The sequence below is a fragment of the Chitinophaga caseinilytica genome, from assembly GCF_038396765.1.
In the GTDB taxonomy this organism is placed as follows: domain Bacteria; phylum Bacteroidota; class Bacteroidia; order Chitinophagales; family Chitinophagaceae; genus Chitinophaga; species Chitinophaga caseinilytica.
The window spans coordinates 5,643,547-5,758,889 of record NZ_CP150096.1; the positions used below are offsets into that span (position 1 = coordinate 5,643,547).

Annotated in this window: 91 protein-coding genes and 2 tRNA genes (2 of these 93 only partly in view); 44 read left to right on the forward strand and 49 right to left on the reverse strand. The window is 53.9% G+C overall.

Features of this window, described 5'->3' with window-relative positions:
* From yajC to nusB, 3 genes are all read right to left on the reverse strand, one after another.
* On the reverse strand, positions 1 to 75 hold the 5' portion of the coding sequence (yajC, locus tag WJU22_RS23355; protein ID WP_341840585.1) for a preprotein translocase subunit YajC. It extends 219 nt beyond the left edge of the window; 75 of the gene's 294 nt are visible here — the first part of the coding sequence; the start codon lies at positions 73 to 75; the stop codon falls past the left edge of the window.
* Positions 76 to 176: 101 nt separating this feature from the next.
* Complete coding sequence (locus tag WJU22_RS23360) at positions 177 to 626, reverse strand: DUF1573 domain-containing protein (protein ID WP_341840586.1); 450 nt, start codon at positions 624 to 626, stop codon at positions 177 to 179.
* 6 nt (positions 627 to 632) lie between these two features.
* Positions 633 to 1,529: a transcription antitermination factor NusB gene (nusB, locus tag WJU22_RS23365; protein ID WP_341840587.1), complete on the reverse strand. Its 897-nt coding sequence runs from the start codon at positions 1,527 to 1,529 to the stop codon at positions 633 to 635.
* Positions 1,530 to 1,843: 314 nt separating this feature from the next.
* On the opposite strand from nusB, the gene WJU22_RS23370 reads away from it, so the two are divergent.
* The 11 genes from WJU22_RS23370 (at position 1,844) to WJU22_RS23420 (ending at position 13,993) form a co-directional block, all read left to right on the forward strand.
* Positions 1,844 to 2,134: a co-chaperone GroES gene (locus tag WJU22_RS23370; protein WP_394344737.1), complete on the forward strand. Its 291-nt coding sequence runs from the start codon at positions 1,844 to 1,846 to the stop codon at positions 2,132 to 2,134.
* A gap of 50 nt (positions 2,135 to 2,184) precedes the next feature.
* Positions 2,185 to 3,822 carry a chaperonin GroEL gene (gene groL, locus WJU22_RS23375; RefSeq protein ID WP_126248950.1) on the forward strand — a complete coding sequence of 546 codons (1,638 nt, stop codon included), beginning with the start codon at positions 2,185 to 2,187 and terminating at the stop codon, positions 3,820 to 3,822.
* A 116-nt stretch (positions 3,823 to 3,938) separates the two neighbouring features.
* Positions 3,939 to 4,295, forward strand: coding sequence for a hypothetical protein (locus WJU22_RS23380; protein ID WP_341840588.1), 357 nt, complete (start codon positions 3,939 to 3,941; stop codon positions 4,293 to 4,295).
* Positions 4,292 to 4,465, forward strand: a complete 174-nt coding sequence (locus WJU22_RS23385; protein WP_341840589.1) for an FKBP-type peptidyl-prolyl cis-trans isomerase — start codon at positions 4,292 to 4,294, stop codon at positions 4,463 to 4,465. Before WJU22_RS23380 ends, WJU22_RS23385 begins: the two co-directional genes overlap by 4 nt.
* Before the next feature lie 12 nt (positions 4,466 to 4,477).
* The gene (locus WJU22_RS23390; protein ID WP_341840590.1) at positions 4,478 to 4,978 is read left to right on the forward strand and encodes an FKBP-type peptidyl-prolyl cis-trans isomerase; all 501 of its coding nucleotides are present in this window, start codon (positions 4,478 to 4,480) and stop codon (positions 4,976 to 4,978) included.
* Between the two features lie 137 nt (positions 4,979 to 5,115).
* Positions 5,116 to 5,865 (forward strand): RNA polymerase sigma-70 factor, encoded by a 750-nt coding sequence (locus WJU22_RS23395; RefSeq protein WP_341840591.1) that lies wholly within the window; start codon positions 5,116 to 5,118, stop codon positions 5,863 to 5,865.
* A 194-nt stretch (positions 5,866 to 6,059) separates the two neighbouring features.
* Positions 6,060 to 6,698, forward strand: coding sequence for a FecR family protein (locus WJU22_RS23400; protein WP_341843790.1), 639 nt, complete (start codon positions 6,060 to 6,062; stop codon positions 6,696 to 6,698).
* 242 nt (positions 6,699 to 6,940) lie between these two features.
* On the forward strand, positions 6,941 to 10,435 hold the full coding sequence (locus WJU22_RS23405; RefSeq protein WP_341840592.1) for a SusC/RagA family TonB-linked outer membrane protein: 3,495 nt from the start codon (positions 6,941 to 6,943) through the stop codon (positions 10,433 to 10,435).
* A gap of 11 nt (positions 10,436 to 10,446) precedes the next feature.
* On the forward strand, positions 10,447 to 11,841 hold the full coding sequence (locus WJU22_RS23410; protein ID WP_341840593.1) for a SusD/RagB family nutrient-binding outer membrane lipoprotein: 1,395 nt from the start codon (positions 10,447 to 10,449) through the stop codon (positions 11,839 to 11,841).
* 112 nt (positions 11,842 to 11,953) lie between these two features.
* Positions 11,954 to 13,384: an L-serine ammonia-lyase gene (locus tag WJU22_RS23415; RefSeq protein WP_341840594.1), complete on the forward strand. Its 1,431-nt coding sequence runs from the start codon at positions 11,954 to 11,956 to the stop codon at positions 13,382 to 13,384.
* A gap of 63 nt (positions 13,385 to 13,447) precedes the next feature.
* Positions 13,448 to 13,993: a hypothetical protein gene (locus WJU22_RS23420; protein ID WP_341840595.1), complete on the forward strand. Its 546-nt coding sequence runs from the start codon at positions 13,448 to 13,450 to the stop codon at positions 13,991 to 13,993.
* Positions 13,994 to 14,055: 62 nt separating this feature from the next.
* Here WJU22_RS23420 and WJU22_RS23425 read toward each other — a convergent pair whose 3' ends face one another.
* Complete coding sequence (locus WJU22_RS23425) at positions 14,056 to 14,958, reverse strand: M23 family metallopeptidase (protein ID WP_341840596.1); 903 nt, start codon at positions 14,956 to 14,958, stop codon at positions 14,056 to 14,058.
* A 54-nt stretch (positions 14,959 to 15,012) separates the two neighbouring features.
* Between WJU22_RS23425 and WJU22_RS23430 the strand changes: the two genes are divergently transcribed.
* Together WJU22_RS23430 and WJU22_RS23435 are read left to right on the forward strand one after the other, a co-directional pair.
* A complete protein-coding gene (locus WJU22_RS23430; RefSeq protein ID WP_341840597.1) occupies positions 15,013 to 16,566 on the forward strand; it encodes an acyl-CoA mutase large subunit family protein in 1,554 nt (517 codons plus the stop codon).
* 32 nt (positions 16,567 to 16,598) lie between these two features.
* Entirely contained in the window at positions 16,599 to 17,504 is a 906-nt protein-coding gene (locus WJU22_RS23435; protein WP_341840598.1) for a class I SAM-dependent methyltransferase, read from the forward strand.
* Positions 17,505 to 17,582: 78 nt separating this feature from the next.
* Here WJU22_RS23435 and WJU22_RS23440 read toward each other — a convergent pair whose 3' ends face one another.
* The 13 genes from WJU22_RS23440 to WJU22_RS23500 all read right to left on the reverse strand — a co-directional run bounded on the left by WJU22_RS23440 (position 17,583) and on the right by WJU22_RS23500 (position 36,220).
* Positions 17,583 to 18,719 (reverse strand): TlpA disulfide reductase family protein, encoded by a 1,137-nt coding sequence (locus WJU22_RS23440; protein WP_341840599.1) that lies wholly within the window; start codon positions 18,717 to 18,719, stop codon positions 17,583 to 17,585.
* Positions 18,720 to 18,741: 22 nt separating this feature from the next.
* A complete protein-coding gene (locus tag WJU22_RS23445) occupies positions 18,742 to 20,262 on the reverse strand; it encodes a RagB/SusD family nutrient uptake outer membrane protein (protein WP_341840600.1) in 1,521 nt (506 codons plus the stop codon).
* Positions 20,263 to 20,272: 10 nt separating this feature from the next.
* Positions 20,273 to 23,725: a SusC/RagA family TonB-linked outer membrane protein gene (locus WJU22_RS23450; RefSeq protein ID WP_341840601.1), complete on the reverse strand. Its 3,453-nt coding sequence runs from the start codon at positions 23,723 to 23,725 to the stop codon at positions 20,273 to 20,275.
* 207 nt (positions 23,726 to 23,932) lie between these two features.
* Entirely contained in the window at positions 23,933 to 25,090 is a 1,158-nt protein-coding gene (locus WJU22_RS23455) for a FecR family protein (protein WP_341840602.1), read from the reverse strand.
* A 204-nt stretch (positions 25,091 to 25,294) separates the two neighbouring features.
* Positions 25,295 to 25,960, reverse strand: coding sequence for an RNA polymerase sigma factor (locus tag WJU22_RS23460; RefSeq protein WP_341840603.1), 666 nt, complete (start codon positions 25,958 to 25,960; stop codon positions 25,295 to 25,297).
* Between the two features lie 123 nt (positions 25,961 to 26,083).
* Positions 26,084 to 28,288, reverse strand: a complete 2,205-nt coding sequence (locus WJU22_RS23465; protein WP_341840604.1) for a S46 family peptidase — start codon at positions 28,286 to 28,288, stop codon at positions 26,084 to 26,086.
* A gap of 105 nt (positions 28,289 to 28,393) precedes the next feature.
* Positions 28,394 to 29,800, reverse strand: coding sequence for a dihydrolipoyl dehydrogenase (gene lpdA, locus WJU22_RS23470; RefSeq protein ID WP_341840605.1), 1,407 nt, complete (start codon positions 29,798 to 29,800; stop codon positions 28,394 to 28,396).
* Positions 29,801 to 29,959: 159 nt separating this feature from the next.
* A complete protein-coding gene (locus tag WJU22_RS23475; RefSeq protein WP_341840606.1) occupies positions 29,960 to 30,628 on the reverse strand; it encodes an outer membrane lipoprotein carrier protein LolA in 669 nt (222 codons plus the stop codon).
* Positions 30,629 to 30,720: 92 nt separating this feature from the next.
* Positions 30,721 to 33,351, reverse strand: a complete 2,631-nt coding sequence (locus WJU22_RS23480) for a DNA translocase FtsK (RefSeq protein ID WP_341840607.1) — start codon at positions 33,349 to 33,351, stop codon at positions 30,721 to 30,723.
* Between the two features lie 42 nt (positions 33,352 to 33,393).
* Entirely contained in the window at positions 33,394 to 34,485 is a 1,092-nt protein-coding gene (locus WJU22_RS23485) for an alpha/beta hydrolase (RefSeq protein WP_341840608.1), read from the reverse strand.
* Between the two features lie 211 nt (positions 34,486 to 34,696).
* Positions 34,697 to 35,083 carry a DUF423 domain-containing protein gene (locus WJU22_RS23490; protein WP_341840609.1) on the reverse strand — a complete coding sequence of 129 codons (387 nt, stop codon included), beginning with the start codon at positions 35,081 to 35,083 and terminating at the stop codon, positions 34,697 to 34,699.
* Positions 35,076 to 35,582 (reverse strand): shikimate kinase, encoded by a 507-nt coding sequence (locus WJU22_RS23495; RefSeq protein ID WP_341840610.1) that lies wholly within the window; start codon positions 35,580 to 35,582, stop codon positions 35,076 to 35,078. Before WJU22_RS23495 ends, WJU22_RS23490 begins: the two co-directional genes overlap by 8 nt.
* Complete coding sequence (locus WJU22_RS23500) at positions 35,579 to 36,220, reverse strand: 4'-phosphopantetheinyl transferase family protein (RefSeq protein WP_341840611.1); 642 nt, start codon at positions 36,218 to 36,220, stop codon at positions 35,579 to 35,581. Before WJU22_RS23500 ends, WJU22_RS23495 begins: the two co-directional genes overlap by 4 nt.
* Positions 36,221 to 36,287: 67 nt before the next feature.
* Here WJU22_RS23500 and dcd point away from each other — a divergent pair, with 67 nt between their 5' ends.
* On the forward strand, positions 36,288 to 36,824 hold the full coding sequence (gene dcd / locus WJU22_RS23505; RefSeq protein ID WP_341840612.1) for a dCTP deaminase: 537 nt from the start codon (positions 36,288 to 36,290) through the stop codon (positions 36,822 to 36,824).
* Between the two features lie 249 nt (positions 36,825 to 37,073).
* Here dcd and WJU22_RS23510 read toward each other — a convergent pair whose 3' ends face one another.
* The 3 genes from WJU22_RS23510 to WJU22_RS23520 all read right to left on the reverse strand — a co-directional run bounded on the left by WJU22_RS23510 (position 37,074) and on the right by WJU22_RS23520 (position 40,341).
* Entirely contained in the window at positions 37,074 to 38,306 is a 1,233-nt protein-coding gene (locus WJU22_RS23510) for a serine hydrolase domain-containing protein (RefSeq protein WP_341840613.1), read from the reverse strand.
* 123 nt (positions 38,307 to 38,429) lie between these two features.
* A complete protein-coding gene (locus WJU22_RS23515) occupies positions 38,430 to 39,659 on the reverse strand; it encodes a TlpA disulfide reductase family protein (RefSeq protein WP_341840614.1) in 1,230 nt (409 codons plus the stop codon).
* Between the two features lie 10 nt (positions 39,660 to 39,669).
* Positions 39,670 to 40,341: a YggS family pyridoxal phosphate-dependent enzyme gene (locus WJU22_RS23520; protein ID WP_341840615.1), complete on the reverse strand. Its 672-nt coding sequence runs from the start codon at positions 40,339 to 40,341 to the stop codon at positions 39,670 to 39,672.
* Positions 40,342 to 40,544: 203 nt separating this feature from the next.
* Here WJU22_RS23520 and WJU22_RS23525 point away from each other — a divergent pair, with 203 nt between their 5' ends.
* From WJU22_RS23525 to WJU22_RS23540, 4 genes are all read left to right on the forward strand, one after another.
* A complete protein-coding gene (locus WJU22_RS23525; protein ID WP_341840616.1) occupies positions 40,545 to 41,684 on the forward strand; it encodes an acyl-CoA dehydrogenase in 1,140 nt (379 codons plus the stop codon).
* Positions 41,685 to 41,718: 34 nt separating this feature from the next.
* A complete protein-coding gene (locus tag WJU22_RS23530; RefSeq protein WP_341840617.1) occupies positions 41,719 to 42,666 on the forward strand; it encodes an arginase in 948 nt (315 codons plus the stop codon).
* A 312-nt stretch (positions 42,667 to 42,978) separates the two neighbouring features.
* Positions 42,979 to 43,779, forward strand: a complete 801-nt coding sequence (locus WJU22_RS23535; RefSeq protein WP_341840618.1) for a hypothetical protein — start codon at positions 42,979 to 42,981, stop codon at positions 43,777 to 43,779.
* Between the two features lie 17 nt (positions 43,780 to 43,796).
* The gene (locus WJU22_RS23540; RefSeq protein ID WP_341840619.1) at positions 43,797 to 44,600 is read left to right on the forward strand and encodes a hypothetical protein; all 804 of its coding nucleotides are present in this window, start codon (positions 43,797 to 43,799) and stop codon (positions 44,598 to 44,600) included.
* 16 nt (positions 44,601 to 44,616) lie between these two features.
* On the opposite strand, the gene WJU22_RS23545 is transcribed toward WJU22_RS23540, so the two are convergent.
* Positions 44,617 to 45,696 carry a DUF3810 domain-containing protein gene (locus WJU22_RS23545; RefSeq protein ID WP_341840620.1) on the reverse strand — a complete coding sequence of 360 codons (1,080 nt, stop codon included), beginning with the start codon at positions 45,694 to 45,696 and terminating at the stop codon, positions 44,617 to 44,619.
* 23 nt (positions 45,697 to 45,719) lie between these two features.
* On the opposite strand from WJU22_RS23545, the gene WJU22_RS23550 reads away from it, so the two are divergent.
* On the forward strand, positions 45,720 to 46,607 hold the full coding sequence (locus WJU22_RS23550; RefSeq protein ID WP_341840621.1) for a fructosamine kinase family protein: 888 nt from the start codon (positions 45,720 to 45,722) through the stop codon (positions 46,605 to 46,607).
* Here WJU22_RS23550 and WJU22_RS23555 read toward each other — a convergent pair.
* On the reverse strand, positions 46,604 to 49,039 hold the full coding sequence (locus tag WJU22_RS23555; RefSeq protein ID WP_341840622.1) for a PAS domain S-box protein: 2,436 nt from the start codon (positions 49,037 to 49,039) through the stop codon (positions 46,604 to 46,606). The genes WJU22_RS23550 and WJU22_RS23555 overlap by 4 nt on opposite strands.
* Positions 49,040 to 49,271: 232 nt before the next feature.
* Here WJU22_RS23555 and WJU22_RS23560 point away from each other — a divergent pair, with 232 nt between their 5' ends.
* From WJU22_RS23560 to plsX, 3 genes are all read left to right on the forward strand, one after another.
* On the forward strand, positions 49,272 to 49,811 hold the full coding sequence (locus tag WJU22_RS23560) for a DUF177 domain-containing protein (protein ID WP_341840623.1): 540 nt from the start codon (positions 49,272 to 49,274) through the stop codon (positions 49,809 to 49,811).
* 33 nt (positions 49,812 to 49,844) lie between these two features.
* Positions 49,845 to 50,039 (forward strand): 50S ribosomal protein L32, encoded by a 195-nt coding sequence (gene rpmF, locus WJU22_RS23565; RefSeq protein WP_109698752.1) that lies wholly within the window; start codon positions 49,845 to 49,847, stop codon positions 50,037 to 50,039.
* Between the two features lie 68 nt (positions 50,040 to 50,107).
* Positions 50,108 to 51,037 (forward strand): phosphate acyltransferase PlsX, encoded by a 930-nt coding sequence (plsX, locus tag WJU22_RS23570; protein ID WP_341843791.1) that lies wholly within the window; start codon positions 50,108 to 50,110, stop codon positions 51,035 to 51,037.
* Between the two features lie 81 nt (positions 51,038 to 51,118).
* On the opposite strand, the gene WJU22_RS23575 is transcribed toward plsX, so the two are convergent.
* Genes WJU22_RS23575 through mazG form a run of 3 tightly spaced genes read right to left on the reverse strand, consistent with a single transcriptional unit; the run spans position 51,119 to position 56,198 of the window.
* On the reverse strand, positions 51,119 to 51,646 hold the full coding sequence (locus WJU22_RS23575) for a hypothetical protein (protein WP_341840624.1): 528 nt from the start codon (positions 51,644 to 51,646) through the stop codon (positions 51,119 to 51,121).
* Positions 51,647 to 51,696: 50 nt separating this feature from the next.
* Positions 51,697 to 55,467 (reverse strand): HAMP domain-containing sensor histidine kinase, encoded by a 3,771-nt coding sequence (locus WJU22_RS23580; protein WP_341840625.1) that lies wholly within the window; start codon positions 55,465 to 55,467, stop codon positions 51,697 to 51,699.
* A 5-nt stretch (positions 55,468 to 55,472) separates the two neighbouring features.
* A complete protein-coding gene (mazG, locus tag WJU22_RS23585; RefSeq protein ID WP_341840626.1) occupies positions 55,473 to 56,198 on the reverse strand; it encodes a nucleoside triphosphate pyrophosphohydrolase in 726 nt (241 codons plus the stop codon).
* 197 nt (positions 56,199 to 56,395) lie between these two features.
* Between mazG and WJU22_RS23590 the strand changes: the two genes are divergently transcribed.
* The gene (locus tag WJU22_RS23590; protein ID WP_341840627.1) at positions 56,396 to 58,639 is read left to right on the forward strand and encodes a Tex family protein; all 2,244 of its coding nucleotides are present in this window, start codon (positions 56,396 to 56,398) and stop codon (positions 58,637 to 58,639) included.
* Between the two features lie 46 nt (positions 58,640 to 58,685).
* Here the strand turns inward: WJU22_RS23590 and WJU22_RS23595 are convergent, their stop codons facing one another.
* From WJU22_RS23595 to WJU22_RS23615, 5 genes are all read right to left on the reverse strand, one after another.
* Positions 58,686 to 59,201: a hypothetical protein gene (locus WJU22_RS23595; protein ID WP_341840628.1), complete on the reverse strand. Its 516-nt coding sequence runs from the start codon at positions 59,199 to 59,201 to the stop codon at positions 58,686 to 58,688.
* A gap of 10 nt (positions 59,202 to 59,211) precedes the next feature.
* Positions 59,212 to 59,841 carry a carbonate dehydratase gene (can, locus tag WJU22_RS23600; protein ID WP_341840629.1) on the reverse strand — a complete coding sequence of 210 codons (630 nt, stop codon included), beginning with the start codon at positions 59,839 to 59,841 and terminating at the stop codon, positions 59,212 to 59,214.
* Between the two features lie 22 nt (positions 59,842 to 59,863).
* On the reverse strand, positions 59,864 to 60,643 hold the full coding sequence (locus tag WJU22_RS23605) for an enoyl-CoA hydratase-related protein (RefSeq protein WP_341840630.1): 780 nt from the start codon (positions 60,641 to 60,643) through the stop codon (positions 59,864 to 59,866).
* A gap of 21 nt (positions 60,644 to 60,664) precedes the next feature.
* Positions 60,665 to 61,678 (reverse strand): DUF3667 domain-containing protein, encoded by a 1,014-nt coding sequence (locus WJU22_RS23610; protein ID WP_341840631.1) that lies wholly within the window; start codon positions 61,676 to 61,678, stop codon positions 60,665 to 60,667.
* 76 nt (positions 61,679 to 61,754) lie between these two features.
* A complete protein-coding gene (locus WJU22_RS23615) occupies positions 61,755 to 62,759 on the reverse strand; it encodes a DUF3667 domain-containing protein (RefSeq protein ID WP_341840632.1) in 1,005 nt (334 codons plus the stop codon).
* 118 nt (positions 62,760 to 62,877) lie between these two features.
* Between WJU22_RS23615 and WJU22_RS23620 the strand changes: the two genes are divergently transcribed.
* From WJU22_RS23620 to WJU22_RS23645, 7 genes are all read left to right on the forward strand, one after another.
* Positions 62,878 to 63,708: a hypothetical protein gene (locus WJU22_RS23620; RefSeq protein ID WP_341840633.1), complete on the forward strand. Its 831-nt coding sequence runs from the start codon at positions 62,878 to 62,880 to the stop codon at positions 63,706 to 63,708.
* Between the two features lie 75 nt (positions 63,709 to 63,783).
* A tRNA-Gly gene (locus WJU22_RS23625) sits at positions 63,784 to 63,856 on the forward strand.
* A 92-nt stretch (positions 63,857 to 63,948) separates the two neighbouring features.
* Positions 63,949 to 64,034 (forward strand) — tRNA-Leu (locus tag WJU22_RS23630).
* Between the two features lie 371 nt (positions 64,035 to 64,405).
* Positions 64,406 to 64,585 carry a hypothetical protein gene (locus tag WJU22_RS27320; RefSeq protein WP_425165376.1) on the forward strand — a complete coding sequence of 60 codons (180 nt, stop codon included), beginning with the start codon at positions 64,406 to 64,408 and terminating at the stop codon, positions 64,583 to 64,585.
* 214 nt (positions 64,586 to 64,799) lie between these two features.
* Entirely contained in the window at positions 64,800 to 66,005 is a 1,206-nt protein-coding gene (locus tag WJU22_RS23635) for a hypothetical protein (protein ID WP_341840634.1), read from the forward strand.
* Positions 66,005 to 67,129, forward strand: a complete 1,125-nt coding sequence (locus tag WJU22_RS23640) for a hypothetical protein (RefSeq protein ID WP_341840635.1) — start codon at positions 66,005 to 66,007, stop codon at positions 67,127 to 67,129. The genes WJU22_RS23635 and WJU22_RS23640 overlap by 1 nt, the downstream gene beginning before the upstream one ends.
* A 772-nt stretch (positions 67,130 to 67,901) precedes the next feature.
* Positions 67,902 to 69,308, forward strand: coding sequence for a KAP family P-loop NTPase fold protein (locus WJU22_RS23645; protein WP_341840636.1), 1,407 nt, complete (start codon positions 67,902 to 67,904; stop codon positions 69,306 to 69,308).
* A 34-nt stretch (positions 69,309 to 69,342) separates the two neighbouring features.
* Here the strand turns inward: WJU22_RS23645 and WJU22_RS23650 are convergent, their stop codons facing one another.
* Entirely contained in the window at positions 69,343 to 69,774 is a 432-nt protein-coding gene (locus tag WJU22_RS23650) for a hypothetical protein (protein WP_341840637.1), read from the reverse strand.
* 417 nt (positions 69,775 to 70,191) lie between these two features.
* Between WJU22_RS23650 and WJU22_RS23655 the strand changes: the two genes are divergently transcribed.
* The gene (locus WJU22_RS23655) at positions 70,192 to 70,716 is read left to right on the forward strand and encodes a Crp/Fnr family transcriptional regulator (RefSeq protein WP_341840638.1); all 525 of its coding nucleotides are present in this window, start codon (positions 70,192 to 70,194) and stop codon (positions 70,714 to 70,716) included.
* On the opposite strand, the gene WJU22_RS23660 is transcribed toward WJU22_RS23655, so the two are convergent.
* A complete protein-coding gene (locus tag WJU22_RS23660; RefSeq protein WP_341840639.1) occupies positions 70,713 to 72,206 on the reverse strand; it encodes a hypothetical protein in 1,494 nt (497 codons plus the stop codon). The genes WJU22_RS23655 and WJU22_RS23660 overlap by 4 nt on opposite strands.
* A gap of 94 nt (positions 72,207 to 72,300) precedes the next feature.
* Between WJU22_RS23660 and WJU22_RS23665 the strand changes: the two genes are divergently transcribed.
* The 5 genes from WJU22_RS23665 (at position 72,301) to WJU22_RS23685 (ending at position 77,643) form a co-directional block, all read left to right on the forward strand.
* Complete coding sequence (locus tag WJU22_RS23665; RefSeq protein WP_341840640.1) at positions 72,301 to 73,650, forward strand: hypothetical protein; 1,350 nt, start codon at positions 72,301 to 72,303, stop codon at positions 73,648 to 73,650.
* A gap of 11 nt (positions 73,651 to 73,661) precedes the next feature.
* A complete protein-coding gene (locus tag WJU22_RS23670) occupies positions 73,662 to 73,961 on the forward strand; it encodes a hypothetical protein (RefSeq protein ID WP_341840641.1) in 300 nt (99 codons plus the stop codon).
* An 18-nt stretch (positions 73,962 to 73,979) separates the two neighbouring features.
* A complete protein-coding gene (locus WJU22_RS23675) occupies positions 73,980 to 74,570 on the forward strand; it encodes a hypothetical protein (protein WP_341840642.1) in 591 nt (196 codons plus the stop codon).
* Between the two features lie 11 nt (positions 74,571 to 74,581).
* Positions 74,582 to 76,336 (forward strand): O-antigen ligase family protein, encoded by a 1,755-nt coding sequence (locus WJU22_RS23680; RefSeq protein WP_341840643.1) that lies wholly within the window; start codon positions 74,582 to 74,584, stop codon positions 76,334 to 76,336.
* Between the two features lie 107 nt (positions 76,337 to 76,443).
* Entirely contained in the window at positions 76,444 to 77,643 is a 1,200-nt protein-coding gene (locus tag WJU22_RS23685; protein ID WP_341840644.1) for a cytochrome-c peroxidase, read from the forward strand.
* A gap of 41 nt (positions 77,644 to 77,684) precedes the next feature.
* On the opposite strand, the gene WJU22_RS23690 is transcribed toward WJU22_RS23685, so the two are convergent.
* The 11 genes from WJU22_RS23690 to WJU22_RS23740 form a co-directional block, all read right to left on the reverse strand.
* Entirely contained in the window at positions 77,685 to 82,631 is a 4,947-nt protein-coding gene (locus WJU22_RS23690) for a pYEATS domain-containing protein (protein ID WP_341840645.1), read from the reverse strand.
* Between the two features lie 80 nt (positions 82,632 to 82,711).
* Positions 82,712 to 83,902 (reverse strand): hypothetical protein, encoded by a 1,191-nt coding sequence (locus tag WJU22_RS23695; protein ID WP_341840646.1) that lies wholly within the window; start codon positions 83,900 to 83,902, stop codon positions 82,712 to 82,714.
* 2 nt (positions 83,903 to 83,904) lie between these two features.
* Positions 83,905 to 85,038 carry a MoxR family ATPase gene (locus WJU22_RS23700; RefSeq protein WP_341840647.1) on the reverse strand — a complete coding sequence of 378 codons (1,134 nt, stop codon included), beginning with the start codon at positions 85,036 to 85,038 and terminating at the stop codon, positions 83,905 to 83,907.
* Between the two features lie 20 nt (positions 85,039 to 85,058).
* Complete coding sequence (locus WJU22_RS23705) at positions 85,059 to 86,612, reverse strand: caspase family protein (protein ID WP_341840648.1); 1,554 nt, start codon at positions 86,610 to 86,612, stop codon at positions 85,059 to 85,061.
* A gap of 172 nt (positions 86,613 to 86,784) precedes the next feature.
* Positions 86,785 to 90,309 carry an alpha/beta fold hydrolase gene (locus WJU22_RS23710; protein WP_341840649.1) on the reverse strand — a complete coding sequence of 1,175 codons (3,525 nt, stop codon included), beginning with the start codon at positions 90,307 to 90,309 and terminating at the stop codon, positions 86,785 to 86,787.
* 10 nt (positions 90,310 to 90,319) lie between these two features.
* Positions 90,320 to 94,585, reverse strand: a complete 4,266-nt coding sequence (locus WJU22_RS23715; protein WP_341840650.1) for a hypothetical protein — start codon at positions 94,583 to 94,585, stop codon at positions 90,320 to 90,322.
* The gene (locus WJU22_RS23720; RefSeq protein WP_341840651.1) at positions 94,548 to 96,635 is read right to left on the reverse strand and encodes a CHAT domain-containing protein; all 2,088 of its coding nucleotides are present in this window, start codon (positions 96,633 to 96,635) and stop codon (positions 94,548 to 94,550) included. Before WJU22_RS23720 ends, WJU22_RS23715 begins: the two co-directional genes overlap by 38 nt.
* Positions 96,636 to 96,936: 301 nt before the next feature.
* Positions 96,937 to 98,055 (reverse strand): acyltransferase, encoded by a 1,119-nt coding sequence (locus tag WJU22_RS23725; protein ID WP_341840652.1) that lies wholly within the window; start codon positions 98,053 to 98,055, stop codon positions 96,937 to 96,939.
* 100 nt (positions 98,056 to 98,155) lie between these two features.
* Positions 98,156 to 98,689 (reverse strand): GNAT family N-acetyltransferase, encoded by a 534-nt coding sequence (locus WJU22_RS23730; RefSeq protein WP_341840653.1) that lies wholly within the window; start codon positions 98,687 to 98,689, stop codon positions 98,156 to 98,158.
* Between the two features lie 34 nt (positions 98,690 to 98,723).
* Positions 98,724 to 99,134 carry a DUF3592 domain-containing protein gene (locus WJU22_RS23735; protein WP_341840654.1) on the reverse strand — a complete coding sequence of 137 codons (411 nt, stop codon included), beginning with the start codon at positions 99,132 to 99,134 and terminating at the stop codon, positions 98,724 to 98,726.
* Positions 99,131 to 99,568: a DUF3592 domain-containing protein gene (locus tag WJU22_RS23740; RefSeq protein WP_341840655.1), complete on the reverse strand. Its 438-nt coding sequence runs from the start codon at positions 99,566 to 99,568 to the stop codon at positions 99,131 to 99,133. Before WJU22_RS23740 ends, WJU22_RS23735 begins: the two co-directional genes overlap by 4 nt.
* Before the next feature lie 194 nt (positions 99,569 to 99,762).
* On the opposite strand from WJU22_RS23740, the gene WJU22_RS23745 reads away from it, so the two are divergent.
* Complete coding sequence (locus tag WJU22_RS23745; RefSeq protein ID WP_341840656.1) at positions 99,763 to 100,161, forward strand: VOC family protein; 399 nt, start codon at positions 99,763 to 99,765, stop codon at positions 100,159 to 100,161.
* Between the two features lie 32 nt (positions 100,162 to 100,193).
* Here the strand turns inward: WJU22_RS23745 and WJU22_RS23750 are convergent, their stop codons facing one another.
* Entirely contained in the window at positions 100,194 to 102,659 is a 2,466-nt protein-coding gene (locus WJU22_RS23750; protein ID WP_341840657.1) for a TonB-dependent receptor domain-containing protein, read from the reverse strand.
* A gap of 185 nt (positions 102,660 to 102,844) precedes the next feature.
* The gene (locus tag WJU22_RS23755) at positions 102,845 to 103,294 is read right to left on the reverse strand and encodes an SRPBCC family protein (RefSeq protein WP_341840658.1); all 450 of its coding nucleotides are present in this window, start codon (positions 103,292 to 103,294) and stop codon (positions 102,845 to 102,847) included.
* A gap of 250 nt (positions 103,295 to 103,544) precedes the next feature.
* Between WJU22_RS23755 and WJU22_RS23760 the strand changes: the two genes are divergently transcribed.
* Positions 103,545 to 103,790, forward strand: coding sequence for a maleylpyruvate isomerase N-terminal domain-containing protein (locus WJU22_RS23760; protein ID WP_341840659.1), 246 nt, complete (start codon positions 103,545 to 103,547; stop codon positions 103,788 to 103,790).
* 14 nt (positions 103,791 to 103,804) lie between these two features.
* On the opposite strand, the gene WJU22_RS23765 is transcribed toward WJU22_RS23760, so the two are convergent.
* From WJU22_RS23765 to WJU22_RS23780, 4 genes are all read right to left on the reverse strand, one after another.
* Positions 103,805 to 104,725: a gliding motility-associated C-terminal domain-containing protein gene (locus WJU22_RS23765; RefSeq protein WP_341840660.1), complete on the reverse strand. Its 921-nt coding sequence runs from the start codon at positions 104,723 to 104,725 to the stop codon at positions 103,805 to 103,807.
* Between the two features lie 22 nt (positions 104,726 to 104,747).
* Positions 104,748 to 105,608 (reverse strand): hypothetical protein, encoded by an 861-nt coding sequence (locus WJU22_RS23770; protein WP_341840661.1) that lies wholly within the window; start codon positions 105,606 to 105,608, stop codon positions 104,748 to 104,750.
* A gap of 4 nt (positions 105,609 to 105,612) precedes the next feature.
* Entirely contained in the window at positions 105,613 to 106,959 is a 1,347-nt protein-coding gene (locus WJU22_RS23775; protein ID WP_341840662.1) for a hypothetical protein, read from the reverse strand.
* 395 nt (positions 106,960 to 107,354) lie between these two features.
* Positions 107,355 to 107,954, reverse strand: a complete 600-nt coding sequence (locus WJU22_RS23780) for a hypothetical protein (RefSeq protein ID WP_341840663.1) — start codon at positions 107,952 to 107,954, stop codon at positions 107,355 to 107,357.
* 202 nt (positions 107,955 to 108,156) lie between these two features.
* On the opposite strand from WJU22_RS23780, the gene WJU22_RS23785 reads away from it, so the two are divergent.
* The 6 genes from WJU22_RS23785 to WJU22_RS23810 form a co-directional block, all read left to right on the forward strand.
* On the forward strand, positions 108,157 to 108,744 hold the full coding sequence (locus tag WJU22_RS23785; protein ID WP_341840664.1) for a sigma-70 family RNA polymerase sigma factor: 588 nt from the start codon (positions 108,157 to 108,159) through the stop codon (positions 108,742 to 108,744).
* An 88-nt stretch (positions 108,745 to 108,832) separates the two neighbouring features.
* Entirely contained in the window at positions 108,833 to 109,828 is a 996-nt protein-coding gene (locus tag WJU22_RS23790; RefSeq protein ID WP_341840665.1) for a FecR family protein, read from the forward strand.
* Between the two features lie 42 nt (positions 109,829 to 109,870).
* Complete coding sequence (locus WJU22_RS23795) at positions 109,871 to 113,209, forward strand: SusC/RagA family TonB-linked outer membrane protein (protein WP_341840666.1); 3,339 nt, start codon at positions 109,871 to 109,873, stop codon at positions 113,207 to 113,209.
* A complete protein-coding gene (locus WJU22_RS23800; RefSeq protein WP_341840667.1) occupies positions 113,176 to 113,361 on the forward strand; it encodes a hypothetical protein in 186 nt (61 codons plus the stop codon). Before WJU22_RS23795 ends, WJU22_RS23800 begins: the two co-directional genes overlap by 34 nt.
* Before the next feature lie 12 nt (positions 113,362 to 113,373).
* On the forward strand, positions 113,374 to 114,756 hold the full coding sequence (locus WJU22_RS23805) for a RagB/SusD family nutrient uptake outer membrane protein (protein WP_341840668.1): 1,383 nt from the start codon (positions 113,374 to 113,376) through the stop codon (positions 114,754 to 114,756).
* A gap of 48 nt (positions 114,757 to 114,804) precedes the next feature.
* Positions 114,805 to 115,343 carry the 5' portion of a TlpA disulfide reductase family protein gene (locus WJU22_RS23810; RefSeq protein ID WP_341840669.1) on the forward strand. Its footprint extends 523 nt past the window's final position, so only the first 539 of its 1,062 coding nucleotides appear in the window; it begins with the start codon at positions 114,805 to 114,807; the stop codon falls past the right edge of the window.

Genomic DNA, 115,343 nt, shown 5'->3' on the forward strand with positions numbered 1-115,343 from the left:
TTGCGGACGGATCATGAAGAGCCACATAACGAGGATCATGCCACCGAAGAAGATCATGCTGCCCCAGCCGCCCATGCCGCCGCCCTGTGCGCCGCCAGCGGGGGCGTCATCAGGAATACGTTTGTTAAGAAGTTGTACATCTGTATGTGTTTATTTGATTTGAACGGTTAAAGTTACTATTTCTTTGCCACGATCTCCGCTGTAATGCGCGGGCCAGTGTTGGCGGCGGGTTCCGTGTTGGCTTCGATGAAGATTTCCTTTTCGGTGTACCCTTCCGGGCGGCCCTTGGAATCGAATTTCACCTGGATGTATGCGGAATCGCCGGGGCGGATGGGCGCTTTCGGCCATTCCGGGATGGTGCATCCGCAGGAAGCCTCGGCGCGGGTGATCAGCAGGTCGCTGCCGCCGATGTTTTTGAACTTGAAGGAATATTCGACCACTTCGCCGGCCACGATCTTGCCGAAATTATGCACCTGTTTCTCGAAAGAGATGACGGGTTTGGCACCTGCCGGGGCGTTTTTTACCACGGATGGGCTGTCGGCCGGCGCTTTGCTGCCGCTTTGGCTGTTGTTACAGGCGCCGAGCGCGAGCACGGCGGCGAAAAAGACGGGAAAGGTCGCTTTCATGGTCGTTTATTTACGGTTACGGTCCGTTTTCTCGATCAGGTTAGCCTGGGTGAGATCTTTGAGGATATTATCGAGGATGCCGTTGACGAACTGCCCGCTTTGCGGCGTGGAGTAGGCTTTGGCCAGGTCGATATATTCATTGATGGTCACTTTCGTGGGAATGGTGGGGAAATAGAGGAACTCGCAGACGCCCATTTCCATCAGCAGCATGTCTACCGCGGCGATGCGCTCGGGGTCCCAGTTCTGGAGCTTGGGCCGGATGAGCTCCAGGCAGTAGTCTTTTTTATTGAGGACGGTGCTGAGGAGATCGCGGGCGTATTCCAGTTTTTCGCGGCTGATGAGCTGGAGGAAGTTGAAGAGCTGGGGCTTGGAGAGGTAGTTGCCTACCAGGATGCCCATCATGTCTGCATCATCGCCCCAATGGAGGAAATTGTCTTCCATGTGCTGGATGAACAGTTCATTTTTCTCCAGAATATCGGAAAAGATGAATTCCACGATGTGTTTTTCGGAGGCTTTATCGCGCGAGGGGGCGGCGATGTACGCCTTATAGGCTTCCGTATCGGCGAGCTGGTTGTAGAGTTTGCGGGTGAGATCGGTATCTTCCAGGCGGCGGAGCTTCCAGGTGTCCATGTTCACGAGGAACCCTTTGTCGTTCAGCACCTGGAACACGAAATCGTTCCCTGCCACCTTGGTGTTCACGGCGAGGTCTTCGGCGCTGGGTAGGTGCTTGGAGGCCCGCTGCTGCGCGTCCGTCTCCGCATACTGGGCCACGCGGGCCATAGAGTACAGGAGATAAGTGAATACCTGGCACGTCTGGTCCAGTTTCTCATTCAGCAAACTCATGGCAGTGCCCGGTTTCACCGTTTCCTGCTCCATGGTGTCCATGGCATACAGAGTTTGCATTACTTTTACCCGGATATTTCTTCTACTGATCATGTGTACGCTTAGGAAAATGGCCGCAAATCTACTGTTTTACAGTGACTTTATAAAAAATACTTCCGGCCGCCCTCCCGGGGGGCCGCAAACTGCCATCTACGGGGGGCTGACAGGCCAAAAATGAAAAAATGTCATTTTCTGGCGGTGCCGTTTTAAAATAATTATCTTTGGAACCTGAAAATTTGACCCGAAATCCGTTTGGCACAATCTCTGTCAGGAGAACAACCGCCGGATTTCCCGGCAAACCGGATCATTTATAAACTCATCTTTTTAAAAATAGAATCAAAATGGCTAAAAGCAAATTGAGTATCAAACCTCTGGCAGACAGGGTGATCGTAAAACCCGCAGCAGCTGAAGAAAAAACCGCAGGCGGCATCATCATCCCCGACACGGCTAAAGAAAAACCGCAACGCGGAACGGTGGTAGCAGCCGGCCCCGGTAAAAAAGATGAACCCGTGAGCGTGAAAGTAGGTGACACCGTGCTGTACGGCAAGTACTCCGGTACCGAAATCAGCCTCGAAGGGGAAGACTACTTGATCATGCGCGAATCCGACATCCTCGCTGTAGTTTAATCCAGCCCTGAATTTTAACCTTCTCACGACCAAAGAAAATTTATACGACAATGGCAAAGCAAATATTTTTCAATACAGACGCCCGCAACAAAATGAAGAAAGGCGTCGACACCCTGGCAAACGCGGTGAAAGTAACCCTCGGCCCCAAAGGCCGTAACGTGGTGATCGAAAAGAAATTCGGCGCTCCCGGCGTAACCAAGGACGGTGTTACCGTTGCTAAAGAAATCGAACTGGAAGACCCCATCGAGAACATGGGTGCCCAAATGGTAAAGGAAGTTGCTTCCAAAACCGCTGACATCGCCGGCGACGGTACCACCACCGCCACCGTGCTGGCCCAGGCCATCATCGGCGAAGGCCTCAAAAACGTAGCTGCAGGCGCTAACCCCATGGACCTGAAACGCGGTATCGACAAAGCCGTGAAAGCCGTGGTAGAAAACCTGAAAAAACAATCCGAAAAAGTTGGCAACGACAATAAAAAGATCGAACAGGTAGCTGCTATCTCCGCCAACAACGACAGCGAGATCGGTAAACTGATCGCCGAAGCCATGCGCAAAGTGACCAAAGACGGCGTTATCACCGTTGAGGAAGCGAAAGGCACCGAAACCACCGTAGAAGTGGTAGAAGGTATGCAGTTCGACCGTGGCTACCTCTCCCCCTACTTCATCACCAACAGCGAAAAAATGCAGGCCGAGCTGCAGAATCCCTACATCCTGATCTACGACAAGAAGATCAGCACCATGAAGGACATCCTGCACATCCTCGAGAAAGTGGCCCAGCAAGGCGCTCCCCTCGTGATCATCTCCGAAGACCTCGAAGGTGAAGCACTGGCTACCCTGGTGGTAAACAAACTCCGTGGCACCCTGAAAGTGGCCGCTGTGAAAGCCCCCGGCTTCGGCGACCGCCGCAAGGAAATGCTGCAGGACATCGCTACCCTCACCGCAGGTGTGGTAATCTCCGAAGAACAAGGTTACAAACTGGAAAACGCCGACCTGACTTATCTCGGCCGCGCTGAATCCGTAACCATCGATAAAGACAACACCACCGTTGTAGGCGGTAAAGGCAAAAAAGCCGATATCCAGGCCCGCATCAACCAGATCAAGTCCCAGATCGAGGTTACTACCTCCGACTACGATCGTGAGAAACTGCAGGAACGCCTGGCCAAACTGAGCGGCGGTGTAGCCGTGCTCTACGTTGGCGCTGCCACCGAAGTGGAAATGAAAGAGAAGAAAGACCGTGTAGACGACGCCCTGCACGCAACCCGCGCTGCCGTTGAAGAAGGCATCGTTGCCGGTGGCGGTGTAGCGTTCATCCGCGCGATCGAAGGCCTCGAAAAAATCAAAGGCGAGAACGAAGACGAACTGACTGGTATCGCTATCGTTAAACGCGCGATCGAGGAGCCCCTCCGCCAGATCACCGCTAACGCAGGTATCGAAGGTTCCATCGTGGTACAGAAAGTAAAAGAAGGTAAAGGCGACTTCGGTTTCAACGCCCGCACCGAAACTTACGAGAAAATGCTGGCCGCCGGTGTAATCGACCCCACGAAGGTTGCCCGCATCGCCCTGGAAAACGCCGCATCCATCGCTGGTATGCTGCTGACCACCGAATGCGTGATCGCCGACAAACCCGAACCCAAATCCGCTGCTCCCGCAATGCCGGGCGGTGGTCATGGCATGGGCATGGATTACTAATCCAACCCGTTCCGGAAATATTCCCATCCCGTCCCTGCGCTTTTGCCGGGACGGGATTTTTGTATATTGTAACATTACGCCCCCCGGCGCCGTTTAAGGTTAAAATCGCGTACCCGATGCTGTTGATTAAAGGATTACGATTCCGATATGTGCTGACCGCCCTGTGCCTCGTGGCGCTGGCAGGAGCGATGGCGGGCTGCGCCAAAGAATCGCTCGAAAGCCAGGCCAGATTCGCGGACGACGTTTCCAGGGACATGGAAACCGTGCGCACCTGGCTCATCCAGCATAAAAAAGATTCCGGCACCGTGCTCCACCCGAGCGGGATCATTTACAAGATCATCGACCCGGGAGATCGTTCAGACACCATCGACCTGGAAGAAATTCCGGTAGTGACATTCACCCGCCGGCTGTTCCCGACCGAACAGATCGTGGAAGCCGCCCCCTCCCTACTTCGTTCGACAATCGCAAATTGAAAGATCATATTCCCGGCTGGCGCATCGGCCTTCCCCTTATCTCGAAAGGCGGCCGCATACTCATGTACATCCCGGCCCGGCTGGCATTCGCCAACATCGGCATCCCCGGCAGGATCCCGCCGAATTCCATCCTCATCTGCGACGTCACCTTAATCGATATCAGAAAATAACCATTCAACAGTATGAAGAAAATTTACCTTGGCCTGATCGCCCTGGCCGGCATCACCCTGGCCGTAGCCTGCAAGAAAGATAAAGACGACCAACCGCCGTACGACTACGATAAACAGGCCGCCATCGATGAACAGACCATCAAGGATTATATCGCCAAAAACAACCTCACCGGCTTTCAGCGCGATACGACCGGGGTATACTGGAAAGTGCTGCAGAACGGCGAAGGCGGGGATACCATCAAGCTGACCGACCGTTTCAACATCTCCTACAAAGGCTGGCTGCTGAACGGTACCCGGTTCGATTCCGCCAACACCACCACCTTCGACGACGTGCGCCTCGGCACCACCGGCCTCATTCCCGGGTTCAAAGTAGGCTTGCAGAAAACGACCAAAAAAGGGAAAGTGCTGTATTTCATTCCCTCCGTACTGGGATACCGCAATGCCGACCGCGGGACCATTCCGCCGAACAGCGTGCTGAAGTTCGAAGTAACGCTGAACAACTATTACTATTGATCCGGTAGGATTTCCCCTAAAACATATCATGCCCGCCCGGTTACGACCGGAGCGGGCATTTTTCATTCCGCAGAATTTGTAGTACATTTAGAAAGACCACTATCTAACGCTTTTTTCCGGTACTATTCCCCGTCGGCATGCAACGATCGCCCGTTCATATGGCCCCTTCCGTAATGCAGGAACACCGGTTCCTGGAGGTTTTCCGCGACCAGGAGGCCCGCCTCTTCGCGCTGGCACTGCGCATGACGAAATCCGCCGAATTTGCGCAAGACCTCGTGCAGGAAACTTTCCTCAAACTCTGGGAACACCGCGAGCAAATGCCCGACATCCGCAACATGGACGCCTGGCTGTACCGCGTGATGGAAAACAGGCTGATGGACTTCCTCCGCAAAGCTGCGGCCGACGAGCGGTTACGGGAGCGGATATGGACCGCCCTCGCACAGGAGCCCCCTTCCCCCGCTACCATCACCGAAGCCAGGGAATACCACGCCCTCGTTTCCAAAGCCATCGACCAACTGCCGCCCCAACGCCGGCTGATCTACCGCCTCAACCGCGAAGAAGGCATGAGCTACCTCGAGATCGCCGACGAACTGAAAATCTCCCGCCACACCGTCAAAAACCAGCTTTCCTCCGCCCTCCAGGCCATCCGCGCCTTTCTCGTCAAAACCACCGGGCCGCTGTCTGTGCTGCTGACTTTTTTTATTTCCAATAGGAACATTTCCCCGCTGCTCCGTCTTCCTTCCATATACACCCCATTCTACGTATGGAAGAACGGATACATTACCTTTTTAAACGTTATCGCGACAACGCCTGTACCCGGCAGGAATATGAAGAATTCTTCGCCCTGCTGCAACAGGCAGACCACGACGAGGCCGTTCGCCAGCTGATCCGGCAGGCCTGGAACAGCGACGAAGAACTGCCGCACGCCGAAACGTACGTCAACAGCCGCGGGCGCCTCGTACACCCCGCCGGCCGGCAGTTGCGGCTCGTGAAAATGGCCGTGGCAGCGGCACTTGTGGCAACAGTGACCACCGCCGCGTGGCTGCTGTACCCACGTTCCGGCAACACGGGCCCTGTGGCCATGACCGGTCAGCAAACGGCCCGCAAGGAAACGCGGCGGCTGACCCTGCCCGATGGCACCCAGGTTTGGCTCAATACCGCCAGCACCTTGCGATACGCGGAAGACTTCGGGCGAAAGGCCCGCACCGTCTATCTTTCAGGAGAAGCCTATTTCGATGTAGCACAGGATGGCGAACTGCCTTTCATCATCCACACCGGTCATATCTCCACCACCGTACTCGGAACGGCTTTCAACATCCGCGCATATCCCGGCCAGGCAGACGTGATCGTGGCCGTGAGCAGCGGGAAGGTAAAAGTGCAGTACGGGAAAGAAAAATCGGCCACGCTCACCGGCGGGCAACTCGTGAAAGTACGGCCGGAATTCATCCATGACGATGCGCCACGCAACATCGCCACGAAAGACGCCGCTCCCTGGAAAGACGGCAACATGCTGTACGACGGAGAAAAGCTGGCCGATATCATCAGCGACCTGGAACGCACCTACGACGTGCGCATCCGGCTGGCACGGCCGGATTTGGGGGAAGAGCCGGTATCTACCGAGTTCCGGCGCGACATTGGCGCGGAAGCGGCCTTGAAAATACTGTGCAAATTGACGGATAGCCGGCTCACACTGGCAGATGGGACCTATTTAATTCATTAACCAAAATCTGAAACGATGACAAAAAGCTACAAGCGATTGTCAGGCTAGCGCCAGAAATGCGGAGAGCCGCTCCGATTGCGACCCGGCTGCGGCTCCTCCTGCTTTTCAATAATCCCTATTCGGTAATTACTAAACAATTCAAAGCTATGAATTTGTATGTAGAAAACTGCATTTTCATCGACCCCTGCTTGGAAAAAAGACAGCCCCCAAAACCCGGGCCGTCTCGTCTCAACTGGTTGATTATGAGAATATCCATCCTGGCCATCTTATTGACTTTCAACGGAATCCTCGTCGCGGCCGACGGCGCCGGGCAGGATATCCGGAAAGTCGTCGTTTCCGTAGACCTGAACAACGTTTCGCTCCGCCAGGCGCTGCGCGAGATCGGGTCTTTGGCCGACTGCTCGTTCACCTACAAAACCCGCGACCTCGAAGGCTATGGCAACGTGACGTACCGCGCGGCCGGCATTCCCGTCGGCAAGTTGCTCGACGCCCTGTTGCTGCCCAAGGGATTGCAGTATGAACAGATGAACGACCACATCGTTATCAAGAAAATCCCCCCCGGCAACGCCTTCGAAGCCATTCCTGCGGAAGCTCCTGATTTCGACGGCGGCATCCGCGGCATCGTGCGCACTCCAGACGGGCGGCCCCTGCCCTTCGCCACCGTGCAGATCGCCGGCACCTCGCAGGGCACCGTGGCCGACGATGAAGGCCGGTACAGCATCGGCGGGCTCAAAGCCGGGACTTACACGCTGAACGCCAGCGCCATCGGGCATAAAGCGCAAACCGTCACCGTTTCCGTAACGGACGGGTTCACCGTCGCCGATTTTACCATGGAAGCCAACGACAGCCAACTGTCTGAAGTAGTGGTAACGGCCCTGGGCATCAAGCGCGACGAGCGCTCGCTCGGCTACGCGCGCCAGGGCGTGAAGGGCGAGAACCTCACTTTCACCAAAGAACAGAACGTGCTGGGATCGCTCGCGGGCAAGATCGCGGGGGTGCAGGTGACCGGGGCCTCCGGCGCCAGCATGGGCGGCACACAGAAAATAAAGATCCGCGGCGTCAACTCGCTGTCGGGCGCCGACCAGCCGCTCATCGTCATCGACGGTACGCCGATCTCCAACGCCAACTTCGCCGTTTTTGACGGCGCCGATTACGGGAACCTGGCGCAAGACATCAATCCTGAAGACGTGGAAAGCGTGGAAGTGCTCAAAGGCCCCGCGGCATCGGCGTTGTACGGCATCCGCGGTCAATACGGCGTGATCATGATCACCACCCGCAAAGGCAGCAAGGGGCCGAAGAAAGTGAACGTGACCCTCAACTCCGCATTCTCCCTGGAAAAGGCCGGCAACTTCATGCCCATGCAAAACATCTACGGCGCCGGCAATTCGCAGACCTGGAAAACGAACGCGGCCGGTGAAAAAGTCGTGCAAATGGACTGGGATGAAAGCTGGGGAACGAAGATGGACGGAACGCCCGCCCGCCAGGTGTTCAGCTACTACCCCATGGACCCCGATTACGGCAAACTGACGCCGTTCGTGGCCCATCCGGACAATGTGAAAGATTACTACGAAACCGGCTATACGTTCAACAACGGCGTGAGCGTGACCGGCGGCAATCAGAATACCGCCTTCCGGCTCAGCTACAACAATACCAGCATCGGCGGCATCGAGCCGAATACCTGGCTGAAACGGAACAACCTCGGGTTCAGCGGCTCGCTCGACCTGTTGCCCAACCTCACCGTGACCACCAACCTGAACTACGCCACCAACCAGGCGCAGCGCCCGAAACAGGGATCGGAAGACGGCGCGAGGTTTATGGTACAGTGGTTCCAGCGGAACATGGACATGCGCCGGCTGAAAGCATACAAATACCCCGACGGGCGCATGCTGGGTTGGAGCATCGCCGTACCAACGGCCGCCAATCCCGAGCCCTCGCTCACCAACTGGAACAACCCTTATTTCCTGGCGTATGAAAGTCCTGCCAACGACGGCCGCGACCGCTTCTTCGGCGACGTGGGGCTGACGTATGAGGTCATTCCCGGCCTGAAGCTCAGCGGATTTGCGCGGGGCGACATGTTCACGCAGAACATACAGACGCGGCACGGGTTCGGGGGGATAGGCGATCCGTTTTACTCGATCGGTAAATACCAGAACACGGAAATGAACTATGAATTCCTGGCGCAATATTCCAGGAACTGGAACGATTTTTCGCTGAACGCCAACGTGGGCGCGAACAGCTACCGGCGCCAATACAGCTATATGTACGGCGAAACGGTGGGCGGGTTAACGAGCCCGGACTGGTTCAACCTCGAAGCGTCCAAAGACAGGCCGTTGATCGAGAATTATTACAGCGAGAAAAAGATCCGGAGCATGTACGGCCTCGTTTCTTTCGGGTATAAAAACCGTTACTTCCTGGAAGCCACGCTCCGCAACGATAATTCTTCCACCCTCATCCAGGACAACAATTCCTACTGGTACCCTTCCGTTTCCGCGAGCTACGTGTTCAGCGACGACCTGAAATGGAAACCGCTTTCCTACGGCAAGCTGCGCCTCAGCTATGCGCAGGCCGGCAGCGATCTCAACGTGTACGAGACCAGCAACAACTTCGGCGTGGGAACGATCTACACGTTGCCCGACAAATCGGTGGTGAACACCCTGTACGTCCGCGACCGGCTGATCAACCCGAAAATCGAGCCGTCGTTCGCGCATTCGTATGAAGCAGGCGTTGACCTGAAATTCCTCAACAACAGGATCGGCCTGGATTTCACGTGGTACCTCCAGAAAAACGTCAACCAGATCATCAACCTGCCCCTTTCCAGCACCGGCGGGTTTGCGACCACGATCATCAACGCGGGGCTCATCCGGAACAAGGGCTTCGAAATTGCGCTGAGCGCAACGCCGGTCGTAACCAAAAACTTCACCTGGCAAACCGTCTTCAACCTGAACCGCAACCGGAACATGGTAGTGGAACTGGCGCCGGGACAGAACGTTTTCCCGCTGGACAATACGCGGTACTCGCAGGTGGACAGCTACCTGAACTCCTACGTGGGCGAGCCTTTCGGCAGTCTGATCGGGAAAGCTTACCAGCGGGATTCCGCGACGGGCAAGATTTTGCTCGGCGATAACAACATGCCGCTGTACACCTCGGCCACGCACAACTTCGGCTCCGTATTGCCCGACATGACGGGCGGATGGCAGAATACGTTCAGGATCGGGAAGTTTGACGTGGGCGCGATGATCGACTGGCAGAAGGGCGGGCAGTTTTTCAGCCGCACCTGGATGCTGGCCCACAAAACCGGGATCGCTCCGGCCACCGCCGAAATCAACGACAGGGGCAAAAACGTGCGCGACCCGGTATCTGAAGGCGGCGGGGTAAAAGTGAGCGGTATTTCCGCTACCACCAAACAACCCGTGGAAGCCTACGTGGACGCCAGGGCATACTGGCGGAACGTGATGGGCACGCATGTGTACGAAGAATGGCTGGAAGACGCAACCTACGTGAAGCTGCGCGAAGTGCGGATCGGATATACGTTTGACAAGTTGCGCCTGGGACGGCTGCCCGTTCAAAGCATCAACCTGGCCTTCATTGCCCGCAACCCGGCGATGATCTACCAGAAAGCCCCCAAAGGCCTCGACCCGTCGGAGCTTTCGACCGGCGCCACGTCTATCAGCTGGCGCGAAAGCGGGCAGGCCAACACCGTGCGCTCTTATGGTATGAACCTTATTGTGAACTTTTAATGCCGACCGTCATGCGAAACATCCAAATACTGCTTCTATCTGCCCTTGCGCTGGCCGGCTGCAACAAATTCGGGGACATCAACGTAAACCCCAACCTGCCGTCCAAAGCCTCCAACACGCAGCTCATCGCCAATGCCCAGCTGGCGCTGCCGCTGACGCAGGAAGTGCCGCAGGGCGAGTTCCTGGCGCAATTCCTCATGGAAACGCAATATGTGAACCTCTCGCTCTACACCGAGCCGTCTGCCAGCTTCTATACCTTGTACCACGATCCGCTCATGAACCTGGAGCGCGTGCTCACCAAACCGGAACAGCTGCCCGACGACGGGCCCATGGCCAACCAGCTCGCCGTGGCCAAAGTATTGAAAGCATATTATTTCTGGCATATCACCGACCGCTGGGGAGACGTACCCTACAGCCAGGCGCTCAAGGGAGAAACCGACAACACGCCGGAATACGACAGCCAGGAATCCATCTACACCGCGCTCCTGGCGCTGCTCACACAGGCTTCCGGAGAATTCGTGGCGGGCGATATCACGAACGACGTCATCTACGAAGGTGACATCGCCCGGTGGAAAAAACTGTCCAATTCGATCCGCCTGCTCATGGCGTTGCGCATGTCTGAGGTAAATCCGCAAAAGGCCCGCGATGAATTCGGGAAAGCCCTCGCAGCCGGCGTCATGGAAGAAAACGACGATAATTTCGTGTTTCATAACCTGCCCGAAGCCAATAACGAAAGCTTTTGGTACGACCAGTGGACGCGGCAGCGCCGGCAGTGGTGGTCGCCCTCCGAGCTGCTCGTCAACACCCTTAAAGCGCCCAATGACCCGCGGTTAGGTATTTACGCCACGGCCAATGCCGACGCGGGTGTGTATGTCGGATTGCCCTACGGCAGCCTTGACGGCGCTACGCTCTCCAAATGGTCGCTCCTGGGAACGGCCGTGCGCGAGCAGGACGCCCCCGTTTACCTGGTCACCTATGCGCAGGTGCTGTTCGCACTCGCGGAAGGCGCCAAACGCGGATGGATCGCGGGGAACGACGCCAAGGCGAAAGAATATTACGACCAGGCGGTCACCCAGTCGATTTTACAATGGACGGGCAGCACAGACGGCGCTGCGGCGGTGATCGCACACCCGAGCGTGGCCTACGACGCGGCGAACGGCCTACGGTCGATCGCCACCCAGCGCTGGGTGCACCTGTTCATGCACGGCTTCGAGGCCTGGGCCGAATGGCGGCGCACGGGATTCCCGGCGCTGGTGAAAGTGGAAGGGAAAGATGTGCCTTCGCGGCAGGCGTACCCGGCCGACGAATCATTCAATAACGGCGATAACTACCGCGCCGCCATCACCCGGCAATTTGCCGCCGCGGGCGACAGCCAGTACGGAAAAGTGTGGTGGGACAAGAACTGAGGCTTACAACAAAAAAACGGAAACGCCATACGGGAACACGCGCTGCCAGCTTTGGCGGCGCGTTCCTTTTTGTGCCATCAAACCCTTAACTTTGAAGGCTAAACCTGATATTGTGCCACACGAGTGCATTTCCGTATTTGACATATTCAAGATCGGCGTAGGCCCGTCCAGCTCCCATACACTGGGCCCCTGGCGCGCCGCCATGCGTTTCCTCGACGAAATGAAGACACAGGGCAAACTGGATGACATCCGCAAATTGTCGGTGCTCCTCTACGGCTCCCTCGCCAAAACCGGGCATGGCCACGGTACGGACATCGCCGTGCTGCTGGGGCTTTCCGGAGACGATCCCGTTACTTTCGACGTGAACCAGATCGATCCCAAGATCGACGGCATCCGCCGCAACCGGCAGTTGCACCTTCATGGAGACCGGTTTATCGACTTCGATCCCGTTACCGACATCGCCTTTCTTTACGAAGAATCCCTCCCATTCCATCCCAACGCCTTAACCTTTCTCGTCACCCTGCAAAACGGCGAACAGCTGGCGGCCACGTATTACTCGATCGGCGGCGGATTTGTGGTGAAAGAAGGGGAAAACGGCGGTGGAAGCGGCAGCAGCGTAGATCTGCCTTTCCCCATCGATACCGCGCGGCAATTGCTGCAATGGTGCATCAAAACCGGTTTTTCCATTTCCGAACTGGTGATGGAAAACGAGCACGCCTGGCGCAGCGAGGCGGAAACGAAAGCCGGCGTGATGAAAATCTGGGAAGTGATGCGCGACTGCATTTACCGCGGCTGCCATACTACCGGCGAACTGCCCGGCGGCTTGAAAGTGGGGCGCAGGGCGGCGGCGCTGAATACCCGGCTGCTCGGTGGGCGAACGTACCACGATTATCATTCCTGGGTGGAGGCGATCCGCGCGGGCGGACAGCATTTTTCCTATACGCTCGACTGGGTGAGTTGTTTTGCCCTGGCGGTGAACGAGGAAAACGCGTCTTTCGGCCGGGTGGTGACCGCACCTACCAACGGCGCTGCGGGCGTGATCCCTGCGGTACTGCAATATTACATCACCTTCTGCGAAGGTCTGCACGAAGAGCGCATCCTGCAATTCCTGCTGTGCGCGTCGGAGATCGGGAGCATCTTCAAGAAACGGGCGACCATTTCTGCCGCTATGGGCGGATGCCAGGCGGAAATCGGGGTATCGTCGGCCATGGCGGCTGCCGCGCTCACGGAATGCCTCGGCGGATCGCAGCGGCAGGTGCTGATGGCCGCGGAAATCGCCATGGAACACCATCTCGGTCTTACCTGCGACCCCATCGGCGGGCTCGTACAGGTGCCCTGCATCGAGCGGAACACCATGGGGGCCATCAAGGCCATTACCGCCAGCCAGCTGGCCCTGCAAAGCAACCCCGAACTGGCGAAAGTATCGCTCGACGCGGTGGTGAAAACCATGTGGGACACGGCGCTGGACATGAATTCCAAGTACAAGGAAACCTCCGACGGCGGGCTGGCGGTCAATATTCCCATCAGTTTGCCGGAATGTTAACGGAAGAATCCTTTACAAATAACAAATTCCTATTATATTTGTAATTCTAAACGTCACCCGATTATGCCGACAAGTAAGGAATTGTTATTTATTTTGATCATCGCCGGTGCGGTGGTGCTCCTGGTTTGGACCATTAAAGATCTTGTGAAGAAGGGAGAAAAGCAGGATAAGGAGGGGAAGGAAGACAAGAAAGCGGAAACGAAGAGCGAGAAATCGTCCGACATCGTGCTGCCGTTGCAGTTGCAGGCGTACGAGCGCATGATCCTTTTCGTGGAGCGCATTGCCCCCCAGAACCTTATCAGCCGTGTGAACCAGCCGGGTTTCACGGTGCTCGACATGCAGATCGGCCTGGTTTCGAACATCAAGTCGGAGTTCGATCATAACGTGTCGCAGCAGATTTACGTGGCGCCACTGGCCTGGGAAGCGGTTAAAACCGTGAAGGAACAAACCATTTCCATCATCAACCAACTGGCCCTGAAACTGCCGCCAGACGCGCCTTCCATCGAGCTGAACAAGCAGATCCTCGAGCTGTTCATGCAACAGCCGGAATCGCCTTCAGACATCGCTGCGGAGATCATCAACTCGGAAGCGCGGAAACTGATGAAATAGTTACGGAAGATATGTTCTCCATAAAAAAACGGCCCTGCGATGCGGGGCCGTTTTTTTATGCTTCAGGTATGTTTTTTCCGGATCATTTCGTTGAGCAGATAACCGTGCCCGTTAAAGTGGATATACAGCGGTTCGGACGCGTACCAGGGCTTTCCTTCCTCTTTCCGGTGCACCTGGATGTGGAGGTGCGGTTCCGTACTGAAGCCGGAATTGCCGACGCAGCCCAGCGGTTCGCCCGTTTTTACTTCGTCCCCTTCCTTTACCAGTACGCTGCCCTGCCGGAGGTGCCCCATGAAAACGTAGTACCCGCCTGCGTCTATGAGCACCATATTCGTGTTTTTAGGGCCGCGCTTCATGTTGGGCGGGATGTTGTCGGGATCGTCGCCATTGGCGCGGATGACGCGGCCGGAGCAGGGCGCATAGACCGTATCGCCGAAGATGGCGTAATCTTCCAGTTTTTTGGAAAACACTTTGCTGGCGCGGTTCCCCCAGCTGTTGAGCCGCACGATGTCCATCGCGTAAATAGCCCCGCGAAGGCTGAAATGGAATACGTTCGACGGTAATCCCTTCCCGCCCTGCAACACGAAATAGCGGCCTTTCTGCAGGGGAAAATCGAGCTCCACGGTACGCGGCGTGCCGGTGGTACCAGTGAAATACAGGATCACGGCGAGGGTCAGCACTATGGACATCGTTAACCGGAAAAACGGCGAACGGGCGGGCTTGACGGGGTTGCGGCGGAAGAGGGACCATCCGGCCACACACACGTATAATCCCCCGAAAATATATTTAAGATAAATGCTCCCGTACACCCAGGTGCCGTAAAGGTAAACGAACGCCGCCAGCGAAAGGGAAAACAGGATGGTGTAAAGCGCGTCGGGGAAAGGCCTCCGCGTGCCACGGCGCATCATCAGCATGCTCAGCAACGCCAGTCCAATGGTGAAAAACAACAACAAATAAGGAATCATGGCCAGTCAACAAAATTTCCCGCAATTTATCGTTTTTAACCTAACATTGTGAATATGGAAAAGCCAATCAAGACCGATTCGGGAATCGAAATCCGGCCGTTATATGCCACGCCGGTACCGATGGACGAGCTGCCGGGCCGCTTCCCCTTCACCCGGGGCATCCACGCCACCATGTACCGCGATAAACTCTGGACCATGCGCCAGTACGCGGGTTTCAGCACAGCCGAGGAATCCAATAAAAGATATCATTTCCTGCTCAGCCAGGGCGTAATGGGGCTCAGCGTCGCGTTCGACCTCCCCACGCAGATCGGCTACGATTCCGACCACGCCATGGCGGAAGGCGAAGTAGGAAAAGTAGGCGTAGCCATCGATTCGCTGGAAGATATGGAAACGCTTTTCGCCGGCATCGAGCTGGAGAAAGTCTCCACCTCCATGACCATCAACGCCACGGCGTTCATCCTCCTGGCGTTCTACATCGCCCTGGCGAAGAAACAGGGGGCCGACCTGTCGAAGATTTCCGGTACCATTCAAAACGATATCCTCAAGGAATACGCTGCCCGCGGCACTTTCATCTATCCGCCGCAGCCATCCATGCGGCTGATCACCGATATTTTCGATTATTGCAGCCGGGAAGTGCCGAAATGGAATACCATTTCCATCAGCGGCTACCATATCCGCGAAGCGGGCGCCAACGCCGTGCAGGAGCTGGCTTTCACACTTTCCAACGGCAAGGCATATCTGAAAGCCGCGCTGGAAAAGGGGCTCGACATCAACGTGTTCGCCAAGCGCCTCAGCTTTTTCTTCAACGCGCATAACCATTTGTTCGAAGAAGTCGCCAAGTTCCGCGCGGCGCGCAACATGTGGGCGCATATCACCCAAAACCTCGGCGCCACCGATCCCAAAGCGAAAATGCTGCGCTTCCATACCCAGACCGGCGGCTCCACCCTCACCGCGCAGCAACCGCACAACAACATCGTGCGCGTGGCCGTTCAAACCCTCGCTGCCACGCTCGGCGGCACGCAATCGCTGCACACCAACGGGTACGACGAAGCCATTTCCCTCCCCACAGAATCTGCCGCCCGCATCGCTTTGCGCACGCAGCAGATCATCGGTTACGAAAGCGGCATCGCCGACACGGTAGACCCGCTGGCCGGTTCGTATTACGTGGAGGCGTTGACGAAGGAAGTGGAGGAACGCGCCTGGGAACTTGTCCATAAGATCGACGCCATGGGCGGTTCCGTGAGCGCCATCGAGCAGGGGTTCATCCAGGACGAGATCGCCAGAAGCGCTTATCAATACCAGCAGGAAATCGAGAATAACGAAAAAATCATCGTCGGTGTGAACAAATTCGTCGTGGAAGAAGCCTCAGATACCGAGGTATTCCGGATCGACGACAGCATCCGCAAGCTCCAGTCCGAAAAGCTGGCCTCCCTCCGCGCCCGCCGCAACAACGAAAAGGTGAAATCCTTACTGGCGGCCATTTCGGAGCGGGCAAAAACGACCGAGAACCTCATGCCGCTCGTTGTGGAAGCCGTGGAACATTACTGTACCCTCGGCGAAATCGCCGATACGCTCCGGAACGTCTGGGGGGAATACAAGGGGATTTAATTTTGTTATCTTGCAGCCAGTTTTCTAACCACATGAATCGGATCGACTACCAGCAATGCCCGGTTTGCCAATCGGACCGCATCAGCTACAAGCTGACGGCAAAAGACTATACCGTATCTCAGGAAAAATTCGATATCTGGGAATGCGCCGCCTGCACGGCCCGTTTCACCCAGCACATTCCTCCTATCGAAGCCATCGGCGCGTATTACCAATCGGCCGAATATATTTCGCATTCGGATACCCGTGAAGGGCTTATCAACAAGATGTACCACAGCGTCCGCAAGATCACCATGCGCTCCAAGCAGAACTGGGTGAAAACGGCGGCCGGCGTGAAATCCGGCAACCTGCTCGATATCGGCAGCGGCAGCGGTGCGTTCCTGCACCATATGCAACTGCTGGGCTGGAACGTTACCGGCCTGGAACCGGACGCCGGCGCGCGGGAGACCGCCCAGAAAAACTACGGCCTCGATACGCGCCCGGTACACGAATTGTTTGAACTGCCCGAAGAACAGTTCGATTGCATCACGATGTGGCATGTGCTTGAGCATGTGCACGACCTCCAGGGTTACCTGGAGCGGATCCGGAAACTCCTGAAGCCCGGAGGCGCCCTACTCATCGCCGTCCCCAACTACACCAGCACCGATGCCCGCCTCTATGGCGAGTTTTGGGCGGCATACGATGTGCCCCGCCACCTGTACCACTTCTCCCCCGTTTCCATGGACGTGCTCATGCAGCGCCACGGGTTCTCCATCCGGCAAAAGTACCCCATGGTATTCGACGCGTTTTACGTGAGCCTGCTCAGCCAGAAATACAAAACGGGGAAAGACGGCTTGATCGCCGGCGCGTGGAAAGGCTTCCGCTCCTACTGGAAAGCCTGGCGGCATGTGAACAAATGCAGCTCGATCGTGTACGAGATCAAGCCTGCCGACGCACCCTGACCACATTTCAGATTACATAGAAAAAGCCCGTCCGGTTTTACCAGGACGGGCTTTTTCGTATATCACTTACCGTTATACCTAGTTCAGGACTTCCGCCAGTTTTTTCTCCAGCGCCTCGCCGCGAAGGTTCTTCGCGATGATTTTGCCTTGCGGGTCTACCAGGAAGTTCTGCGGGATGCCGCGGATGCCGTAGAGGCGCGCCACTTCATTGTCCCAGAACTTGAGGTCGCTCACTTGCGTCCAGGTCAGCTTGTCGTCGGCGATCGCTTTCAGCCATTTGTCTTTGGCGTTGGGCTGGTCGAGCGAAACGCCGAGCACGGTAAAGTTCTTGTCTTTATACTTTTCGTACGCCGCTACCACGTGGGGGTTCTCGGCGCGGCAGGGGCCGCACCAGGAGGCCCAGAAATCGATCAGGGTGTATTTGCCGCGGAAGTCGGCCAGTTTCACCGGCTTGCCTTCGGTATCGTTCTGGGTGAATTCGGGCGCCTGTGCGCCAACGGCTGTCTTTTTCCAGCCATCGATCGATTTGGCGAAGTTTTTACCGTTATCGGAAGACTGGATCGCGGGGGCGAGGGATTTGAAATACCCTTCGATCTCGTCTACGTTATCGGGCAGGGAGCCGGCGAACTGCTGCAATACGTCGACGGCGATGGGCGATTTCGTATTTGCTTTGATGAACACCAGCTGGGCAGCCTTCTCTTCTTTGCGGATGGCATCATACTTGGCGTTCATATCCTTCTGGAAATCCGCGCCTTTGCGGGCTTCAGGGCTTGCGGCGCTCCATTCCTTGTTTACCACTTCGTATTTGTCTTTCGCAAATTTGGTAGCCTGCTGATAGCGGGAGAAATCGGCGTTGAGCGGGCCGCCTTTCACGGTAGCTTCTTCGAGGCCTTTGGCGCTTTTAACGGACAGGTCCCCTTTTTCGAGGTACAGGTTGATCATGTCGTAATTCATGGCTACGGCTTTGCCCGGAACGGGGATCGCGCGTACCACGAGCGTGCCGCGAACGGCGGAGGGAACGGTGCCCTTGAACGAGAAAGCCCCGTTGGTCAGCTCAGACGAATCGGTGACGTTGGTGGCGCCTTTACGGTAATAAAGGTACGCCCGTGAAGCTTCTGCGGGGGTTTCGATCTGCCCCTTGATCTGGAACGGGATATCCTGTGCCAGCATCGTCAGCGGCAGCAGCATACCTGCGAGGGTGAGGGTTTGTTTCATATTGAATGTGCGGTTTTAGTTGTCAAAACGTTCTGTTGTCCAGCGGTACGTTCCAATGCGGATTATACTGCAAAATGGTATTGGCGATGTTCATGATGAAAAAATCGGAATCGATGCCGGCTTCGAAGGTTTCCGTTCCAACTTTGTGGACGATCTTCGTTTTCTGCCAGGGTTTTCCGGCGTCGAGCACGAGGCGCTTCAGGTCCAGGAACCGTTTGATCCCACTGGCGGGCAACTCCCTGCGGCGCTCCTTCAGTACTTCGGCGATCACATCGTCCTGCGAGCCCACGCCCAATGGCGGCGTTCCCGTCTTAAAACGATATTTACGGAGCAGGTTCAGATCGGCAACGGCTTCGGCCAGCTTGCCCGTCCGCGCATAAGCTTCCGCCCGCATCAACAATACTTCCGGATAAGTGAAACCCGACGTCAACTGTGTCTTCGACCCGCGGTAAAACTGTACCCGCTGGCCGTCATCGTAATTTACACCATTATACGATGTTTTGTACCCGGGAGCGGTAAGAAAGTAGTAAGTATACCGCAAGTCCGCCTGGGCATCGAAAAGCCCGGTAAACTCGGCAGACGGGTAGCTGGACGAAGAGCGCCCCGCTCCCCTGTCTTCCGACCGGTACAGCAGAATTTCCCGGTTATTGTTGGCATCCAGGAAGTTATCCTGCGCTTTGATGGTACTGCTGAGGATGTTGCCGGGGTTCGTCCAGCTGAAACCATTGTAATCGTAGATCACCCGGTCTGGCCCGCCATTGGCCGTGGCGCCCGTCCATGCGAGATTGGCGTAATGCGCCACGCTGTCGTACCGGCGGGTGAACAGGTGATAGTACGCGAGCATGGCCTGCACGGCGGTTTTGTTGGCACGCGTGGGCCAGTTGGTGGCGGCCGGCGCATCGGGGAGCGCGGCATGCAGGTCTTTGGCGGCGAGCTTGAACACCTCTTCCTGCGTCGACAAATCTACCATCGGCGCATTGAGGTCGGCATTCGTGAGATACGGGATCGTGCGGGTGTTGTTGGCCGTTCCGGGTTTATAAACCGGGCCATACACGAGGTTATGCAGGAAATACTGGAACCCTCTTCCCGCGCGCGCCTGCGCCAGCACGGCGCGGGCAAATGGCAGGTCTTCGTTGCTGATGGACTTCAATCCACCGATACCGTCGATGATATTGTTGTAATACGCCGCCGCACGATAGGTGCCCCAGTCCCAGAAATAATCCGAGGTATTGGGATTGCGGTACGGCTTGCGGAACGTATACGCGTAAAAACGGTCGATATTGGGATGGTTATTGGCCTTGTACGCCACTTTGGCGATCCCTTCAGACAGTTCGAGGTTATCGTTCAGATACCCGATCATGCTGCCGCCGTTGTTGTCGAGGAAAATGTACTGCGCCGTGCCGGTATTGTCGAGCAACTTGTCGAAATCAGCCACCTCGGAAGGTATCAGCTTCCCTTTGGGTTTTACGTCGAGGAATTTGTTGCAGGAAGTAAGGGCGCATCCTGCGGCGACGATCGTTATGATGGAACGTAATTTTGGCATGCTGTCGGTTTTAAAGGGTGAACATGATACCCACATACAATTCGGGGCGCAAAGGCAGGGTGGTATAGCCCTGTTCGGTAAATGCGCCCGTTCCGCCGGAAGTATTGATATCGGAAATCTCCGGATCGCGGCGGTCGCTGTTGGCGGTGATCATCACCAGGTTGCGCGACTGGAAATACAGCTTGCTGTCTTTGATGCCCGCGCGTTTCAATATCTGCTTCGGCAGGGTGTAGCTCAGCGTCACATCACGCAGCTTGAGGAAGTTGGCGCTTTCCACCAGCACATCGCTGTACGGGAAATAGAACATATCCATGTTCCAGGACGTGAGTTTCGGATAGATGGTATGCGCTTCGTCGCCGGGTTTGCGCCAGCGTTCGGCTACGTGTTTGTTGATGTAGTTGGAACCGGAGAACGAATCTTTCCGGAGCACGTTGCCGGTGCGGGCGATGATCATGAAAGACAGGTCGAACTGGCGGTAGCTGAGGGTGTTCGTCATGCTCATGACGTACGGCGGCCGGAGGGTGCCTGCATACACGAGATCGCCGACTTTTGCGTTCCCGCCGCCGGTCAGCTTCCCTTCCGCATCGTAAAACTGCGCCACGCCGTTATTGTCGAGCCCGGCATAGCGATAGGCGTACAGCGCGTCGAGCGGGTCGCCTTCCTTGCGGATAGCGCCGTTCGTGAGGCTGGACGGATAAATGTAATTCACATTGTATTCCTTCACCGTATTCTTGTTATACGCGAAAATGACCTGCGCGTTCCACACGAAATCCTTCCGCTTCAGCACATCCGATTCCAGTGAAACCTCGATGCCCTGGTTCAGTATTTTGCCGGCGTTCTTGATCTGGCTGGTAAACCCTTTCGTGGGGTCCATCGCGTCGGAAGCCAGCACGTCCGTACTGAATTTGCGGTAATAGTCGAGCGTCATCCGCAGGCGGTTGCGAAATACCGCTACGTCCGTCCCCACGTTCATCACGTTCGTTTTTTCCCAACGCAGGCTGTTGTTCGGCGGGGAAGTAATGGAGTAGTTGATATCTCCCACAACGGAAGAGAACGAGCCGGGCGTCACGATGAGGAACGGCCCGCTTTTGAGGGATATGTTCCCGTTGATGCCGTAAGAGCCGCGGATATTGAGCTTGTCGATCCAGCTGACGTTGAAGAAACGCTCTTTCGCCAATTTGTACGTTCCGCCCACGCTCCACAGGGGCTTGTACCGGAATTTGGGATCGGTGCCGAAGAAGTTCGTCTGGTCGAGCCGGATGCTGCCGCTTACGATAAAACGGCTGTCGTATTCATAAGAGCCGTTCGCGTACCAGCTCACGAACCGGTTGTCGTTAAAGACGTATGAGCCGATAGTGGCAGATGGACGGCCGGTACCGAGCATATCGCTGTTGTACACGCCGGCATTGTAATCGGCATGATTGAAGGTATTGAAGGTGCCCGCCTGGTCGTTGTACCCGAAGCGCGTGGGATAGGCGTTGTTATCGGTCACGGTTTGACTGATTTCCATCCCCGCGATGGCCGCCACGTAATGTTTCAGCCCGAGGTTCCGGTTGAAGCCCAACTGGCCGCGCAGCATGTAGTATTGCGACATCCCCCGCGATTCGTTGACCATTCCGCCATCCGGAACATAATGTTTGGCCGGGTTGGCGACAGACGTGGCATCGTTGAACCCGATCCGCATGCGGTAGGAATTCTTGTCGTAAACAGACCGGCTGTTGGTATACGATCTCGACCAGTTGCCGCCCAGCTCCGCCGTCAGCCCATCGATGATGGTAGCCTGGATGTTGCCGCCGAAACGGGCCAGGAGGGATTGTGTGCGGGTGGTTTCGAGGGTCAGGTCTTCGAGGGGGTTATAATACGCGGGTTTCAGGCCGGTGAAAGTGGCGTACCGCTCGTCGCGCCGGATGTTGCGGGTGAAGAGGCGCGCCGGGTCGCCGTTTTCGTCTACCACCGCGCTGTACGGCTGCACGAGCGAAGTGGACGTGAACGCCAGCAAATCTGACCACTGCCGTACCGGCGATTTGGACGTAGCGTAATTGATGTTCGTGAACAGGCTCACACCGATATTTTTTACCGGGCGCCAATCGTTCTTGAAATCGAGGATCATGCGGTCGTCGCTGCTGCCTACGGTGTTGCCTGAGTTGGAAATGTAGCGCAGGGCTGCGTTGAGCGAGTTTTTCTCGCCGCCGCCGGAGAGGGAGATATTATGCTGCTGGCTGAACTGGTGACGAAAGTATTCCTTCTGCAGCATTTCGCCGGTGTTTGTGTTGCGCAGCGTTTGCAGGCGGTCTTCGACCTGTTTGTCGGTCAACCAGCCCTGGTTTTTGGCCAGCAGCAGGTAGTTGACTTCGGTGAAGGAGCCGTATGCGTTGTAGCTGTTGAGATACGAGTTGGGGTCCTGGTTGAAGAGATCCGTTTCCGCATCGATGTAATCGGCGGCAGAAGCGCGGTTGAGGTAGGAAACTTCCGGCCGGAGCGTGATGCCGGTGGAGCCACGGTACTGCACGCGCATGGTGCCGGGGCGGCCTTTGCGGGTGGTGATCACGATCACGCCGTTGCTCGACCGGGCGCCGTAAATAGACGCGGCCACCGCATCTTTCAGCACGGTGATGCTTTCGATGTTGTCGATGTTGATGCTTTCGAGGTCTCCCTGCGTTGGGTAACCGTCTACTACCAGCAGGGGTTTTGTTTCGGCGTTGATGGTAGAAACCCCGCGGATTTCCACATTCCCGTCTTTGGTCACTACCACGCCCGCGGCCTGCCCTTCCAGTGCGGCCCTGAGATCGGGCCGGAGCTTGGCTTCCAGCCGGGTGGGGGAAATGAAGGAGAAAGAACCGGTGGCCCTTTCCGCGGAAATGCTCTGGTAGCCGGTGTTTACTACCTGTACTGCTTCGAGCTTGCTGGGAACGGCTTCCAGGCGCAACGTAACGGCCGATCGCCCGCCCAGCGCCACTTCCTGCCGGGTAAACCCGATGGAAGAGAATACGAGCACGGCATTCGGGGATACGTCCGTCAACGAGAACTCACCGTTTTCGTTGGTTTGCGTTCCCCGGTCGGAACCTTTTACCTTGACGGATACGCCGGCCAAAGGCGCCCCGCTCACGTCCGTCACGCGGCCGTTTACGGTGATGAACTGCGCTTCCGCGGGCGTTGCGGGGTATACCCGCGGCATCGCCAGGAGGATGATCGTTTTGTCTTCGATAGCGAACCGCAGGCCCTGGGGCTCCAGCACGTCTTCCAGCACCTCCTGTACAGACGCGGCCCGGGCACTGTAAGTTACGGGCACGGCGCGTTGCAGCAGGTTGCTGTTATAAAAAACGATGTAGCCGGACTGTCGCTGGATAGCTTTGAAAACCTCCGTCAGCGGTGCATTACGGACGGTCAGCGTCACTTTTTGAGAGCTGGCGGCGGCGCTTACATGCAGGAAGCCGATCAATAAAAGACTGGTTGATAATTTCATAGCTCTCCACAAAACTTTGTGTTGGTACAAAGCATCAAAAAAAAGCATAGATTTGACTTTGGTGATAAAAAATTGGTTAGCGTCAATTGTATCGCCCCCGGCCGGTCATGTTAGCGCATCACCGGCCTTTTTATATCGGGCAAATGGTTGGTGTCGGGAATTACATTTGGTCGATAAGCATTTCGTTTTTTATGGTTAAAAAATAATTTATTGAATAACGGTGATGACCCGTCCCTCCACTTTGAATTTCACCTGGTAGCGTTCCAGGATCTTCAATACGCTGGTGAGGGGAAGGCTCCGTTGCATGCCGCCGCCAAAGCGCAGACCGGATACATTTGCTTCGTATTTTATTTTTACATCGTACCACCGTTCCAGTTCCTGCATCACGGTTTTTATATCTGCATCGCTGAAGCTGAAAAACCCGTTCTTCCAGGCCACCGCCTGTTCCGTATCGGCCGGCGAAATGCGGATCGTCCCGTTTTGGGAGACAGCCTGCTGCCCGGGCTCCAGCTGCCGCTGGTTCACGGTTACCGCGCCTTCCAGGAGGGTCACCACCTGCGCGGGCTGCTCTTCGTAGGCAGACACATTGAAGTGCGTACCCGTCACCTTCACGTCCGTTCCGCCATCCGTTTTTACCACAAAGGGTCTGGATGCATCTTTCGCCACTTCGAAATACGCTTCCCCCGTCAGCTCCACCACCCTTTCAGGGCCCACGAATGCCGTGGGATAACGCAGCACGCTAGCGGCATTGAGCCAAACGTTGGTGCCGTCAGACAGGGTGAGCCGGTATTGCCCGCCGCGGGGCGTGGTGAGCACGTTCCTGGCCGCAAAGGTGGAATGCTCGTCGTTGTACGCCAGCTGCCCGTTTTGCAGCTTGCTGATCCGCGTGCCGCCCTGTTGCGCCAGCTTCCCTTCCGCCGCGGTGTCGAGTACTATCTCCTGTCCGTTGGCCAACAAAAGCGTAGCGTGATTGCCGCCCGGAGGCACGTCGTTCCTGTATCGCCCGTCCATCGAAACCGCCGCCGGCGGCAGCTTCTCCTGTTCACGACCGAAATACTTCAATCCGCCCACGGCCAGCAATCCTGCCACCACAGCCGCCGCCGCCCACTTCCACCAGGTCCGCCGCAATGGCACAACCGGAGTTCCGGCATCGGCGTCCAGGATGCGCTGCCGCACGGCTTCCCAGCGCACGGGGTCGTAATCTTCGCCCCCGGCAGATGTTGCCATCATGTCGGTGAGCAGCGAAATGAAAAGAGCTTCATTACTTTCATCCTGCAACAACGCGTTCAATTCCTCCGTTTCCGCCGCAGACATGCGGCCATGGAGATGCAGACCAAGTAAATGCCTCAGTTTATCTTCCTGCATAAATTCGTAAGTTCATTTTGTGGAATAGTGCCAGTCGCCCGGGGGATACACCCCCTCCGTTATATAAGAATCGGCCCGAAAAGGAAAGGACCTATCGTCTTAAAAAAATTTATCCTCCGGCGCAGCCGCCTTCCATTCATTCTCCGATCAACAGCATGCGCTACGCTTTGCATGCGGGAAAGAAACATACATCCTGCGAAGCCGTTACCCGATCATCCCTGCAACAACGGTATGCTCGACGTTTTGCACGCGCAACAGCTGCGTCCAGCCGTCGAATCCATTCAAATTCCAGCACAGCAACAACAGCGGAATGATCCTGCCATGGCGCGACAGGTACGCGCGAACGTCTTTCAAAGCCAATACCAGCGTATTTTTCACAGAATTGGGAGACAGTCCCAGCATCTCCGCGATCTCCGGGATCTTCATCCCCTGCTGCCGGCTCATGGTAAAAACGCGCTTGCGCTGCGCGGGCATTTTCGCTACCGCTTCCGCAACCAGGCGGCGGGTTTCGCGCATAGACAGCTCGGCCTGCAGACTATCGTCGGTTTGCTCTTCTCCCGCTGCCGCGCCGGCGCGCAGGCGCATTTCCCGCGCTTCTTTCCGCATCCAGGTGTAACATTCGTTCGCCACCACTTTGTAGAGCCAGGCTTTCGGCTGTTCTACTTCCGGCAGTTTATCACGGCTGAGCCACACGCGCAGAAACGAAGCCTGTACCACTTCCTCGGCGGCGGCCTGCTGCTTTACCATGCGGAGTATGAACGGGAGGAGCGCCGAAACGGAGGTACGGAACAGTATGCCGAATGCTTCTTCGTCTCCTTCACTGATCCGGTTAAACAGTTGGTTGATGTTAATAAGCGATAGTTGGTCCATGTATGCGCTGTGTCGTCCGGTTAAGTGCTGTTGGATAAAAGTACTGAAAATGAAGTATGTTTTCCCGCAGGCACAAAAAAAAGCCGGTCTTCGCAGACCGGCTTTCCTTCCCGAATGTGTGCGTTACGCCGCCTTCCTGCGAACGGGCACTACTTTCGATTTCTTCGGATGCACGAGTTTCATTTCTTCCACCAGGTGCGTGGCCCCGGCGAATTTGTCGACTACGAAAAGTACGTAGCGAATGTCTACCATGATGTTGCGGCAGATAGACGCGTCGTAGTTGATGTCGCTCATCGTGCCTTCCCAGGTGCGGTCGAAGTTCAGGCCGATGAGGTTGCCGTGCGCGTCCAGGGCAGGACTGCCGGAATTGCCGCCGGTGGTATGGTTGGAGGCGATGAAGCACACCGGCATTTTGCCGTTTTGTCCATATTGTCCGTAGTCCTTACTGGCGTGGAGCTGGCGGAGTTTCTCGGGTACGTCGAACTCGTAATCGCCCGGTTTGTATTTTTCCATCACGCCATCTAGCGTGGTCATGAAATCATATTCCACGGCGTCGCGGGGAGAATAGCCGCCCACTTTACCGTAGGTAAGGCGCAGGGTGCTGTTGGCGTCGGGATAGAAGCGCCGGTCTTTCAGCACATCCATCTGCGCCTGCATGTAGCGGCGCTGGAGGCGGTTGATGTCTGACTGGATGGCGTCGTGCGGTTTGCTCACCAGTTCGGCGTAGCCGTTCCGCAGGCCGATGAGGAGCCTGGTGGCAGGGTCTTTCCAGATATCGGTAGCCACGGTGGCGTAAGGCCGGCTGAGGAATGCTTTCAGCGCGTCGTAGCTGGTGAGCGCCGATTTGCTGAAGATATTGTCTGCCGTGGTTTTGCCGTCTTTATTCGTTTCCATCCAGATCTGATAGCCTTCGCCGCCGATCTTGTTGGAGGGCACTTCCTTGAAATACAGGTCCAGCAAAGCCGTGGTCACATCCTTGTCTACCGCGGTGCTGTAATTTTTGAAAGTGGATTCGGTGGAAGCGAGGAATTTGTCGCGCAGCGCGGGATATTCGGCTTCGCCTTTCGCACGAACGTCCTGCATGAGGTTTACGACGTTGTTGGCCATGTTGAGGATTTCCGTGTTGCGGACGAGCTCGGTATAATAATCGCGGGCCACGGCATAGGGCGCCAGGTCGTCGTACAGTTTATTGAGCGAATCCAGCAATCCGCCGTATTCTTTGCGCAGCGCGGGATTGGCCTGTACGCCTTCGGTGAAGCGCTTTTCATACGCCAGCTTCCGTTGGAGGCCCCCGGTCTGCTGCACGCCCTGCATCTCACCGATCCATTTTTTCCAGGCGTTGGCCATAGAGGCCTGTTTGGCGGCATATTGAATCTTGATCTGGCTGTCTTTCCGCATATACCCGTCGATCACTTTAAGCGCCGCATCGCGCACGCCAACGCGCGCGGGGTCCTGCCCTTCCACGGTCAGCTGCATGGCGCGGGAAGGCAGGTATTCGTTGGTGCGGCCGGGGAACCCGAACACCATGGTGAAATCGTTTTCCGCTACGCCGTCCAGCGAAATGGGCAGGAAGTGTTTGGGCTGCAGGGGCACGTTGTCCAGGCTGTATTCCGCGGGTTTATTGTCTTTCCCTGCGTATACGCGGAACATGGAGAAGTCGCCCGTATGGCGGGGCCACATCCAGTTATCGGTATCTGCGCCGAATTTGCCGATGGAAGACGGCGGGGTGCCTACGAGGCGGACGTCTTTATAGGTTTCGGTCACGAAGAGGAAATACTGGTTGGCTTCGAAGAAGGGCTTGATGAGCACTTCCTGCCAGGATTCCTTTTTCGCGGAAGATTTGATGGCTGCGAGGTTTTTGTCGATGGCCGACTGCCGGCCGCGCTCGTCGAGGTTTCCGCTCACGCCGGCGAGAGCCTGTTTGGTCACGTCTTCGATGCGGACGATGAAGGTGGCGGTGAGCCCGGGATTGGGGAGCTCTTCGCGTTGGGTGCGTGCCCAGAAGCCGCGGTCGAGGTAGTTATTTTCGAGCGTGGTGTGTTTCTGGATGGCGTCGTACCCGCAGTGGTGATTGGTGAGGAGGAGGCCTTTGGAGGAAATGATCTCGCCGGTGCAGAAACCGCCGAAGCTCACGATGGCGTCTTTCAAACTGCCTTTATTCACGTTGTAAATATCGGACGCGTTGATTTTCAACCCCATTCCCTTCATTTCTTTCTCGTTCAGCGAGCCCAGCAGGTGGGGGAGCCACATCCCTTCCGTAGCGGAAGCGGAGATATGGGTGGCGATAAGGGCCCCCAGCAGCAGGTATAGCTTAAAAGTTTGCCGCATAAGTTTGATTTGGTGAAACAAAGCGGCAATTTAAGGAAAGCGCGCAACATGAAAAAAGGGCGTCCCGATGAACCGGGACGCCCTTCCATATGCGGTAATAAACTATTACAGGTGGATAGCTTCGCCATAAGCCGCCTCGATGGCATCTTTTACCGCCTCGGCCATGGTCGGGTGCGGGTGGATGCTGTTGAGCACTTCCTGGTAAGTGGTTTCCAGGGTGCGGGCGGTAACGGTCTGCACGATGGCTTCCGTCACGTTCGCGCCGATCATGTGGGTGCCCAGCCATTCGCCGTATTTGGCGTCGAAGATCACTTTTACGAAACCTTCGGTAGCGCCGGCGCCAACGGCCTTGCCGGAAGCGGTATAGGGGAATTTGCCCACTTTCACTTCGTAGCCTGCTTCTTTCGCCGCTTTCTCGGTATAACCTACGGAAGCGATCTCGGGTGCGCAATACGTACATCCCGGAACGTTGTTGTAGTCAACAACTGCGGGTTTGTGGCTGTATTTCTTCTCGTTGTAGGCGATGGCTTCCACGCAGATGATCGCTTCGCGGGAAGCAACGTGCGCGAGGGCCTGGCCGGGAACGATGTCGCCGATGGCGTAAACGCCGGCAACATTGGTTGCGTAGTATTTATCGACCAGTACCTTGCCCTTGTCGGTTTTAACGCCGAGGGTTTCGAGGCCGATGTTTTCGATGTTGGAGGTGATGCCCACGGCGCTCAGCACAACGTCGGCTTCGAGGGTCACTTCGCCGGAAGCGGTTTTCACCTTGGCTTTCACGCCGGTTTTGGTGGCTTCAACGGCTTCTACGGAAGAATTGGTCATCACGTCGATGCCTTTCTTCTTGTAGATTTTTTCCAGTTCCTTGGAGATATCTTCGTCTTCCACCGGCACGATGCGCGGCATGAATTCAACGATGGTCACTTTGGTGCCCATGGTAGCGTAGAAGTAAGCGAATTCCACGCCGATGGCGCCGGAACCTACTACGATCATGCTTTTGGGCTGTGTGGGGAGGTTCATGGCCTCGCGGTAGCCGATCACGGTTTTGCCGTCGATCTTCAGATTCGGCAGCTCGCGGGAGCGGGCACCGGTGGCGAGGATGATATGTTTGGCTTCGTGAACGGCGGTTTTACCGTCTTTGTCGGTCACTTCCACCTGTCCTTTCGCTTTCAGTTTACCGTTGCCGAGGAGCACGTCGATCTTGTTCTTCTTCATGAGGAACTGAACGCCTTTGCTCATTTTGTCGGCCGCGCCGCGGGAACGTTTGATCACCGCGGGGAAATCAGCTTTCGCATCGCCTACGGTCACGCCGTAATCTTTGGAATGCTGGATATATTCCATTACCTGTGCAGATTTCAACAATGCCTTGGTTGGGATACATCCCCAGTTCAAACAGATACCGCCCAAATTCTCCCGTTCTACTATCGCTGTTTTAAAACCCAGTTGAGAAGCCCGGATAGCCGCCACGTATCCACCGGGACCGCTACCAATTACGATTACGTCGTATGCCATATTGCTTGATTTTTAAAATAAACGTGGCAAATGTAGTAAAAAAAGGAAAGTTACCCATGATATCCGCCCAGACATGACAATGCCGGGATACTCGGCCCAACGGCCATAAAAAAGGCCCCCTTGCGCAGGGGGCCCTTTCGATATCTTCCGAAGCCGTAATTACCTGAGGTCCACCACCTCAACGCCGGGATGCTTCTTGGCGTCGAAAGTGAACATATCGTCGGTCACCGCGCCATTGGGCTGGAAACTGTTGATCTCGTAAGTATAACGGTTGCCGTTTTTCTCGAACACTTTCATGCGCGCCAGCGTCTGCGTCTTCTTGTCCACATCGATCAGCACTTTGAAAAAAGGCTTCGATTTGTCGGTCGGGGTGAGCTCGATATTCTGCAACACTTTCCCTTTTTCGCTGGTTTCGCCGTTGAGTTTGTACAGGAAATCCTTGTCGTAGAAGTTGGTGAAGATCTTCGCCGGGGTCATGCCCTGGCTGCTTTGGTCCACATTATTGATGGTCACCTCGTTCACGTCTTTGGCGTAGGTCCAGGAAGTCTTGTTGTCGCTGATGATCTCCTGGTCGCCCATCACCACCTTATATTTCGTGCCTTTCACGTACACCGAGCCCTTTTTGGAGTCGGACACGCTGTTATTGGCACCTTCCACTTTCAAAACGAAATTGGCGATAACAGATTTGAGGGACTTGAACTTTTTGCTCACGTTGTCGAGCACCACCTTGGCCTTCGGATCGCTTTTGCCCGTCTGTGCCATGGCGCCGCCCATCAGTCCGCAAAGAACCAGCCCCGTAAATACCGTTTTCTTGATCATTCTGTTCATTTTAAGTTTATTCTCAGGTAAGATAGACAAATGTTATGCCGACACGTTTAAATCCCCCTGTTAAAGAAATGCAAAATTATTACAAATTATGCTTATAACATACTATTCAGGATCTCTTCGAGGTCGGCTTCCGTTTTCACGTTCACTTCCCTGGCCTTGCTGCCCATGTTGGGGCCCACGATCCCGGCGGCTTCCAGCTGGTCCATGAGCCGGCCCGCCCTGTTATAGCCCAGTTTCATGCGGCGTTGCAGCAAAGATGTGGATCCCTGCTGGTTTTGCACGATCACACGGGCCGCTTCCTCAAACAGCGGGTCGCGGTCGGCCAGGCTGAAATCCTTCCCTTCCATGTCTTTCTCATCAATATATTCCGGCAGCAGGAACGCATCCGGGTAGCCGCGCTGTTCACCGATGAATTCGGCCACAGACTCCACTTCCGGCGTATCCACGAAGGCGCACTGGAGGCGCACCACCTCGCCGTTGAAGGAAATGAGCATATCGCCCTGGCCGATCAGCTGCTCCGCACCGCCGGTATCGAGGATGGTGCGGGAGTCGATCTTCGAGGAAACCTTGAACGCGATACGCGCCGGGAAGTTGGCTTTGATGGTACCGGTAATGATATTGACGGACGGGCGCTGCGTGGCGATGATGAGGTGGATGCCCACGGCGCGCGCCAGCTGGGCCAACCGCGCGATCGGCATTTCCACTTCCTTGCCGGCTGTCATGATCAGGTCGGCGAACTCGTCGATCACCAGAACGATGAACGGCAGGTAGCGATGCCCTTTCTGCGGATTGAGGCGGCGCTGGGTGAACTTGGCGTTGTACTCGCGGATATTGCGCGTACCGGCTTCCTTCAGCAGGTCGTACCGCAAATCCATCTCGATACAAAGCGCATTGAGCGTATGCACCACCTTTTTGGTATCGGTGATGATGGCGTCTTCCTCACCCGGCAGCTTCGCGAGGAAGTGCTTCTCGATGAGCTTGTACAGGCTCAGCTCCACTTTCTTCGGGTCTACCAGCACGAATTTCAGCTGGGAAGGATGTTTTTTGTACAGCAGGGAAACGAGCAGGGTATTGATACCCACCGACTTACCTTGCCCGGTAGCGCCCGCCATGAGCAGGTGGGGCATTTTGGCGAGGTCGGCGATGAAATTCTCGTTATCGATCTTTTTGCCGATGGCGATGGGCAGGTCCATCTGGCTATGCTGGAATTTATCGGACGCGAGCATGTTCCGGAGCGAAACGATGGTTTTCTTCACGTTTGGCACCTCGATACCGATGGTACCGCGGCCCGGGATGGGCGCGATGATACGGATGCCGAGCGCGGAAAGGCTCAGTGCGATGTCGTCTTCCAGGTTTTTGATCCGGGAGATGCGCACGCCGGCCGCCGGTACGATTTCGTACAGGGTAACGGTGGGGCCCACGGTGGCGCTGATCTTCTGGATGGAAATATCGTAGTTCTTGAGGGTGTCGATGATCTGGTTCTTGTTCTTTTCCAGCTCCGACGCGTCTTGCACGATCTTGTCCGACCCGTGGTTTTCCAACAGGTCGAGCGCCGGGTATTTATAGTCGCGCAGGTCGAGCGTGGGCTCGTAGGGGTCTACGGGCACGGCTTCGCGGACGGGCACGATCTCTTCCACTTCCTCGTCTGTCGGGTCTTCATACACCGGTTTGATCTCGAAGGCCACGTCTTCCACCACTTTCGGTTTGCGGGGCGCTGGCGGCGGAATATCGAGCGGGATGGGTGCAGGCTCCGGTTCGGGCAGTGGTTGCGGCGGCGGCGCATCGTCGTGAATGGTGAGTTTCAGCTCTTCCAGCGCCAGGTCTTCTTCCGGTTCGGGCATGGCGAACGGCGGCGGGGTGGTGGCGAAGGGGGCGGTTTCTTCCCTTTCGATCAACTGTAAAGCCGGATCGAACGCTTCTTCTTCCTCTTCCTTGAAAACGGGCGGGGCATCGCCTTTCAGGCCGTTGTAGCGGTCGTTGATGGAAGGCGCGTTCCGCAGGTCTTCCACTTCCCCTTCATCTTCCGCCTCTTCTTCCGCATAGGCCGGCATTACCGGTTTGGCGGCTTTGGCCTGTTTTTCGGGCCATTTGAAATCGAGGTTGAACTTCCAGATGAGCCAGCAGATGCCTGCGGTGATGAGCAGCAGGCCGGTGCCGGTTTTCCCGAGAAATCCGCTCACCCATTTATTCAGCGCGTCGCCCATGGCGCCGCCCCATGGGAAGGCCGATTTGCCGGAAAGGAAAGCGAACGTCATGCTGAGGAAAAGCAATCCGAAGATGATGTATTTCACATTTCGCCAGAAGCGGAAAACCCTCCGCCCCACGATGAAATTGATGCCTACGATAAAGAAAAAATACGTGAACAGGTACGACGCCACGCCGAACCCTTTATAGAAAAACCAGTGCGACGTGAACGCGCCCAGCCTTCCCAGCAGGTTGTCTACATCCACATCGTCGCGGAAAAGCACGGAAGAGGAATAGCGGAATACCTTGTCCTGGTCTTCTTCCCAGGTGAAGAGATAAGACGTGAACGCGATGAAACAATAAAGGGCCAGCAGCAGGAAAACGGCGCCCAGCACTTTGTGGGTCCGCTCGTCCTTCACCAGTTCCCGCACTTTCACTTCCGGCTCCTTGTCGGGCTTGAGCACGTCGGGACTCGGGGCCGGGGCCTCTTTCTTCTTTTTTGGTTCTTTCTTCTCTGATTTCAGTTTGTTACCTGCCATAATCGAATTCAAAATTAAACTATAGCCGGGCAATCGCGGAAATTATTTCCGCAGGCCGGTTTGATGCCGTATCCAGTTGGATATTTCGCTGAGCACGGCTGGTGATATGGTTTCCGTCAGTCGTCCGTATTCCTGGCCCTGACAGGTTTTGCATGTTTGAAAAAGATGGTTGAGCCCGGGCATTTCGCGGATATCCGCATTTTTAATGCCGTTCTTCCATCCCGGAAGATGAACGCTGCTGACCACCTGCACGTCTTTATCGCCGTTGAGCGCCAGCACCGGACATTTCACTTTGGCAAAATAGGGTTTTGGATCGAAACGGACGATGGAAAGGTATTCAGGTGTCAGATATTGTGACGAAACCTGTTGTATGAACGTCCCTTCCTGCATGTTTTTCTGAATACCCGGATTATCGTCGTACTGCACTTTGGCGTTGCTGCGGATGCGGGCCCTCAGTGCGGCAGTGTCTTTTTCCTGTAAAATGGCGTCCATCATCCTGCGCTGGTAGCCCAGCTGTTGTTGCAGGATCGAATCGCCGACCTGGAATTGTGCGAGGATCGCTTTCGTCTGGCTCATGATCAGCTCGTCCCCGCTCACGCCCGGCCCCGCCAGCGAAACGAGAAATGCGACGTCTTTGTTGCCTGCCGCCAGCTCCAGCCCGATGGCGCCACCTTCGCTATGGCCCAGCACGCCGATCTTTTTCACATCCACGTCCACCCTGCCTTTCAAATATTCCAGCGCAGCGCCGGCGTCTCTTGTAAACTCCGCGATGCCGCTGCCTTTCATACTGCCGGTGCTCTCCCCTACCCCGCGATCGTCGTACCGCAGCACGGCGATGCCGTTGCGGGTGAGGTAATCGGCGATGACCAGGAAAGTCTTATGCCCGAGGATGTTGCTGTTCCGGTCTTGCGGGCCGCTGCCGGAAATGAGGATCACGGCCGGGTACTTCCCGGGCTCGAACGGGCGGGTGAAAGTGCCTGCCAGGGAAAGACTGTCTTTCCGGTTGGGGAAATACACGTTTTCCACGTGATAGGGATATTTGGGCTTGGGTTCCTGGGGGCGCTCCTGCCCGTAGGCCGTCAATGCCGTTGCCAGCAAGGCCAGCACGAAATGGAGTTTGTGCAAGATCGACATGTGTGAATGATTTGCAGGTTTGTTGGACGCGGGTCCTTATGCAAAATATATGCAGGAATTGTGAATTCAGCAAAATGATGTGGCGGGGAGGAGAATTTCCGGACGCCCGCGGGTTGCCGGGCGCCCGGGCCGTGGCACGGCAAAAGCCGCGTCCCTGTTGGCAAGACGCATATTTTCATAGGCCCCGTTCCGGGAAACGGCTAAAAAAAGATTATTTCTTCAGTACGCCAACCAGCAGGCAAATCCAACCGGCGATGAAGAGCAGTCCACCCACGGGCGTGATGGCGCCGATGCCGCGGAGCCCTACGGTTTCGGTGGCTTTCAGCAACGTCAGCACGTACAGCGAGCCCGAGAACAGGAGGATGCCCCCGAGGAAGAGGCGCCCGGCCCACACGAGTTGCGGCGACGGCGCGTGGGCGTACAGGATGCCTACCGCCAGCAGTGCGAACACGTGGTAGAACTGGTAGGTAACGCCGGTCTGGAACGTGCTCACGGTTTCTGGCGGCACGAGTTCCTTGAGCTTGTGCGCGCCGAATGCGCCGAGTACCACGGAAAGGGCGCCGAGGGCGGCGGCCCAGACTAAAAACGATTTATGCATGGTGGATCAGTTTGTCAAAAGTCTCCAAAGTTATCTCATCGTCACTGATGATCACCTGACTTTGCTCATAATATGGCTGGCGTTCCAGTAATTTTTTCTCGGTGAAGGCGGCCAGATCTTCCGGCGTAAGGTCCTGGATGAGGGGGCGCTTGTGCTGTTTCCGCTGGAGGCGCTCTACCATCACGGCAACGGAAGGGTTGAGCCAGATCGTTTTACCGGCTTCGTTCATGAAATCCATGGTGTCGGAGAAACAGGGCGTTCCGCCGCCGCAGGAGATGAGGAAGCTGTCGTTATCAAACGTCAGTTCGCGCAGCAGCCTGCTTTCCAGCTCGCGGAAATAGGTTTCGCCTTTGGTGTTGAAGATATCGGCGACCGGCATGCCTTCGTACTCCACGATCACATCGTCGAGGTCGAAGAACGGCAGGTTCCAGTGGGCGGCGAGCTGCTTGCCCCAATAGGATTTTCCGGCTCCCATAAAACCCAGGAGAAAAATTTTCATGGCTCGTTCGGTTGTTTGTTTTCGCCGGCCGTCCAGGCGAGGCATAGGTTATTGTCGATGATGTATTGCATGTTGAGGCAAGCCATCTTGTCTTCTTTCAGAAAATCGCAGACGAGCATGCCCGTTTGCTGCAGGGGGAAAGCCTGGAGTTGCATATTGGCCTTAAAATCGAGCCCGCCGAGGCCGTACCATTTGTAAACGGCTTCCTTGGCCGACCAGCAAACGGTCTGGTGTTCCAGTTTCCGGATGCCGGAGATGAACTGTTGTTCGCGCTCGGCGAGGAATTTGTGGGCTACCCTCCCAATTTTGGGCTGCACGTTTTCGATATCGATGCCCACATGTTCGCGGGTGCTCACGATAGCGGCGGCAAAATCGCCACAATGCGAGATGGAAAAATAATAAGGATTTCCCGGAATATACGGTTTTCTGCTGTCGAGCACCCTTATTTCATGGACGGGCAGGTCGGGGAACAGTTCCACGAGCAGGTAACGCCCCGCAAAATGCTGGAGGCGCTTGTGCGGATGGTGAACGCCGGGGTCGATGTTCACCCTTTCCCTGAAAAACCCTTCTTCTTCACCAATTTTCCACACTCCCAGCCGGGTGGCGGGATCGATTTGTATCGTTCGTATTAAAGCCATAAATTCGCCGCTTAAACGCGAATTTAACGGGAATTAAGCAACCGGCCTAACCTAAACACCATCACGCATGATCTTGTCTGACAAAAGAATTCTGGAGGAAATTGAAAAGGGCACCATCGTGATCAGCCCTTACGACCGGAAGTACCTCGGTACCAACTCGTACGACGTGCACCTGGGCAAATACCTGGCTACGTACGCAGACCGGGTGCTGGACGCCCGCCGTCACAACGAGATCGTGCATTTCGAAATCCCTGACGAAGGTTTCGTGCTGCAGCCCAACACCCTCTACCTGGGCGTTACGCTCGAATACACGGAAACCCACGCCCATGTGCCCTTCCTGGAAGGCAAAAGCAGCACCGGCCGCCTGGGGATCGATATCCATGCCACCGCCGGCAAAGGCGATGTAGGTTTCTGCAACACCTGGACGCTGGAGATCTCCTGCGCCCAACCCGTCCGCATTTACCACGGCATGCCTATCGGACAGCTCATTTATTTCGTGGTGGAAGGCCAGATCGAAACGCTCTACAACAAGAAAGGCAACGCCAAATACAACGGCCGCACCGTTCGCCCCGTGGAATCCATGATGTGGAAGAACGAGTTCTAAGCCGGAACGATATTGCTGGAACGGGCTGCACCTTGCGGGGATGCAGCCCGTTTTATTTCCCACAGGGTGGTCACGTCCTAAAATAGGTTTACCGTATGGATACAGTACAGATATAGTAGGGATACAGTAGGGATACCGTACTGTAACCGTACTAATTGAGTAGTTGAACGATCGCTTTAGTTGAACGGCTGATAAAAAAAGCCGGCTCAACATAGGAGCCGGCTTCGTTTATAATGTATATGTCGCTGACTATTCCAGCGCCCCGTACGCCAGCACCCTGAACTTCCGCACGAACTCGCCGTACCAGGCATACGGGCTCACGTTCGTGAACACCATCATCACGATCCCTTCTTTGGGGTCGATGGTATATTCGGAACAGTAAGCGCCGCCCCAGGTGAGGGAACCGGGCGTAGCTTGGTCGCCGTAGCGCGTGTCTTCCGTAATGATCTGCAGTCCCAGCCCGAACTTGTCGTTCCGGTCCCACACAAAACTGTTCCCGATCTGGTTCCGGCTCATGAGCTCAACCGTCTTGCGCGACAGCAGCCGCACATGATTGAAGCTTCCTCCGTTCAGCACCAGCTGACAAAGTTTCGCGTAATCGGCTACCGTGCTTACCAGCCCGGCGCCGCCGAGATACAAGGTTTGTTTCCCGGCAATGGGAAAAGTCCGGTTGGAAACGCTGCTGTGGACGGTCAGCGGAGCATCCATCTCCCCTTTTGCGTACATTTCCACCAGTCTGCCCGCCTTTTCTTTCGGCAGGTAGAAATAGGTATCGTTCATCCCGAGCGGTTTGAAGATCCGCTCATGGAAAAAATCTTTCAGGCTCTTGCCGGAAATCACTTCCACGATCCTGCCCGCCACGTCCGTATTGTACCCATATGTGAACTGCTCACCGGGATCGTGCGTCAGGGGGCGTTTTGCCACCTGTTTGATCAACTCCTCCGTCGTCAGCCCGTTCAGATCGCTGAGATAAACGTTCGGCTCCTTGACGGTGGGATGCTGGTAGGGAATCCCCGCGGAATGCGACAGCAGATGCCGGATAGTAGGGGGTGTTTTCGGCGGACGGGTGCCCCCGTTGCCGTCGAGCACCTGCACGTCTTTGAATTCCGGGAGGAATTTGGCGATGGGATCGTCCAGGAAAAGGCGCCCTTCTTCGTACAGCATGAGCACGGCGACGGTGGTTACCAGCTTGGTTTGCGAAGCGATGCGGAAGATATCGTCCGTCCGCGCCGGGGTTTTCTTTTCGAGATTGCTGAACCCGAACGCTTTGTAATGCACGATCTGCCCTTTACGGGCGATGAAGGTGACAGCGTTGGGCGTCAGCCCCCGGGCAATGGCGGCTTCGAAAAAGCTGTCGATCCGGTGGAGGCGCTCTGCCGAAAACCCGGCAGCCGCGGGCGTGGTGGCTTTGCGGAAAGTTTGCTGCGCGGAAAGCGGTACGGTCATCATCACCGCTCCCAGCAAGACAAGGAAAGATTTCATAAACGTGAATGCTTGGACTTTAAGCGTGAAATATAGGCAGAAAAGCACATTTTTCCGACTGCTTCCGCATAAAAAAACCGGGCGCCCCATGCGCCCGGTTTCTCTTTTATTCTGCAGGTTGCATCAATCCAACAACCTGTCCATCAATGCATTGAATTCCTTTTTATACGTTTCGTAGTGCTCCCCCGTACCCGGACCGTTAAACCCGGTGTGCACTTCCACCACCTTGCCGCTCCGGTCGAGGTAAATGGTTGTCGGGAAGCCTTTCAGCCCCGTCAGTTGCGGCAGCGTCTTCTCCGTTTTCTGCGGATCGGAAGGCGTTACGCCGGTAATGAGCACGGGCCAGGTGACGTCGAACCGCTTTGCGAAACCTTCCGCGGCTTTCTTCGATTTCTCGAAATCGGTCGTGCGCTCGTACGCCAGCATCACGATCTCCACGCCCCTTTCCTTGTTCTTTTTATACCATTCGCTCAGGTACGCGGTTTCGTCCATGCAATTGGGGCACCACGATCCCGAAATCTGAACGATCACGGCTTTGTTCCTGAAACGCTCGTCCTGGATAGATACGGGCTTGCCCTCGAGATCGGGGAATTTGAAGTCGAGCTTTGCGCCGGGCGTTTTCACGGTATTGAGCGTGGTAGCGTCCTGCAGGCGGGCCGAACTGTCTTTCCGCGCGCTGAACTGCTGTTTGGCGGTAATCCCCGCCAGGAAGCGGCCACCGCTGAGCGTGGAGTCGTTTTCGATATGCGCGGTAAACAGGTAGGCGTGCGAGCCGTCGAACGTCGATAATTTGAGCGAATCACCGTCCACCACGCCCTGGAGGTAACGGTAATCTCCCGACGGCGTGAGGAACGTGCCGGTTACCTGGCTACCCTGCTGCGAGAACTCGCCGATGGCGAAAGAGCTGTCTTTCCCCGGCTCATCGTAAAACCAGGTGGGCCAGCGGCCGGAAACGTTTCGGGTAGCGGGTTTCGTAACGGCGAACCGGTCAGATTTTCCGGGCTGCGCATAGAAATCGATGTCTACGTCCTTATCCGCGAGGTGGCGGATCCATTTCCCCTTCAGGCTGCCGTTCAGGTATACCGCGGCTTTGAATTCCGAATCGAAAAACGGCATGCGGATGAAAACGGAATCGCCTTCCATGTTCACTTCGTCTACCCGCATCCTTTCCCCGGCATTGGTAACGTAAATGATCTGCGAACCGGCGCTGTCGGCCACCTCGAAGTTGAAGATGATCTGTCCGCCGTCTGCGCGGTTCAGCTGCGCCTGCCAGGGGCCTTTGGTGAGGCCTGCCTGCCTCGTGGGCGTGCAGGCGCTGAACGCAACGGCGGCTATCAATAAGATCCTTTTCATGTTGTTGTTTTTATGCATAATTCCTGGCGCCGAAGAGCAGGCTGCCGATGCGGACGAGCGTGCTGCCTTCTTCCAGGGCTATTTCGAAATCCCCGCTCATGCCCATAGACAGTTCGCGGAAGGTGTCCGTTCCTTTGAAAAACCGGTCTGCCACCGCAACCTGCAATGCTTTCAGTTGGCGGAACTCGCGCCGTACCTGGGCGAGGTCGTCGGTATTGCTCGCCATGCCCATGAGCCCGGCGATGCGCACGTTGGGCAGGCCGGCGGCGTTTTCCAGCAGGGCGTTCAGCTCTGCTTCGTTCAATCCGAACTTCGTTTCCTCGGTAGCGATATGCACCTGGAGCAGGCAATCGATCACCCGGCCGTTTTTGGCGGCCTGTTTATTGATCTCCTGGAGCAGTTTAAGGCTGTCGACCCCATGCACCATGCTCACGAACGGAGCGATGTATTTCACCTTGTTGGATTGAAGATGGCCGATGAAATGCCATTGAATGTCTTTGGGGAGAAGGCCTTCCTTTTCCACCATTTCCTGCACATAATTTTCGCCGAATATCCGCTGGCCGGCATCATACAGGGCCTGGATAGATCCGGCAGGTTTGGTTTTTGATACGGCTACCAGCTGTGCGTGAAAGGGTTGGAGCTTTTCCTGCACGTGGCGGTAGTTGGTTAGATTCACTGCCATCATCCTACAAAAATAATAGACTTTTCTGACATGCAGACAAGTTGGTTTAGGATTTCCCCAATAAACGGGGGAGTTTTTGTTAAAATATTCAACGATTCGGGGGAAAATCGGGATGGCATTTAATTCTGTAGCACTGATTTTTTTGAATGCCTAATTTAAAATAGGTTTGTAAACACCTATCAACTATCAAAAATTCAATTGACATGCATTTTCAGTTAACGGAAGAACATCTGATGATACAGAAAGCGGCGAGGGACTTTGCGGTGAATGAATTGCTGCCGGGCGTGATCGAGCGCGACGAGCAGCAGAAATTCCCCGTGGAGCAGGTCAAAAAGTTGGGTGAGCTTGGGTTTCTGGGCATGATGGTGAGCCCCGAATACGGTGGTGCGGGGCTCGACACGGTTTCGTACGTGCTGGCGATGGAAGAGATTTCAAAGATCGACGCGAGCGCTTCCGTGGTGATGAGCGTGAATAATTCCCTGGTTTGCTGGGGCCTGGAAACTTACGGAACGGAAGAACAGAAAAGGAAATACCTCGTGCCGCTGGCCAAAGGCGAGATCATCGGCGCATTTTTGCTCAGCGAGCCGGAAGCGGGGTCTGACGCCACTTCGCAGCGGACCATCGGGGAAGACAAGGGTGATCATTACCTGGTGAACGGTACCAAAAACTGGATCACCAACGCCAATTCCGCCAGCGTATACCTCGTGATGGTGCAAACGCATCCGGAGCTGGGCAGCAAAGGCATCAACTGCCTCATCGTAGAAAAAAATTCGCCCGGCATTTCGCTCGGCGCGAAGGAAAATAAACTCGGTATCCGCGGGAGCGATACGCACAGCGTGATGTTCCAGGACGTGAAAGTGCCGAAAGAAAACCGGATCGGCGAAGACGGGTTCGGGTTCAAATTTGCTATGAAGACGCTCGGCGGCGGCCGTATCGGCATTGCTTCCCAGGCTTTGGGGATCGCCAGCGGCGCGTTCGAACTGGCCCTGAAATACAGTAAGGAAAGGAAAGCCTTCGGCAAGGAGATCTCCCAGCACCAGGCCATCCAGTTCAAACTGGCAGACATGGCCACGAAGATCGAAGCCGCCCGCCTCCTCTGCCTCCGCGCAGCATGGGAAAAGGATAACCATCTCGACTATACCCTCAGCGGCTCCATGGCCAAGGTGTTTGCCTCCGAAACCGCCATGTGGGTAGCCACAGAAGCCGTTCAGGTACACGGCGGTTATGGTTACGTGAAAGAATACCATGTAGAGCGCCTCATGCGCGACGCGAAAATTACACAGATCTATGAAGGCACGTCTGAAGTACAGCGCATCGTGATCGGCCGGACCATCCTCGGCTGATTTCCCGCTTCAGCGGCCCACACCAAAACAATGTATGAAAAACATCAAGATCATTGAAGTCAAATCCGAAATCGGCGCAGGCACACGCGGCGCCAGCCTGGGAGTAGACGCGATCAAGATTGCAGCACTCGATTTCATGAGCAACTTTTTCGTCCACTTCCCCACGGAAGAAATCGAGACGGAAAACAAATTACTGTTCGAACCGATCGAATCCCCCTACGCCAAGCGCATCAAAGGCACCATCAACATGTATGAACGGGTCAGCAAATCTGTTTGCGATACCGTGAAGGCAAACTGGTTCCCCGTTGTGCTCTCCGGCGATCACAGCACCGCCGGCGCCACCATCGCCGGCCTCAAGCTCGCAAGGCCCAAAGCCAAGCTGGGCGTGATCTGGATCGATGCGCACGCCGATCTTCACACACCTTTCACCACGCCTTCCGGCAACATGCACGGCATGCCGCTCGCCGCTTCCATCGCGGAAGATAATATCGAAAACAAAGTGCATGAAGTAGACGACAACACCGTGAAACTCTGGGGCGCGCTGAAAAACATCGGCAAAATCGCCCCGAAAGTGCTCCCGGAAGATATCGTTTTCATCTCCCTGCGCGATTACGAAAAGGAAGAAGACCACCTCATCCGCAAATACGGCATGAAAGTGATCACCACCAACGAAGTGCGCCGCAAAGGCGCCGAAGCCGTGGCCAGGAGCGTGTTCCGCTATCTGCACGACTGCGAGTACATCTACGTTTCGTTTGATGTGGACAGCCTCGACGCTTCCATCTCCCGCGGCACCGGCACTCCCGTAAGCAACGGCCTCCGCGAGCGCGAAGCCGAAGACCTTATTTCCAAATTCATGCAGCACCGCAAAATCTGCTGCTTCGAGATCACGGAAGTAAACCCCACCCTCGACCGCGAAAACCTCATGGCCGAAATCGCTTTCAACATCCTTCAGCGCAGCGTGAACGTGCTGATGATGAACTGATATACCCTGGTGGCGGCGATAGCTCCATCGCCGCCCCTTCTTTACTGCGGCTACATCGCAGGGAGTCTTATATCAGCATATTTAATCGCCCCCATGGCTATTATTTAAGATGATTTTATCTTATATTCGCAAAGCCCTTTTTTCAGGAAGCCAGTAAAAACGGTTCAATTCAACAGCCCGGCCCATTATACCATCTGCCCGAAGATGTAACGTAGAAGACAAAACCCCAAACCACTTCCTGTTAACCCGTCATCACACCACCCTGTTACCGCATACCCCTACACTGTATTCATTAACCTTCAAAAGTTTTCTATGAACGCAACTTCACTGATGCTTGCATGCCTGTTGGCTGCAGGGCTCCTCTTTTCCGGATGCCGCAAACACGCCCCTTTCCCTGATTGCGAAGACGAATGCCGGATAACGAAAGTAAAAGGCGATCTGGGATCCCCAATGGTCCTCGATTCGCTGATGATCACGTACAACAGCAAAGGAAACCCTGTCAGCATGGTCCGCAGCGTGGTAGGAACATCCGCCCCCAATTGGTTGTTCCGGTACGACCAAAAGGGAAGGATGACGGATTTTTACGGTATTTACTCCCATCCCACCTCTTTCGACACCTGGCACCGCTATTACTATGACACCAAAAACAGGATCGTGCTCGACTCTACGTACGAATTCGGTGACGTAAGTCCCGATTACAAGCCCATTCCCTCCCCGGGGCGCCCCTACCTCGGCGTCCGCAACATTTCAACGTACCAGTACGACAACCATAACCGGATCATCCGGTCTACAGACACCTACGGCCGCGATACCGTCTTCGTGGTCCGGCAGTACCGGTACAACAGCGCAGGCAACCTGGCGGAAATCGTAGAGCAGTGGGGCAGCGAGGCTCCAAATTCGATCACTTTCAGCTACGACGACAAGAAAAATTACCATCGCCTCCACGTTATCTGGCAATTCCTGGACAGGGATTTCAGCATGAACAATTCCCTTCCCGTTACTACCTACAACCGCTTCGGCCTTCCCGTATCCATTCAACTGAGCGCGCACCGGCACGGGTATTTCGCTACCGAATTTTTCACCTATGCCGAATTCGAATATTCCTGTAAGTAACCCTTAAATCAATACATATGAAAACACGCATCCCTAAACCGATCTGTTTACTCATCATCGCCACCGGCATTTGGCTCACTGGTTGCCACCGGTTCAACGAAGTGTATCCCGTGATCCGCGGTTGTAAAATCGTGAAGATGAAAGGTGGACTGAATATCGGGGATTCGCTCGTTTTTTCGTACAACCAGAAAGGCGATCCCAAAAGCATCATCCGCGGCTCGGTAGGCACGGGCGCGCCCAATCACTTTTTCGGGTACGACGGCAAAGGCAGGATGACGGATTTCTACGGCGTCTACGAAGCGCCCAATCCTTATTTCGAAATCTGGCACCGGTATCATTTCGATACGAAAAACCGGATCATCACCGACACCACTTATTCGTTCGGATACATCGGCCCCGGTATCCCGATCCCGCCGCCAAACGCGGAAGAATTGTATGTCGGCAATGTTTCGACGTATGCGTACGACAGCCGAAACCGGATCATCAAATCCACGGACTTTTATGGCCTCGCCACATTCGTCACGGCGTATTACACGTACAACAGCGCAGGGAATCTTGAAAAGATCGTAAGGGAAGCGAACGGCACGAGCTCCACGGAAACTTTTACCTACGACAATAAGGCCAACCTGCGCGGTACGCATCCCACCTGGCAGTTCCTGGACAGGGATTACAGCGTGAACAATTCCATCTCCGTGCAATCGTACAACCAATTCGGGTTGCCGGTGGAAGCTGATTTCAGCAGGCATGGTTACAACGGTAATTTCGCGACCATACCGATCTCGGCCACCACGATCACATACGATTGCCGGTACGGGCATTGAGGCGGCGCTGCGCCGTTCATTTGATCCGGTAATACGACATGAGCCAGCCTACCACTTCACTGTAGCTCCGGATGCCGTGGCGCTGGTTGTTGGCTTTGAGGTAGGAATCATAAAAGACGGCGGAGTAATCGTCTATCGGGCCTTCGAACTGTTTGTAAAAATCCATGATCCGCTGCGCGTCCGCCCGTATGCCGGGATGCGTCCTGTTCCATACGAGGCGCGACAGCGGCGGATCTCGCCGTGCCAGTCGCCGTACGGTGTATAGTAGCATTTCAAAATTCGCGGCGTACCTGAACCGCGGGTCGGGATACCGGCTTGCGGCCAGGTACCCTACGAAGTTGGCGTCTTCTTCCGGCGCAAAACCCACCTGGTGCGCGATCTCGTGGCAGGTCACGAACGGCACCTGGAACGCCGGGACCGTCACATTTACCTGGGCTTCGTTGGTGAAGGGGTTCAGGTAGCCCGTTACCCCGAGATAATTCAGGTATTTCCCGAACATGGATTTTTTCACGGAGGGCGGGGTGTACCGCAGTTCCGGCAAGTCTTTCGACAGTAGCTCATACGCCTTTGCCGCGTCGGTGAACACGTTGCGCGGCAAGGTGTCGGGCAAAGCGGGCAGTGCGTCCAGTTCCGCGCGGTCGCGGTTGGTGAGGCGCACGAGCGTATCGGCCAGGAGGTACAGATCGGCTTTCGTGTACGGCTGCACGGAGAAGCCGAGGTCTTTCACCATGCTGGTGCGCTGATAATGAGCGCCCCAGAACAGCAGGAAGGTGAAATACAGCCAGCAGAGCGAGGCCGCGGCTTTGAGGAGCCCGTATCCCAATGCTTTCCACCGGCCGGTAAAGAGCCGCCAGATCGTTGTTAGCAAAAAAATAATGCCGATTATAACCCAAACGCAGTAAATTACATCGCCTATGCTGCCCGTGAATCGACCGAACAATTTTCTTAACAGGGTACTTATGAAATCGTACCACCTATGAAAGTAGATCCCTGCCAGCCACCCGTCCGAAGAGACCGCCCAGCTCAGCAGGACGATGCACGTCAGCCCAACGGCTATTGATATCAGTGGTTTTCCGAACCGGTATTCTTTTTCCATTTTTAGTGTAAGCAGAAAGGAACATGTTAGATTTTACCATTCAACAGGAACTTGAAAAGTCCCTCACCAGGCACCTGCAACTATCCGTGAAATTACAGATAATTCACGCAGAGCGGATACACGGGGGAGACATCAACGAAACTTTTCGCATGGATACGTCGCAGGGCCGGTATTTCCTCAAGCTGAACGATGCGGTAAAACACCCTGAAATGTTTGCGCGGGAATTGTGCGGGCTGGAAGAATTGCGCCAGGCGGAAGTAATTTCCGTTCCCCGCCCCGTTTGCAGCGGCACTGTCGGCAACCGTGCTTTCCTGGTCACTGAATACGTGGAGAAAGGCGCCGCGGCGCCTGATTTCTGGGAAAATTTCGCGGCTTCGGTGGCGAGGCTCCACCAGCAGACAAGCCCCTGGTTCGGGCTGCCCGCTTCCAATTACATCGGCTCCATCAAGCAATACAACACACCATATTCCAGCTGGGCCGTTTTTTACGCCATGAACCGGCTCCTGCCGCTGGCGAAAATGGCGTACGATTCGCACCGGCTCGACAGCTCCCTCATGCAACGACTGGAAAGCGTTTGCCGCCGGCTGCCTGAGCTGTTCCCCGAAGAACCGCCCGCACTGCTGCACGGCGATCTCTGGAGCGGCAATTTCCTCGTGTCTTCCGGTGGCCGCGCCTGCATCTTCGACCCGGCCGTTTATTACGGGCACCGGGAGATGGACATGGCCATGACGCGCCTCTTCGGCGGGTTCGATACCCGTTTCTATTATACCTACCAGGCCATCCACCCGCTGGAGCAGGGCTGGCAGGAGCGGTTGCCACTTTGCCAGTTGTACCCGCTACTGGTGCATCTCAACCTTTTCGGTGGAAGTTATTATTCCGACGTGAAGGATGCGCTGGAGCATTTCAACTAGCTCTGGCCGCCACCGGCCATGTAGGCCTGCATGTTCTGCAATTCTTTTTCGATGATGGGGAAGAAACCGTTCACCTCTTCCACGATCTCGCCCAGCAAAGCGGGCAGGGTATCGAGGCTTTCGTTGTTGCGCAGGAGGTTTTCCATGGTTTCCAGCTTGGTGGTGATCCAGGTCAGCCCTACCATGGAGAAGTTAGGCTTGATCTTGTGGACCTGGAACCGGAGCGTGTCCCAATCGCCCGCATCCGCCACTTTCCTGATCTTTGTGAGTTCTTCCCGAATGGTGAGCACGTATATGTCGAACAGGTCGATGGCGTACCCGATATTGCTTTCGTAGAGCGTATTCAGGTATTTTACGTCCAGTGACGGGTTGAATTCGTATCCGCTTATATTTTGCACTTCCATAATGATTTCGGTTTCGTCTTCGTTCAGGTACTTGTTCAGCACCTGCAATAACTGGTCTGGCGTATAAGGCTTCGTCAAAATCTCCGTGATGCCGATGTTCCGCGCCATCGCCAGCGTGCTCGGCATGGCGGTGGCCGTGGTGGCGATCACGGGCGTGGCCACGTTGGGCCGCGTTTCGTCTTCCCGGATCTTGCGCGCCAGCTCAAAGCCGTCCATCCCCGGTATCCGGATGTCCATCAGCACGAGGTCGAACTGCCGCGACTCCAGGAAATACAGCGCGTCCGGGCCATTGGTGGCCAGTTGGTGGTTGATCTTGTATTTTTCGAGCAGACTGAGGATGTACTTGAGGTTCATGGGATTGTCTTCCACCACCAGCACCCTGGCCTGCCCGAAATCGATCCGGGCGTATTTGTTTTCCGCGTCCTGTCCGCCGGGCCTCACCAATGGCCGCCTGGTGTCGATGAACGGAAGCGTAAAGGTAAAACAAGTGTTGTATTCTCCTCCCTTGTCTACCGAAATGCGCCCACCCTGTAGCTCAACGAGCTGTTTGGCGATCGCCAGGCCGAGGCCGGTGCCGCCATATCGCTCGCGGATGTCTTTCTCCGCCTGTTTGTAGTTCTGGAAAATGAGCTCGAGCTTGTCTGCCTGGATGCCGATCCCCGTGTCACAAACCTGGAACCGGAGCCAGAGTGCGTTACCCTGGACGTCTTCCAACTGCACTTTGATGGCAATTTCTCCCTCTTTCGTGAATTTTTCCGCATTACCTAACAAATTCATGAGGATCTGGTTCAACAGCATGTCGTCCCCGATGAGCAGGGAGTCGATGCGCTTGTCCAGCTCCAGCGTCACCTGGATGGGCCGCTGTCCCAGTTTCATCTGGAAGGTATGTTTCATGCTCTGTACGAGCTCGCGGAGGTCGAATTCCCGGGGGTGCACTTCCTGTTTCCCGGCTTCGATCTTCGAAATGTCGAGGATGTCGGTGATGAGGCCGTGGAGGATGCCGGAGGAATGCTTGAGTATTTTGATGTATTCCTTTTGTTCGTCGTTGAGCGCCGTTTCTTCCAGGAGGTGCGCCATGCCGATGATGGCGTTGAGGGGCGTCCTGATTTCGTGGCTCATGTTGGCGAGGAATTCCTTTTGCGTCCGCTGTGCTTCCTCGGCGGCCTGTTTGGCCACTTCCAGCTCGCGCTGCAGTTGTTTCTGCGGGGTGATGTCCATATGGATGCCTACCCCGCCGATGGCTTTCCCGTCGCGGTCGTAAATGTTCCCCGAGCTGGCGATGACCCATTTGCGGGAGCCATCCTTCAGCACGATTTCCATATCATATAATAAGGCCACTTTCTTTTCGACCCGGTAGCGCCGCAGGTTGCGGGCGTATTCCCGGTTTTCTTCGGGCACAAAGATGTCTGTGATATTATAGCCGATGAGTTCCTCTTCGCTGTATCCGGAGAGCCGGCAAAAGCTGTCGTACACCTTTACGATATTGCCTTCGAGGTCGGTTTCGCAGAGGGCGGCGTTGAGGTTGTCGAGGATGACGCGGTATTTTTCGTCGACGCGGCGGAGCTCTTCATCGGCCTGCCGGTGGCGGGTAACGTCTACGATCTGCCAGATGCTGCCGGCGAAGCGGGGGCCGTCGTACACGGGGATGTAGCTGATTTCGTAGATTTTGCCGTTGCGGAAGGGGAGCTCCCACCCGAAATAGGGTTTCCGCTTCTTCCGTAACTCTTTCATTTTCAACTCAAACGCTTCCGCATCGTAGACTTGCGGCGTAAAATAGGCGATCATGCCCCGGAATGTCTGGTCGAGTTGGTTACCTTTGTACTTCCCGGCCTGGAAAACGTCCATGAACTGGTCGTTCCCCCATACGAAGCGGTGGCGTTCATCGGTGACGAGCACGCCGGCGTTGGTGCTGCGGAGGAAAACGGCGATGGAAAGTGCGAATATGGAGGGGGTCTCCCCGATGTTGGGCGGGGCAATGGTAAGTGAGTTCGGTGGCTGTTTCCGGCCTATTCTGCCTTTTTGTGACATATCATCTGGGGAATAGGGGGAACTGTAGGATTTCATAAGGCATTTGCAAAAAATGTTGATGCGCGCGCAAATGAAGTTAGTAAAATTTGACGCAACTAGCTAACTGTAAATATCTGATATTTTTATATAATTTGATATATAAAAAGGGCTTGTGCATCAACAAAAGTATGAAATTTTTGCTTTTGGAAATATTTGTTTACCTTTGCATCCCTCTAAAAGGGAGGATTTTGATATGAAGCATCTCCGCGAATTTGACATAGCATTTGTAGGTCTGACGCCCGGGGTGCATACATTCCAATATCAGATCGACGACAGTTTTTTCGAGAAGCTGGGTGCCGAGCCGGACTTTTCGAATTGTCACGCCACGGTCAACCTTCAATTGGACAAGAAAGCGGGATTTTTCCTGCTGAAGTTTGAAGTGGGGGGTAAATTGACGGTGACGTGCGACAGATGCGGACAGCCTTTCGAGCTCCAGCTCTGGGACGATTTCAACCAGGTGATCAAACTGGTGGACAACCCGGAGGAGATGAACGCAGACGAAGATCCGGACGTGACTTACATCAGCCGTACGGAAAGCCATTTGAACGTGGCCGACTTCATTTACGAGTTCATCAACCTGGCCATTCCCATGCAGCGCATCCATCCGGATGATGCCAGCGGGAAAAGCGGGTGCGATCCGAAAGTCCTCGAGATGTTGGAAAAAATGAAACAACAGGGCGATCAGCAGACCAACCCGATCTGGAAAGGATTGGAAAAGTTCAGAGATAATTAACAACTACGTATTCAATTTTAAAAATTAAATAAGATGCCGAATCCTAAACGCAGACATTCGCAACAAAGATCAGCTAAGAGAAGAACTCATTACAAGGCATTTGCTGAAACTTTAAGCACCGACAGCGCTACCGGCGAAGTGCACCTGAGACACCGTGCTCATTGGGTAGAGAACAAACTGTTCTACAAAGGAAAAGTTGTTTTGGAAAAACAAGCTGCTGCTAAATAATAATTTTTACTAATTTTACCCCCGAGCACACAGACAAAACACAGTTCATGAGAATCGGGCTTGATATGATGGGTGGCGACTATGCCCCCGCAGAAGCAGTAAAAGGAGTTAAGTTATTTTTAAGCAAAGCATCTGATGCACATCTGATGTTGATTGGTGATGAGCAGGCCTTAACACCCCTCCTCACAGAAGCAGCGTTAGACCAGTCAAGATATACCGTTGTTCATTCATCCCAGGTAATCGGGATGAATGAACATCCTACCAAGGCGCTGAAAGAAAAGCCGCATTCTTCTATCTCCATCGGCTTTCACCTCCTTCAAAACAAAAAGATTGACGCTTTCATCAGCGCCGGCAACACCGGGGCCATGATGGTAGGCGCCATTTATTCCATTAAGGTCATCGAAGGTATTCAACGGCCCACCATTTCCACCATCCTTCCCCGGGAAGACGGTTCCACCGGCCTCCTGCTGGATGTGGGCATCAACGCCGATTGCAAACCCGAGAACCTCGTTCAGTTCGCCATCCTCGGATCACTGTATTCCAAATACATCTTGGGGAAAGACAAACCGAAAGTAGGCCTCCTCAACCTCGGTGAAGAAGAAGGCAAGGGCAACCTCCTCGCGCAGGCTACCTATCCCCTCCTCAAGGAAAATTCCCTCATCAATTTCGTCGGCAACGTAGAAGGCCGCGATGTCTTTAAAAACACTGCAGACGTGATCGTTTGCGAAGGTTTCACCGGCAACGTGGTCCTGAAACTGGCGGAATCGTTCCATGACATCGCCGTAAGGCGCAATATCAAGGATGAATACCTCGACCGTTTCGATTTCGAGCAATATGGCGGTACGCCCGTTCTCGGTGTGTCCGAGCCCGTTATCATCGGTCACGGCATTTCCGGTGAGCGCGCTTTCTCCAACATGATCGTGCTCGCAGAACAAATGATCCAGACCAAACTGCTGGAAAAAATCCGCGAAAGCTTCGTGGTTGCTCCCGAAGCTTAGTTTACTCCTGCAACAAGACACAAAAAATATTCGAAGGGCCGCCCGATGGGTGGGCCCTTTTTGTTTTTCCGATGCCCCCGCTCACCTCCTGAACATCGGCAACGGATGTAGCGGGTGCCGCAGGAAATGCCGCAACGCCCTCCTCACCAGGAACCCATGGAAACCCAGCAACGGATATGCCTTCACCAGGGCCGCCAGCGCGGGTTTTGGGATACCGAACGTCTTCAGTTGCAGGGAAACGTCTATCCAATCCGCCCGCCTGAAAATCTCGACGGAAGGCCAGCGGACAGTTTGATACCGGCTCACTTTGTGGTGCCAGAGGATCATGGCTTCCACTTCATCCGCCAACGCCCCCAGCCCGCGTTCCAGCAAATAACTGCGGCTCTCCCGCACCGAAGGCGGCAGGTAGTCGAACGTACCGGCCGTCCAGATACCGATGTCGTGGAACGCCGCAGCGATAGCGTATTGCCGTTCCCTGGCGGGATCGGCGTCCAGCAGGCGGCACGCCAGGTACACCCGGTGCGCATGGTTGCGGTAACGGTCGTAATCCTTGCCCAACCGGGCGCGGTAAACTCCCAAAATTTCTTCTATCAGGGGATGTGGGCGCATACTGCAAGGTAAACCCGTTCCCTGCATGGAATGTTGTACCGATGCGGGAATTATGCGTACGGAAGGTTTAGCTGGTCGGCCACCAAAGGCAGCCTTACGAAGAAAGTGGTACCCATGCCCGGGGAAGTCTTAAACCATATCTCGCCCCCCGCCTGCTCCACGATGTTCTTGCTCATGGCCAATCCCAGCCCCGTGCCCGAAGATTTGGTCGTGAAGTTGGGCACGAAGATCTTCTCCTGCGCTTCCGTCGTGATGCCGGCACCGTTGTCGATCACTTCCACCACCACCCAATGCGGCCCTTCCTCCTTCATGCTGATGGCTACATGGCCCTCCTGCCCTTCCGGGATGGCCTGGATGGCGTTTTGGAGGAGGTTCGTAAATACGCGGTTGATCTGCGTTTTATCGGCGTCGATGAGGTAAGGTTTATCCTGCCGGCCGAAGTAAATATGGCATTCCGGGCTGCTCATGTACAGCGATGTGAGCGATTGCAGCACTTCGCTGAGCGAGAACACTTCGTTGTTTACTTTCGTGATATGGGCGAACGCCGCGAAGTCGGACGCGATGTTGCTCAGGTGCTCGATCTGTTCCACCAGCGTGTTGGCGACGTTCCGCGAAAGCGCCTTTACATCGGGCGAATCGTTGGCGATGGCGCGTTGCAGGTACTGGATGCTGAGCTTCATGGGCGTGAGCGGGTTCTTGATCTCGTGGGCCACCTGCCTGGCCATTTCGCGCCAGGCGCCCTCCCGCTCGCTTTTGGCCAGCATGGCGGCGCTCACTTCCAGCTTCTGCACCATCTTGTTGTATTCGTTCACCAGCAGCCCGATCTCGTCGTTGTTATCCCAGCTGATGGCTTCGTTATGCTGGCCGAGGTTCACGCTGCGGAGTTTTTCGGTGATGAGGGAGAAGGATTTGGTGATGGTATTGGAGATCAGCAGCACGAGGATGCCCGCCATCAAAAAGATAAATGCATTGATCGTGATCAGCGCCACCAGGAAAGTGGAGATCTGCTGCCGCAATTCGTTTTCCGTGGCGAAGTAGGGCACATTCAGGTACGCGAACACTTCTCCCTGGCTCCGCATGGGTACATAGCTGCTGATGTATCGCATCCGCCCTATCTTTTCCTCCTGGATGAACTGTATCCGGCTGCGCTGCGCGAGCTCGTAATACGCCATGGGATTGATTCCCGGGCTCAACAACCCCTTTTCGATCATCAACGGCTGCGTAGTGAGCTGGAGCCGCCCGCCGGTATCGTAAATATTGATGTCTACATTATGCTCCCGCGCAATATCGCCCACGGCCACCGATAACCGGGAGGAGAAAATGGAATCGTAGATCATGCCCATTTCGTCGAACTGACGATGGTTGTAAAACACTTCCTCCATGTCTTTCCCGATGCTCTGCACCGTTTCACTGAGCTTCTGCGCGTTCTCCGCCCGGTACCGGTTGATGAAGAACAGGATGGTGGCGAGCCCCAGCGCCAGGAACGAAAACGCCACGGCGAAGATGATCGTGGTCTGCACTTTGGTACGGATGCTGAAATTGAGCATCGTCCTGAGGCTGGCAACCTGCAGCCGCGCCCGCACCAGCAAATCCACCAGGCTGTAAATCGCGATGATCAGCAAAAAGAGGCAGAACATATAAGCGAACAGCGTGATGAATTCCAGGAAGATCCGGGTTTTCTTCACCACCATCACCAGCTTGTCTTTCGACGCTTTATAATACAGCAGCGAGTACCCGCCGTCATCCTCATACACCACATCCGTGACAGGCGTTTCCGCCGCACCGAGTCGGGTCTTGAACGGGAAACTACCGTGATTGGTGACCAGCAGCATCTTGTCGTACACCGCCCAGGAATACTGGTCGGTATTCTCCTGCCCGTCGAGCCGGTTACCGTCGATGAGCAGTTCTGGGTACAGCCTGTCTTGCTGCGCGATCTCGGGCTCCGAGCGGACTTCAAAGAAAAGATATCCCATCGGCCCTTCTCCCCCGATATATTCCTTCTTCCCGATGTAGCTGTAATCGCGGAAGCTGCGCTCGTCGTAGTAAAGGTCTTCTCCCAACACATGCGAAAGGGTGTTGCCCATGATGCGGTTCTGCAGATCGTTGAACGGCACGCCTTCGTTGTTGTAGAGGATTTCGCCTTCGGCGTCGTAGGTATAGAAAAGAACGTTGAAGCGGTTTAAATACCGTGCGAAGTATTTCTCGCGCAGCAAGGCATCGAGCTTGCGGCGGCCTTCGCGGGTGGGCTGGCGGAAAAACGCCTGTGCATCGGGGTCCCGGGCGAGCCGGTCGCCCGCGTCGTTGAGCAGCGTTTCCATATACGGATCGCGCTGTTTGGACAGGTTTTCGGCGACGCGCATGCGCGTGCCCAGTTCTTTCTGGTTGTTGTAATAAACGAGCACTGCCGATGTGGTGACGGTCATCATGAGCATCCACATAATGAACGGCAGCGATGCGGAAGCGTTGCTGAAGCGGTTCTCCAGCCAGTCGAGGATGGCCACGTAAGCCAGGAGCCAGAGCATCAGCACCACCGACGCGCTGAAATCGGGCAGGTTGTAGCGGAACGCGAGCCAGATGAGGCCCACCAGCGCCAGGGAAATGTATTTCGTTTTATACTGGAAATCGGTGAGCTGGTTGAGCAGATAGTTGACGATCTGGGAGAAGAACAGGAAGCTGATGGCGATGAAACCGAGGCTCATGCTGCCGATCACGCTGTATTCGTTGAGGGAGAAAAAGTTGGTTACGTCGTACGAAATCTTGGAGTCGATCACGAGGCTTCGGATGAGATCGAGGAGGAATTGCCCGGCGATGAACATGCCCAGGCCCGCGGCGCCGATGATCACCCATCCCTGCCACTTTTTCCGCAGCACGGGCGGGTGGATGGTACGCACATGCTGGCGGAAGAACAGGATGAGCCAGAACGTGAACAATACGTTGAGGGAAAGGTCGCCCAGGGATTTGAACACATCGTCTTTCGCGTAGATCGTGGGCTGGAAGAGGTTCAGCGTGCCCAGGTCTATCGGGAAGGGATATAAATAGGTAATTACCCGGAACGACAGCACGACCACGAACAGGAAGAGGAACCCGTATATGGGCGTGAGTTTCCGCGCCATGAGGGAGGCGAAGAGATTGATGAAGATGAACACGCAGATGACGCCCAAAGTGAGCAGCAGCACGCTCGCCAGGCTGGGAGCGGCTTCCGATTTGTTGGGATCGTAATGGAGGAAGAACAGGATGTTCTTGTCCAGATCTGCCACGGGAAGCCCGGGCGGTTTGGGCTGGATGGTGTATTCCGGACCGATGGCGGGCCTTCCGTAGAAGGATGCGCCGAGGTAATCGTTGTTGATGGCGTATTCCTCTTTGACGGGGAGGAGCCCTACCAGCCATTTCCCTGCGGCCACGCGGTAATTGAGGACCACGTACCAGCCGTTGGCCATTTTGCGGAAGCTCGCCCCGGGCCGGGTGGCTTCGGGGGCGGGGGGCTCCACGGTGTTGGTGCTCCAGAAAACGAGGTGCATCCGCGTGTCAGCGGAGTCGTAGGCGAACAGGTGGTAGCTTTCGCCGTAGGTCTGTTCGAGGGTTTGGCGGCTGTAATCGCCGCGGAAGAGGCTGTTGACGATGGCCGTGTCTGTCGTCAGTTCCCGGAAATCGGTCTGCCGGCTGCGGATATCGCTTTCCAGGCTGCGCTGGACGCCGTGGGGGGAGGAATAGTAGCTCCAGTAGTTATTGAACAGGAACGCGAAAGTGAACAGCCAGGCCGCGATGATGAGCAGGTAGCCGTTCCGCAGGAAGAATAGCCGTATTTCCTTGATATCCAGCATGTCTGTTATTCGCCTTCCTTGATTTTATTCCAGAGGCCGTCCATTTCGGCGAGGTCCATATCGGTGAGTTTGCGGCCCTGAGCGCCGGCCATTTCCTCCATGCCGCGGAACCGGCGGATGAATTTCTTGTTCGTGCGCTCCAGGGCGTTTTCGGCGTCGATCCCCAGGAAGCGGCTGTAATTGACCAGGGCGAACATCAGGTCGCCGAATTCGGCTTCCATGCGGTCTTTATCGTTGGCTTCCACGGTTTCCATGAGCTCGGCGGTTTCTTCTTCCACTTTCGCCCAGACCTGTTCGCGGTTTTCCCATTCGAAGCCCACCTGGCGGGCCTTGTCTTGCAGCCGCATCGCCTTCACGAGCGCGGGCAGGCTGCGGGGAACGCCACTGAGCACGGATTCCTTCCCTTCCCGCATCTTCAGCTTTTCCCAGTTCTGCTTCACTTCGTCCTCATTTTCCACTTTCACGTCCCCGTAAATATGCGGATGGCGGGTAATGAGCTTCTCGCAAACGCCGTTGATGACGTCGGTAATGTTGAATTGCTGCTTTTCGGCACCGATTTTGGCGTAAAACACGATATGGAGGAGCAGGTCGCCCAATTCCTCCTTAATGCCTTTATAGTCTTCGTCGGTGATGGCATCGGCCAGTTCATACAGTTCTTCGATAGACAGCTGCCGCAATGTCAGCATGGTCTGCTTCCTGTCCCACGGGCATTTCTCCCGCAGGTCGTCCATAATCTGCAATAATCTGTTAAAAGCTTGGTCCGGCTGCATAATCTTAAATATGAATGTTCCGCTGCTAAGAAACGGAAAAATAATGGAAAATAAGGATTTGGGGGCTGGCGGGGGGCGGTGGTGTTAATTTCTTTTTCTTGGTTGAACAGGCAATTTCTTTAGATTTGCGGCCTTAGAAAAATCACAAAACGTAAGATATGAATCCGAAACACGTGGCGCTCATTTCTGCCGAACTGAACATTTCGATGGGGCAGGCTGAGAAAACCATGCTCCTTCTTTCAGAGGGCTCGACCGTTCCCTTCATCAGCCGTTACCGGAAAGAGCAGACGGGCAGTCTGGACGAGGTGCAGATCGGAAAGATAGAAGATCTTGGCAAACGCTACCAGGAAGTGGACGACCGCCGGGCTACCATTCTCAAAACCATCGCCGAGCAGGGCAAACTGACGCCGGAACTGGAACAGAAGATCAATGCCACCTGGATGCTCGCGGAGCTGGAAGACATCTATCTCCCCTATAAACCCAAACGCAAGACCCGCGCCACCCAGGCCATCGAAAAAGGCCTGGAGCCCCTGGCGGAAATACTCCTGCTGCAGGAAAACGGCGACACCGACGAAGCCGCCAAAGCCTTCCTCAACGAGCAGGTAGCCAGCACGGAAGAGGCGCTCAAGGGCGCGCGGGATATCATCGCCGAAAGGATCAACGAAAACGCAGAGCTGCGCGACAAACTCCGCAAGCTCTTCACCCATACTGCCAAGTTCAGCTCCAAAGTGATCGAAGGCAAGGAAACGGAGGGCGTGAAATACAAGGACTACTTCGAGTTCAACGAAGAACTGACCTCCATCCCCTCCCACCGTGTGCTCGCCATCCTCCGCGCCGAGGCCGAAGGCATCCTGTTCGGCAACATCGCGCCGGATGAGGAAGAGGCCAAAGGCATCGTGCACAAACAGTTCGTGACCGGCAACGGCCCTGCTTCGCAGCAGGTAGCCAAAGCGGCAGACGATGCGTACAAACGCCTCCTCCGCCCCTCGCTGGAAAACGAATCCCGCTCCGGCGCCAAGGAAAAGGCCGATACGGAAGCGATCGAAGTGTTCGCCGAGAACCTCCGCCAGCTGCTCCTCGCCGCGCCGCTCGGCCCCAAAGCCGTGATCGCCGTAGACCCGGGGTACCGCACCGGCTGCAAAACCGTAGCGCTCGACAACCAGGGCAACCTCCTCGATAACGACGTCATCTTCCCCCTCGAGAAAAACTACAAATCCGAAGCGGCCGAACAGCTGCTGAAGAGCTGGGTGAAGAAATACGACGCCGCCGCCATCGCCGTAGGCAATGGTACCGCAGGCCGCGAAACCGAAGAATTCATCAAGAAAATCGATTTCGGCAAGAAGGTGAACGTATTCATGGTGAACGAAAGCGGCGCCTCCGTGTATTCCGCTTCCGAAGTAGCCCGTGAAGAATTCCCCGACCACGACGTCACCGTTCGCGGCGCGGTATCCATCGGCCGCAGGCTCATCGATCCCCTCGCCGAACTGGTGAAGATCGACCCGAAAGCCATCGGCGTGGGGCAATACCAGCACGACGTTAACCAGAGCCACCTGAAACAAAGCCTCGACCGCGTGGTAGTGAGCTGCGTGAACAACGTGGGCGTGAACCTCAATACCGCGTCCAAACACCTGCTCGCCTATATCTCCGGCCTCGGCCCCTCCCTGGCGGAAAACATCGTGAAATACCGCAAAGAGAACGGTGCTTTCAAAAACCGCCAGGAACTGAAGAAAGTGAGCCGCCTGGGCGATAAAGCCTTCGAACAGTGCGCCGGCTTCCTCCGCATCGAAAACGGCGACAACCCGCTCGATAACTCGGCCGTTCACCCCGAACGCTACGCCCTCGTGGAAGCCATCGCCGCCAAACAGCAGTGCACCGTGGCGGACCTGATCGGGAAAGACGATCTCCGCAAAAAAATCAATGTCAAGGAATTCATCACCGAAGAAGTAGGCCAGCTGACCGTGGAAGACATCCTCAAGGAACTCGCCAAACCCAGCCGCGACCCGCGCGACGAGATCGCCATCTTCGAATACGCAGAAGGCATCAAATCGATGGACGACGTGAAGCCCGGCATGACGCTCCCCGGCGTGGTGACCAACATCACCGCCTTTGGCGCCTTCGTAGACATCGGCGTGAAACAGGACGGCCTGGTGCATATTTCGCACCTCAGCAACAAGTTCATCAGCAACCCCAACGAAGCCGTGAAACTCAACCAGAAAGTAACGGTAACGGTACTGGAGGTAGACATCGCGCGCAAACGCATCTCGCTGTCGATGAAAGACAGCAGCGCCCCCCAGCAGGGCGGTGGCGGCGGACAGCGGCGCGAGCAACGCAAACCCGCGAAGGAAGAACCGTTGAACGATTTCCAGGCTAAACTGGCAGCGCTGAAAACCAAATTCAAGTAATCAATTCGAAATAAAAAACCCGGTAACGATCGTTACCGGGCTTTTTTTATGGTTCTGATTCGAATTTCATCATCCATTGCAGCAGCTTTTCCGGGTAGGCGGAATCGCCTCTTTCCCCGTACAGCTTCACGACCTTGTTCCGCGCGATGCCGACGTAGATCACGTCTTTCTTCATATCGATGGCGATCGCGGCTTCTTCTATGGAGCAGTTATGCGGCTTGCAACCTTCGTTGAACAGCACGCCGTTTTCGACTTCGATGGGCGGGGTAGTGCCGTAGCGGACCACAAAATCCTTTTCCTCCGCTCCCAGCATGGCTTTCAGGCGTTCCTTCAACGGTTGTTTCATGAGCAGCTTTATGTCTGCCGCATATTTTCCGTTGTATTGCTCGAACGATTTCCAGGACTCCACCAGCGCGGGGATCACGGCGGTATCCGTGAGGGTGATCATCGTATCGGTGGGCGTCATGACCACGGAATCGGGCGTGTGCGACCCGCTTTCTTCCGGTTGTTGCGACTGGCAGGCTACTATAAGGGTTGCCGCCAGGAGAAATCCGTATTTCATATGCTGCGCTTTAGAGGTTGTACTCGTACAGCGGATCAATATGCGTGCCGGGGTCCATGTCGAACACGGGATTGATGAGCCCGTCTTTCAACCCATACACCCAACCGTGCAGGTAAGGCCTTTTATGTTTGTGCCACGCTTCCTGGACGGTGATCGTTTTGGCGAGGTTCATCACCTGCTCTTTCACGTTCAGTTCGATGAGGCGGTCTACCTGCTGATCGGGATCCTCCAGTGCGTCGATCTCGTCTTTATTGAAACGGTATACGTCTTTGATATGCTTCAGCCAGGGATTGATGATGCCGAGGTTCTGGTTGCCCATGGCCGCTTTTACCCCACCGCAGCCATAGTGGCCTACCACGAGGATGTGTTCCACTTCGAGCACTTTCACGGCGTATTCGAGCACGGTGAGTAGGTTCATGTCGGTATGCACGACCATATTGGCTACATTACGGTGCACGAAGATCTCACCCGGTTCGGTGTTGGTGATCCGGTCTGCCGGTACGCGGCTATCGGAACAACCGATCCAGAGGAACTTGGGGGCTTGCTGGTCTTGCAGGCGCTTGAAAAAATCCTTGTCCTGCTCTACCATCTTGGCAGCCCATTCCCGGTTGTTTTTCAGTAATTCTTCAAATGGTTGCATACTCGTTTGATTTTTTATATGGTTATTTGCCTGTGAACACGGGCTCTCTTTTTTCCATGAAAGCCTTCATGCCCTCTTTCTGGTCTTCCGACGCGAAGAGGAGGTAAAAATTCTTCCTTTCGAAATGCAGGCCTTCTTCCAGGGTGCTGTCGAACGCGCGGAGCACGGATTCCTTGGCCATTTTCACGGCCAGCGGACTTTGCTTCGCCACTTCGGCTGCGAGGCGGAAGGCTTCTTCCAGGTACAGTTCTACCGGTGCGATGCGGTTGATGAGACCGGCTTGCAGGGCTTCCGTTGCGGAGATGAACTTGCCTGTCAGCACCATTTCCATCGCCAGCGCTTTGCCAACGGCGCGGGTGAGGCGCTGTGTGCCGCCGGCGCCGGGCATCACGCCGATTTTTATTTCCGGCTGGCCGAATTTCGCCGATTCGCTGGCTACGATCATATCGCAGAGCATGGCCAGTTCGCAACCGCCTCCCAGTGCAAAGCCGCTGACGGCGGCGATGATGGGCGTGCGAACTTTCTTGATGCCGTCCCAGATGGTGAACTGGTCCACATTATACATATCGATCGCCGAGCGGCCGGCCATTTGCTTGATATCGGCCCCTGCGGCGAAGGCTTTTTCGTTGCCGCCGAGTACGATACAGCGGACATTATCGTCGGCATCCAGCAGCTGGAGCGCATCGCGCAGTTCCTGCATGAGCTGGAGGTTGAGCGCGTTCAGTTCTTTCGGCCGGTTCAGTTGCACGTACGCGATATGTGGCCGCTCCTGCGGCGAAACGATGATGAATTCGGGGGTCATTGGTGTATGATTTTGAGCTGATTATGTGATTGCTAAAATAAAGAAAAGGAATAACAATAACACGATCGCCGAGCCTAAAGCATACGCTATCAGCACACCAATAGATTTGACCAGCGCCTTACCGAAGGAAAGCTGGTAGGTGTTGCGGAGCGATAATACGAGGTAAATGAAGATGAGCAACACCAGCCATTCGTAATAAGCGAACCCGTGGAAGGGCATTCCGATCAGCATGGCGAGGATCCCCAGCATGAACACGACCGTGTGCATGTGGATGGAGAAGATGGCATGATCGCCGTAGACAAGGTCTTTCCGGCGGAAAAACCAGCTCAGCAACAGCGCGAAAAACGGCAGCAGCAGGAAGAACATTTTGGGATAGCTGTGCAGGAATTTATCCTGGATGGCATATCCGACGTTGGCGCCGTATTTGTCGCGCAACTGGAGGAACCGCATGATGGTCTTTCGTTTGACCCAGTTATCGCGTTGATCTTCCGTGAACGTGTGTTGAAGGGAATCGTACACATGGGCAGCGTTCTCCAGTGAATCCTGCCCGATGAGCGCGAGCGCATTCGCGTCCGCAAAAGCTTTCGCCGTGTCTTCCGGCGCTACTTTGCCGGAATCGAGCCTGCCGCGGATCTTTTCCGCAGTATCGACCAGGCCGCCGAAAACGGCTTTCTGGGTCGACTTTTCATGCGAATCCTCCCGGGCGTACGGATCGTGGTGGCTGGTGGTCATCGCCGCCAGCAGGAAGAATACGAATGAAGTAAAAACGTACAGGCGGATGGGGTTCACGAACATCTGCCGCTTCCCCGCGATATATTCCTTCGTTACCTTTCCGGGATAAAAGAAGAGATATTTGAGCGTGAGGAGGAGCTTGGAATCATAATGCGTGATGTCCTGGAAAAAATGGCCGGCCAGGTGCCCGAAAGACTCCTTGGTATCCACGTTTTCCTGGCCGCAATGGCCACAAAATCGGTCCGGCACTTCGTGCCCGCAATTGAGACAGGTTTTGTCCTGCCGAAGGTGTTGTGTTTTCACGTGTAAGCTGAGACAGGTTAAGGCGGGGTCAAAGATAGACAAAATGACCATTTCCTGATACCTTTCCCTTCCGCCCCTACGAAATCACGAACATCAGGACGATAAAGGCGAGCCCTACGAGCGCCGTGCCGAGCGCGTACGCCGCCACGATCCCCAACGATTTCCAGAAGGCCGTCGAAAAGCGGACCTGGTACGCGTTGCGCAACGCGAAAACGAAATACGCGTACACCGGCAGGATCATCCATGCGTACAGCGCATCGTTGTGGATGAGCAGGTTCAGCAGGATGCCGAGGATGCCGAACTGGAAAATAAAAGTGTGGAAATGGATGGAAAAGATAGCATGGCTTGCATACATCCAGCCTTTACGGGAAAAGAACCATTTCAGCAACAGCGCGAAGAATGGCAGTAGCAGGAACATGAGCTTGGGATAATGATGGACGAGCTTGTCTTCCAGCACATTATCCATATTTCCGCCGTACCGGTCCCGCATTTCGAGGACCCGGGTCTGCATCTTCCGCTCCCACCAGGGCTCGCGGAGCCGCGGCGGCAGCGATTGCTGGACGGAATCGTACAGATGGGCGGAATTGCGGACAGATTCGTCGCCCATGATGCGGAGGATCTCGGCCTGCGTGCGCACTTTGAACGTGTCTTCAGCCGGCACTTTCCCGTCTTCGAGCGACTTGAACAGCTTTTGCGACACCTGGTACATCGAGTCCAGTTTCCGCTTCTGTTCCACTTCCATAGTGCGTTCGTAGGGATTGTCGTGCTGCCCGGTGAGCCCCATCATGAGGAAGAAAACGAAGGACGTAAAAACGTAGAGCCGGATGGGGTTGACGTACGTCAACCTTTTGCCCGCCATGTATTCGCGCGTGAGCAGGCCGGGGTAGAAAAAGAGGAATTTCAGGGTGAGGAGGAATTTGGAGTCGTAGTGCGTGATATCCTGGAAAAAATGGCTGACCAGGTGCCCGAAAGACTCCTGGGTTTCCACGTTTTCCTGGCCGCAATGGCCGCAGAAACGGTCCGGCACGGGGTGGCCGCAGTTGAGGCAGGACTTTTCCTGCCGGAGGTGTTGCGTTTTCACGATAGGTTTGAAGTCAGGTTAAAGTATGTTAAATATAACCAATTTGATTTTATCTGCCCGACATACGTTTTGCAAAGCCGCGAACGTTTGTACATTTGCGAACACTGACAATCGAGATATGCGCATCCTTTCTACCATATGCCTTACCCTTGCCCTGGGCGCCGCCCGCGGGCAGCATTATTACCAGGACGTCATCAGCACGGGCCAGACAGCTGCCACCATGGCGCAGTTCAAAGCCAACAAGGTGACGGGCCAGATCGTCCGCTCGCTGGATGCCAACCAGGAAACCGACAACGATTTCATCTGCGTGCGCACCACGCAGCCCCCCTACCAGAAGCTCAAAGCCGTGACGCAGAGCCGCAACAGCGGCCGGTCGGTACTGACGAGCACCTTTGCCGGCAACGGCCGTCTGACGCGGACGGTAGACAGTACCGATAATGCCATTACCACCGTTCAATACCGCTATACGGAACAGGGGCTCCTGGCTGAAGTGGAGTCGGGCGTCCGCGGGCGGGAAGACAAGTACCGTACGCAGGAGCGCCATCGCTATGAATACGATTCTACGGGCAGGTTGCAGCGGATGGTGTTGAAGAAAGGCGGGCCCGATTCGGTGATCGTGGTGTTTAAAACGGATAGTGCAGGACGGGTAACGGAGGAGATGGAGCCCGGCCGCCAGCGCATCTATTACAACTACGATGCGGCTGGCCGTTTGACGGACGTGCTGCGCTATTATCCTTCCCGAAAAAGAATGTTGCCCGATTATACTTTCGAATATGGCGCCGATGGAAAATTGGCGGCGATGACGGTGGTGACGGTGGAGACGGGCGACTACCTTATCTGGAAATACGCGTATGATGCGAAAGGATTGCCGTTGCGTGAAGACTGCTATGGCAAAGGGTTAGAGCTGCTCGGACGGATCGCGTACAAATATGAGTTCGCAGAAAATTGAAAAAAGATTTTGCAGAATTAAAACAATTCCTATCTTTGCAATCCCAACGAAAAAAGTTCTTATAAAAATAATCAAGCGGAAGTAGCTCATTTGGTAGAGCACGACCTTGCCAAGGTCGGGGTGGCCGGTTCGAGCCCGGTCTTCCGCTCAGAAATCAGAAGTTCCAAACTGTTGCAAAGCGGTTTGGAATTTTTGTTTAAAGATATTTGTGGATGTTTCTTTACATTTACAAATAAGGATACCCGGGTGGTGGAATTGGTAGACACGCCGGACTTAAAATCCTGTTCGCTGCAAGGCGAGTACGGGTTCGACCCCCGTCCCGGGTACAGTCGGGGATAACATCCTCAAAATTTTCGGGTTGCTCTACATAGAGCAACCCGTTTTCTTTTATATTCTTGTAGTTATGTATTAGTGCGGGATTTAGTCGGGGGAGTTCTACATCGGTGTCCGTCAAATGTGATTGCAAGTTGGAACACCGCCTTTACTAACTTGCGCTTACCCCTTACATCGCATTTATCATAAACAGCCTTTAGATTAGTGAGAAGCGGAGCTGCTTCATTTACCTGCTCTATTTTATTGTCGTTGTATTGTTTTAGGATTTCGATCTGCGTCTCCAGATCTGTTTGCTGGTAGGATAGTTTGTCGAACCATTTCTTATAAGTAATCGGTTCTATTTCATCAAAACCTGAAGAAACTATTGGAGAAACACGGTAAAACCCCGGAGGTAGTTGCAGCGCATGACAATATAGAAACCAAGCAGGTGTATAGGGTTTTAAATGGAGAACATAGCTCGACAATCTCAGTAATCTATGCTTTCGCCAAAGGATTAGGGGTAAAGCCAATGGAGCTTTTTGATATTGAATACCAGGAGATTTAATTGCGTAAGGAATAGTGAGTAACCTCAAAATCGACTTTGTCACACAATGTTACTTCCCATTTACCCGCAAACATATTTGCGAAACTGCCGACTTCGGAGGCAGTTGGACAAGTTCGTTGTGTAACAACGATACAACTTGCAACAGTATTTAAATGCCATTTTTAATAAGATTCTTAATTTTTTTATTCTAAATTAGAATAAATAAGAACACCCAATGAATATCAAAGTTTTATCTCGAATTCTGGATCAAAAAATTAATGCCCTAAATGTACTAGTGGAAATAAGAATTAAGGATTACTTGTCAATTGCATCCCAAATAATACACAATAACGAACTTCAAAGAAAAAAAGTGAGATCGTCAAAGTCGGTTTATTCCCTACTTAGAAATGACTTAAAACAAGGCTGTACAATTCCACCTGTTTTTCTTGCTGTAAGAAAAGAAGCAGTAGGGACAAAAGGGAAAGTTAGTAAGCTGGAAACAACTACCGATTCAGAAATTATAAAGTATATAGAGGAAAAGAAGCTTCTAATCCTTGATGGTCTTCAAAGGACTTATCAGTTGATTGAACTTGAACAAGAGTTAAAAAAAGATAAAGACATTGAAACACTTAGAGCGTTTTTAGAAAGAAATATTCGGGCCGAAATCTTCATTGGCATAAACAAAATTGGAATTTTATACCGAATGTTGACCCTAAATACCGGCCAAACTCCAATGTCGGTAAGACATCAAATTGAGATATTATACCAAGACTATCTTGGGGAAAATAAAATACCTGGAATCGAAATCCTTCGTGAAGTTGAAGGTGGAAGAGCACTTAAACCAGGCAAATACAAGTTTAATGAAATTGTTGACGGCTTCCAATCGTACTTGGAGAAAGACGAACTGGCTATTGACAGGGCTTCTTTGCTAGAGGATGTCAAAAGTTTAGAAAAGCTCTCTAAAGTTGGTCAAAAAAAAGATCTTTTCCAAGATTTTGTAGTTGGTTACCATAGCTTTATTGTAAAAGTTGGCCAAACTGGAAAAAATTGGGCGTTGGATGAAGATGATGAAGAATTTCATGAAAGTGTTCCTCAACCCTTTGCCACAGACATTAGTTCCATTTTCATGAGGGGACAAGTGTTAACTGGATTTGGTGCAGCCCTAGGCTCATTAGAAGACCTTAATCAAATAAAGGATTTAAGCACAATACCCACAGTCTTAAATAAGTTAAAACTTGGAGGAAACGAAGACGAAACTTTCAAATTAATTTTAATGAACTTGGAAACTATTCGGAAAAGTTCAAAGAAAATTGGGAATAGTCAACGACGATACTTCTACTTTTTCTTCAAATCTCTATTTAATAGTTCAGGAGATTCCCATTTGAATATTAAAAAGTCGATAGAAAAGGCATTCCAAAACTATAAAGTAGAATTCTTATAATGGCTTTAAGATTCTTACAAGATGATGAAACCGAATTCGAAACAAATAATATTCGGTTCAATTCTTTGCAAAAAACCTTCACCCTAAAGGGCATAAACAATAACTTTCTAGAATTCCAGTATGCGCTTGAAAAGGACAATAGATTTAACACTAACCATAAGGAGTTTTCTATTTATTTGTTCCATAAAAATGTTGCGACCAACGATATTTTTCAAATCAAGATTGATAACCAAAGATTAGGCTGGTTATTTCCTGTCCAAGCCCTCCTTTCTAATGAGCATGACTATGCCCAAGATGAACACTTCTTTCCATATAGTTTTAATGCATACCGCCTACTTCTTAGTAATGCTAGAAATCTCCCATATAAACTTTGCTCGTTTAATAACGATCCAACTATAGAAGATATTTATGGAGAAAACACTACGATATTAATACTTTACAATAAGTATATTCGCCAGCTTAAAAATGTAAACAAAATCCAATTTAACATCGAAGATTATCTTTTGTTCTTTTATAGTCATGGCTACACCCTGTTAAACGAAAACAATTTTAAAAGCCTAATCAATTATGATCAACCAGATCCAAATGTGAGAGCTTTTTCGAACACAATAGTAAATCTTAAACCAATTTCGAAAAATTTAATAGTTGATAAAATATACCTAAATAGTTTAATACAGGGTTTAATAAAATTAGAGAAACATCCACTAGTAAGATTCCACTTATTGTATTCAGTTATAGAATTGTTTATTACTCGTTTATTTGAGGCCGAATTTTCCAATACTTTAGATGCATTTAAAAATATGGAGAACTTCTATGATGCTAAAGAAAAATTAACAAAATTGGGAAATGAAAAAGAAAGAATTGCTAAAATCCTGTCTAACAAATGCCCTGGGCTTTCACCAGACTTGTTAAATGATCTTAGAGATTCATGTAACAATTTCCTTTCTTTCGTGTTTGCTCCAAAAATTTTCTCAAAGCCAACAGGCGAGGCCTTATACAAATTAAGATCCACTATTTTTCATAATTTAAGATTGGTTCCCTCGGGCTATGACAACCACCTTAATGCCGTATTAATAAAACTTGAATCTCTCATATTAGAAATTAGCATTAAGCTTAGTCTTTGATAAGGTTTCATGACCTAGCTAACTAAAATTGGCAAGTGTTCCAACAAACTCCCAATCACGGTACAAGGAGGGATTTGAACACCCTTCTGTTAAAGGCTAACAATCAAATTGTTAGCCTTTTTTTATTTTGCTGGCAATACTTCCCTCATTAGATTCTTGATTACAAGTCATTCCGAATTCAAGTAGAGTACTTATTTTACAGCCCTTTGAGTAAATTAAGGTGTTCGACTCTCCTCATCTTTTGGGATGGGAGATTCTTTGAACTCAGCTTTACTCTCTCTTTTTGTTTTTTGCTTCTGCTGGGAAGGTTCAGACTGCTGAGCTTTGTGTTTATTGATTACTGCTTACAATCATCCTAGCTATTTGATCTAGGAGATCTAGTTCTTCCTGGGTGAATTCTTCATCCTTTACTCCATCTTCCATAAAAGAAGTTTTTATATGATTATTATAAAGTACTCGTGTCTTACAATAACCTTCAAGATTCCCACATGTATTGAGAGTAGGATAATGATTTTCTCGAACAAACAATTCTCCTTAATTTAGGCACCTGTGTTTTTTCTTCCTTATATTAAAGGAAACTTAAGAACCTAAGCAATCTTAAGTTTCATCCAACTTGCTGAGATAAATAGTAATGCCATTTTACCTTCTTAACAGTTTACTGCCATCGTTGAGGTATAAAGCCGCATTTTCAGTAGAAATGTAGCTCATCGTTTCTCTGATCCACTGACTTTGGGAAAGCAAATTTGTAGAAATAATTAAATGATATAATAAAATGATCCTCAAACATAAGGATATTGAAATTCCACCGGACAATCCTTTTAAGAACTGTAAATTAAAGAGAAAGCCCTATGCTGAGACTCTAACCAATCTGGTGAGTAACTATGCAGACGGGTTTGTATTGTCTGTTAATACTCCGTGGGGCACTGGCAAAACTACCTTTATAAAGATGTGGCAGGTCTATTTGCAACAACAGCGATTTGAAACAATATATTTCAATGCATGGGAAAATGACTTTGACTCAGATCCTATGGTAGCGCTGATGTCAGAACTAAAGACCTTGGTTAAAAAAGAAACGGAAGATAATTTTGATAAACTTATCAAAAAAGCAGCTATTGTTTGTCAAAATATACTTCCTGCTCTGATAAAAACTACTGCAGAAAAATATCTTGGCGAAGGCGTAATCACTGATCTTGCAGAGAATACCACCAAAGCGGCTACTGAAATCCTAAAAGATGAGATAGCTGACTATGCTAAAAAGAAAAAAGGCCTTGCCGATTTTCGCAGGGAATTGGCGGAATACATTACTGAGTATACAAACGGTAAGCCCTTGGTGATCTTTATAGACGAGATGGACAGATGCAGGCCCAATTATGCAGTGGAACTGTTAGAAAAGGTGAAGCATTTTTTTAGTGTGCCAGGGATCGTATTTGTCTTGGCTATAGATAAAGAGCAGCTCGGAAATGCGATCAAAGGTTGCTACGGCAGTGAAAACTTCAATAGTAATGAATATCTCAGAAGGTTTATTGACCTCGAGTTTAAATTGCCAATTCCTTCAGTTGGGTTATATAGTGAATATCTGTTTGAATATTTTCGGTTTGACGAGTTTTTTGGTAAAGCAAGCCGTCAACATCAGGAATTCAAGAAGGATATGGACAACTTTAAATTTATTGCAAAATTCCTGTTTAATCATCTTGGCCTTAATTTAAGACATCAAGAGAAGGTTTTTGCCCAGGCGAGGGTTGTTTTAAGTACATTCAAATCTAATGAGTATCTCTTTCCACTAGTCTATCTTTTTTTGGTATACGCCAAAGATTGTAAACCATCTTTCTATCAGAGACTGACAGATGGCACAACAAGCCCCCAAGGTATTTTAGATTTATTAGCCGAAATCCTTCCAAGTGAATTGCAAGAGGAAGAAGAAATGGCTTTCGAGTTACTAGAGGTCCATCTTATTGTATTATACACCAACCATTATAAAGAGACAGTACGTAAATACCCAGAACTGATTGATGATACTGGAAAATTACTGATCAAACCCAGCACAGATCGTAGTGAGGAATATATAAGTTTCACAAGCCTTATTAAACAAATGAAACAACGCACTAGCAATATGAGTAACGTGTCAATTACCCACTTGTTAAAGAAAATAGATCTTTTGGATAATTTTCAAATGGAATAGTAGAATCCAAATAATTAAAAATATACTCTTCCCCTTAACCAGTTACAAGTAAAAAGTATCCAAAAATCAACACAACTGCCACAGTCGAGTAGATAGATAGCAACGAGTAAAGATTTGTGCCATTCTGAATATTACCATATTTCTCTAGCTCATTAGCACTTACTTTCGTTATCTGAGCCTGTATCCGAGCTCTCAAAAGCATGCGGTAGTCAACATATAAAAGTAAAATAGAATTCAATGTAGGGATCATAAAGCTCCAATCAGGAACGTCTTTCCGAATCGCAATCAATGCAAAATATGCAGCAATAAGTAGGTTGTTCAAACTGAATACTTTGTCATGCATCCGGTCAAAATACTTCTGGGTATCAGCAATCCCATTTTCTTCCATTCGCTCAAACCGCAAGTCCATCTCTTTAAGCTCTTGATCTGTCATTATTCCGAGGCCCTTACATTCTTCATCTGTCATGAGATAATTATGAGATTAACGTATTAAAAAATATTTCTACAGTCTCCCTCTTTTCACTGGTTATTAGGAATGATAAAATTACCGAATTTCGTGATTTTCTGTTAAAGAACAGGCTATCAAATTATTAAAATTAACATATAGTACTTTGCAACACGATTTTAGCTGTCCTTCACTAAAAATCCCCTTACCAATTTTAAATGCACCACCAGGTGTTCAAAGAATCTGCCGTCCCGGGTACCACAATAAAAACGAAAAGGCTTCCGCGAGGAGGCCTTTGTTGTTTTCCCCCACAATCACCACCTTCACATTGCCCTCCCCTTCCATCCACACCAAAAACGAAAATTTATTCATAATTTAGTTGAAACCCGACCCAATATGTATGATAAGCTATTTCCGTTGTTGAATAGCATACACCCCATGTCTACCGAACTCGAGCAGCACCTGAAGTTAATCCTCGTCACAAAAGAGGTCCCGAAAAAAACGATGTTGCTCAAACGGGGACAAGTATGCGAAAACGTTTATTTCATCGAAAGCGGCATGCTCCACTGCTTCTACGAAAAAAACAGTGAAAAAATCACGTCCTGGTTCATGAAGGAAAACGACGTGATCATCTCCGCTAAAAGTTTCTATATGCAAACCCCCAGCGAAGAATCCATCGTGGCACTGGAAGACACCCTCGTCCATGGCATCACCTACCAGCAACTGCAAGACATCTACAGCAAACACCTGGAATTTAACGTGATCGGCCGCGTCCTCACCACCAAATATTACATCCAAAGCGAAGAACGACTCTACTCCCTCCGCAAAGAACGCGCACGCGACCGGTACCTTTCATTGCTAGACACACAGCCAGACATCATCCGCCGCGCCCCGCTCAAACACGTTGCCTCCTATCTCGGCATCAACATGGAAACGCTCAGCCGCATCCGTTCCAGTATCTAATACCAGACCTGCGCGTTGTTCCGGTATGCGAATATCCGCTCCAATCGCCTGGGACCGCCCGTTTCCACCAGTCGATACAAGCCGCCCGACGGCACATTCCGGAATTCAATGACTGAATCCCGCGAACAGGTCTTTTCTGCGATTTCGTGCCAGTTATTGTCTTCCCCCAGCGAAAGCAAAGTGTATGTCGTCTGTTTGCGGACCCACTGCTCGCTGCCGGTATTCAGTTTTCCAAGAACCATCGTTTGCATCGCCAGCGAATCGGGACGGGGCTGCACCGTTCTGCCCGCGGAGTCCAGGACGAATATCCCGCCGCTGAATTTCAGCGCATCCGTGAAAGTAGCCAGGCGATAAACGATATCGCGCCCCATGTCGGGAAAAGTCACCCGGCCGTTGCGCACCGGCGCCCAATACACCGGCACCCATTCCCCGTAATCGAAAACGCAGATATACGCGGTCCCCGCGCTGGTATTGCCGATGGGCAGGGTAACATCCCCGACGGGATTATGCTCCTTCGTTACATCGATCCACTGATCGTTGCGGAGAAAATCCAGCAGAAAATCCTTCTCCTCCACATGTGGTTTGATCTGCCTGCTCCAGCTGCCGTGATTGCGGAATGTAAGCCGGAAAACCTTCGCAGCCCTGTCGAACCGCCGGCCCGGCCCCGGTGTCATTTTCCGTTCTTCGTTGTTCCAGTAAACATCGCCGGCATGGCTGCCGTTTTTGCTTCCCCAGAAAGGCACAATATCCACGGTGGCCGGGATGCCGGTGCTGCGCAATACATAAGCGTTAAAGAAGGAGCCCTTTTTACATCCGCCTTCCCCGGTCAGCAGCAACTCTTTGTAGGAAGGGTCTTCCGTGATCCGAATGCGGTCTGGGCCATACCTGAACCAGCGGGATGCAGTATTCACGATGAGGTCGTAATAAAATTCCTTGCTGCTGGTCAGGAATTTGTCGCCCGGCGACTTGCGGTTCTTTTCCTCCCACACCTTCACGAGGGAATCGGCTTTTTGCCGCAACGACGGGCGCCAGTTGTCCGGAAAATCCTGGTGGACTTTGTAAGGCAACAGGTAGTCGAAGAATACATCTTTTGGGATATCCCGGTTCCAGGGATACCTGTTCCATTCCCCCACTGCAGCATCGATCTCGCTTTCGAGGAATTCGGGACGGATGAAAGCTGCATCTTTCTCCGGGATGCTGCCCGCTTCCAGTTGCCTGTCCTGCAAAAACGACAAAAGACTTTCGACGTTGTGAAAGGAATCTATCAGGTAACGCGTGGGTTTTCCACTGGAAGCGTCTATGATCGCCGGCTGGTCCGACCACTGGCCGGGCATTTCTCTGAGCAGGTAACGCAAGGCTTCCAGCTTCAGCGAGTCTGCCGGGTTGGCCGAGTAGCGTTTTTCAAGGGAACGTACGTCCGGTGAACCGCTTCGCAGGCCGCAGGACACACACGAAAACAACAGTAGCAAACAAACAGGGAAGTATTTCATGATATGAATGTAATCGCTGCCCCGCCGTAGAAATATTGATTTTTATCAAATATTTCAACCCCTCCCCGACTCTACTTTTGCCAAAACCTCAATTATGAAGAAATTTGTATTGTTACCATTAATTGCACTCGTACTGGTCACCTACTTCGCCTGTACCAAGAACGAAGCCCCGTTCACCCCCGAATCCTTTAAAGACCCGTTCGTAAGTGAAGCGGCGAATTTCGTGAAGGGACAGGTTTCAACGTCGGAGTTCGAATCGCTGGACCTCCAGGGATATTCCCTCATGAAAAAGAATGAAAAAGAAGTGATCGGCGTACGCTTCAATGTAAAAGGGAAAGACGGCAAGCAGTTCGCCGTAGTCGGCAAAACCGCCAGTGGCCTAACGGGCAACTGGGTGGATGTATCCGAACTGGATGCGAACGCCAGCAAAAACGGTACGCTCGCTACCCGTTCGTTTTCCGGGGACAAACGCTCGAACGTTTCCTTCACGGAAGGCCGCGTTACGAAAGTCAACAGCACCGTCAACGGAAAATCGAAAACGACCGTATTGCGGTACGGCCCCAATGGCGAACGCCTGAAAACATCTACCGGCGCGAGGATTTCCGGCCCGGATTCGGAAGAAGGGATTTGGCTCCCGGAAGTAACGGTATACGGGTATTACAACAATTACTCCGTAAGCTACTTTAGCTTGTTCTATTACTTCAACCAAAGCCCGTCTTACACCTACACCTATCAAACTACCGATCCCTATATCTACGGATATGGCGGCGGCGGTGGCGGCGGCAGTTCTACCGCAGTGGTGGAACTGGCTCCCGTGGAAATCCTCAGCGGCCCCAGCGTCGATCTCAACAAACGCATCAACTGCTTCGGCAACGTACCTACCAACGCCAGCACCACCTATTCCATGACCGTTTATACCGATATCCCGGAAGACGGTAATCCCAGCACCGTGCTCTACGGCACCAATCCCGGCCATGCGTTCGTTACGCTGACGAAAACCAACGGCTCCACAACCGTCAGCCAGACTTTCGGCTTCTATCCCGCAAACGGCCTCAAGAGCATCACCTTCGATAACGTGACCAGCAAAATCGTGAACGACGCCTCGCACGAATACAATGCGAAGATCACCATTCCCAGCATGACCGAAGCGCAATTCAACAACGCCACATCTACGGCATTGACAAAATCCGGCAATTCATATGATCTGAATGATTATAATTGCACAGACTACGCCGTCGATATTTTCAACTCCGTATCGGTTCCCGGTTTCAGCCCGCTGAGCATCCCCGACCATGTGGCACCGGCAGGTGTCAACTACAAAACAACGCCCGGCGGATTGTACAAGGCGCTGAACCAGCTGAAAACGGCCGGCGGCTCCATGGCCCCGTACATTACGGTGGGTGTGGACGCCAATGGCGGAGCAAGCGGCGGAGAGTGTAACTAAATAAAACGCTTGTGAAGAAAGGACTACGGATATTCATGATCCATTTGGGGATTTTCGGGATGTATTTCGCGGCAACATCGTTGAAGTTCATCTTTGAAAAATCCCCAAACCCTACCGGGCATGGCCTGCTCATGGCAGGCTGCATGCTCGTCCATTTCGTTGCGGGAACGATATGGATTGCGGCGCGCCGCAAAACATTATCCCGCCCGGCCATCATCGTCCATATATGTGCGCTGATCCTGCCCATCGTTTTGTTCATCGTATTCAGTTCGGCTGTTTACAGATGGCTATGGGAATGGAGAGGCAATTGATAACCTAATTTTCAAACTATGAAAACACCCAGCAATCCAGTTAAATTCCTCGTCGCCTGCATCCTGTTGATGACCGCCGGAAAGGCGGCGTTGGCGCAGATCCGGTTCGAAGGGTACAGCCAGGATGCCGCGAAAGCCCCCATCCACCAGTTGTACCGCTTCCTGAAAGACGCGCCTACAGATCTCAAGCTGCCCGAAGAAAACCTCCAGCCCTCCAAAGTTCCGCTGTACGACAAGGTGCTTGCATCCTATTTCGACAATGCCGTCATGACCAAAAAACTCAGCGAAAGGGATGTTGACGTGCGGATCCAGTACCAGGCGCTGTACAGCATCGATAAAAGCATCGACCAGGTGCCGGCGGATTCCGTGTTCGCCATGCCGGCCGGGTATTACTACGACCGGTACCCGGAAGACAAACCCAGCGATCAGGCCGACTGGGGCCAGCGTTACGTGGTGGGCTACATCATCGCCGGTAAACATTATCCGATGCTCGACGTTTGCCTCGCCGGCAACCAGCGCTTCGCCTATATCATGCCTTACATTTACTTCGACCGCGAGAAAGGCAAAGTTGTCGAGGAATTTGCCCTCAGGCACCGGAAGCCATCCTAACACGACCGATATTGAACCGGAAACTGATTGTAGCCCTGGAACTGGGATACGTTGCCAGTGTATTTATACTTTGCATGTGGTATGCATTGTATAAATACACTTTTTCCTTCAACTACCAGCAGATACCGGAGGGCGGGCACTACCTCGCGCTGCCGGTCATCGCTGGTTCAACGGCTTTATCCGCAGCCTATGCGGCGATCAGGCATGCGAAATCGCGGTTCATGCCCGTTGATGGCCTTGTGATGCTGGCGCTCGTTGTCTTCGGGGCGCTGCTGGCAACCGGCAGCGGATGGTACAACCTGCATAACGAAGTTTGGGTCAACACCTTTTGTGCGCTGTCGATTTACCTGTTCCTCCGGCTGGGTGGACCATTCGCATTTCGCAAAGTCGTAATTCCCATTATCCTGCTGTTTTTCCTGCTTGAGTTATGCGTTGGATACGCCATGCTGTTCATCAACTTTGGCGCCGAACGTTTGCCCCTGCTGATCACGGGGCACCTGGAAAATTCGGGGCTGTACGCCATTTACCTGGTGCTGCATTTCCCGCTCGTCCATTATTGGGCATCCGTCAATATAAAAAGCGGGCGGGCGAAACTGGGGTTACAGGCGGTGGTCATTGCCGCGGCAAGCGTACTGGTTTTGATCGTACAGTCGCGGGCGGCGATGATCGGTGCGGCATGTTATGGCATCCTGCTGTTGATGGATGTGCCCTTTTGCCGGAAGCACAGGAAAAAGATTTTATTGGCAAGTGCCGTGGTGCTGCTTCTACTCGCGGCAGGGCTCATCTTTCTGAAGCCGGGCTCCGCTTTCGGGCGGTTCATTATCTGGAAAATCTCGTTGGGGCATTGGCAGGAATATATCTGGACGGGTATTGGATATGGCCGGTTTCCCGTTGCTTACCCTTCGTGGCAGATCGGTTATTTCGAATCGCTGCCGGTGTCGGCGATATCGGAGGTATTGTCGGCGGATGAGGTATATGTCGCCTATAACGAGCCGTTGCAATGGCTGACGGAAACCGGGCTGCCGGGGCTCGTAGTACTGCTGTACGGCATTTGGCGCCTGTTGTCCCATCAACACGAACGGCAGGCGGATCTTCCCCGCCAACTGCAGTCCACGCTGCTGATCCTGCTGGCGACGAGCCTGTTCTCCTACCCCCTGCACGTGAATGCTATTCTGATATTGGTATCGGCGATCATGGCTGGTCTTGCTCCACTTACGTTCCGAAAATACAAGCTGCCGGGTTTGCGATGGGGGAAAATCTGCCTGGCCGCCTTGCTATTGGCGGTAACGATCATTTCCACAGACACCTACCGGGTTGTAAAGCACTGGAACGGGTTGCAGGAAGATATCACGATCACCGAAAAAGAACGGGTTGCCGCTTACGACCGGCTTTACCCGGTGTTGAAATACAACCCGCATTTCCTGCTCGACTACGGCATTTTGCTACTCTCCCAACAGGATGAAAGGGCGGTGGGAATATTGGAAGAAAGTAAAAGCCGGTTGATCACTGTCGCCGTGCTGAACGCCCTGACGCAGGCATATGAAAGCCGCGGGAACATGCAAGCAGCCATCTCCAACGCTGCCGCGCTGGCCTGTTTCGTGCCCTACAAGTTTACCTACCGGAAAAATCTGATGGACTTGTACCTCAAAGCCGGTTTCCCCGAAAAAGCCCGGGAAACGGCCAGGTCGATCATTGCCATGCCGGTCAAAAAGGACGATGAAACGGTGGTGAATATCAAAAGGGTCGCGGGTTCCCTGCTGGAATGACCTGACCGGCCATATCCAGACTGCCGGCCAGTTTTCCTTCCCCTGAAAATAAAAGATAATTTACTCGTTATTTATTATCTTGACGGGCACAAACTGATAAGCAACCCATGCGCCCAGGCCTCCATCATGCAATAATGCTGCTCCTCGCCGGCGTTGTAACCGTCAACGCCTGCCATTCTCCCGACAAACCCGTCGGCCAAACCGCTGTTGCAGAAAAGAAAGCGCTCCCGGGCCTGGGAACCATCGATGCACTGCCGCTCACCTACCGCTCACCTGCCGACAACCCGTCTACCACCGAAAAAGTGGAGCTGGGACGGCTCCTGTTCTACGATCCCGTACTTTCAGGCGGCAAAGACGTGGCCTGTGCCACCTGCCATCATCCGGATTTCGGGTATGCGGAAAGTATCGACCTGTCGATCGGCGTAAACGGGAATGGCCTGGGGGAAAAACGGCGCTTCAAGGATGGCAACAACATCCCATTCACGAAACGCAATTCCCAATCGTTGCTCAATACGGCTTTCAACGGCATCGGGCCAGACGGGAAATATACGCCGGAAGCAGCCCCCATGTTCTGGGACCTCCGCGCAAAAGGCCTCGAAGAACAGGCTGCCATGCCGGTAAAGACTTTTGAAGAAATGCGCGGGCATGATTTCGGTGAAGATCAGATTGCGGAAGAAGTGGTAAAGCGCATCAACAGGATCCCGCAATACCGGCAGCTTTTCAAATCGGCGTTCCCCGAAAGCAACGACATCACGCTCACCAGCATCACCAAAGCCCTCGGTGCGTTCCAGCGTTCGCTTACGGCCGTGAATTCCCGGTTCGACCAGTACATGCGTGGCGACCGTTCCGCGCTTTCCCAACGGGAAGTGGAAGGCATGCAGCTCTTTATCCAATCCGGCTGCGCCCGCTGCCATAGCGGGCCCATGCTTTCCGACTTCAAGCCCCATGTACTGGGCGCTCCCGACAACGAAAAACTGCCGGCACCCGACTCCGGCATACAACGCAGCTATGGTTTCCGAACGCCCACACTTCGCAACCTGCGGTTCACCCGGCCTTACCTGCATAGCGGCAAGCTGCAAACCCTCAACGAAGTGTTGTTTTTCTACGAAGACCTTCATGGCAAGCCTTTGCGCAACCCGCATGTAGACCGCTCACAGCTCGATCCATTGGCTGCGGCGGTGCGGCTGGAGTTCAAAGACATTAATACCATCGTGGAATTCCTCAATACGTTGAACGATCCCAACTACGACAAAAAAGTGCCCGCATCCGTGCCCAGCGGGTTACCGGTGGGTGGAAATATAAAATGAGCGAAAGGTATTTCAATCCCGGCCCAGGTATTGCGGGTTTACTATTTCTTTGCCGGGCCGTCATCATCCTGGTAGTAAAATCCCTTGGGGGCGCCGGATATTTTGTTGAGATCCAGTTCCAGCATGGTTCCATCTTCCGTAATAGCCCCTACCACGAAGGCTTCGTAAGCTGATATGCTCACCTGTGCCTCGCCGTTCACCGCCCTGCGGAACCTGATTTCTTTCGTGAAGGAATTGTGGAGGAAAAACGCGACGTCGCCTGTTAGTGGTTCATCGGTAGTGGAAGTGATTTTTAATTTTACCTTATAGTACCCGGAAAGCGGGATCAGCGGGTCTTTCACAGTGGCGGTCAATTGTTTGTTGTTGACGATGTTTTCTCCTCCCCAGCGGCCTTTCTGTAGATCGTCGGGCACATGTACAGGGCGGTCTTTGTAGAGTTCCAACACCGAATACATAAACTTATTGGTAACATCCCGGTAATAAAACCCTGACGGCAAACCCTGCACATCGTTCAGGTCGAGCTCCAGCATGGTACCGTCGCTGATAAATGCGCCGACAGTAAATGCTTCGTAAGCGGTTACCCTTGTTTCGGCCCGGTTTTCCTCCAACTTTTCATACCAGATTTCGTCGTTAAATGAATCGTGGAGAAATATCGCGATTTCCTTCGCCGATTTGGTGCCCTCCACGCTGTCTACAAAAATGCGGACATTATATAATCCAGGTGCGAGCTTCTTTTCTACATTGGCTGTTAACACCCAACCATTGTTCGTAGATTTGCCACCCCAGCGGTTCTTTTGCAGATCGTCTTCCACCGTTATGCGGCGCTCCTTGTATAATTTCTGCACCCGTTCCTGGAACGACTCGGGGGCTTCTTCCAGCCTGACGTTAATGGGGATGGTGATGGATGTCCAATCGCGGCCGGGCAGTCGTACCGTTTGCCGTTTTTCGGCTTTTACTTCCCGTATCCCACGCGTTGTCTCCTTATTATATTCCAGCGCGTCCTGCTCGAGGGAATTCAAAGTGATCGGGACCTGCGAGATAAAAATTTTGATGTAATCATATAGCGATCTGACATTTCTACTCTTCAATTCACTTGGGATAATAACGCTTATTACATCCGAAACACGCCGGCCCATATCCATACTCAAAGTGTTTGTTTCACCTGACAACAGCCGACTTTCGCCGTTTCCCAAAAAACCATGTATACCAAACTCCGAACTGAGATAAAGGGCATTTACGTATAATTCCCGCCCCGACCCATCAATCGTTGAAACCAAGCTGCATCTGAATGCCGGTTGATGTCCATTGACGTAATTCAAAACCAGTGACTCCGGATCTACCAAAACACCGGAAGGATGTTTATCGGATGTATAATCTTTATATTCACCATCCACAAATGTCTCAAGTTTTACTTCCACCCAGTCCCTTTCGATCGTTGACTGCGTATTGTCCAGCTCCAGCATAGCCGTCCATTGCGCGATATACTCCAGTTGCTTGATGAATTCATATGTACTGATCTGGTAATCGAAAACCGGTTGTTGCTCCACTGACAGATCGTTCCGTACCAGGTAATACCTTGCTTCCATCGTCCTGACCAGGTATTTCGCATCACGTTCATTTTCCACGATGTCGATGTAATAAATTTCATGCCTGTGGATAGCATCTATCAACCTTTGATACATCATGCTTTCCTTATCCATATCGAATGCCAGCTTTACTTTAGGTAGCGCATTCTGGATGAGCGCCGCAGGATAACGTTCCTCCCGCGCGAGGCTTCCCTCTCCCTGAACGAACGAAAAACCCGGCTCCACGTTTGTTACAAACATTTCCTGACCGGCATCTGTCCTGAAAATCGTTCTCATAAAATTCAACGACGGCCGGATGCCAAGGTTCGAACCGGCATTCACGATCCAGCTTTCCTGCTTTTGGTTGAAACTGATCTCGTAGTCTTTTTCCGTTTTGGGGTTGCTGGTAAACAAAACGTAGTCCGAACAATCTTTCCGGTTTCCGGTCAGGTTGATTTTTATCGCATCCCCCATTTCGGCAGTTTTCAATTTCAGCCGCTGGAGCAATTGCGCGTAGGTAAGGTCTGTGGCGTTTTCGCGGAGGGAATCCATCAGGCTGGTGAAAAAGTCGTTCCGCGTCAGCACCTCGTCGCTGGGTCGTACCTCCTTTTCCAACATCACCAAATTCACAGGACTATCGTCCGGCAATCCCATCCGCCCCTGCGCTTCGAAACCGAAACCCGGGTTCGCGTGCGCATCGATGATGATGGTGAGATTTACTTTCCGGTTCCCCAAATAGCGGTTCAGCCAACCCCAAAGACTGTTTTCATATCCGGCGGCGGCAAGCCCGGAATGGGTATCATCGCTGAACATGACATCATACAGGGATGCTGTACCATAGCCAGTTTTGAGGCAAATGCCGGAGTAGAACAAAATACAGGTATCCCCGTCGTTCGCATGCTCAAATGGCTGCATGGCCTTTATGGCTTCGGCGCGCGTGGCCGCGGGATCGATGCTGATATCCAAGTCCATATCCAGCACTTCGCTGTAATTTTTCAGCCAGTCGGCAAATACACCGACGTTGTTGGCGGGATACGACATCCTGGTACGCCCCCTCAACGGCAAGGCGCTGATGCCCCAGCATACTGCCAGGATCTTCGGCGCGGGGGGCGCTGCTTTCATCTCAATTTTTTCATCAGGTTTCCCGCGGAACCAACGGTATTCATGGTTTGCCCAGGGCACCTGATAAGCGCGTAATAATCCTTCACTTTTACTTCCGTTCGAGTCCGCAAACCATCCTCGCCTGAATTCGGCATATTCGTCTGGGCTTCTACCTTCAGCGAGCCTGCGGAAAAAATCGATCGCAAAAGTGGCACCGTAATCGTCCCTGATAACCCCTTCACCTCCGAGCGCAAGCGCGCCGGTCATTTGCGCGGCCCAGGCCGCAAGGTGGCTGGCCCGGCAGGTATTCAGGATCAATACCTGCAAATCCCGCTGAAACTCCAGCAACGCCAGAAAATTAGCCGTGCGAAGTGTACCATCCGCCAACACCATATCCCCTTCTTCATCCTGACCCGAATAATAAAAAAGTTCGATCCGCCCGCGGTAAATTTCCGAATCGAGCGTCCGGGACAACTGGGTAATATCTGGATCATCGAGAATGAGCAGCTCGATGCCGGCTTTTTCAGTAAGATCATTCAACGTTTCCATGACCGCAACTTTCTCACGTTCCATTTCCTTCAGGCTTTTATGCGGATCTGAGAAAACCAGCAAAAAAACCGCCCCGCGCAAAGTATTATTAAATGTATTATTATTGAAGGATTCCAGCTTTTCCAGCACTTCAGAATTACCAGCTTCCCTACCATTCAGAAAGACGCGCCTGAACCGCAGTATAGCGCGTTCGAGCTCACCATCCATCATTCCGTCCACCCCTTTATGATAAAAACCGGCTTTTTGCAAACCTGACTGCAAACCAACAGTTTGACGCGAACCGGGAATCAGCGACGCATCCAGCATCCGCTGCGACGCGAATATCTGCGGGGCATGCTTCCTGCGGATGTCCCATTTGGCGTCACCGTATTGCTTCCGGACCTGGGGCATGGCTTCCAAACCCTTTACTACCTGGTTAAAAAGCCAGCGAATGCTCCCTTCCCCCTGCTTTCGTTTAAGTTGCCGTACAAGCTCGTAGGTAAAATATGAATAGGACTTATCGTCGATCTGTGTTTGCTCATTCTTGTAGGGCTCCTGGTCGATCGCGCAACTGGTTATGACCGCGCAGCTGTCTTTATCATTGCTGTTCATCCAACTGGGTGAACCTGAATAAGGCGCCTCCAGTACCAATATTACTTCCCTGCTCCTGAAATCACTCAACACGACGCGCATTTCAACCTCATTGAGGCCGTTTCCGGCATGACTCATAAAGGATTTTCTATTAGCCGGATCAAACACCAACTCCATGTCATCGTCTAAATAGCTTCTTCGACAATGGCAGGAAAAGTAAATCAGCACCTGATCATCTGCTGCCGCCGATTCCGCCAACTGGTTCAGCGCGGTCAATACCTTTTGTTTATCCCCTTCACCTGCCGGCAGGGACGTTACCTGCAATTGCGAAGCGGGCAATATATCCCGGAGGCAATCTTCCAACAGCGCCGCATCATTCCGTGTGCGATCGCTTTTATCCTCGGTTTCTCCCGAAACGATCAACGCTTTCAACATCGGCTGCGGGCCCGTATCCTTCAGTTGCTGCGCTACTTCGCGTTCCACTTTCACGGCGATCGCGCCTTCCTCCTGTTCCGCAGAAAGCCAGTCTTCCAGCCCTTCCCGGTTATCCAGCAAGGAAGTGAAACGTTCCATGTTCTGCTGCACCAGCGCCCTTCCCGCCTCCAGCCAGCGGCTTTGCTGCTCATAAAGTTGCAGCGCATCCCGTTCGGAATCTGGCAAAATCAACTCCAGCCGCTTATGCGTTTTGGTAAAGAAATCGATCGCCCGCAACAGTGACGTTTCGCTCCCGGAACGGGCCGCTTCCCGTATCCTGCTTTTCAGCAAACCCGCCACCCGAGCAGGCTGCGTGTAGGAAAGCACATCCATCTGCTGAAGCTCCAGGTATTGATCTCCCCAGATATTGCCGATCGGGTTGGGCTGGATATAATACTCGTTCAAAAACGCACTCAGCGTTTCAATAGGGGCAAATTGCCGGGCGCGCTTGGCTTCCGTGGCGGTTTCGGCTTTCAGCCACTGCAGGAAAGCCAGGCGGATGTCGGGATGCATCTCATACAATTCGTACCCGATTTCCCGGCAAAGTGGCGACAGCAGGAGATCAGCCACGGCGATGCGATGGATGGTTACCGACCGCGCGCTCCATTGATAGGTATTGAAATTCTGCCAGAGCTTGTATAACAGGTCGGGCGTCAGTAACGCCGGAACGGCCGCATATCCCGCCAGCAGGAAATGGCCGTAGGTATAATTACCATAAAACTGTTCCACGTAGCGGCCGTAAAACCATTCTACTTTCAGCAGGTCTGCCGCCGACAACAAATCTTTCGGAAAGCTGGCTGGTAACATAGCTAGACTTTTTGTTTGAAGATGGCCCGTAAAGTATCCTGGAAGTTGTATACATCCTGCTCGAATACCGAAACCATATTGAGATGTTTGATATTATCGGAAGCCGTACCTGGCCACCGGTGCCGGGGAACCGGATTCAGCCACAATACGCGTGCGCAATGTTCGCGGAGCGATTGCAGGAAAAGATCGGTCTGCTGCTTTCGGAGCCGTACCCGTCCTTTATCCGTATTTCCACGGGCGGCGCCGGCATCGCTGATCACTACCGCGAGGGTAACGTTACGGTTCGATTTCCGGAGCGCTTCTCCCAGTTTGACCGGGCCGGCCAGGTTGGCCTTCCGGTATACGTAACCGGCCGGGAAATTCTGAAAATAATATACCGGCGCCCGCCCGTGGCCACCATCGTGCTGCGCGGTGGCGATGAGGCGGTTCGTCAGTTCGTGAAACGGCATCATCGACCCCTGCACGTCGGCGAGGATGATCAGCGTGTCTTCCCGGTTACGGGTGCCCTGCCGGAATACGGGGGCGAGGAAAAGCCCGTCGCGGGCGATTTTGAACGCCGTGGCCGGCACGTCCACTTCCGTGGAGTCGAATCCCCGCTCCTTGAAGCGGAGGAACTGCCATCCTTTCACCATGTTGCGGCGGGTGAGTGAAAAATATTCGTCGGTATGGAGGAACCGGGGATCCGCAGGAAAAGGTTCTCCACCATCCTGGTCATATTCCCCGAAAGCAAGCGGCGTTTTGTAATACATCGTTTTCGAAACCGCCTGTGTTTCTTCGGGACTATCGTCTTTCGTTTTCCGGTTTTTCGTTTTCCGGTTTTCTTCCGCCCCGGTATCCGCTTTCTTATCCACGTTTTGCGGCTCCGGCGCCGGAGCGGGCGGCTCCGCGGGCGGCGGCGCTTGCGGTATCTCCATATTCGCCGCTGCCAACGCCGCATCCAGGAGCCGGTACAATGCAGCGCCCTCCCGGGCGATAGCGGCATCCAGGAGCTCGTCGAAGCGTTTTTCGTCGCGACTGTCCTGCAAATACAGGATGCGGCAAAACCGGCGGAAAGAGCGCAGGTCTTCTTCCACGGGAATCTGCCCCTGCATCAGGGCGGCCACGAACAGCCGGTATTTATCGAGCCAGCGCTCGTAACTGAGCGACAATTCAATCGCCTTGAAAAAATGCCAGAAGAATAATTGTTCGTTCATGCTCAGGGTATTGTACTGTCTGTTGCCTTGGATTGCCTTTCCTCCAGCTTCTTCTCCCGCTGAACGGCGGCCTGTGTTTTCAGCAGGGCCTGGTAATATAACGGCAGTTGGTCGAGGTCTTTTTCCGGATCGCTGATATGCCCATTATTGACATCGTAATTGTAAGCCAGGAGCCAATCCAGCAGTTCGCTGGTGGAAACGCGCTTATTGTCTGCCGGGTTTTCTGCGATGCGCTGCCGGAGGGAATGAAACACGGAAATGGCTTTATCGACGAACGATCGCTGGTTTTTCACGAGCCCGGGGATGTGCGCGTCGATGATGCGGACCACCTGCTCGTCTGAAGGGAACCGGATGTACATGAACAGGCACCTCCGCAGGAAAGCTTCGGGCAATTCGCGCTCGTCGTTGCTGGTGATGAAAATGATCGGTGGATAGCGGGCTTCGATCACTTCGCCCGTTTCGGATTCGGGAATGGTGAACCGGCCTTCGTCCAGCTCCAGCAACAGATCGTTCGGGAAATCGATATCCGCCTTGTCGATTTCATCGATGAGCAAAATGGACGGCGCTTCTGCCGTGGAAGTGAGGAAAGCTTTCGCCAGGGGGCCGAACGTCCGGTATTTCGTCATGTCCTCTTTTTCGACATCCGAGCCGTTTTTGGACAGCTGCGCATCCCTCAGCCGGGCCACGTGATCGAAATGATACAGGCCGTCTATGGCGCGGGAGGTGGATTTCACCTGCCATTCGAAAAAATGTTCCTTGTAGTGGTCGCCATACCAGTCAAACGCAACGGATTTGGCGAGCTGGGTCTTTCCGCTCCCGGGTTCCCCTTTCAACAAAATGGGCCTCCGGAGGATCTGCACGAGGCGCACGATCTCCTTCAGGTTTTCATCTGCGATGTAGGCGGCGATCGGCTTGCCTTTCACCAGTTTCTCCCCGCCGTCGCCACCATCCGGGGGCGCAAACCAGCCCGTGCGGGTGGCACCGTCGTACCTGAATTCCCTGACGGGACAGAGCGGTTCCACCGTGCCGATGTATCGATTGCCTGCTGCATCCTTGGAAATGAATTTATCGGAAACGAACGGAAACTCCGGATCTTCGGTCGGGAAAGGTTTGATTGTAATGTGATTATTTGCCATAAAAATTGAATTAACGGTAATTAATGCCATAGTTTGCTCGCCAGTTCATCGCGGTTGATACCGAGCTTATCCGATACCCCGTGCACGAAATCCTCGATCCTGCAGGTACCGGTGATGAAATATTGACTGATATCCAGCATTCTGAAATTCTCTGTATGGATGGTGCCGCACATGAGCTCGTGCCACTCGCTTACCAGGTTCTCTTCCAGCTCTTCCACGGCACTGGCCACAATAACATGCCGGTCTGTTCCCAGGGATTCCAGGAAATCTTCCGGTTTGAAAAACTTTTCCGTTCCCGCCCGCGTGTCCGCAATGATGACGATGAGGCTGTTGAACGCGATGTTTCCCTGCACTTCGGATTTGGCCTGTTCCAGCTCTTCCTGTAATTGCCGGCAGAAGGCGATCATTTCCCGGCTCCTTTCGGCCGATTGGAAACTGCAGCCGAGATAGAGCAACAACGGCCTGTGGGGCCCCGTTGCCGTGCGGAGCAGCCTGCCGCAGATATGCTGGGCGCACAGCCGCTTCAGGTTCCCGTCTTGTTGCAGGCCGGTATTGGCGGCCAGTGTTTTCCAGATATCGTTGTCCAGCTTATCCGGTTCCACCGAAATCTGTACAAAATCCCGGAAATTAAAATACATGGCCATTTTCAATTTCTCCAGGAGTACCTTTCCCTGCATCCGTTGTACGTTGAGGTTGTCGCAGATCGTGGTGATAACGATCAGATCTTTCCGGTTTCCTTTCCGGTATTGCCTGCGCAGCTCTTCCTTCTGCGTCTCGAAATTGAGGTGTTTGATAAAAATTTCGGTGAGTACCTCCACCGGCGGTACATCCGGATACTTCCGCCGGAAGGCGAATTCCGATTTCCCGCATTCGTTCAGGGGGCGGTATTGCGGCGTTTGCGTGAATCCTGCCACGCCATTTTCGTTCGCCCACCTTTCGATCAGGTGCTTCACTTCCGTCCGCAGCTCCTTTTCATTGAGATAAAACTCGGGCGCCGTATTCCTCGTCAGCAAATTGCAGAGCACGCTGGTGAATGGGCTGCCGTCAAAAGCCGCATCCATCGCCAATTCCAGGTTGGCAGCAGCAGTTGCGGCGTAGCGGGAATAGTGCATAGTCGGATGACTGACGCTCGCCCCTCCCAGCACAGCGCCGCCACAGCAGCAATCGAGGATCAACAGGAGGTTGCGGATTTTCTGCTGGCCGATGTAATTGCCAAACCGCTGAAAGAGGTCGTTAAACCCATACCAGGTATCCGCAAAACTGACGTCGGCTTCATAGGGCATGATGTTGCCAACATCCACGCCCGGGATATTGTCGCCATGCCCCGCGAAGTAAATCAGCAAATGATCGTCTGCCGTCACTACCTTCGACAATGCCTTCAAATGCTCCCCGATCTCGCGGCGGGTGGCCCTATCGTTGTACAGGCATTTGACTTCGGTGGTATTGTAGGGTATAACGCCGGGCATGCCGTCCAGCGCCGCCGGCGGATGTTCCGGGCGTTCGAAGGTATACCTGTCCAGCAGCAGCTCTACGAGCCGGGCGGCGTCTTTTACGGGCGTAGTCAGGGGTTTCAATCCCTTTTTTCGTCGTAGGCATCAATGGCGATGACGAATAGGTAATACTTTCCTTCCGGCAACCGGTCTGCGGGCCGGCTGGGAGCATCATCTATGGCACGTGTTCGAATGTCATCATTCACATTCATACGATTATATTCATGGGCTTTAGTTGATTTGTAAAGGATCCTGCTCAGGCTTCATGCTGCAAATACTGCAACAACAGCCTGCGGCATTCCGCGTCCTGGAAATAGGAAATATGATCACAGGGAACGATGTCCACGAATCCATGCCCATTCAGCCCAGGCACGCCTTTCATGCTGTCTACCGTTACCGCCATATCGTTCGCCAGGCCATCATACACCCTGGCGGTCAGCCCCGGGTAAACCACATTCCGCTTGATGGCATCTGCCAGTTTCTGCAGGAAATGATCGGCGCCAGTATAACGGTCGAGCTGGGCGGTGTCACCGCCCAACAAGCTGTACCGAACGCTCTCGGGCCGTTGGCCTTTCGCCAGCTCGTTTATGATTTTAGTATCGGGCTGCATTTCCTGCAGGGTATGGGTCGCATCCAGCTTCAGTTTTTTCAGCAGGAAAGAAAGTCCGGTCAGCACGTATTTGACGGGCCCGGTCACGTTGAGGGCATGCGTGATGAGCGACACGATGCCCAGCGGCAGTTTGGTGATATCCGAGCCCTTGCTGGGCGTGCCCACGAGCACCAGGTGTTTTACGAAATCGGCGCCGTCCTTGAATTCGATCATGTAGCGGGACACGAGCCCCCCCATCGAATGCGCCACGATCGTCACTTTGTTGCCCCCTTTAGCCAGACCAGACTTTTTAAGCGCCTCATACAGATTACGGGCGCTGTCGGCGATGGAACCGGCGAGGTTCTCATAATCGAACGTCATCACGTATTCCGTGTCGGCGGCCAGTTCCGGCATTTCCCGCGCGCTGGCCAGCATGCCTTTCGTATCGCCGAAAATACCGTGGACCAGCAGCAATATCCGCTTGGATTGCGGTTTGCCCAGCCATTTTTCCATTTTTCCCGGATCGGTGGCCAGGGGCTCAGCAAGATTGTCGGCGAAGCTGTACAGCGCTATGCCGAAAACAGGTTTCCGGAACATTTTACAGAAGTACAGTTTGATGGAAGAGCCGATACTCCGTGTGGATATGGCCGCAGCGGAAAGCGTGCCGGGCGTGGCGGCGGGGAGCCGCGTCACCAGGACGTTGCCATTATTGTCTGAGTACCCCAGCGGATAATACAGTCCGGATTCCGCGTCGAACCCGTAAGGGATGGTGACTTCTTCCGGTTGATCGGCAGACCGGGTAGCGGAGGTTTTTATCGTGGGAGAAATGACGATCGGCGCATCTTCCGAAATCGTTTCCAAGCCTGCCGTAACTTCCAGTTCCAGCGCCTGCACGAGGTTATTGCCGGGCTGCTGCAGGCTGTTCCCGAAGGCTGAGCTATCCGTGAGCACATCGCCCCAAATAGCAGCAGGGTTGCCCAGGTTATCCGCGCTGCGGAAATTGCCGTTGAGGTCGGAAGCCGTGATGGCCGTGGCCTTTGCCTGGAAACCAACCGGGACTTTTACCTTGAACGCGGAAAAATCCGTGCCTCCTTCAGAAAGCACCTGCTGTTTTTCCTGCCGGCGAATGAGGACGCGGTGGGTAAACACCATCCAGTCGGCCGCGGCTGTGAGGCCGCCGTTATCATCGTCATAGCCGATGCCCCTGGTTTTCACCTCCCTGGTGGCTACCTTGTTCACGTCCGTTTCCAGCTGGTCCTGCGCGAATCTCGAGAGGTCGAGGGGTTGGGTAGATACGAAGATCCGCAGCAAGTCCGTGATTTCGATGATGCCGTGCGTGAGGTAGGATTTGTTCATGACTACGGGGACCGTTCGCTGATAGGCGGCGCCCGTTGCCCAGGGCACCCGCATCTCGATAGCGCCCTTTCCCTTCACCAGCTTCCCGGCACTGGCAGGAACAAGCCCCGCCGTGACTCCGAAATCGCTGCTCATATACAGCACGCCCACATAGCATTCGCTGACCGGCGCCGTATCCCGGATGGAAATGGTATAACGGAAACCGGGGTTGTAGCCTTTCTGATAGCTCAGGCGGATATCGTCTTCCAATTGAAACTTATCTACCGTTTCCCCTTTGAGACCGTCCGGGTTCGCGGCATTCCTGATATCCTGACCTTCCACGATTTCGAGCTTCACATCGAAAAATTCATTCCTGAAACCCGCGCTGCTGTTCACGATCGCGGCAATGCTTTGCCAGCGGCCCACCGTGTTGGCATTGTCCAGGAACAGGGCGATTTCGTTCGTGCGCTTGAAAAGCGGCATTTTTCCCGGCGGACGGCATAGCATCAGCATCCCATCCTCCGAAACATCTATCACATATTCCGGATCAGCGATCTGTCCGAAAAAATCGATGTCCGCATATAAAGGTTTACGCTTTTCATTCTCCGCCGCGATCCGGTTCACCAAGTCCGCGTTCGCTTTCAACGCATCCGTCAACCCGATATGGATGGCGGCGCCCGCCAGCTTGAATATCCAGGCCGAATAATGTTCCGCATTAATATCAAGCGAAGAAAGTCCCGCTCCGGAAAGGATGGACAGCTCGCTGGTCGTGGCAACGATTTCCGCTTCCACATCGATCTTCCCCAGGCCGTCGACCACCCTCACCAGCGAACGTTCATTCCCCGCAGACGCCGTTATGCCCTGCATCGCGCCGCCGTACATCACCCATTTCATGTCGCCGTTTACGTTTGCATAGCGAACGGCGAATGTCTGGCGATAAGGAACGATATCATTCTTTAGGAAGGAGCGATGCATGTCCGCCTCCGGGAATGCTTCGATGACCGGGTGTTGATCCGAAGCGCGGTTATTGACAGATACCCCCAGTTGCTGGATGATGCTTTGATAGCTCCGCGCGGTACCTCCTGCTTCCAGGCACGCCACGAGGCGCGATGTAAAAACGCCGCCATCGTCCGTTTCCAGCGCCTTTTCAAAATCCTGCGCGGCCGATAGTTTGACATAATTCGCGTCTTTGATGGACGCCCGCCCGTTCCGGGGATCATAAAAACCGGCGGGGTCGTTGAAACCGATGTATTGGTCCAGCGGAACGATGAGGGAAGAAGGCGCATCCATCCGGGAACGGAAAGTGGTAGCGGCGGCGGTGCCCCGCGTGTTGTTCCCTGCGTGGCAGCAATCCATGATCACGAGGCAATGCGGGCCATTCGCCCGAAGCGAGCGCCACAACAGGTAAGCGAGCTCCTTGTCGATCAGGTCGCGGCTGCCGGCATTCATGCCGTCTCGGCTATCGACGCACACGATCGTTTCACTTTTACGGTCTGATTTCGTGTAGGCGAATTCCGGTGCGCTTTCGATCTGCGATCCATGTCCGCTGTAATAAAATACACAAACATCGTTCGGCCCTGCTTTCCCGAGGTGATCGAAGGCGATGGTCGAAACATTGCTGAATGTGGGGGCATGAATTTCCGAACCGGCGATGGCGGAGCTTTTCAGCAGCTGCCGGTCATGCCCGTTGGGCGCCAGCAGGTACAGGGGAACATATTCCATTCCGTTTCCCTGCTGGCGGCAGAGCTCGCGGAGGAAGGCATCCATCTTCAGTACATCCTTAATGCAACCATTAAGCGGGTTGTGCTTGTAATCATCGATCCCGATGAGGGTAGCATACAGTTTTACAGTGCTCATGACCAGACATTTAGCGGCTGATGCCGAGGGTTTGCAATTCGTTGTTAGAAAGTTGGGGAATAAATTTTTCCAGGCGGGAAGCGGTGCCATATTGCCAAACCAGTACGCTGTCTCCGCTGGCCGTGATGATATAGGGTTTTCCGGGAACGCCGGCCATGTTCGTGATCTGCCCAACCGGCCCGGTGAGCGGGCGGATGACCATTTGTAAAATATCAGCCTGCGCCAGTTTCCCGAAATTATCTGCGACCAGCACGCTGGAACTATCCAGCAATGAGGCTTTTCGTTGATTACCGAACAGGATGGGAAGTTCCCTGTCCCTGAATTCCCGCTGTGCGGCGCGGGGCTCCCTGCCTAATTGGGCCAGCAGCAAAGCCGGTTCCGTAGCACCGGAAACCACCGATTTCTGAATGGGGGTATTAGCGGCCGACTGGAGGTAATTCAGCAGCAGCCACCTTCCATCGGGTGAAAACAGCGCACCGTTCAGCGCCGCGAAATTATCCGGCTTGCGAACGAGCGGCGGACGGTTGCGATTGTAGTCGAAAATGTCGAAAGTCCCGCGCGCACCGGTTGCTACGAGGTAATTGCCTGCCGGAGAAAGGTAAATGGCCTCCCGTTTGGAGGTGATGGTGCCATACCGGGCATCGACCACATCCACATAATATGCAGTGCCGTTTCCGGTAGCCACTATAATTGTTTTGCTGTCTGGTGAAAATACGGCGTCGGTAATTTTTTCCTTTTCCATGAACCTGAAAACCTTCCGGCTGAATTTCTCCGTCATTTTCCGGTGATTGGAAAAAATCCGCAGCCGGCCTTCATCGATCAGGAGCACAGACGCCCCGTCCGGCGATACGGCGGCGGCGGTGATATCCGTTCCGCTGATCCCGTCGGCGGCGTTTTCGTCCAAAAGGGACTCGGTGCGCAGCAATCTTACCTTTTTCTGATGCACCAGCATCACGAGCAGCCCGTTCCGCTGGAAAGCGGCGGTACGGAGCCCTGCATTGATATCGATGCTGGTGGAATCCAGTACCCTGAAAGTACCTGTTTCCAGGAGGTAGAGTTTCTTCAGGCTGCGGGACGCGACGATCATTTTGCTTCCGTCGGGCGATACATCGAATATCTCACCCCGAAAAAGATGGGTGTGGTAATATGCCGGTTCCGCCGCCATCTCCTGGAGGTACTGTTCGGCTTCGGCGTTCCCGGGATCCTCTCTCCTTGCGATCTCGGCAATGCGGAAGGCTTTCCCCATATCCAGATTCCTGTTGGCATCGGCCAACCGCAGGAGATATCGGATGCCTTGGTTCCTGATATTGCGGATACTGTCATAATACTCTGCGTAGAACCTCGTAAGTTTAATCTGCCGGTTCAACATGTCCGTCTGAATACTGTCGTTGGTGCGTTGGATGATCTCCTGTTTCTTTCTGATGGCTTCGTCTTTTATTCGAAGGTCGGCGGCCTGGCGGCGGATCAGAATGTTGTCCAAACGTTGCTTTTCGGCGAGGGCCTGCTGTTGTTGTCTGATGATCCGCTCGTTTTCGGTAGCGGTTTCGGCAGCGAGCGTTTTGGCGTCTGCCTTCTGCCTTTCCTGTACGGCAACTTTCATATTGGCATCGGCTATCTGCACCTGTAGTTTCAGACTTTTACTATCCCTGATACTGTTCCATAACGCGAATGTTAACGCAACAGCCGCAATAGTGCTGAGGACTAACATGACCGCCATCAAAAATCTGTTCCGCCGCTGAATCCGTTCATATGCGTTTTTCTCCGCTTCCCTTCTTTTCTTTTCGGCATCCCTGGCTTCCACGCACGCACGTATGAACTTGGTTTCTTCATTGTTCAACCAGTTATTGCTTTCCAGCATCACCTGTTCTACGGAAGGGAGCCATGCGCCTTTGCTCGTCGCTTCCACGTTGTTTTCCTCCAACGCGGCTTTGAGTTTGGTTTGGAGATCGAGGACGTCTTTCCCGCTGTCGTTGAACCATTCCATTACCCGGGGCCACGACCTCACGAGGATGTCGTGCGCAGGTTCATAAAACGGATCTTCGGGATCCGGGCCTTTCACAATCAGCCGGTTCGTTTTCAGTACGCCCAGCACTTCCTTCACCCGCGAATTCTCCAGTTCGTTTTCTCCGAGGAACTCGCTGGCCAACACCCTTTTACCGGCAAAAACCCCTGCAGAAGCGTATATCATGCGTAGCATGACGTTTTTAAGCGTTTGTTCGTATAGCGCAAAATCGTTGGGATGGCTTTTCCGGATACCGGTGAATACTTCTTCGGCTTTCTTCTGCAAAGCCCCCATGATCCCCTCCTTCGTGTCAAAATCGGCTTTCCGCAAAACGCCGTCCTGCTTCGATTGGGGAATTCTTTTCATCCGTATGCTGTACCGGTTGTACATTTCGCTCAGGCTGAAGGATATGAGTGGAAGGGCACCCGTAGTCTGCGAGCTGTACGCACTGTCCGCGATTTCATCGACCAGCGAAGCCGGGAAAAATTCGAGCCCGGCCAGGTAAGCCGGTTCTTCTATCGCCTCGCAGATTTCTTCGCGCGTGAAGGGCGGCACAACGAACCGGCCTTCCTTCCATTCTTTTACCAATGGCGATGCCAGGATAAAATGGGTTTCGAAATCGGCCCTCACCGTTACTACGATCCGGAGGTCATAGGGCTTATGCGGTGCTTTCTGGCCCCAGACCAATCCCAAAATCCGCTCGTAGACGGCCATTTGCAGGTTTTTGTCGCGGATGCGGGTCACCAGTTCCTCGAACTGGTCTATCAGCAGGATGTATTTGCCGTTTACGCCATACCTGCACGGTGCCAACGCGGCTTCGATGCTCTCCAGTGGCCGTTCTCCGGCCCTTATTATGTTCAGCGGCACATATCCTTCGCTTTCCAGGCGGGGGAAAAGACCGGCTTTTATCAAAGAAGATTTCCCTGTGCCGGAGTTCCCCACTACCACTACCAGGTGGTGTTGCAGCACCTTGTTCATCAACTCCCGGATCACTTCCGTACGCCCGTAGAAAGCATGGCTATGCCCGGTATTATAGGCTTCCAGGCCCATGTACGGGTTCCCGTTCAGGGTGGGTTTGGGATTTTTGCCCCGCATGCGGGAAAGCTTCACGTCCCGGATTACGGACATGAGGCTTTCGTGGGCCAGCTCATAAATATCGTCTTTCCTTTCGCCGGGCTCCATTCGCTCGCCTACCCTACGGATGATTTTCATTTTGATGAAATGGTCCCGCAGGCCGGTAGAACCTTCACCCAGCACCGCTTCTATCTCTGCGCCGGTAACATGCTTCTTTACATCTTCCGTATCCGACAAAAAACGTTTCAATATCCGCCACGCTCCTACCACCGGCGCCGCGTCCTGCGCGGCGATGCGGGTATCGAGGAAATATTTCAGTACGTTGCCCTGCGCTTTCAACCATTGCACCGTGTCCTGATCGATCACGGTCCGCTTCCCTCCCCCTTCCTTTCCATTTCGCTGTGTTTGGGCATGCTGCCAAAGCGCGTCCAGAAATACCTGGAGGTACGGCAGGTCCACCTCCTTGTCCAGCTTCGCCTCTTTGAGGATCAATGCCGCCATTTCCCGTTCCTGCTTACTGTATTTACCTACCGGCAAGGTAAGCCCGGCGCCTTGCCCCAGCGCGATGCCGAAATGCGCGCAGGTATCCAGGATCACTTTTTCCGCGGCGGGAACGGTCATGGGCCTGATGCGCAGCTGTTTCCTGAATATTTCCGGCTGCAGGGATTCCAGTTCTTCCAGTCGCGGCCGGTATTCTTCACGGATCACGAAGATCATCTTGCAGGGCACGTCCAGCCGGCGGAACTGCGCGAGCGTATCGTAAAAGGCAAAGCGCTCTTCGTCGGTCCCGAATACATAAAATTCTTCGAACTGATCGAAAATCAACAGTAATGGCTCAAAAGTGTCGATGTAAACTTCTTTCAGCAGCTCACGGGCGTTCAGCCCATCGAGGTACTTCCGCATCTCGGCAGAAACCTTTTCCTGGAGGCGGTCCATCAGGCTTTGGTTGATATCGGTCAGCCGCCGGACGGTGATCTTTTTCCATTTGAAATGCTCGATCTTTTCGGCCAGTCCGCATTGGACCAGGCTGGTTTTCCCGGTACCGGAAAACCCGTATACCAACACGATGTCAGACTCCTCCGTGAGGCGGTACAGGTCAGCGACCTCATCGTTCCTTCCGAAAAAGATATTGCTTTCCTTCTCCAGGAAGGAATCGAACAGCTTAAACGGACTGCACTGGATTTGCTGGGTGATAGGCATTTTTTCCTTTCCTGATAATAAGGTCCTTAAAAAAATCGATTTCGTTTTTCAACTCCTTCATCCTTTCATTGATCCTTCTTTTCTTATCTGGCGTGATGGCGCCCAGTTCCGTATCCAGGTACGTACCGGCAGACTTGACCACCCTCATATCTTCCATATTGTTCGAACTGCGGTATACATAACTGCCGTTGCTGGAGTGGCTGAAAAAATACAGCTTGGCGGCGTCGTTCCCTTTCAGTCCGTTTTCATCGATGATGAACGGGGAAAGGCTCATGAAATCGCGGAATGTATTCCTGTCGATATCCCGGGCAAACACTACGGAATAGTTATGGAGCGGATTGGCGTATACGCCGCTGTAATCCCCGTCGATGTCCGCACCGTCGAGAATGATCCTGCGGATCCAGAACTGGGGCTTGGCCATCGACCGCCGCTGGGAATATTCCACGTCTTTCACGGTGGTCAGCTTGTACCGCATGAGGAACCCTGCGCTGGAAAATACCATGATGAGAATTTCTTCCACCCGTTCGCAAACGGAGATTTTATCCAGCTTTTCGAATTCCCCGTTCCGCAGCGATGCTTTCAGGCCCTGCATGAACAGGTGCACATTTTCGAATGCGTTTTCCCCTTTTTCCGGAAACATCGCGTGCAGTTCCCGGTATTCTTCAATGAACGGCGAAATGCCTGCGTTTTCGAAGACCTTCCGGATGGTGACGAGCAACGCCGGACTATTGATCAACGCGTTGTTGGGCTCTCCGGAAGTGATGAAGTTGCGCAGCACTTCCCACTGGCCGTCTTCCAGCTGCAGATCGCTTCTTTTCATCAGCTCGTCGAGGAAGCAGTTCAGCATGGAAAAGCTCAGTAGCTGCAGGGCCACATTGTATGCGGAAAGCTGCCGCAGCAGCAGATCGTCGTAGTTTTTACTGTTCGGCACCGCCAGCCCGGCCCTGACGAGTTGATGGAGATGCTGGCCGATCAGGAAGGGCAAGTGTTTGATGATTTCGTCGGACAAGATGCGGAGCGACCTGGAGTCATCGTTCCTGTCCAGGTTTTCATATTCTGCGCGGATCAGTTTGATCGACAGCTTCCTCAACACGGCGGGAACGCCTTCATTTTTGGGCGCTTCGTCCCTTTTCAGGAAAGTATAGAATTCAAACGGCAGAAACTTGAGGGCCGACACCTGGTGGGTCGTGTTAAGAACGTGCTCACATGTTTCCATGTTGTCCTGGTCGGCCTTCGAGCATGCTTCCTTCTCCAGTTGCGCTGCACAAACCCGTCTTACCGCCTGGAGGTCCGTGTTGTCCCATTCATCGCGCCCGGCGGTAGAAATATTGCTGGCGATGCTTTTCACCAGTTCCACGCAGGGTTTGTAATCGATGTTTTTCGTTTCCATCTGGAATTGCAGCTCGAAGAGCATATTCTTCTGGAGGTATTCCTCATCGGCTACGTAGAGGGAGTAGACATTGCCTTCGGGCATGGTTGCTTCGCTGTCGGGGAAGTCGATCCCCCTGACGATGCGCTTGAATTCGGGAATGCCTTTGGTATGGGAAGACAGCACGGCGCTTTTGGCAAACTCGAATGAGTCTGCCAGGGTGTTCAGGTTATAGTAAGCGGTGTAGAATGCTTTGGCGAAAGCCGTGGCCACGGTATCGTCTACAGCGCCCTGGGTAACGATTACCGCTTTTATGTTTGCGGCGATGAGATCGCGGGCCACTGCATCGGTGTTGCAGCCATTGAGGAAAACCAGTTGCAGATGGGGCAATTGGTTCAGTATACCGGCAAATTTGTCTATTTGAACGTTCCGATCGAGGAGGTGGACCGTTTTGCCTTTGGCATGGCCGGCGTAATGGAAGATGGTGATGCGGCCTTTGTTTTCAGGGATGGCCAGATCGCCGATGACGCTATCGAAGGTGGCGTTGGGCACGGGGCGGAAGTTCATCTTCTGGCCGTCGGTAAATAATGCCCGCAACACTTCCAGTTCCTTGTCGATCTCCAATGCCATGTCGCGCTCGCCTTTCGCATCCGCAAACGCAGCCAAAATCATTGGTACCATATAATTGCTTTTATCCATAAATGAAACTGGCCTGGCGTACCAGCTATTTAAGGCAGGGAGGAACAGTTAGCTCCGGGAATAACCTTTTCAGCCGGTAAAACAGGCTTTTCAAAGGCCATATGGTTGAGGCCTGGGGTAAAAAAATCGTGTTGATGGGGCGCTTTGTCAAACAGGAAATATACGGGGCTGCTTTGCGATCATTTGAGGTTGCTACATTCCGTATGTCCGATCAATGCTATGCTCATGCACCTATTATAAAGTAACGCTATTTTCATGAATTAAAAAACAGCATTAATACTTATTATTTATTTTTATAATCCAACCTGTTTGCGCGGTCGAGACGTGCCTTCCGCCTATCGTTGAGGTATTTTCTCACGGGGATGTCGAACAGTACCATCACCCCGTATGCAAAACCGGTCAGCAGCACCACTCCGCCAACGATGATCATCGCCAGCTGCGCCCCTTCGGGCTTGTGTTCCGTGTAATAATTCCCGAACATCCACAAGGCGGCGTAATGCGTCATGTACAGCGGGTATGAGATCTTTCCCGAAATATCGCAGAGCTTCCGCAGGCCCGTATGCAACGTTGCGCCGGCGCCCAGCGCCACCAGCAACGGGAAGTAAAACAGCACCACCAGCGCTTCGGACAGCCAGTTCCACGTAGAGAAAGGCATGAGAAATGCCAGCGACAGCAGGATGGACAATCCCGCAAAACCCAGCCTGTTTTTGATGATCCAGTTGGAGCGGTAGATCAGCAATCCGGCTAAGAAGGAATACGATATCCGCGCGCAGCCGTCCCAGAACGTGGGGCCGCTCCAGCCGCCCAGCAAATTGCCGGCACGGAAGCTGACCCAGCAAATCCCCGCTGCGGCGATAACGGTCAAAATGATGATGTACACGCGCTTGAGCCGGCACAATACGAATGCGTACACGATGTTGGCGACATATTCCCAAAACAGCGACCAGGAGGGCGCGTTGAAACTGAAAAGGTTAAAACCGCGGTCGGCGATCACCGGCAGCGGGATCATGAGGATCGAACAGATAAATACGACTGCGATCAAACCGGTATCATACGTTTCGGGATGACCGCCGAAGGGATCGAACAAAAACGCCAGCAAACCCAGTACAGACCCTAATATCACGAGCGGATGCAAACGGATGATCCTTGATTTGAAGAACTCGGATACGCCCATTTTGGCGATGCGGTCGTCGTACGCATACCCGATCACGAAGCCCGACAAACAGAAGAAGAAATCCACCGCCAGGAACCCGTGCCCGATAAAGTTCCGGGCCGGATCGGTGAATACCCATTCCATGAAATGGAAAATCACAACGGCCAGGGAGGCGATGCCCCGAAGACCGTCGAGAATAGCGAAATGCTGCCTGGTTTGCAGTATGGTGGAGGTCTTGCTGGTATCCATTTCCGTTTTTACGCCGCCGGGTTTGGCTTACATGCATGGGCGGGGGCTGCCAAGTTATCTAAAAATGCTACCATCGCAAGTTGGGCGGGAGGAAATAGCTTTACAGGCGGATGATCATGTGAATGTCTTTCGGTTCCTTGCTGAAAAGGGCCTCGTCCGGCTTTGCGGCAAGGGCGCTCCCGTTTCGACGGTAAAAGGAAACCGCAGAGCGGGTTTCGGTGGACGAAACATACAAATACGCAGCGCCCCGCTTCCGCGCTTCGCCGGCCAAACGCTCGAGTATCTGCGTACCGATCCCCCGCCGCCGGAATCCCCGCGAAACATACATCAGCTCCACCGCCAGCTGGTTACCGGCCTCCCCGATCCACCTGTGCCCCAGCACGCCGAACCCCACCAGCACACCATTGCTGAAGGCGCCGGTAGCGAACCCGCCCGCATCGAGCGTAGCCTTGTACCGCTCTTGCAGTTCGCGGAGCGCATCCGCGTCCCAGGAGGCGCAGTCGATATGGGTTTCATTGGCCGTCAATTCCCCGTTTCGCATCTCGTACAGCAGGTCTATGACCTCCGACCGGTCGATCTGCGCCAGCAGCGGGGCTTGCGCGGCAGTCATGATTTCGTGGGAAATGGGAGCCATGGTCCGGTGTTTTATTCAAAGGTAAGGAGGCAAATCATCCCCCGAAATATCCGCGCAGCAAAAAATATCCACCGCCAACAACCAGCAGGTCTACCGCCACGGCCATCAAACCTAACGGCCAGCCGAACACCCGCCAGTAACGCAGGAACGTCATGGATTCCGGACGGGCAGGATCGAAAATAAACACCGCTTTATCCCCTACCTCCCAATTGGCGGGCGAAGAAGAAGTGCCATGCCGGTAAGTGATCGTTCCATGCGCCTGTGTGGGTATCTCGAAAACCGGGTAATACAGGTTGCCATCCGCATCCTCCACTTCAGCGACGCGGACAACAATACCCTCCGCCCGCTCGCCGGCCCTCACGAAACGGAGGCTCCGCTTCAAAGCCGCCACGGCAGCGATCAACAGCAAAATCCCCACGATCACGAATATGGAATAAACGATCATCTTTCTACGTTTGATTGCATTTGAAAATCACTGGATCGCCGCCCTCGGAACAACGGCCGCAGCCAGAAATATCCCGCCCCGAAAATAAGCAACGGCAAAGCGACCACCAGGTACAGCAGCGCCCAGTTGAACAGCCAGAAATATTGCAGCATTTTCGCGGATTGCGGATCGGCCGGGTCGTACAGGAAAATAGCCTCCTCCCCGATCGCCCAGGCAGAAGGATTGCTGGCCGCCGCATGGTAATAACGGACGGGCTCGTCGCCACTCGTTTTCAAGGTAAACACCGGCGAAAATGCGCCGTCAATTTCTTCCAGGGAAGTAACGGTACCGGTTGCCCGCTGGCCACGGTCGATAAAATCGAGGGAACGCTTTATTTGGTAAAACGACAGGAGCAGTAGTATAATGCCGGTTAACAGGTAAAATTTGTACAGCATAATCAGAAGGTTCGTGTATCGCGCAGACAGTTGCCCGCCTTGCGATACCGGTGGTTTTTCATTTCAGGACAGTCATCAAATATAATGCTGTTGCACGAAACGTCCGGAAAAACGTTATTTTTAATATGGAATGAACGGCTGTATGCCGCCATCAGCCTTCAACGGAACCATTTCAACATCCAAATGCCATTGCTATGAAAACGCAGTTATCCACGTTTCTGACTTTCCAGGAAAATAACGCCGAAGCGGCCATGAACTTCTACATCAGCCTGTTTGCCGATGCGAAGGTTATCGACATCCATCGGTACGGAAAGGAAGGGCCGGGGAAAGAAGGGTCTGTCATGATCGCTTCGTTCGAACTGAACGGAAAAGCCTTCCGCTGCAGCGACAGTTTCGTCAAGCACAACTGGAGCTTCACGCCCGCTATTTCCATTTGGGTCGATTGTAAAGATGAAAACGAGCTGACGACCCTTTTCACCAGGCTCTCCGAAAACGGGTCGGTTTACATGCCCCTGAACAATTACGGGTTCAGCCGTCAGTTTGGCTGGGTGGGCGACCGTTTCGGGGTTACCTGGCAGTTAAATCTTGCATGATGGCGCAACTTATCAAACGCAGGTATCGATAACTAGAATTCCTTGTCCCCGATTTCGCTGGCCGGCAGTTTGGATTTGCCGCTCAACCGGTTGAGGTTATACCCGAGATGGATGAGGAATACGTCGGTTTCGTAAATATAATTCGTTGTGGTATAAAAATCCCGGCCGCTTGTGGTGATCCGCTGCCGCTGGGTTTGCTGCATGCCAAGATCGATATTCTGCCACTGCAATGTTGCGGAGAAACGGCCGTCGAAAAAAGTCTTTTTAAGTGAGGCATTGGGCACCAGGAACCGTGAATCCTCGCCTTGCGCCGTGGGCCTGACGGACAGGTAGTTGATATTGGCCTGCATGCTCCACCCGTCGCCCAGTTTGAAATTGGAATTCGTATTGATGGAATATACCCAATCTTTATTGTTGACGGAGGAGGTAATGCCCAGGATCGTGAGATCGCCTTTGATCCTGTAGTTATACACATTTCCGCCGATGTACAGGCTCCACCATTTTACCGGCTCCAGGTTCGCGCCCGCTTCCAGCCCGAAAACAGTAGCCGCTTCGGCATTGGTGAATACCCGGTTCAGAATGGTATCGGCATATACGCTGTTAACCCGTTGGATGGGATGCTTAATGTGCTGAAAATATAATGTCCCGAATAAAGAGCCTTTCTTGAAATTATGTACCGTTCCCAGCTCCACTAGATCGATAAACGAGGGCAACAGGTCGGGATCTCCCTGTTCCAGTGTTTCGGAGTGTTCCCGTTCCGGGATGGGGTTCAGTTCATAGTTGTTCGTACGCTGGATCCGTTTACTGTAGCCGGCCTTGACCTTCCAATCCTTTTTGATGGCGTATAACAGGCTGGCAGAAGGGAAAAGGTTGGACAGATCGAGCCGGTGCGGCGCCGGGTCGTAAGACAGCCACACCGTTCTGTCGGCATATTCATATCGCAGTCCGCCCTGGTATTCCAGCTTTTCCAGCTTTCCCGAATATTGCGTGTATACCGAATGGATCCTGTTGGCGGCGGAAGCAGAGCCGCGGAAGCGATCGGCATCCGGTTGGGAAGTAGCGGGTGTTACAGAGTAGCCGAACGTTCCTTCCTGCGTGTCGTGCCGGAACTGGTATCCGCTTTCGAGTTTACCCTTTCCGATATGGATTGCATGATCGAGTTTGAGCCGGTACCCTTTGATGGGGTTTTCATATGGATTGTACACCTCCTGCAAAACTTCGCCGGTTTCAGGGTATGCCAGGTTTTTGTTGCGTGTATTGCCGTAGAGCCGGGCATTCTCGAATAAAGCGGAAGCCGAAAGGGTGGATTTGTTCCGGAACGTATGCGTATAATCGATATTGCCCAGGAAAAAATTCCCGTACCGGGTCTGAAGGTTAGAGTTGAAATAAGTGGTTTCCCGTACCAGTTCCCCATTGCCGATTTGGGACGCGGAATTATGGTACAGGATATCCGCCAAACGGGCCTGGTACCGTTTCCCGACGAAGGCGCCGGCAGAAAAGGTATTGGCCGAATCCGGCGAAAAAGTGGCGGATGCGCGGCCTGCGTAATTGTATTTGTCGAAGCTCCGTTCTCCGCTCGACGGGAACCGGGTAAGCATACCGGTTGTAAAATTTTTCGTATAGACATCCCCTTCCCGGTAACCCGCATTATCGTTCCTGGTGTAGTTCCCGCCGGCAGACACGTCCCATTTCCCTTTTTTGAAATTTACGGTCAGATCGCCGCCGAAACGCTTCGGTTTTTCCTTATTGCCATGATCGCCAGTGCTGGGCAAACCGCCCATGACGTTCGCAGCCATGGAAAACCCGTCTGTAGCGCCCTTTTTCGTCGTGATATTGATGATGCCGCCCTTTCCGTCCGGGTCATATTTTGCCGATGGCGCGGTAACCAGCTCGATGTGCTCGATGGCGTTGGCAGGAAGCTGGCTCAGGACAGTACGGGCGTCTGTCACCACTGGCTTCCCATTGATAAGCACCAAAAAATTCGACGAACCGCGTACACTGATGCCGCCTTCGCCATCCATCGAAACGGAAGGGAGGTTCTTCAAGACGTCCATGGCGTTGCCGCCTTTTGCCGACTCGAACTGTCCTGCGCGGTATACCTGCTTGTCGATCCGGTTGATGGCATTTTGTTGCGTGCCCGTTATGTTCACCTGGTCCAACATGGAGCTTCCGGGCTCCAGCAACCGAACGCCCAGGTCTAGCCGCTGGCCCGCCGCTACGCTGACGTTGCCCACGAAACGGGTTGTGTATCCCATGAACAGTATCCGGAGATAGTAATTGCCCGGAGCGAGTTTCTCCAGCAGGAAATTCCCTTTCGCATCCGTGAGGCTGCCGGCAACCAGGGAGGAGTCGCTGTTCCTGAACAAAGAAACACTGGCATATTCCAGCGGCCGGTTACCGGATTTGTCGTTGACGATCCCGGTAATGGAGGCTTTTTGCGCCCAAACGGCCTGCGTGGCCAACAGTAAAATGGAAAGGAAAATAAATCTGTAGTTCATCCCGATGTAAATAAATCGCCAACAAGGTAATGATCTCCCTCCAAATTACAGATAGGCCGAAATCGGCAATGGCGGAAGTTCCGTTGCCGGCGCTTCCTGCCGTTGGTCCATAGAAAAAGCTGCCCCAACAAAAAAGCGGAAAAACATCGCTGTCATTCCGCTTGTCCGCCGATCTCCTTTCCGGATCAAGCGTCCGGGATCTCGGGCTCTACGAGGCGGGTCAGCTTATCGAGCGACTCCTGCCAGCCGAGGTAGCAGAATTCTACGGGAATAGCTGCGGGAATGCCTTCCTGTTTGATATTGATTTCCGTACCGGCAATGGTTTTCTTCAGCACTACGGTGGTGACCATTTCGCCGGGCAGGTTGGGATCATCGAACTGATCGGTGTATTTCAGCAATTCGTTCGGCTTGATTTCCAGGTACTTGCCACCGAAAGAATGGCTGTTTCCCGTTGAGAAATTGTGGAAAGACATCCTGAAGGTGCCGCCTGTTTCGGGTTTCATTTCGTGCACGGTGCAAAGGAAACCATACGGGGGCAACCAGGAAGCGATGGCCCTTTCGTCGGTGAATGCGCGGAAAACTTTCTCCGGCGTGGTTTTCAGCATGCGGTGTAATGTTACGGTATTGCCTGACATAGTTTCTATTTTTTTGGTCCCTACTCTTTTGGCTTTTCGGTGCCGCCCGTTTATTACAGTGGTGGCTGCTCCACTTACCATACAAAAGTGATGGTAAAAACCGACTTCCGCAGTGGCAGGATGCGACAAAACCGGGGTAATTTGCGACTGCCGCGAAATGCGCCCCATTGCAGTAATTCCCCGAAATTCGTTAGTTTACCGTTGCCCGGCCCGGGCATTTCATCCGGAAACACAGCTCAATCATCCAACAATGACTATCCAACAACCCGTCCACGTAGCACACCTGTTGCCCATGCTCGATGCCAAACTTTCTGAATTATTGCGATCGCTCACGCCGGAAGAATGGCAGGCGCAAACAGTGGCGAAATTGTGGAAGGTGAAAGACGTGGCGGCGCATCTGCTGGACAGTAACATCTGTATCTTATCCATTTTGCGGGACGGATATTTCGGGGAACAGGCGGACATTCATCCCGGCAAGACCTCCTCGATTTCCTGAACGGCCTGACAGCTTTATCGCAACACCGTAATATTCCCTTTGAACAGGTGCCATTCTCCCGCAGCATCGCGCACCCGGAGGATGTACACATACGTGCCCACTTCCTGCCCCTGCGCATCCCACCGCTGCTGGTAATTCTTTTGCGTGAACACAACGTTCCCCCAGCGGTTGAACACCGTCAGCTCATTGTCCGGATACCGCTCCAGACCGATGATGCGGAACCGGTCGTTATGCCCGTCGCCATTGGCCGTAAAAGCGGTGGGGATGAACAGCGGCATCACCTGAAGCAGGTGCGTGGCGCGGTTGTTGGCGGGCACGCTGTCTGGCTGCGAAGCCGTAACCGTAGCCGTATTCTCGATCGTGCCGGTTTTGGCGGCTTTCGCCAGGATGGTGAGCGTCGCACTTTCGCGGGCGGGCAAGATGGGTATTTCCCAGATTACCTGGTGCCTTCCGGGTTGGTAAGTCGCGGTCCCTTTTGCGGGAGGTTGCAGCCTGTCGAACGATAGCGCCGCGGGCAGGGCGTCTGTCACGATGATCCCCGTGGCGGTGGCGGGACCGTTGTTGGTGACGGTCAGCAGGTATGAAATGTTTTGTCCGCCCAGCAACTGGCGGGCGTCGGCCGATTTGCTGATAGACATGTCCGTCCCCTGTTGCCGCGGCCCGGTGGGGCCGGTGAGGACCACGGGGTCTGAGGGGTCGGAGGCGCAGGCATCCGGGCCATTGAAAGCTACCACGGTGTAGGTGCCTGGCTCAACGGTCGTATGCGCGACACCGTTAGCACCCGGAATGGGGAGCCCGTTACGGTACCATTGGTATCGCAAAGCACCAGGAGCGGCAGCGATGAGCCTGGCGGGCCTGTCCGGGTCTACGGGCCTTGTCGGCGGACCGGATTGTGCCATGGCTACGGCTGCGCTCCCGGTGAGGAAAGCGGTCAATATGCGGGATTTCCGCCGCATGTTACTCGATGGTGATCGTCGGTTTGCCGGCTTTCTTGTATTCTTTCACGACAACGTTGGTAGTGCTGGTGCCGCTGTACAATGCAGGCGCAGTATAGGTGCAGGCGGTTTTGGCGGCATAATTCACGTCGAGCGCAATGGAATAGGTTTCCGCATGCCCAGGATTTGCCGCAGCGGTGAGCGTATAGCTATCTGCGTTCCCAACGGTGGTCTTAACGCTGGAACCGTCCACTTTAGACCAGGTGTACTGCAGCTCGAAATCGTCGATGGTCAGCGCCGGCAGTTGGGTACCGGTGATGGTGCGCGGCGTGGCATCGAACGCTACAACGCTGGTAAAAGTGAAGGCGTTGGGGCCGGTGGGGGCGCCGTTCTCGGAGCAATAGCTTACGCCTTCCGCATCTGTTTTATTGACGCGGGGCGTCACTTTCAGCGGCGGCAAAACATACACCGTGAAATAGGTAGGATCGGCCTCGCAACCCGTGGCCGCGCCGATGGTGGCCGACACCCGGTAAATATGCCATCCGGGAGACGCATTGGTAACGTTGGCCTTGTTCGGCGCACTGCCGGCGGTCATCGGCTGGTAAGTAGTACCGTCGGTATTCATTTCCTCCCAGGTGTAATTCGTGTACGGCAGGTTGTTTTCCGGATCGGTGGTCGTAGACGCCAGTGTGAACGTGGACGACCCGGTGCAGAACAGGGTACTGCCATTGTCGGTGGACGTCCCTTGCAGGTAATTGCCGCCGTTCTTGAAAAGCCCGGCCGGCGTGGAGATTTTGGTTTGTGCGGCGGCATTGTTCGCCATGAGGAGGCATCCTGCGAAAAACAGGCAAGCCAATGTAATGTTGCGGAGTTGTGTGCTCATATGATCAGGGATTGTTTTGAATAGTTAATGCAGGTGATGCGGCTTTCGGCATTACGTTCACTGTTACCGAAGCCTGTGTTTCAGTGTTCGTGCAACCGGTGCGCTGCGCCTCCACGTTGAAAGTGTAATTACCCGGCGTAGTGATCACCGGCGTGATGCTGTTGCCCGTTCCGATAAATGTGGTGCCGTTGTACCAGCGGTACGTGGCGCAGGATTCCGGCGAATTCACCGACAGGGAAATGCCCGACACCTGCGTGATACAAACGGGATTGGGCCCGGCGGAACCGTTGAGCGTAAAGGACACCGATGGCTGCCGGGCAATACGGGTAACGTCGAGCAGTTTGAGGGTGAGGAGCACGCCGGCAACGGCGTTGAGCTTGATCTCCACCCGGTCGAACGATCCGGCGATGGCGGCGGTGAGGATATTGACGGGGCTTCCCGGCGCCAGGAGCCGCAGTTGCAGGCCGGTGGCCGCGTTGGTGATGGGCGCCCCTACAGGCGTGCTGCCCAGGTATGGCTGGATGCTGAAATTCCCCAGCAGCAACAGGTCGAGCAGGGAGCCGCCCTGCCTTTCGATCATGATGCGGACGGAGTCTCCCGGCACCGAAGCCGTATTGAAAACGACGGTCTCGTACACGCTGCCGGCGGCGTTCACGCCCATGTTCAGCACCGCGGCGCTGGTAAGGTCGGCATCCACCGCGTTCCATTCATTCGTTACGGAGCCGATACCTACAATATTGAGCGCCGGGATCACGCCGCTTAATACATCCACGACGCCGTTGCAGGCAATTGAACTATTGGTGTTCTTGTAGTAATAGGCTTCGTAGACTTTCATGCTGTAGGCGATGCCGATGCCGTTCACGGTGATCACGACCCCGTCGAAATTCTGGCTGGGGACGAAAGACAGTTCCATCGTGGCGGTGCCGTTGACCAGGCCGAGGAGTTGCGGATCGTCGAGTTTTTCTGTGGCGATGTTGACTTTGGTGCCACCGGTCCCGTTGTAATATCCCTGGATGGTGAAACTGGGCAACAGGGCGAGAAAGCCGCTGAATGTGGACACTTTCAGGTAAACCCGCGTGCCGCCATTCACCTTCTGCTGGAAACCCAGCCATTGTTTGGCAGGGGTCAACAATCCCGCCGTAAGCGTGGACGGCGTAGTGACATTCCCGTCAACGGCATCGGTTTCATTCCCAACGTTGCCGGACTTTTCGGATGAACTGGCATATTGCCGGATCTGCCGGGTGCATTGTGCATCGGCCATTGCCGGCCAGGCGAGCCAGATCAGCAGCAATATTTTGCCCAGGAAATGTGAAGCGCGGAGAAAATATGTTTTCGAAGGATACGGCCTCATAGGCGGGATACGGCTGCGCGGGGATTAAAAAGCCCGCTGTCATACGAAATAACCGATTATACCGCTGCAGGGATGTTGTGAACGGAGAATGAACAAAGATGGATGAACGGAATGCAAAATGAACAAAATGAACAAGATAAGTTTTCAGTCATTAACAAATATTCCCATTTGCATTATGCGTTATTAATTTTTTCAATTAATTAATTTTTACAATATTCATTTCAGGCATGAAAAAACCCGCCGTTCCGGCGGGCCTTACTGTTGATCAGGAATCGCTATTACTTCGGGTTCGTCTTCACCACGATCCATCCCGCCGAAGCACCATCGTCTGTCGGCGTCGCCTGCACCCAAATGATATTGTCTGCCCGGCGGATCACGTACGTTGCCGGATCCATTTACTTCGGGTTCGTTTCCACCACGATCCATCCCGCCGAAGCGCCATCGTCCGTCGGCGTCGCCTGCACCCAAATGATATTGTCTGCCCGGCGGATCACGTACGTTGCCGTAGGCTTGAACCCGATAAACCCGTAACCGCTGTTGAACCGTAAACGGTTTTGCTCGATCTCCGTTATCCGGTCAGACGGCACCTGGCTCTCGTTCACCTTCACACCTCCCAACGCTACCACACTGTCACCCACCGCTTGCAGGAAAGCCGCGTCCGACCAGGTGCCTCCACCCTTCACGCGACTGAAAAACACGTTGCCTTTCACCACCTCGAAATGATCGCCGACCCAAAACAGGGCGCTGTCTCCTTTCGCAATGGGGTTTTGCTCCGCATTGGCATAGTCTTTCCCCAGACTTACGTACGGGAATGTGCCCAAAGGTTTGTCCGACACCGGGACCTTCTCCAGCGAGAACGCCGCCGTTGCCGCAGGTGCCTCCACCGGCGCGGGAGTTTCCGGAATGGAGTCTGAAGTCGTTTTCTTTCCGCCGTTGTTGCAGGCGGCCAGCAGGATCGCTGCTGAAATAGTGAGGTAAATGGTTTTGTGCTGCATATGTTCCGATTTTAGGGGTGTCCAAATATACGGGATTCCAATATTCTCCTGCCGCGCACGGATACATTTGCAATGAATTCCGATACACCTCTCGCTTCCCGTCTTTAACGTATATCTGAATCCACCGTACCCACTTTTTCACCTGCAGAAATGCGGCGAAAAGTGACGCCCCCCTTTTTCCGGACACGAAATTCCCTATCTTGTGGGGAAACAAACAGACCAGCAGACCAAAGTCTTATCCTTGCATATGTTCGATGAGCGCCACATCTGGGCCAGGTTTTGCGAAGGGGAAAAAGCAGCCTTCCGGGAATTGTACGACCATTTTTACACGCGGATGTTCGTGTGGGGATGTAAATGGTTGAAAGGGGAAGAAGCTTTTGTCAGGGATACGTTGCATGATTTTTTCATTTATCTCTGGGAACGGCGCACCCGTCTTTCCCAACCAGCCCATCTCTCCGCCTACCTGCTCACGTCCTTCAAACGCCGTTTGACGGACGGGTGGGAAAAGGAATTGCAGTCTTCCGGGCTCGACAACCTGGCCGATCAATCCGAATCAGATATGACCGAAGCGGAAACGTTCTCCGCGCAGTTCGCCCTCGTGCAGGCGGCGTTGGCCAACCTTTCGCCTGCGCAGCGCGAGGTGATCGAAATGCGGTACCTCGCCGGCATGAGCCCCGAACAGATCGCCGCCCATAAAAACACGAGTCTCCGCACGGTGTACAACCTCATGCACCGGGGCATCACCCAACTCCGCCGCCAGGTGGGCAGCCAGCATTTGTTCTTCCTCTAACCCGATCTTCCATCCTCCTGAAAAAAATTTTCAAACCGCGTGGTAAATCCATCCCGGTTTTGCCTCTGTCTTGTTAAAAAAAGGCTCCATGGGGGAATTTACGGCTGCAAAACTGGCCACGCTACCATCTTTCATCAACTACTGCCACGGTACCGACCGCGCCGATGCCGCGTATTGGGAACGCTATCTACAGGAGCATCCTGCAAAAGCGCCCATGATCGCCGAAGCGCGCGAGCTGGTCAACATCGGCAGCTGGATGGTGCGGGGTGAAAAAGAAAAATCCGCCGCCCTCGACCGGCTCGATGCCTACCTGGCTGCACCGGTTGTGGCCCGCAGTCGCCGGCGTTACCTCCCCTATGTAGCAGCGGCCGCATCCGTGGCGGTCCTCATCGCCGCGGCGATTTTCCTCACCCGGCCCAAACACGCGCCCATCGCGCCCGTCATCGAAACCGCCGCGCAGAACGCCCGCAAGAACCTCTTATTGCCGGACAGCAGCGTTGTGCTACTGGAACATGGCACGCTCGTGGAACTGGAAAATGATTACGGCAACCATCGCCGCCTCGTACGACTGGAAGGCACCGCCTATTTCAAAGTGGTCCAAGATCCCCGCAAACCCTTCAGCGTGCTGGCGGGAGAATACCTGATCACGGCGCTGGGCACTTCCTTCCGCGTGAGCATCCGGCCGGATAGTTTGCAGGTGTTGCTGGAAGAAGGTAAGGTGAAAGTGGAATATGTAGCCGGTAAAAAACCGGAGCTTATTGCCGTGCTCGGGCCTTCAGACCGGCTCGATCTCCGCCCCGGCGCCACCGCTGCGCCGCAGCGCGGCACGTTCCGGGCTGCCGAGCTCCACACCTGGAAAGCAGAAGAAATCGTATTCGACAATACGCCGCTCACCGAGGCCGTCCGCCAGTTGGAAGCGGTATATAATATCCGGATAGCGTTGCAGGATTTCGATCCGAAAAAGGAAACCTTCTCGGGGAGGTTCCGCAACGACCGACTGACCGAAGTGCTCGAAGTGCTTTGCTTTACATTAAACAAGCGATATGAGATAAACGAGGATTCTACCGAAATCATTATTCATTAATCAACCAACATAGCAAGCGTTATGCAATGTATTCGCCGACTGTTGTCTTCACGGACGACGCTACTCTTTATTGCCCTTACCTTACCGGGCCAGCTGCTGCCCACGCAGGTGCTGCACGCCCGCCAGCAGGAAACGGCCGGTTTCCAGAAGGAGCCCGTCGAGAAGGTTTTCAAAACTTTGGGCGCCCGGTACAAGGTCCGCTTCTTCTATACCGGTTCCGTGACCGCGAAGAACGCCGTCATTTCCATGCCGCAAAACACCCGCAGCCTCGAAGAGGCGTTGCAGTACCTGACGGAACATTATGATTTCCTTTTCCGGCAGCAGGACAATATGATCAGTGTAAGCCTGAAAAGCGCCCGCTCGCTGGACCCCGTGTACCAGGAGCGCGTGGTGAAAGGGCGCGTGGGCCTGCTCGACGGCGACCGGATCATCTATGCGCCAGGCGTCACCGTTCGTGAAAGTGGCACCACCAGCGCCACCATCACCGATGAAAAGGGATATTTCAATCTCAAGCTGAAAGGCAACTCGTCGCAGCTCATCATCAGTTATCTCGGATACGAGACCAGCCAACAGGAAGCAGGCGCCAACACCATGCTCAACGTGACGCTGAAACCTGCTGCCCAGGCCATCCGCGAAGTAGTGATCTCCACCGGCTACCAATCCCTCGCGAAGAAAAACACCACCGGCGCGTATTCCTCCCTTTCTCCGCAGGAGATCGAGCGCAGGAGCAGCCAGTCGCTCAATCAGATCCTGGAAGGCAGCATCCCCGGGCTTACACTGGCCACACGGTACACAGGCCTTGCGCGCGACCGCCAGTCGGCCGGCGTAGACCTGCAGATGCGCGGCGGCAGTGCCATCGCTGTTGACAGGAACCAGCCGCTGATCGTGGTAGACGGGTTCCCGGTGAACCAGTTGCCGGACAATATGAACGACGTGGAAAAGATCGACGTGCTCAAAGACGCGGCAGCAGCGGCGATCTGGGGCGCCCGCGCTTCCAATGGCGTGATCGTCATTACCACCAAACGTGGCAAAGACGGGAAAGTCCGCATCAACTACGCCGCCAATACGTATTTCACGCAACGGCCGGATTACTCGAAGCTGCATCGCGCTTCGGCTACAGATATCCTGGATTACGACAAGGAATTGTACGATAAAGGGTATGTTTTCCCGGCGATGTTCGCGGGCGGCACCAACGGCTATTCCCCGTCTTTCGACCTGCTCCTCCGCCTCGACGCCGGCGATATCAGCCAGTCTGACTACACCCGCATGCGCGACTCCCTGGGCGGCATTTCCAACCAAAGCCAGATCCGCGACGGGCTCACCCGCACCGGCATCCGGCAGAACCATTACCTCTCGTTTTCTGGCGGTAGCGACCGGTACCGCTATATGATTTCCGGATCGTACGACAATAACAAATCGAACTTCATCGGCAACAAGGAAGAACTCTTCCAGCTCAACGCCCGCAACGATATCGAAGTAACCCGCAACTTCAGCGTGAACGTAGACATCAACGCCATTTCCGGCAGTTCGAAAGCCGCCGGGGCTTCCAATTTCGATGTCCAGCAATTGCCGCCATACCAGTTGCTGCGCGACGAACAGGGCAATTACATCCGCGAATACATCGCATTCAATAAAGGCTCCAACGACGAGATCGTAAAAATGGGGTATCTCGACAACGGCAGAAACCTCATCGAAGAATCGCTGCTGGCCGATAACCTTACCAAAAAATTCGGCATCCGCGCGAAAATTGGTGCGGCATGGAAAATCTGGAAAGGCCTGACGGTCAATTCCAGCTTCCTGTACGACCGGTTGAAATCCAGCACCAGGAAGATCACCGATAAAGACGCCTACGCCGCCCGTTCCTACATCAACCGCTACGCCAACGTGGAAAACGGGAAGGTAATTTTCAATATCCCTATCGGCAACATGCTCGACCAGTCGGAAACCTCCTACAACAACTGGGCGTGGCGCTCACAACTGAACTACTCCACGCTGATCGATTCCAAACACTTTATAAGCGCGATCGCCGGTTTCGAAATGAAGAAAAACGTCACCGACGGGTTCAGCTTCCGGAAATTCGGGTACGACGACGAGCTGCTGGCCTGGCAATACATCGATCAGAAAAAACTCGCACAGCCCGGGTTGATCTGGTGGAACGGCAGTGGACTCGCATCATTCGATCCCAACAGCCTCGACCGGTTCAGCTACAACGATGTGCGCGAACGGTCTTACTATGGGACTGCCGTGTATACTTACGACGACCGATATACCTTCACAGGAAGCTACCGGGTAGACCAGTCGAACATGTTCGGCGCCGATCCCAAATACCGCCGCACCCCGTTATGGTCTGTGGGTGGCGCGTGGAACGTGGCCGAAGAAAACTTCTTCCGCGTACCGGCCGTGAGCATGCTGAAACTCCGCGTTACCGCGGGCCTCACGGGCAACTACGACCGCGAGACTACGCCCTTGCTGGTAGCCACCCGTACCTTCCAGGCCGCCCTGGCGGATTATCGCGCACGCGTCAACTACTACAACCCGAAACTCCGCTGGGAACGCACGCGTACCATCAACGCCGGGCTTGACCTCGGTTTGCTGAAAGACAGGTTCCAGGTGTCGGTAGACGTGTACAACCGTTATGGGTACGACCTGCTCGGCAGCGTGCTGCTCGACCCTACGGTGGGCTTCAACACGTTCAAGATCAACGCATCGAAGATGACCAACAAGGGTGTAGACCTCGCTATCCAGGCCAACATTATCGACGGGAAGGGATTCCGCTGGTCGTCTCGCCTGAACGCCGGTTTCAACAAAAACAAGATCACCGACAACAAGATCCAGGATAGTAACCCTGCCATTAGCCGGGTGAGCGGCGGCGGCACGTATGTGGAAGGTTACCCGCGCGAAGCATTCTGGAGCTACCGCTGGGCGGGGCTGGACGAGCGCGGCAATCCGCTCGTGTATGGAGACAACAACGAGAAAGTGAAGCAGGCCGTGCTCTCTTCGCTGGTGAACAATGGCGTATACAGGGCGCCTTATTCAGGAGGGTTTACGAACATCTTCTATTACAAAGACATCTTTGCCAGCGCGTTCCTGACATACAATTTCGGCAACATCATCCGCCGGTATACACCGGATATGAACGGGCTCGCCTTCGGCACCAACTACGACGCACGCGTGTCTGAACGTTGGCGCAAACCGGGCGACGAAGCCGCTACCGACCTGGCTTCCATCACCCTTCCTGGGACCCGGCCGATTTCTATGACGGCCGCGAACGTGCGATCCAGTATTCGACCAACAGCGAAATGCCCGGCGCTTACATCCGTCTCCGTGAGGTGCAGCTCGGATATAAATTGCCTTCCACGCTCCTCAAGCGCAGCTTCCTGAAAAGCGTTTCCGTAGTAGCGCAGATGAACAATGTGGCGCTGTGGAAGAAAAACAAATTCGGCATCGATCCCGAAGCGGTAGATCCGGTGACGGGAACGTATTTCCTGCCTGAACCGCGCGTTACTACATTGACTTTAAGGGTTGACCTGTAAAAAATGAAGCACATGAAAAAAATCACGCTATATATCGCCGCGGCGCTTGCCCTCACGGCAGGCGGCTGCAAAAAATTCCTCGACGTTACGCCGAAAGGCAGGATCCTTCCAACTACCGTGGCGGATTATGAACTGTTCATGAACGACGTGGTGCTGGCCGATGCGGGTTACATCAGCCCGGAATTCGCGACAGACGACCTTCTTTTCAGCGAAGAAAACGCGCGGCTCGTGGCCCGCACTACCAAAATTTACCTCTGGCAGAAGGAAACGATGCTGGTGACGGAAGACGATAGCGAATGGAGCCGCATCTACACCAATGTATTCAATTGCAACCTGGTGCTCGACAAGATCGACGCGGCCACGGAAGGCACGGCGGAAGATAAAGCCCGCATCAAGGCGGAAGCCAAGATCCACCGGGCATGGGCTTTCTTCCATCTCGCCAATATCTACGGCAAGGAATACACGCCGGCTACAGCGGGCAAAGACCTGGGTACTCCCCTGCTGCTGATCCCCGACCTGGAAGCCAAAACCACCCGCGCTACGGTGCAGGCCATTTACGACCAGGTGCTCAAAGACCTGAACGACGCCCTCGCCACCGCATCGCTGCCCGACGTGGGCCGCAACTACGTGCATCCCGGGAAGGCCGCGGCCACGGCACTGATGGCCCGCGTGCAACTGTACATGGGGCATTATACCGAAGCGAAAACCTTCGCCGAAAAAGCGTTAACCTACAACGCTACACTGCTCGATCATAACACCTTCTCCTTTTCAAACCCGGCGAAGCCATACAGCGGCGTCAAAAACAAACCGGCCGCGGAACTCAACCCGGAAAACCTCTTCCCCCGCACCAACGGCCAAACCGGTACTTTCACGCGGTTCATGATCTCGCCGGAACTGCTGGGCATCATCGGCGAAAAGGACCTCCGTTACGTATTCGCATTTACCCGCATCCCGTTCTCGGCTTCCACCCCTGCCGGAGCGTTCCCGGATTATCTCCGCGGAGCCGTGAACTTCAGCATCGGCGTGCCCGAGATGATGCTCATCAAAGCCGAAGTGCTGGCCCGCAACAATCAGAAAGACGAGGCCGTGGCCCTGCTGAACACCCTTCGCCAGAAGCGCTTCAAACCCGAAGATTATGTGCCCCTCGCGGCGGCGAACGCAGACGAGGCCCTGCAACTCGTACTCCGGGAAAGAAGACTGGAACTGCTCTACAAGGGCGTTCGCCTGTTCGACCTGAAACGCCTGAACCAGGACCCGCGCTTCAAAAAAGATCTCGAGCGTACGCATAACGGCCAAACCTACCGCCTGCCCGCCGGTTCGCCGAACTACCAGATGGAGATCGCGCCGAAGATCATGCTCATCAACCCTGCCATTCTTCCCAATATCAGAAACTAACCATTCATGCCCGGGGTACACGGTGCCCCGGGCTTAACCCGTTCCCACATGAAAAAAACATGGTTCACCGCCGCCTTCCTCGCAACCGTTTCCTGCGGGTTTGCCCAGCAATTGCGGATCTCCACGCCCCTGCATGCCGACGGGTCGAAAGTGACGATCTACCGCGAATGGCCGACACGCCAGCTCATCGACACGCCACTCCTGAAAGATGGGCACATTTCCATCCTGTTGCCCGACAACGGACGGGCCGTGTATTCCGTTCAGCTGCGGAAGCCCTGGGCCAACGCTACCGTATTCTCGTCCCGCCAACCTATTGACATCGTTGTCGGGAAAGACACGCAGGTAGTCGTAAAGGGCGATGCGGTACTGCAGCAACTCGTTTCCTTCGAAAAAAGCCTCAAGCCGCTGGAAGCCGAGTGGAGCAAGCTGGGCGTGGAATACGGCAATGAGCAGGACATGGAAAAGAAACTCGCCCTCAATGCCGCCACCAACCGCATGGCCACCGAAGTGCAGGATAAGCGGCTCGCCTTTGCCCTGAAGCATTCCGGCAACCTCGCCGGTGCCTGGAGCGCTTACCAATACGCATT

What these genes read in the sequence shown, in the direction of transcription:
- WJU22_RS23360 (WP_341840586.1), bottom strand. Translation starts at nt 626, where the DNA reads ATGAAAGCGACCTTTCCCGTCTTTTTCGCCGCCGTGCTCGCGCTCGGC.
- nusB (WP_341840587.1), bottom strand. Translation starts at nt 1,529, where the DNA reads ATGCAAACTCTGTATGCCATGGACACCATGGAGCAGGAAACGGTGAAA.
- groL (WP_126248950.1), top strand. Translation starts at nt 2,185, where the DNA reads ATGGCAAAGCAAATATTTTTCAATACAGACGCCCGCAACAAAATGAAG.
- WJU22_RS23380 (WP_341840588.1), top strand. Translation starts at nt 3,939, where the DNA reads ATGCTGTTGATTAAAGGATTACGATTCCGATATGTGCTGACCGCCCTG.
- WJU22_RS23390 (WP_341840590.1), top strand. Translation starts at nt 4,478, where the DNA reads ATGAAGAAAATTTACCTTGGCCTGATCGCCCTGGCCGGCATCACCCTG.
- WJU22_RS23395 (WP_341840591.1), top strand. Translation starts at nt 5,116, where the DNA reads ATGCAACGATCGCCCGTTCATATGGCCCCTTCCGTAATGCAGGAACAC.
- WJU22_RS23400 (WP_341843790.1), top strand. Translation starts at nt 6,060, where the DNA reads ATGACCGGTCAGCAAACGGCCCGCAAGGAAACGCGGCGGCTGACCCTG.
- WJU22_RS23405 (WP_341840592.1), top strand. Translation starts at nt 6,941, where the DNA reads ATGAGAATATCCATCCTGGCCATCTTATTGACTTTCAACGGAATCCTC.
- WJU22_RS23410 (WP_341840593.1), top strand. Translation starts at nt 10,447, where the DNA reads ATGCGAAACATCCAAATACTGCTTCTATCTGCCCTTGCGCTGGCCGGC.
- WJU22_RS23420 (WP_341840595.1), top strand. Translation starts at nt 13,448, where the DNA reads ATGCCGACAAGTAAGGAATTGTTATTTATTTTGATCATCGCCGGTGCG.
- WJU22_RS23425 (WP_341840596.1), bottom strand. Translation starts at nt 14,958, where the DNA reads ATGATTCCTTATTTGTTGTTGTTTTTCACCATTGGACTGGCGTTGCTG.
- WJU22_RS23430 (WP_341840597.1), top strand. Translation starts at nt 15,013, where the DNA reads ATGGAAAAGCCAATCAAGACCGATTCGGGAATCGAAATCCGGCCGTTA.
- WJU22_RS23435 (WP_341840598.1), top strand. Translation starts at nt 16,599, where the DNA reads ATGAATCGGATCGACTACCAGCAATGCCCGGTTTGCCAATCGGACCGC.
- WJU22_RS23440 (WP_341840599.1), bottom strand. Translation starts at nt 18,719, where the DNA reads ATGAAACAAACCCTCACCCTCGCAGGTATGCTGCTGCCGCTGACGATG.
- WJU22_RS23445 (WP_341840600.1), bottom strand. Translation starts at nt 20,262, where the DNA reads ATGCCAAAATTACGTTCCATCATAACGATCGTCGCCGCAGGATGCGCC.
- WJU22_RS23450 (WP_341840601.1), bottom strand. Translation starts at nt 23,725, where the DNA reads ATGAAATTATCAACCAGTCTTTTATTGATCGGCTTCCTGCATGTAAGC.
- WJU22_RS23455 (WP_341840602.1), bottom strand. Translation starts at nt 25,090, where the DNA reads ATGCAGGAAGATAAACTGAGGCATTTACTTGGTCTGCATCTCCATGGC.
- WJU22_RS23460 (WP_341840603.1), bottom strand. Translation starts at nt 25,960, where the DNA reads ATGGACCAACTATCGCTTATTAACATCAACCAACTGTTTAACCGGATC.
- WJU22_RS23465 (WP_341840604.1), bottom strand. Translation starts at nt 28,288, where the DNA reads ATGCGGCAAACTTTTAAGCTATACCTGCTGCTGGGGGCCCTTATCGCC.
- lpdA (WP_341840605.1), bottom strand. Translation starts at nt 29,800, where the DNA reads ATGGCATACGACGTAATCGTAATTGGTAGCGGTCCCGGTGGATACGTG.
- WJU22_RS23475 (WP_341840606.1), bottom strand. Translation starts at nt 30,628, where the DNA reads ATGAACAGAATGATCAAGAAAACGGTATTTACGGGGCTGGTTCTTTGC.
- WJU22_RS23480 (WP_341840607.1), bottom strand. Translation starts at nt 33,351, where the DNA reads ATGGCAGGTAACAAACTGAAATCAGAGAAGAAAGAACCAAAAAAGAAG.
- WJU22_RS23485 (WP_341840608.1), bottom strand. Translation starts at nt 34,485, where the DNA reads ATGTCGATCTTGCACAAACTCCATTTCGTGCTGGCCTTGCTGGCAACG.
- WJU22_RS23490 (WP_341840609.1), bottom strand. Translation starts at nt 35,083, where the DNA reads ATGCATAAATCGTTTTTAGTCTGGGCCGCCGCCCTCGGCGCCCTTTCC.
- WJU22_RS23495 (WP_341840610.1), bottom strand. Translation starts at nt 35,582, where the DNA reads ATGAAAATTTTTCTCCTGGGTTTTATGGGAGCCGGAAAATCCTATTGG.
- WJU22_RS23500 (WP_341840611.1), bottom strand. Translation starts at nt 36,220, where the DNA reads ATGGCTTTAATACGAACGATACAAATCGATCCCGCCACCCGGCTGGGA.
- dcd (WP_341840612.1), top strand. Translation starts at nt 36,288, where the DNA reads ATGATCTTGTCTGACAAAAGAATTCTGGAGGAAATTGAAAAGGGCACC.
- WJU22_RS23510 (WP_341840613.1), bottom strand. Translation starts at nt 38,306, where the DNA reads ATGAAATCTTTCCTTGTCTTGCTGGGAGCGGTGATGATGACCGTACCG.
- WJU22_RS23515 (WP_341840614.1), bottom strand. Translation starts at nt 39,659, where the DNA reads ATGAAAAGGATCTTATTGATAGCCGCCGTTGCGTTCAGCGCCTGCACG.
- WJU22_RS23520 (WP_341840615.1), bottom strand. Translation starts at nt 40,341, where the DNA reads ATGGCAGTGAATCTAACCAACTACCGCCACGTGCAGGAAAAGCTCCAA.
- WJU22_RS23525 (WP_341840616.1), top strand. Translation starts at nt 40,545, where the DNA reads ATGCATTTTCAGTTAACGGAAGAACATCTGATGATACAGAAAGCGGCG.
- WJU22_RS23530 (WP_341840617.1), top strand. Translation starts at nt 41,719, where the DNA reads ATGAAAAACATCAAGATCATTGAAGTCAAATCCGAAATCGGCGCAGGC.
- WJU22_RS23535 (WP_341840618.1), top strand. Translation starts at nt 42,979, where the DNA reads ATGAACGCAACTTCACTGATGCTTGCATGCCTGTTGGCTGCAGGGCTC.
- WJU22_RS23540 (WP_341840619.1), top strand. Translation starts at nt 43,797, where the DNA reads ATGAAAACACGCATCCCTAAACCGATCTGTTTACTCATCATCGCCACC.
- WJU22_RS23545 (WP_341840620.1), bottom strand. Translation starts at nt 45,696, where the DNA reads ATGGAAAAAGAATACCGGTTCGGAAAACCACTGATATCAATAGCCGTT.
- WJU22_RS23550 (WP_341840621.1), top strand. Translation starts at nt 45,720, where the DNA reads ATGTTAGATTTTACCATTCAACAGGAACTTGAAAAGTCCCTCACCAGG.
- WJU22_RS23555 (WP_341840622.1), bottom strand. Translation starts at nt 49,039, where the DNA reads ATGTCACAAAAAGGCAGAATAGGCCGGAAACAGCCACCGAACTCACTT.
- WJU22_RS23560 (WP_341840623.1), top strand. Translation starts at nt 49,272, where the DNA reads ATGAAGCATCTCCGCGAATTTGACATAGCATTTGTAGGTCTGACGCCC.
- rpmF (WP_109698752.1), top strand. Translation starts at nt 49,845, where the DNA reads ATGCCGAATCCTAAACGCAGACATTCGCAACAAAGATCAGCTAAGAGA.
- plsX (WP_341843791.1), top strand. Translation starts at nt 50,108, where the DNA reads ATGGGTGGCGACTATGCCCCCGCAGAAGCAGTAAAAGGAGTTAAGTTA.
- WJU22_RS23575 (WP_341840624.1), bottom strand. Translation starts at nt 51,646, where the DNA reads ATGCGCCCACATCCCCTGATAGAAGAAATTTTGGGAGTTTACCGCGCC.
- WJU22_RS23580 (WP_341840625.1), bottom strand. Translation starts at nt 55,467, where the DNA reads ATGCTGGATATCAAGGAAATACGGCTATTCTTCCTGCGGAACGGCTAC.
- mazG (WP_341840626.1), bottom strand. Translation starts at nt 56,198, where the DNA reads ATGGACGACCTGCGGGAGAAATGCCCGTGGGACAGGAAGCAGACCATG.
- WJU22_RS23590 (WP_341840627.1), top strand. Translation starts at nt 56,396, where the DNA reads ATGAATCCGAAACACGTGGCGCTCATTTCTGCCGAACTGAACATTTCG.
- WJU22_RS23595 (WP_341840628.1), bottom strand. Translation starts at nt 59,201, where the DNA reads ATGAAATACGGATTTCTCCTGGCGGCAACCCTTATAGTAGCCTGCCAG.
- can (WP_341840629.1), bottom strand. Translation starts at nt 59,841, where the DNA reads ATGCAACCATTTGAAGAATTACTGAAAAACAACCGGGAATGGGCTGCC.
- WJU22_RS23605 (WP_341840630.1), bottom strand. Translation starts at nt 60,643, where the DNA reads ATGACCCCCGAATTCATCATCGTTTCGCCGCAGGAGCGGCCACATATC.
- WJU22_RS23620 (WP_341840633.1), top strand. Translation starts at nt 62,878, where the DNA reads ATGCGCATCCTTTCTACCATATGCCTTACCCTTGCCCTGGGCGCCGCC.
- WJU22_RS23635 (WP_341840634.1), top strand. Translation starts at nt 64,800, where the DNA reads ATGAATATCAAAGTTTTATCTCGAATTCTGGATCAAAAAATTAATGCC.
- WJU22_RS23640 (WP_341840635.1), top strand. Translation starts at nt 66,005, where the DNA reads ATGGCTTTAAGATTCTTACAAGATGATGAAACCGAATTCGAAACAAAT.
- WJU22_RS23645 (WP_341840636.1), top strand. Translation starts at nt 67,902, where the DNA reads ATGATCCTCAAACATAAGGATATTGAAATTCCACCGGACAATCCTTTT.
- WJU22_RS23650 (WP_341840637.1), bottom strand. Translation starts at nt 69,774, where the DNA reads ATGACAGATGAAGAATGTAAGGGCCTCGGAATAATGACAGATCAAGAG.
- WJU22_RS23655 (WP_341840638.1), top strand. Translation starts at nt 70,192, where the DNA reads ATGTCTACCGAACTCGAGCAGCACCTGAAGTTAATCCTCGTCACAAAA.
- WJU22_RS23660 (WP_341840639.1), bottom strand. Translation starts at nt 72,206, where the DNA reads ATGAAATACTTCCCTGTTTGTTTGCTACTGTTGTTTTCGTGTGTGTCC.
- WJU22_RS23665 (WP_341840640.1), top strand. Translation starts at nt 72,301, where the DNA reads ATGAAGAAATTTGTATTGTTACCATTAATTGCACTCGTACTGGTCACC.
- WJU22_RS23675 (WP_341840642.1), top strand. Translation starts at nt 73,980, where the DNA reads ATGAAAACACCCAGCAATCCAGTTAAATTCCTCGTCGCCTGCATCCTG.
- WJU22_RS23685 (WP_341840644.1), top strand. Translation starts at nt 76,444, where the DNA reads ATGCGCCCAGGCCTCCATCATGCAATAATGCTGCTCCTCGCCGGCGTT.
- WJU22_RS23695 (WP_341840646.1), bottom strand. Translation starts at nt 83,902, where the DNA reads ATGAACGAACAATTATTCTTCTGGCATTTTTTCAAGGCGATTGAATTG.
- WJU22_RS23700 (WP_341840647.1), bottom strand. Translation starts at nt 85,038, where the DNA reads ATGGCAAATAATCACATTACAATCAAACCTTTCCCGACCGAAGATCCG.
- WJU22_RS23710 (WP_341840649.1), bottom strand. Translation starts at nt 90,309, where the DNA reads ATGAGCACTGTAAAACTGTATGCTACCCTCATCGGGATCGATGATTAC.
- WJU22_RS23715 (WP_341840650.1), bottom strand. Translation starts at nt 94,585, where the DNA reads ATGCCTATCACCCAGCAAATCCAGTGCAGTCCGTTTAAGCTGTTCGAT.
- WJU22_RS23720 (WP_341840651.1), bottom strand. Translation starts at nt 96,635, where the DNA reads ATGGTACCAATGATTTTGGCTGCGTTTGCGGATGCGAAAGGCGAGCGC.
- WJU22_RS23725 (WP_341840652.1), bottom strand. Translation starts at nt 98,055, where the DNA reads ATGGATACCAGCAAGACCTCCACCATACTGCAAACCAGGCAGCATTTC.
- WJU22_RS23730 (WP_341840653.1), bottom strand. Translation starts at nt 98,689, where the DNA reads ATGGCTCCCATTTCCCACGAAATCATGACTGCCGCGCAAGCCCCGCTG.
- WJU22_RS23735 (WP_341840654.1), bottom strand. Translation starts at nt 99,134, where the DNA reads ATGATCGTTTATTCCATATTCGTGATCGTGGGGATTTTGCTGTTGATC.
- WJU22_RS23740 (WP_341840655.1), bottom strand. Translation starts at nt 99,568, where the DNA reads ATGCTGTACAAATTTTACCTGTTAACCGGCATTATACTACTGCTCCTG.
- WJU22_RS23745 (WP_341840656.1), top strand. Translation starts at nt 99,763, where the DNA reads ATGAAAACGCAGTTATCCACGTTTCTGACTTTCCAGGAAAATAACGCC.
- WJU22_RS23750 (WP_341840657.1), bottom strand. Translation starts at nt 102,659, where the DNA reads ATGAACTACAGATTTATTTTCCTTTCCATTTTACTGTTGGCCACGCAG.
- WJU22_RS23755 (WP_341840658.1), bottom strand. Translation starts at nt 103,294, where the DNA reads ATGTCAGGCAATACCGTAACATTACACCGCATGCTGAAAACCACGCCG.
- WJU22_RS23760 (WP_341840659.1), top strand. Translation starts at nt 103,545, where the DNA reads ATGACTATCCAACAACCCGTCCACGTAGCACACCTGTTGCCCATGCTC.
- WJU22_RS23770 (WP_341840661.1), bottom strand. Translation starts at nt 105,608, where the DNA reads ATGAGCACACAACTCCGCAACATTACATTGGCTTGCCTGTTTTTCGCA.
- WJU22_RS23775 (WP_341840662.1), bottom strand. Translation starts at nt 106,959, where the DNA reads ATGAGGCCGTATCCTTCGAAAACATATTTTCTCCGCGCTTCACATTTC.
- WJU22_RS23780 (WP_341840663.1), bottom strand. Translation starts at nt 107,954, where the DNA reads ATGCAGCACAAAACCATTTACCTCACTATTTCAGCAGCGATCCTGCTG.
- WJU22_RS23790 (WP_341840665.1), top strand. Translation starts at nt 108,833, where the DNA reads ATGGGGGAATTTACGGCTGCAAAACTGGCCACGCTACCATCTTTCATC.
- WJU22_RS23805 (WP_341840668.1), top strand. Translation starts at nt 113,374, where the DNA reads ATGAAAAAAATCACGCTATATATCGCCGCGGCGCTTGCCCTCACGGCA.